Raw genomic sequence first — 110,054 nt, 5'->3', positions numbered from 1 at the left:
GGCCCGGCTCACCCCCATCGAGCTCTGGCTCGACGCCCACCGCACGGCGGGCGAGCTGGCCGACCTCCCGACCCCGGTCATCGAGGGCCTCGTCCTGGGCCCCGTCGTCGCCATGGCCCGCCGCTGGCTCACCATCGGCGACCACCGACCCGCATACCCGGGATGCCCTGCTGCCAGCCCGGGATCAGCCGGCCGAGCGGGAACGCGACGGACTGACCGCGGCTCCACGACGAGTCGAACTCTTCGTTGGTCTCGTACTCGACGCCCTTGTAGTGCACGTCGACGGTTGCGTCGGGCTGCGCCTCGGGACCTTCACCGATGGTGATGTCCTCGACCACGAGTTCGGTGGGCGCGGGGCCTTCCGACTTCTCGATGACCGGCGGTTCGGGCTGGACCTGCACGTCGAGCAGATCGATCACGAACACGAGCGTCTTGCCCGACAACTGGTGGCCCGATCCGGCGGGACCGTAGGCGAGTTCCGGCGGGATCGTCAGCTGACGACGCCCACCGACACGCATGCCGGGGATGCCCTCCTGCCAGCCGGCGATGAGACCGGCGAGCGGGAAGCGGATGGACTCGCCACGGCTCCACGACGAGTCGAACTCCTCGCCCGTGTCGAACTCCACACCGACGTAGTGCACGTCGACGACCGCACCCGGCGTGGCTTCGGGACCGTCACCGATCGTGATGTCCTTGATGACCAGTTCGGTGGGCGCGGGGCCCTCCTGGAACTCGATCTCCGGTTTACTCACAGGTCCTTCTCCCTTGTCGAGTGGCAGTCGTCGCACACGCTCGGACAGATCGGTCAGCGAAGATCGATCCCCTTGTAGTCACGCTCGGTGTGGCCGACGTAGATCTGGCGCGGGCGCCCGATCTTGAGGGTCGGGTCGGAGTGCATCTCGCGCCAGTGCGCGATCCAGCCCGGCAGGCGGCCCAACGCGAACAGCACGGTGAACATGCGGTCCGGGAAGCCCATGGCGCGGTAGATCAAACCGGTGTAGAAGTCGACGTTCGGGTACAGCTTGCGCTCGATGAAGTAGTCGTCGGTGAGCGCGGCCTCTTCGAGCTTCATGGCGATCTCGAGCAGTTCGTCGCCCGCACCGAGCTTCTTGAGGATCGAGTCGGCGGTCTTCTTGACGATTGCGGCGCGCGGGTCGTAGTTGCGGTAGACGCGGTGCCCGAAGCCCATGAGCTTCACGCCGTCTTCCTTGTTCTTGACCTTGCGCACGAACTCGTTGACGTCGCCGCCCGAGTTCTTGATCTGCTCGAGCATCTCCAGCACAGCCTGGTTAGCACCGCCGTGCAGCGGGCCCCACAGCGCGTTGATGCCGCCCGAGATGGACGTGAACAGGTTGGCGTCCGACGAGCCGACCAGACGCACCGTCGACGTCGAGCAGTTCTGCTCGTGGTCGGCGTGCAGGATCAGCAGCATGTCGAGAGCCTGCGCGATCTCGGGATCGATCTCGTACGGCTCGGCCGGGAACCCGAACGTCATCCGCAGGAAGTTCTCGACCAGCGACAGCGAGTTGTCGGGGTAGAGGAACGGCTGGCCCACGGACTTCTTGTAGGCGTAGGCGGCGATCGTCGGGAGCTTGGCGAGCAAGCGGATCGTCGACAGCTCGACCTGCTCCGAGTCGTCCGGGTCGAGCGAGTCCGGGTAGTACGCCGAGAGCGCGTTGACGGCGCTCGACACGACTGGCATGGGATGCGCGTTACGCGGGAAGCCGTCGAAGAAGCGCTTGAGGTCCTCGTGCAGCAGCGTGTGCCGGCGGATCTTGTCGGTGAACGTCTCGAGCTGGTCCGACGTGGGCAGCTCGCCGTAGATCAGCAGGTAGCTGACCTCGATGAAGCTGGCCTTCTCGGCCAGCTGCTCGATGGGGTACCCGCGGTAACGCAGGATGCCCTTCTCACCGTCGATGTACGTGATCGCCGACTTGGTGGAGGCAGTGTTGACGAAACCGGGGTCGAGGGTGGTGTACCCGGTCTCCGCAAGGAGCTTGCCCAGCTCGATACCGTCATTGCCTTCCGTTGCTTTGGCGATCGACATCGCGTGCTCGCCACCGGGGTAGCTGAGGGCGGTTGTGGGTTCATTCTCAGCGGGCACGAAGGATCCCTCTCAAGCTCAGACCTACGAGAAACTTCCGAACATTCAGGTAGAACCTAGCCGTAGCGCAGCGCGTGCGCCCAGCCAGGGTCGGTCGAAAGTCCCCGCACAGTGTTTCGTTGATATCGACGTCGGACGTCGGCCCGCACCCTCGGAAACTCCGCCGCAAGGTCGGCGCACGCCGCTTACCTGGGGTAATCGTACGCGATCCGTGTGGTAGCACCATTGCCACCCCGCCTCCTGCCGTACACGGCGCCCGTGCGTCACCCGGAGAAACCCACCGCACCGAGGCCCCAACTGGCGTCCCAGCCCTCCCCCGGCTGCAGGACCACTTCGTCGATACCCAGATTGAACGCATCAGGAGGGCACGTCGCGGGAATCAGTGCGAGCGAACGCTCAGCAGCACCCCCGGACCCGGCCGTCTCGGTGGTCGCGTACAACCACCCGAACTCCGGCACCGTTCGCAGTTCCACACCGCGCCCGTCGGGACCGCAGAGACGGTGACGCACCACACCGTCGGCGTCCTCGTCGAGCGCGCTGAACGGTGTCGCGAGCCGTACACCGGAGAGGGAGCGTGGTGCGGTGAAGTCGTACTCGGTACCGGCGACGGGTTGTGAGTACGCGGTGGGGAGACCGCGTTCGCGGTCGATCGGAACGCGGGTACCCGCCGCCAGGTGCAGACTGCACTCGTCGAGCGGGGTGTCACCGGCCCGCAGATACGGGTGCACTCCGAGTCCGAACGGTGCGTGGAAATCGCCGATGTTGGTCGCGGTGTGGGTGACGACGAGCCCGTACTCACCGAGTTCGTGGGTCGCGGTGAGCAGCAGCCGGTAGGGCCATCCCGTCTGCAATCCGACCTCGAGCACCTGTTCGACACGGGTAGCCGTGTGCGACACGAGGTCCCACTTCTTGTTCCACGCGAAGCCGTGCACGGCGGTCTTCCGGCGCGGGTCGGTGACCGCCAGTTGGTGTTCGATTCCGTCGAAGAAGAAGTGGCCGTCGCGCACCCCACCCGGCCACGGCGCGAGCACGGCGCCCGCGTACAGCCACGGGTGTTCGGCCGGCCCGCTTTCGACGAGCCGGTAGGGGCCGGACGGATCGTCGTACACCAGTTCACGCACTGCCGCGCCCACCTCGGACACTTCGGCCCGGTAGCCGCCGCCCCGGATCACGTAATGCGCGGGACCGTCTCCCGGCCGGGCATCGGTCGGGTGATCGCGTTGCGAGTGGTGGATCGAGTCGGACATGTACCCAGTCTTGCGGGCGGCGGGCGATCGCACTACCCATTCGGGCGGCTGACCTGTCCGTACCGCCAACCTGCCGGCAGTCCCGGATCACATACCGGTCGTCATGGCCTCGATCACGGCCGCGGTGGCCGCCACCGTCGGGACGTCGTCGATCGGCACGTCGGGGTCACCGGTGGTGGAATCCGAGAGCACCACCAGCACGAGCGGATCCCCCTGAGGCGACCACACGACCCCGGCGTCGTTGACCGTCCCGTGGTCGCCTCCTCCCGTCTTGTCGGCCGCGGTCCAGCCGGGCGGCAGTGCCGCACGGATGCGTTTGTCGGACGTGAGGCTCCCCCGCATCCACCCCGCGAGGGTGCGCCGCTGCTGCGGCGGCAGCCCCGCACCGAGAAGCAGTTCGTAGCACCCCGCTCCGAGCCCGGCGGCGGTCGTGGTGTCGCGCTCGTCGCCGCGTCCCGCTTCGTTCAGTTCGGGTTCCCACCGGTCGAGGCGAGTTGCCCCGTCGTTGACGGCCCGCGCCAGGGCCGTCACCGCGTCCGGTCCGCCGAGGCGTCGCAACAGGAGGTTCGCGGCGGTGTTGTCGCTTCGGGTCAGCGCGGCCTCGCACAAGCGACCCACGGTCATGACGCGGCCCTGGTGCTCCGTCGTCACAGGCGAGTTGACGACGATGTCGGCGGGCTCGACCGCAATGGTCTCGTCGAGGGTCAGCCGGCCGAGGGATTCGAGACGCAGAATTCCGGCCGCTGCGTAGATCTTGAAGGTCGAGCACATCGCGAATCGCTCGTCGCCGCGGTATGAACAACTCCGCCCGTCGATCGGCGAATGCGCGAACACCCCGAGCCGGACCTTGTGGTCGTTTTCGATCCGGGCGAGACGTGCGTCGAGTGCGGGCAGTTGCAACCGTGTCTCCGGTACGCCCCTCGCGGCCGGGGTCGCATCCGGTGGCACCGTGCTGCCCGATGCGCCGCATGCGGCCAGGATCGGAGCGGCCGACAGGACGACGGCACCGGAGAGAAAGCCTCTGCGGGACAGTGCTGTTCGGTCGACTGCGGGTGGTGTTGCCATGCCGCTACAACAGCATCCGGCCTCTCGCCGATGCCAATACTTTACGGAGGCCGGGGCAAGTCGGAAAAAGTATCACCGCTGGTGGCAGCTCTAGAAGAGGCTGACAGTGACCGCACTTCCGGTAAATGTGGGGACGGCGTCGCGGACGCTGGTTGAATGTCGGCCATGGATCTGATCCGTCATCTCCGGTTCTTCGTCGCGGTCGCCGACACAGGACACTTCGGACGCGCCGCAGCCGAGCTGGAGATGACGCAACCTCCACTGTCCCAAGGACTTCGGCGTCTCGAGGAGTACATCGGGACCCCGCTCGTCCACCGCACGCAGCAGGGTGCCGTTCTCACTGCCGCCGGTGCGCAACTGCTTCCCCACGCCCGCTCGCTCCTCGACGACTCCGACCGTTTTCTCACGGAAGCGGTCCGCGTAGCCGGCGCCCGCGCAGTGGTCCGCTGGGGCGCCTGCGTCGCGCTCCCGGACCGGCTGCTCACCGCATGCGTCGCGGCCCTGTGTGCCGAGACCGATGCGGCGGTGACGACCGAATCGGGGACCACCGTCGACCTGATCGATGCGGTGCGGTCGGGCAGATGCGATTTCGCCGTCGTCGAACTTCCCACGCTCGTGGACGGCGTGGAAGCCGGCCCCGTCACCAAGATTCCGCGGTGGGTCGTCGTACCGAAGGACCATCGCAGCGCCCACGCCGAACGGCCTCGGTTCCCGATGCTCTCCGATCTGGCGTTCGCAACCCCAGCCCGAACAGGAAACCCCGGGGCCTTCGACGCCGTGCGTGACCTGCTGCGCGAACGCGGTCTCGAGGTCGACACGACGACTGCGCCGGACGACCGGGCCGTCCTCGCCGCAGTGGCTGCGGGCACCCATTTCGGGATGTCCACCACGAGGCCCGGTTCGGCGCCGGGGGTCGCGTGGCTGCCCTTGGCTCCCGCCGCGATCGCGCTGCAGGTGCGTCTCGTGTGGCGAACCGGCGCCGACATCGACCGGTATGTCGCGGCACTCGATCGGGTGGTCTTCCGGGAACGGGTGCGCTGAGCCGTACATCCCGAGGGCTCGGACAGCGGTCACCGCGCTTCGGTCGCTGCTTTCTCCCGCGCGGAGTCGCTGTCGTCCTTCATCCGCACCGCGATCGTGAAGACGAGCACACCTGCCGCCGCGAGGATCACTCCGGCAGCGGCCGGTGCGGTGTACCCGAGTCCGGCGGCGATCACCGCACCGCCGATCGCGGCGCCGATCGCGTTGGCGAGATTGAACGCGGCGTGGTGGAGCGACGCCGCGAGAGTCTGGGCATCGTCCGCGACGTCCATCAGCCGGACCTGCAGCCCGGGACCGACGGCCGCGCACCCGCCGCCGAGCAGGAACACCATCACCAGAGCCGTGTACGGGTTGTGCACCGCGACGACGAACACGGCGAGCAGCACGCCGAGCGCACCCACGGTGATGAAGATGCCCGGCACCAGAGCGCGGTCGGCGAGGCGACCTCCCACCGCGTTGCCCACGACCATGCCGAGCCCGAACAGCATCAGGGCGACCGGGACCACCGATTTCGGTACGCCCGCGACGTCGGTCAGGGTGGTGCTGATGTAGGTGTAGACCGCGAACACACCACCGAAGCCGATCGTCGCGACGCCCAACGTCATCCACACCTGCTTGCGGCGCAGAGCACCCAGCTCGGTCCGCACGCTCGTCGTACGGATGGACAGGTCCGGCACCCACGCGACGACCGCGGCGACGGTGGCCACCCCGATCACCGCGACCAGGCCGAACGCGATGCGCCAGCCCAGTGCCATACCCAGCCACGACGCCGCGGGCACCCCGATCACGTTCGCGACCGACAGTCCCATCATCACGAGTGCGACGGCCCGCGCCCGCTGTCCCCGACCGGCGAGATGCGCCGCGACGATTGCGGCGACGCCGAAGTACGCGCCGTGCGGCAAGCCGGCAACGAACCGGGAGGCCACGAGCGCGCCGTAGCCCGGTGCCAGCACCGTCGCCGCGTTACCGATCGTGAACGCGACCATCAAGGCGATCAGCAGCGTCTTGCGCGGTACCCGGGCGGTCAGGGTCGCGATGAGCGGTGCACCGACCACGACGCCGGCGGCATATGCGGACACGACGTGCCCGGCGGTCGGCTCGGAGACACCGAGCCCGGCCGCGATGTCGGGAAGCAGGCCCATCGCCATGAATTCGGTGGTGCCGATTCCGAACCCGCCGAGCGCGAGTGCCCACATGGCGCGGGTGCGCCCTGCCCGCGGACCGTCGTCGATCCGGACGTCGTCGGGTGGGCAGGCGGGAGCCGTGGTCATGAGAGAGCCTTCGGAGAGTGCACGAGGTACGCGAAAGAGAAGTCCGGACGGCTGTGTCCGGCCCGTTCCATCTTCCGCTTCGGACCCGCCCACCTCGAATTCGTCAGGGGTGAGTTCCGCCACCGCCGCGTGGAGCGCGCGCTACGACAGGGTTCTCTCGACGCGGTACCGGACGAAGGCGGGGAACGCGAAGACACACACCGCGACGCCGACGATCACCAGGACACCGCCACCCGCTGCCGCAACCGCGGTCCCGGCTGCGGCGGCCGCGGCACCGTGCAGCACGTCGCCGATCCGGGGACCGCCGGCGACGACGACGATGAAGACTCCTTGCAACCGGCCACGCATCTCGTCGGTCGCGACGGTCTGCAGCATCGTCGACCGGAACGCCGCCGACACCATGTCCACCGCCCCGCCGAACGCGAGGAACGCCACCGCGAGCCACACCAGCAGCGCGCTCCCGCCCGAATCGGCGAACCACACCACGATCCCGAATCCGGCCATCGCGACGCCCCACAGCGCGATACACACGATCACCGCGAGACCCTGGCGCCGCACTCTCGGCAGCCACCCCGAGAACACGCCTCCGACAACGGCTCCCACCGACATCGCCGCGAACAGCACGCCGAGGACGAATCCGCCCTGCACCGGATCCCCGAAGGTTTCGTGAGCGATCTGAGGAAACAATGCGCGCGGCATTCCGAAAACCATCGCGACGATGTCGACGACGAAGGAGGCCAGCAGGATCTTCTGCCCGGACAGGTAACGGAACCCGTCGAGCACCGCGCGCAGTCCCGCCCGCGTCACCTCTCCCAGCGGCGGGATCGGGGGCAGCCGGACGACCGCCCAGAGCGTCGCCAGGAGGAAGACGGCATCGAGCAGGTACAGCGTCGACAACCCCACCATCGGGATGAGCACCCCGGCAAGCAGCGGACCGGCGATCGCACCGAACTGCACCACGGTCATGTTGAGCGAGGTCGCCGCAGCGATCTGGCCCGTGGGAAGCACACGCGGGATCACGGCCGCGCGGGTGGGCTGATTCACCGCGAAGAACGCCTGCTGCACCGAGAACACGCCGAGCAGCAGCCACACGTTGCCCGAACCCGCTGCGGCCTGTGCCCACAGGAGCAGCGAGGTGACGCAGAGGCCGACCGAGGTGATGGTCAGCAAGGTGCGCCGGTCCATCGCGTCCGCGAGCGCGCCGCCCCACAGCCCGAACACGACGAGCGGCACGAGACCGAACACACCGGTGAGCCCCACATAGGCCGAGTTCCGGGTGATCTCGTAGATCTGTTGCGGCACCGCGACGATCGCCATCTGGGCGCCGATCACGGTCACGACACCGGCCCACCACAGCCGCGCGAAGTCCTTGTTCTGCAGCGGTGTGGTGTCGGCGAGGATGCGTCTCACGGCTGGAGACGCCGGACGGACCACGCTCCGTCCACGAGCCGCATACGAATCCGGTCGTGCAGACGGTCGGGTCTCCCCTGCCAGAATTCGACGGTGTCCGGACTGATCCGGAATCCGCCCCAGAACGGCGGAACGGGAATGTCCTCGTCGGATCCGAGACCGTACTCTCTGCCCGCCTCGACGAGTGCGTGTTCGAGGTCTGTGCGAGACGCGACCGGCCGCGACTGCTGCGACGCCCACGCACCGAGCCGCGACCCGCGCGGCCGGGTCCGCCAGTACGCCGCGGTCTCCTCGGGCGCGACGCGATCCACCCTGCCCCGCACCGTGACCTGGCGGTGCAGCGGCAGCCACAGAAAGGTCACGGACGCGTACGGGTGCGCGGCCAGGTGGCGTCCCTTGTCGGATTCGTAGTTCGTGAAAAAGGTGATGCCCTCGGGTCCGACGGCCTTGCACAGCACCGTCCGGGTCGCGGGATCGCCGTTCTCGTCGACGGTCGCGAGCACCATCGCGTTGGGCTCGGGCACGGCGGCCTCGACGGCCGTGGCCAGCCATTGCCGGAACAACGGCAGCCAGCCGTCGGAGGCGAGCGCGGGTCCGAGATCGGCGGACAGCGTTTCGGCCGGGTCCGACGGGTTGTAGTCGGCACGCATCGACGCGAGATCGTCTGCCGGCACGTGTCGGCGCGGTGGTTCGGGCTGCACGGACGAAGACGGTACTCCGGGACGGCCGACGCCCGAAGACACGCGGTCGAGGACTAGAGTTCACCTGACGACTCGAGTGGGGTGCCGATCACAGTCACCGGTGTCCTCATTCCACCGGCAGTGCGGCTCGGATCGGGCGGCACACGAAAGAGGAGAGCCCATTCGCATGGCACCGCGCGCGTCTGTACCCGAGGATTTCGTCGCAGGTCTCGAAGGCGTCGTCGCCTTCACCAGTGATATCGCCGAGCCCGACAAGGACGGTGGCGCACTGCGTTACCGCGGTGTCGACATCGAAGAACTCGTCGCTCGGGGCGTGACCTTCGGTGACGTGTGGGCACTTCTCGTCGACGGCGAGTTCGGCCGGGGTCTGCATCCCGCCGAGCCTTTCCCGCTCCCGATCCACACCGGCAACGTGCGCGTCGATGTGCAGGCGGGCCTCGCGATGCTCGCGCCCATCTGGGGCTTCCAGCCGTTGCTCGACATCGACGACGCGACCGCCCGCGACAACCTCGCGCGCTCCGCGGTGATGGCACTGTCGTACGTCGCTCAGTCGGCGCGCGGCATCTACCAGCCGGCGGTACCCCAGGAGCAGGTCGACCAGGCGAAGACCGTGACCGAACGGTTCATGGTGCGCTGGAAGGGCGAGCCCGACCCGAAGCACGTCGAGGCCATCGACGCCTACTGGGTGTCGGCTGCCGAGCACGGTATGAACGCCTCCACTTTCACCGCCCGGGTGATCGCGTCCACCGGTGCCGATGCGCCTGCCGCACTGTCCGGCGCCGTGGGTGCGATGTCGGGTCCGTTGCACGGCGGTGCCCCGGCGCGCGTCCTGCCGATGATCGAGGAGACCGAGCGCAGCGGCGATCCGCGCGCTGTGGTCCAGGGCATCCTGGACCGCAAAGAAAAGCTCATGGGCTTCGGGCACCGTGTGTATCGCGCCGAAGATCCCCGTGCCCGCGTGCTGCGCAGCACCGCCGAGCGACTCGGCGCTCCCCGCTTCGAGGCCGCTGCGGCACTAGAGCAGGCAGCGCTGACCGAATTGCGGGAACGCCGTCCCGACCGCGCCATCGAGACCAACGTCGAGTTCTGGGCCGCCGTGATCCTCGATTTCGCCGAGGTTCCGGCCGCGATGATGCCGGCGATGTTCACGTGCGGACGGACCGCGGGCTGGTGTGCGCACATCCTCGAGCAGAAGCGTCTCGGCAGGCTGGTACGTCCCGCGGCGATCTACACCGGACCGGATCCTCGGTCCGTCGAGGCCGTCACCGGCTGGGAGTCGATCTCCCACCGCTGACGCACCCCGTCGGACGCTCACGCAAGCGGTCTAGACTACATCTGCACCATGTCACTCGACGCTTAGGACACGCATTCCGATGGCAGACGCTTCACCGATCATTCCCGCTGACCTCAAGCCCGCAGACGGCCGTTTCGGCTGTGGCCCGTCGAAGGTTCGCCCCGAGCAGCTCCAGTCGCTCGTCGACGTCGGCGCTTCGGTATTCGGCACCAGCCACCGGCAGAAGCCGGTCAAGGACGTCGTGGCCCGGGTGCGCTCCGGCCTGCGCGAGCTGTTCGCCCTGCCCGACGGGTACGAGGTCGTCCTCGGCAACGGCGGCACCACGGCATTCTGGGATGCAGCCGCGTTCGGCCTGATCCGCGAACGGTCGCAGCACTTCACCTACGGCGAGTTCTCGTCGAAGTTCGCCTCCGTCGCCAAGAAGAATCCGTTCATCGGCGATCCGATCGTGATGGGCTCCGAGCCCGGATCGGCTCCCGAGATCGTGGCCGACGCGTCCGCCGATCTGATCGGCTGGGCGCACAACGAGACGTCGACGGGTGTGGCTGTGCCCGTGCAGCGTCCGGCCGGGTCGTCGAACGCGCTCATCGCGATCGACGCGACCTCGGGTGCGGGCGGGTTGCCGGTGAACATCGCCGACAGCGACGTGTACTACTTCGCGCCGCAGAAGTGCTTCGCGGCGGACGGCGGATTGTGGATCGCGCTCATGAGCCCGGCCGCGCTCGAGCGCGTTGCCGAGATCAAGGCGTCCGGCCGGTACACCCCGGACTTCCTGTCGCTGCCGATCGCGGTGGAGAACAGCAGCAAGGACCAGACGTACAACACCCCGGCGCTCGCCACCCTGCTGCTTTTCGCGAACCAGATCGAGTGGCTCAACGCCAACGGTGGCCTCGACTGGGCCGTGAGCCGCACCAAGGATTCGTCGTCGCGCCTGTACGAGTGGGCCGAGGCTTCCGAGTTCGCGACGCCGTTCGTCACCGATCCGGCGCTGCGCTCGCAGGTGGTCGGAACGATCGACTTCGCCGACTCGGTCGATGCGGCGAAGGTCGCAAAGATCCTGCGCGCCAACGGCATCGTCGACACCGAGCCGTACCGGAAGCTGGGGCGCAACCAGTTGCGCGTCGGTATGTTCCCAGCGATCGATCCCGAGGACGTCACGCAGTTGACGAAATGCGTGGATTGGGTGGTTTCGCAGCTCTGAGCAACGGGTAGTCACCGACGGTCGCGAGGGGCCGGGTCCTCAGCGGGGCTCGGCCCCTCTCCCGTACCCAACCCTCAACCTAAGATCGAGACATTTCGGTGAACCTAGGACCATAACGCGTCCTGGGGGAAATCGTGTGACGTCGCCCGGCGTGGCGCGGCGTGTCCGCGCCACGAAATGTGACGACTCGATTACAGTCGGGCGGGTCAATCGCGATCGGCGCGCGAGGAGGTCAAAGGTGCGAGAGCTTCGAGTGGTCGGTCTCGAGCCCGATGCAAAATATGTCGTGCTCGCCGATCCCAACACGGGTGACAAGTTCCGTATTCCGGTGGACGACACCCTGCGTGCGGCATCACGCGGCGATCTCGCCCGCCTGGGCCAGATCCAGATCGAAACCACGAGCCAGCTCCGTCCCCGCGAGATCCAGGCGCGGATCCGTGGCGGCGCGTCGGTCGAACAGGTCTCCCAGGAGGCCGGCATCCCGATCGCCAAGGTCGAGCGTTTCGCCTACCCGGTGCTGCTCGAACGGTCCCGGGCGGCCGACATGGCGAAGAAGGGTCACCCCGTCCGGCCCGACGGACCCACGGTCGAAACCCTCCTCGAGATCGTGACGCAGGCGTTCCGCGCCCGCGGCCACAACCTCGACGAGGCCACGTGGGATGCCTGGCGCGACGACGACGGGCACTGGGTCGCAGAACTGCAGTGGCAGGCGGGCCGGTCCACCAACACCGCGCACTGGCGCTACCAGCCGGATGCGCACGGCGGCACCATCACCGCGCTCGACGACATCGCGGCAGACCTCGTGGACCCGGATTGCGGCCGTCCGCTGCGATACCTGACCCCGGTCTACTCCGCACGCGACGTCGACGACTCGACCGAAGCGGAGATCGCCGAGCGCCGGGCAGCCGTGGCGAGCCCGATTCCGCTCGACCAGCCCGCGGTCGCCGAGCCCAGTGCGGAACCCGCCATTCTCGAAGCCCCCGGAACCGAGACGGTCGCGGTGACCGCATCCGACGAGCACGAGGATCCCGCCGCGACGCACACCCCGCACTCGCCGAACAGGGACAAGCGCGGTAAGCCCGCACTCCCGTCCTGGGACGACGTGCTGCTCGGCGTGCGCAGCAACGGACGCATCTGAGGGATCGCCGATGGCGTCGATCGTCTCGGCGCTGTGGCACGTCGACGCTCCCGATCCGGCCGCGGTCCTTCGGGACTCCCGGCCGGATCCCGAGGCGGCCCGCGCGCTGCTCGGGCGCCTCTTTCCGGACCGGCATCCCGCTGCGATCGGCCGGGTTCCGCTCTCACTCGCGGTGCACGGCGGCGATCCCGGGGGCAAGCAGGTCTTCGTCGGCAGCTACCCCGGCGTCACCGTCGTCTGCAGTAGCGAACTGTCGCTCCGCACCCCCTCGCAACTGCCGTTGCGGTGGCGGCAGACCCTCGCGGCCGAACACACGTTTCTCACCGTGTCCGACGCACCCGGGGCATGGGGCGCCTTTGCCGCATGGGAGCGCGGCACGCTCCGACGGGCATTCGGGGCGAGCACCGTGGAGTTCTTCGAGGACGAGGGCGTCCCGTTCGCGTGGGAACGTCCGTTCTGGGCCGGCGAGCATCCGATCCGCTGGCCGGCCGAGGTCGCTCCCCCGCCGCACTCGCTCCCCTTCCACCCTCGCCGACTCGTCGAGCACGCCAACGCCGCGTGGCTCGGCTTCCGGTATGTGGGGCGGCTCGCCGCCGAACCCGATCCCGCCGACATCGAGGTGTGCGGGTTCGAATTGCGGGACCGGGAAGAAGCCGCACCGGCGCCCCGGCGTCGCCGTCCCTCGTGGTGGCGGCGCACTGCCCGCCTGTAGCCACAGGTCAGCCTGTAGCCACCGGTCAGCCTGTAGCCCGGTCAGCGCGGAATCCGGACCCGTTCGTAGAACGCCATCGCGGCGGCCGTGGCGACATTGAGCGAGTCGGTGCCCGGGGCCATCGGGATCCGCGCGCGCACGTCGGTTGCACGCATCGCGTGTTCGGTCAGTCCGGGGCCCTCGGCGCCGAGGAGCAACGCGACTTTCTCGCCGGTCATCGCTGCGGAAAGGGGGACGGCGTGCGGATCGGGAGTGAGCGAGATCAGCTGGAAACCCTTGTTCCGCAAGATATCCAGATCGTGCGGCCACCGGTCCACAGAGGCGAACGGCACCCGCAGGACGTGCCCCATCGACACCCGCACCGCCCGCCGGTACAGCGGGTCGGCGCAGCCTTTCGCGAACAGCACCCCGTCGACTCCGAGCCCGGCCGCATTGCGGAACATCGAACCGATGTTCTCGTGATCGTTGACGCCTTCGAGCACCGCGACGGTCGTGGCCTTCTCGAGCACGTCGCCGAGTTCGAGCGGCTCGGGACGGTTCGCAACCGCGAGGACACCGCGATTGAGATGGAACCCCACCACCTCGGCCATGACGTCGGCGTCGGCCCGGAAGAACGGGACGTCGACGTCGCGCAGGTCGTCGGCAAGTTCCCCGAGGCGCCGGTCGACGCCGAGCAGGCTTGTCGGCGCGAACCGCGAATCGAGCATCCGCTGCACCACCAGAACGCCCTCGGCGATCACGAGTCCTTTGCCGCCGGGAAGGTCGGGCCGGCGATCCGAAGAGTTGAGATCGCGGAAGTCGTCCAGCCTCGGGTCGGCCGGGTCGTCGATGTCGATAACGTGAACCACATGCTCATTGTCCCAGCAGGCCGGAGCACGAACCCGCCGGGTCCGGACCGGTCGCGCAGGCGCGGGGCGGCGGTACCTCGGCCCGTCCGGGACCACGAGCGAGCCCGATCACCCTTCCGGGTGCGGGCCTGAACGGCGCGTGGCGTCAGCGGTGGTCGGAGGAACCGTCGGTAACGAGGCGGTACAGCACGTAGATCGAGAACCAGACGATCGCCACGGACGCCAGCACGAGCAAGATCTCGTAGAAGAGAACCACACCCCGATGCTACGGCCGGGCCGGGGCACCCGACCGGCCATCGGTGAATTCTGCGCGGTCACCGCGTGCGACGGCGGTTCGAGCTCAGCTGCCGGCGAGCCGTTCCCAGTGCTCTGCGACGCGCTGGAGCGTCCTGATGAACTGCACCTGTTCGTCCTCCGGCAGGGGCGACAGCAACGGCCCCTTCAGTGCGGTCACCCGCGCCGTCACCTTGTCGAGCACCGTCTCACCCTCCGGCGAGAGGTACAGCAACTTTCTCCGGCCGTCGGAGGTGTCCGGGATCCGGGCGAGCAGGCCGCGCACTTCGAGGCGGCGCGAGAGGTCGGCCATCGTGGAGTTGTCGAGGGCGACCGCGACGGCCATGCTTCCCTGATCGGAGCCCGGGAACAGGCGCACCGCGGTCATCACGGAGAACTGCGGTCCGGTCAGAACAGGATCGACGTACTTGCCCCAGTACGCCGTGTACGCCTGGTAGAGCCGGCGCGCGAGGTATCCCGGCATGCCGAGCAGGTCGGGTGGAGTCGGTAAGACCTCGTCGCTCTCGCGTGTCACCTGTTCAGCCCCCCGTCGCGGATCAGTTCTCGTCGTTCACCAGTGCCGAGAGGATATCTATGGCGCTGCGGAGCGTCGTAAGGCTGGCCGGATCGAGCTTCTCGAGACGCTCCGTCAGCCATGCTTCACGGGCCTGCGCCTCGTCGGCGAGCATCTCTTTCCCGGAATCGGACAGCGTCACGATGATCTGGCGGCCGTCGGTCGGGTGCGGCGTGCGCCCGACGAAGCCCAGGTCGTGCAGTGACGCGATGACCCGTGTCATCGACGGCGGCTGAACGCGCTCACGGGCTGCCAGCGCCCCCGGTGTCATTGCCCCCTCCGAACCCAGCGTCGCCAGAGCCGACAGCTGAGTCAAGGTGACCCGGGAATCTGTGCGTCTCCCCCGTAAATGACGCGTCAGACGCACAACGGCGATCGCGAGGTCGCCTGCTAGTGCGCGTGTATCCGAGATCATGGCGAGCACAATACGTCACCTGGGCCCGGACGCGGCCCGACGCGACTAGGTGAGAATTTCGGTGAGCGGATCGATCGCGAAATACACCGCGAAGAGCGCCGCGACGATCCAGAGAATCGGGTGGATCGTGCGGATCCGCCCTCCGGCCGCATGCAGGACCACCCAGGTGATGAATCCGACGCCGATGCCGTTGGCGATCGAGTAGGTGAACGGCATCACCATGATCGTCAGGAAGGCGGGCAGCGCCACGGCGAAATCGGAGAAGTCGATGTCGCGGACCTGACCGATCATGAGCGCACCCACGACGACCAGTGCGGGCGCGGCCGCCTCGATCGGAACCACTTCGTAGAGCGGGGTGAGGAACATGGCCAGCAGGAACAGCACGCCGGTCACGACGTTCGCCAGACCGGTGCGCGCACCCTCGGCGATACCCGAGGCCGACTCGACGAACACCGTGTTCGACGACGCCGACGCGCCACCACCGACGATCGCGCCGGCACCCTCGACGACCAGGGCCTTCCCGACGTTGGGCAGGTTGCCGTCCTTGTCGGTGAGTCCGGCTTCCTTGCCGAGACCGGTCATGGTGCCCATGGCATCGAAGAAGTTCGCGAGGACCAGGGTGAACACCAGCAGCGTCGCGGCGATCACGCCGATGCGGGTGAACGCTCCGAGCAGGTCGAACTGGCCGACCAGGCTCAGATCCGGAATGCCCAGGAACGACCCGGGAGCCTCCGGCGTGCTCAGGTTCCAGCCCTTGGGGTTCGTTCCGAGCGACGGGCCGACGTCGGCAACCGCTTCGACGATCATCGCGATGATCGTGGTGACGACGATGCCGATCAGCAGACCGCCGCGGACCTTCCTCGCCACCAGCACGCCCATGATCAGCACGCCCATGACGAACACGAAGGTGGGCCACGAGGCAATGGACCCGTCGATGCCCAGTCCGACCGGCACAGTCGTCCCGGCGGCATCGGGGATGCGGCGGACGAAACCTGCGTCTACCAGGCCGATCATCGCGATGAACGCGCCGATACCGGCGGCGATCGCAGCCTTGAGAGCCGGCGGGATCGCGTTGAACACGGCGGTACGGAAGCCGGTGAGGGCCAGCACCACGATGATGATGCCGTCGATGACGACCAGGCCCATCGCTTCGGGCCACGTCACCTGCGGCGCGATGCTCACGGCGAGCAGGCTGTTGATGCCCAGTCCGGCTGCGATCGCGAACGGATAGTTCGCGACGACACCGAAGACGATGCTCATCAGACCCGCGACCAGTGCGGTGACCGCCGCGACCTGATTGATCGGGAGGATGTTGCCGAGAACGTCGATCTTGGCGGTCGCGTCGTCGGCGGAGAAACTGCCGAGAATCAGCGGGTTGAGGACAACGATGTAGGACATCGCGAAGAAGGTGACGATGCCGCCACGCACCTCGCGGGACAGCGTCGAGCCGCGTTCGGAGATCTTGAAATACGTATCCAGAAAGGATGATCGCTTGGGTTCGGTGCCCACTGCCATGTCCATGAATTCCGCTCGTCGAGTACGGTGCGTCGCAACGGGAGAAGATTATTGCAGCCGAAACGAACTAATCTGCAAATCGTGAATCCAGCCCACACCGCCGCAGCGCGGACCCGGCGTCTCGCCGATCCGCGCCCCGTCCTCGCAATCGGAACCGCATTGTGGGTGGTCGCGACCGTCGTCGTCCTGCTCGGCGGGGACCGCTGGAGCGACATCCTGCCGGTCTGTATCGCGGGAATTCTGGTGGGGCTGTTGGGTTCTGCCCTGTTTCTCGCTCAGCGGCGCGCGGCACGACGGGGGCATCGGGGCGCGCAGGTCGGCTTGGACTGAGCCTCGTCGCGAGCCGCCGGTACGCCGGAACGGACCCGGCGGCGCTCATCGGGCCGGGCGCACCCGAGTGAGAAACCACACCCAGAGCAATGCCCACGCGACCCCGCAGATCCAGCCCGCGACCACGTCGGTCGTCCAGTGCGCGGCGAGGTAGATCCGGGACAACCCCACGACCAGGGAGTAGGTGGCCAGGACGGTGAACGCGGCGATCCGCCGCCGGTCCCCGCGCGGCCAGGTCCGCACCACGACGACGGCGAGCACCGTCGCGAGGATGGCGGTCATCATCGCGTGACCCGACGGGAACGATTCGGTCTGGATCACGATCAACCGCTCCGGTTCGGGTGGGCGGGTCCGCCCGAACAGGTTTTTCAGCAGGGACATCACCGGCCACCCGGTCAGCACGGCTCCGCCCACCAGAGTTGCGTCGCCCGTCCTGCCGGCCCGCATGAGCAGCACCGCGGCAATCAGGGCGAGCACGATGGTGGCGCCGACACCGCCGGTGTGCGTGATGCCGGTCATCAGCGACGTCAGCCACGGCTCGCGGACTGAGACCGCCCACTCGAGCACATCGGCGTCGGGCGTCACGATCGTGTGCCGTCCGACCCCGCGACAGCGTGCGCGTTGCTTACCGCCGCGACAGCGGGCACCAGTCCCTCGACGGTGCTGTGGGTCGTCCCCGAGGCGTCGACCCACCACGACACGTCGTGGTCGCCGGTCAAGGCACCGGAGCAGCGAACGGTGAGCCGGTCGTGCAGGACGAGCCGGCCCTTCGGGAGGGGTGCGCCCGTCATCACCGTGGCGGCGACCGCAGCGGGTTCGCGGTCCCACGTCGTGGTTCGGCCCTGCCGGGTGGGCTCGGCCGTGACCACAGCCGAGGCGACCGGCAGGTCGAGAAGATCGGCGAGTGCCGACGCGGTTCCCGCCGCACCCGTGACGAGCCGATCGGGCGGAATCACCCCGGCCCACCACGGCCGGTCCGGGATCAGCGCGTCGGCGGCGTCGACCACCGCCCCGGATACGGCCCGAACACCGTCGGGCAGTGTCACGGCGTCGGCCTCGACGGTGCCGGACGCGAACGCGCGGGCGAGAGTCGTGTGGGCGGCGACGATCACCGCAGGTGTGGGGTGACGTGCCGCGTCGGCGAGCCGGTCGAGGAGAGTCTGAGCGAGATCGAGGTCGTCGAGTCCGTCACCGGCGAGACAGCTGCGGAACGCGTCCGCATCGGGATGTGTGCACGGGTCGAGCAGGCCTTCGAAGGTGGTGTCGTCGGCCCATCGGTACCGGCCCAGCCGTTGCCCGTCGAGGATCGCTTCGTTGCGCAGCCACCACGCCGTGTACCCGGTGCGGTCGGCGAGTGCCGCGGCGGTCGCCGGGTCGGACGCCAGCAGCGCGAGTGCCTGCGCCCAGCGGTCCTCGTCGACCAGGTCGAGGTCACGCACCGCCACAAGCGTGTCCGGATCGGTGTCGACCGTCTCCCACCACAGGTCCTCGTCGGGCAGGTTGTGGTCCGGTCCGGTGGGCAACTCGGCTCGCAGGACGGTGAATCCCCACCCGACCCCGACTGCGCGGAGTGCATCGGCACCGTACTTCTCGACGACGTCCGACGCGACGGTGCCGAACGGCGCGTCGTCGACGAGGACCTCCGCGAGCGGTGCGCCGGGCAGGAGCAACTCGTCCGCCGGGGTGAGTTCGCCCTGCGCGTCGGGCAGTGGCAAGGCGCCCAGTTCGCGGGGAACGGCACTCGCAGGCACATGCGTGACCAGTCGCAGGACGACATCGGCGAGCGTCGCGGGAGTGTCGTCGGTGGGGTCGTCGAGGTCGGCGTCCTCGACCGCCGCGACGAGCGCCGGGTCGGACAGGAGATCGGCGGCGCTCACGGTGCCCGCGCCCAACCGCACGAGCAGCGGATGGGCCGCGTCGGGATGCACGAGCCGCACCCACGGCAACGCCAGGTCCCGGACCTCGGGCAGGTCGGAGGCCAGCACCGTGGTGCGGGGACCGGTCACCGTGCGCCCGTCCGACAACGGGACCGGCAGGGAGGCGAGTTCCTCCGCGACCACCCCGTCGACGACGAGCGGCATCAGCGCCTCGTACAGCGAGTTCCACCAGTGCGGTTCTCGGTGGTGGCCGGAGAGCAGTTCGGCGAGTCGCGCGGGGCCGATGAGCTGGACGTCCACCGCGGCAAGGGCCGGAGCGCAGCGCGGCGTACACAGCGCGGGCGAGATCAGCCCGGGAACGATGTCGGCGAGCACCTCTGCCAGCTCGTCGGTGAGACCCGGAAATGCGACCGCGCGCGACGGCAACAGGTCTGCACTGCCGTCGGCGGCGGGCAACCACGGCCGGCTTCGAAGATCGTCGAGCACCGCTTCACGCAGTCGGTGGTCGGCGTCGCTGCGCGCGAAGCCCGGCGTGGGCACGAGGTCGAGTCGCTGGTCGGCCGGCAGTGCCGCGACGAAGGACGCATAACCCTCGCCCGCCGTCTCGAGGTGTCCGCCCGGCAGCATCCGGCGACGGTCCGGCTGCATCGCCACATCGGCGACGACCAGCGCCGGCAGGGACAGTTCCTCGTCGGAGCGAGTGGGTGCTCGAAGCACGTCGGCGGTGACGGGCCGAACCCGGCCGCGCACGACCGGCACGAGCCACCGCGCAGACGAGCCGCGGTACTCCCACCAGCGCAGTTCCCCGATCCGCACGTCGTGCAGCCCGGACGGGAGCGGTGCCTCCGTGCGTGTCAGTTCGTGCCCGTCGACGACCACGGTGCGTAGGGCCGGCAGTTCGAGCAGTACGTCGGCCGCCTCGTCGCGGAAGCGGTCGAGCAGACCTTGCGCGTCGATGTCCGGCCTGAGATGCAGCACGACCTCCGTGTCGGTGCCGTCAGTGGGTGCGGTGTCGGTGGGCCACGCCAGTCGCAGGGCCGGGATCCCCGATGTGGGCACCGGAAGATCGTGTTCGGCGAGGACGTCGCGTGTGCGGGATTCCGAGAAGCGAACGGACCCGGTGCGGGAGCGCACCTCGATCTCGCCGGCGACCGAGAGGACGGCTGTGAAACCCACGCCGAACTGCCCGACGCCCTGCTTCTTGCTGGACGCGCGCAGCGCCGTCAGTGCCTGCAATCCGGCTTCGTCGAGTGGTTCTCCGACGTTCGCGACGTGGAGCGCGTCGCCGTCGCACCAGACCCGCATCTCACCGGCGATGCCGGCGCGAGTGGCAGCGTCGGCAGCGTTCTGGGCGAGTTCGGTGAGAACCCGGTCGCGGTAGCCCGCGCGAACATAGTCGGCTTCGGTGGCGGCGTCCTCACGCAACCGAGTGGGCGACGACCGCCACGCCGCGACGATGCCGTCCCGGAGCGCCGCGGTACCGAACGGATCCGCGGAGTCGGGGGCCGGCACGTCAGTCGGTCTGCCCGGTCGCGTCGTTCTTCTCGGTCGCGTCGTTCACCTCGGTGGAGACGTCTTTCCCGTCCGAGGCGTCTTCCTCATCCGAGGTGGCCTTCTCGGCCGGGTCGCTCGTCTCGGTCGAGTCGCTCTCGGTGCGGGCGCGCGGAATCTCGACGATCTCCACGGCCGCATCGTCGTACGCGGAGTACTGCGGCGAGCCTGCGCCCGTGGGAAGGGTCGTGTCGGAGTGCGCACCACATCCGTACTCGGCGTGCACGACGTGCCCGTCGGCAGCGAACTCGTTTCCGCACACGCCGAACGCGGCGCGCAGCGATCCGGCGAGCGGGAGGTAGAAGCCGCACAGCCCGCACGTGGAAGGAGCCGCCTTGGCCATTTCCGAGTTCGGGCCGTAGTCGCCCTCGTACCAGCGCTGAGCATCCTCGAGACGTCCTTCGAGGCTCATCACCTGCTTGCGGCCCAGCCCGATCTCGAGGGCGGTCTCGTCGACCTCCGGATCGCCGGACTGCACATAGCCGGGCACGAGACGGGGATCATCGGGAACCGGCGCGAGCAGATCACCCGGTCCGAGGTCACCGGGCCGGATCCGCTCGTTCCACGGAACCCACGCGGGGGCGATCAGCGAATCAGGCCCGGGCAGCAACGCGAGTTCACTCAGCGTCACATGGTCCGAACCCGGAACCGCCGCGACCACGACGGCCCATTGCCACCCGCGGTAACCGGGAAGTTCCGCCGCGAAGCGGTGCGTGGCCGCGTACTCGTTCTCGAAGGTCACGCCCAGATATGCACCGATTCCGCCCTCTCCGAGTTCGACGAGCGCGGTTCGGGCGACGTCGACGGCCCCGGCGAGCAGAGATCGCACCGCGGGGTCGACCGCAGGATCCGTACCGGGGGCAGTGGCAGAAGGCACAACACTCACGAAGCCCATTCTGCCGCACCACCCCGGCGGCGCGCCCCCGGGTAGCGGGAACCTGATGCCATGATGAGCGCGTGCGCCGCCTTTTCCTCTCCGCCACGCTCGTCCTGACGGCATGGGCGGCCGTCGCGGGATGTGCGGACAGACAGGTCGCGGAGCCGGGTGAACCGCCCGAGCAACTCCGGGTGGAAGTCGTCGCGACCCATCCGCACCACCCGGGCGCGTTCACCCAGGGACTCGAGGTGGACGGCGGCGAACTCCTGGAGGGAACCGGACTCGAGGGGCGGTCGTGGCTCTCGGCGCGTCCGCTCGACACCTCGACGGTGCCCGCGGTGATCGCGCCGGACGACCGAACCCGCGTAGATCTGGACGACGACCTCTTCGGCGAGGGCATCACGGTGGCGGGCGACACGGTCTGGCAACTGACATGGAAGGACGGCGTGGCACTGGCCCGCGACCGGGACACCCTCGGCGAGCGTCGCCGTGTCGACATCGACGGAGAGGGCTGGGGGCTGTGCGCCCGATCCGACGACCTGGTCATGAGCGACGGATCGTCGGAACTGACCTTCCGCGATCCGGTCACCTTCGCCGAACGAGGGCAGGTCACCGTGCACCGTGACGGTCGCGCGGTCTCGCAACTGAACGAACTCGAGTGCGCCGAGGACGGCACGGTCTACGCGAACGTGTGGAAGACCGACGAGATCCTTCGCATCGACCCGGCCACCGGGCGGGTGGAGGCACAGATCGACGCTTCTGCACTGCGCGACGAGTTGCCTGCCGAGGACGCGGGTGCTGTCGACGTACTGAACGGAATCGCGCAGATACCCGGCACGGATCGCTTTCTGGTGACCGGCAAGTACTGGCCCGCCCTGTTCGAAGTGCGTTTCGTGCCGTGATCGCCTTCGCAGCGCGCGGGCGGTGCTCGCCCGTGGTGGGCGACTCCACGGCATGCCCGCCTGCACGCAGGGCGCGTCGTGGGGAAGAATCGATCACGTGACCGAGCCGCACGAGCAAGCTAGCCCCGACAGGGCGGACGGCCGTGCCCCGGGCTCGCGGCATCCGGGCTACAGCAACTACCCGCCGCCTCGACGCGTGTCGGGACGCCGCACGCCCCTGCCTCCGCTCCATCCCCTCGACGAGACCGCGCGACCGCCAGGAACGAAAGCCGCGGGCGGCCGCGACGGCGATCGCTCGTCGTCCGAGGCGCCGCCGCGGGCTCCACGGATACCTCGCAAGCTGACGGTGACCCGGGTTGCCGCGCTGCGCAGCCGCGAACTCACCCACAAAGGCATCGCGACCTTCCGGAGAGCAGCGACGGCGGACGGCGCCGACAAGTCGGGACTCACGGCGCTGACCTACGCGACGATGGCGAATTTCGCCTCCGACGCGGCCATCGCGGTGGCACTCGCGAACACTCTGTTCTTCTCCGCCGCGACCGGGGAGGACAAGACCAAGGTCGCGCTGTATCTCCTCATCACCATCGCGCCGTTCGCGGTCATCGCTCCCCTGATCGGGCCTCTGCTCGACCGCCTGCAGCACGGGCGGCGTCTGGCGCTCGCGACGTCGTTCGCACTGCGGACGGTGCTGGCGGTGGTCCTGGTGTTCAACTTCGACAGTTGGGCGCTGTATCCCGCGGCGCTGGCGATGATGGTGCTCAGCAAATCGTTCGCCGTGCTCAAATCCGCGGTGACGCCCCGAGTGCTGCCACCCGAGATAGACCTGGTGCGCGTCAACTCGCGACTGACCGTGTTCGGTCTGGTCGGCGGCACGATCGGCGCCGGTGCGGTCGCCGCGGCCGCCGCCTGGGCGTTCGGCTCGTCGGGTGCGCTGTGGCTGTGCGCCGCGATCGCGGCGTTCGGCGCCTACCTCAGCATGCGGATCCCCGCGTGGGTGGAGGTCACCGAAGGTGAAGTTCCCGCGACGCTGTCGTACCGCGGGTCCGAGGCACCGACCGAAGTGCTCGACACGAAAACCGAAGTCATCCACACGGGCAACGGCAAACGGAAACAACCTCTCGGCAGGACGGTTGTCACCGGTCTCTGGGGCAACGGCACGATCCGCGTTCTCACCGGGTTTCTGACGTTGTTCATCGCGTTCGTCGCGAAGGCCACGACGGACCACGATCCGATCATGCAGGCCGCGACCCTCGGCCTGGTCGGCGCCGCTGCCGCGATCGGCAACTTCGCCGGCAACGCGACGGGTGCGCGGCTGACGCTGGGACGCCCCGCGGTGATCGTGGTGCGGTGCGCCGCCGCGGTGGTGATCGTCGCCGCGATCGTCGCCGCGACCGATCATGTGCTCGCCGCCGCGCTCGCCGCGCTCGTCGCCGCATGCGCGAGCGCGCTGGCGAAGGTGTCTCTCGACGCGTCGCTCCAGCAGGACCTTCCCGAAGAGTCGATCGCGTCCGGTTTCGGCCGGTCCGAGACCGTACTTCAGCTGAGCTGGGTCTTCGGCGGCGCGATGGGCGTACTGCTCCCCACCGAGTTGTGGCTCGGCTTTTCCGTGGTGACGGTCATCCTGATCCTCGGTTTCGCACAGACTCTGCTCACCTACCGTGGGAGCACACTCCTGCCGGGACTCGGCGGGCGCAGGCCAGAACACGTCTCCACAGAGACAGGCACCGGGCGGACCGTTCGCCCCGGTGGACACGCAACCGGAAATGGGAATCGATGAACCTGCAAGCTCGGACGAAGAAGACGATCGGAGTGATCGTGGTGGCCCTCGTGGTCGTCGCGGCGGCTTTCACCGTGGTGGTGTGGAAGCTCGTCGACTCCGCCGAGCCCACGCCGCCCCAGATCACCGCCTACGCCGCCGGTACCGCGGTGACCGCGGACCCCACCCAGTACTGCAACCTCTATCTGGAGGACTGCACCGAGAACGCGATCACGACGCTGTCCGTGCCGGCGGGCTACCCGCTCCAGCTGTCGCTTCCCGCGGAGATCTCCGACGCTCCGTGGCGCCTCATCGCGGTGTACGGCGACGTGGAGACCGGCGAGACGTTCCTGGACGGCGTCATGTTCGAGTCCGGCGCGCAGCGCGCCGTGACCGTGCCCAGCGACCCGTCGATGCAGTTACTGGGCGTGGAAGTCCAGCTCCCGTCGGCCGTCGTCGACGAGGCGGGCGAACCGATCGCGCACGCTGTCTGGGCTATTCAGACGTTCTGACCCCAGACCGTCGGATCGGCGCCGGCGCGCAGTAGTCCGAAAATGCGAATGGCGCATCGGGTCCGTTTCCGGATCCGATGCGCCACAGGCGTAAGGCCGACGAACAGCCGCGTCGGAAATCAGTGATCGAGTTCCCGGGCAATCGCGCGCATGACCTCGGAGATCGTCTGCCCCGCCTTGCGGTCCGGGTAGCGTCCCCGCTGCAGGTTGGGTTGAACCGTCGCCTCGAGCAGCTTGATCATGTCCTCGACCATGCCGTGCAATTCGTCGGGCGAACGCCGCTTCTGCTGGGGTGCTGCCTCGCGCCGGCCGGCGGTCTGGCGGAGCGTCGGCTGCTCGAGCAACTCGACCTTGAGCGCCTGCGGACCCCGTCGGCCCACTGCCATGCCGAACTCGACACGCTGCCCGGGCTTGAGGGCCTCGACGCCGTCCGGCAGCGCGGAGGCGCGGACGTAGACGTCCTCACCGTCGTCCTGGGACAGGAACCCGAATCCCTTTTCGACGTCGTACCACTTCACCTTGCCGGTTGGCACCGCGCTCACCCGCTCCTCGACAGCCGCGCCCCGTGGGCACGCGTGGATTGCACAACAACTGGACATGCACAACGCGCCCCGACTCGGTTGGAGCGGGACGCGTAGACGATTCCCAGTGTACCCCGAGCCATTTGCCCGGTTCCGTCCGCAGAGGACTACCGTGGACGCGTGGGCACTTCTTCCTCCGCTTCCCCCAAACCTCCCCGCAACGGCCTCCTGAAGGCCGCGGTGGCGTGCTTCGCCGTCGGCATCGTCGCGGTCGTCGCCATCTTCTTGATCCCCGCGCTCACCGACGGGACACCGGGTCTGGTGCTCTATCTCCTCACCCTGGCGTGGCCGCTCGGTTTCGCTCTCGCTATCGGGTTCGCCCTGCAGTCGGGCCGTCGCGCCCGGAACGGACGGAATACATGAGGGTCCTGCTGAACATCATCTGGTTGATCTTCGGCGGCCTGTGGCTCGCCCTCGGCTATTTCCTCGCCGGTGTGATCTGCTGCATCCTCATCATCACGATCCCGTTCGGCATCGCGTCGTTCCGGATCGGCGTCTACGCGCTGTGGCCGTTCGGCAAGACGACCGTGGACAGACCGGGCGCGGGCGCGGCGTCGCTCATCGGAAATGTCATCTGGATCCTGGTCGCGGGCATCTGGCTGGCCCTCGCCCACATCACCACCGCGATCGCCATGGCGATCACGATCATCGGCATCCCCCTGGCCATCGCCAATCTCAAGATGGTCCCGATCTCTCTGATGCCGCTCGGCAAGGAAATCGTTTCGGTGGATTCACGCCCGCAATACCTGTGACCTTAGTCACATCACGGTGCAGTAACAAACGAGACTCGAAACAGGTTTGAGTCGCAACGCCCGCGACTACCTGCGCCTTCTCCGACGCGTGCGCCCATCTACCCCAGGCCCGGCCGGACTAGTCGTGCGTTATCAAATGGTGACACTCCCCCGCCCAACCGTTACGGTCATGACCGGTCGAACCGCCTGGCTCGGCCGGTCCGAATCCGCCGCGCCAAATTCCTGTCCCGCGGACTCGGAGGTCCCGACGAAAGATCCACGGGGACAGGAAACGGGGGACCCAACCGGTCTCCCAGGAAATCGCCCGGTTCGCCGGACAGTTTCCAGGAGGCCCGGGCCGATGCGCGAGCAACGACCCTCGGGGTGAAGCCGTACCGCTCCACGGAGCGTGCGAACCGTCACAGACGGGACGCGACGGCCGGGCTACCTCTTCAGCCCGAACCCGACAGCTGACCTCGTAGGTGCGTACGGAGAGGAAATTCGGAACATGAGCGGACGCCATCGCAAGCCCTCCAACACCGGTCGTACCGTCGCGAAGTTCGCGCTGACCGGCGCCGTTCTCGGCGTCACCGGCGTCGCCTTCGGCGGCACGGCCGCGGCAGCCCCCGACTCCGACTGGGATCGCCTCGCACAGTGCGAGTCCGGCGGCAACTGGGCCATCAACACCGGCAACGGCTACCACGGTGGCCTGCAGTTCTCCCCCAGCACCTGGAACGCCTACGGCGGTGGCGACTACGCCCCGACCGCAGCAGAGGCCAGCCGCGAGCAGCAGATCGCTGTCGCCGAGCGCGTGCTCGCCGGCCAGGGATGGGGCGCATGGCCGTCGTGCTCCTCGAGCCTGGGCCTGTCCAGCGCTCCGACGGAACGCGCCGTCGACGCCACTCCGAGCGCACCGTCGGCACCGAGTGTCAGCAACCCCGTGCCGCAGCTGCCCGAGGCTCCCGCACTGCCGCCCGAGGCTCAGAACATCATCGCCGGCTTCGAGCAGGGCGTCGAGGCTCTCCAGGACGCCGGCATCCAGCTCGATCCGAGCGTCCTCGACGCCGTTCGCGCCGTTCTCCCCCAGTAAGTCCCCACAGACACGAAAGAGCCCCGCACCGATCCGGTGCGGGGCTCTTTCACGTGCCGTGCAGGGTGAGCCATGCGGCACACCCTCGCTACGCCCGGCCTCTCGCGAGGCCGGGCCGGACGAAGAATCAGCGGTTGATGACCGTGCGGGGATGCGTGTAGGGCAGGTCCTCGACCGGCAGCGGAAAGACCATGTCCTCGCCGTACGGCGAAAGCGGGCCGGAACGCGTGGAGGACAACTCGGTGACCGCATGGTCTCCGTCGGCCAGCTCCGGCCATCCGTGGTCGACATACTGTTTCTTCGAAGAGGTAGCCATGCCGCTCATTTTGGCAGGTGAGTTCGTGGTGGGCCACCTCAGGTCTCTAATCTGAAACGGATGACCTCGACCACGCCTGCGCCCGACACCGCACCGGACTCCCTCGCCCGGTGGCTGTCCGGTCGGCGCGACACCGAACTGGCTGCTGCACTGCACGCGCGGCCCGACTTGGTCGTGCCCCCACCTGCGACGATGACTGTTCTGGCGAGTCGCGCGCAGCAGCGGGCTTCGGTCTTTCGCGCCGCCGACGAACTGACCACCGCCGACTTCGGGATCATTGCCACTCTGGCGGGCCTCGGTGCCGTGGACGCCGCCGTGCCCCGAAGCACGCTCCTCGACGCGCTCGGCGGTCGTCTCGGCGCCAAGGCGACCGACCGCATACTCGACAAGCTCCGAGGGTTGCTGCTCGTGTGGGGTCCCGCCGACGCGCTGCGGCTCGTCGCCGCATCTGTGGACGCCGTTCCGTGGCGGATCGGCCGGGCCGGTGACGCCGACCTGCCGTCCCGGGAGGAACTCGAGGAGATGCTCGCCGAGCTCGAACCCGCGCAGCGCAGCATTCTCGACACCCTCGCCCGGACCTCGCCGGTGGGACGCACCCGCGACGCCGCACCGGGCACTCCCGAGGACCGGCCCGTCCAGAGACTTCTCGCCGCCGGATTGCTCGTCCGAATCGACGACGAGACCGTGGAACTGCCGCATCGGGTGGGCCAGGCGATCCGCGGCGATGCGCCGTTCGATCCCGGCTCGCTGACCGCACCCCGCGCCTCCAAAGCCGTCCGCACACTCGCCGATGTCAATGCGACCGCTGCCGGCGCCGCGCTCGAACTCCTCCGGCACTGCGAGAATCTTCTGTCGACGCTCGGCGAGCAACCCGCCCCCGTTCTGAAGGCCGGAGGGCTGGGAGTACGCGAACTCCACCGTCTTGCGAAGGCCGTGGGTATCGAGGATCAGCACGCGGCGCTGCTCGTCGAGGTGCTCGCTGCTGCCGGTCTCCTCGCCCGCGGTATTCCCGACCCTCCTCCGCCGGGAGATATCGACGACTACTGGGCCCCCACCACGTCGGCCGACGGCTGGCTCGCGGCTCCCCCGGCTCACCGCTGGGCCGTTCTGGCGGGCGCGTGGCTGGACATGTCCCGCCGACCGTGGCTCGCGGGCCGACGCGACCAGAGCGACAAGCCGATCGCGGCGCTGTCCGACGAAGTGAAATCCACGACCGCCGTCCGCGACAGGCGGCTACTGCTGGAAGTTCTCGCCGACGTCCCCGGCTCCGCGCCCACCGTCGCAGAGATCCGCGCCATCGCGGCGTGGCGCAGGCCGCGCTGGGCGGGCCGATTCGACCTCGACACCGTCACCGAAACCATCCGGGAAGCCACCGCACTCGCCCTCGTCGCACACGACAGCCTCTCCTCCGCCGGGAAGGCCCTCTTGCACGGCGGAGACGCCGAGTCGGAGATCGCCGCGGCCTTGCCGGAGGCTGTCGACTACGTACTCGTCCAGGCCGACCTGACGATCGTTGCTCCCGGTCGTCTCGTGCCCGAACTCGCCGACCGGATCGCGCTGGTCGCCGATATCGAGTCGGCCGGTGCCGCGACCGTGTACCGGATCAGCGATGCCAGTGTGCGGCGGGCGCTCGACGCCGGGGTGGGCGCGGGTGACCTGCACGCACTGTTCGCCGCCCACTCCCGCACCCCGGTGCCACAGGCGCTCACCTACCTGATCGACGACGTCGCCCGACGGCACGGACGGCTGCGAGCGGGAGTGGCGAGTTCGTTCGTCCGCGCCGACGATCCCGCCCTGCTGGCGGAGGTGCTCTCCGCGCCCGTTGCGGCCACCCTCGCCCTGCGCGCCGTCGCTCCGACCGTGGCGATCTCGCAGGCGCCGCTCGCCGAGGTACTCGCCGAGTTGCGTGCCGCGGGTTTCTCACCCGCGGGCGAGGACTCGTCGGGCACGGTCGTCGATCTGCGTCCGCGCGGAGCGCGGGTCACGGTGCCCCGGACCCGCGCGCGCTACGCGGGGCCCATGCCTCCGAACGAGGAACAACTCGCGACCCTCGTCCGTACCCTGCGTGCCGGAGACCGTACGGAGTCCGCGTCGTCGGGTGCCTCCGCTCGCGGGGACGGCAGCCGAACGGGAGGCGCAGCGACCCTCGCGCTGCTGCAACTCGCGTTGCACGCACACCGCAGCATCACACTCGGCTACGTCGACGCGCAGGGCGTGGCGACCCGCCGCATCGTCGATCCCGTTGCTGTCGGCGGTGGGCAACTCGAAGCCTTCGATCCCGCCTCGGGGACCGTCCGCAGTTTCGTGCTGCACCGCGTGACATCGGTTGCGCTCGTCGACTGACGACCGCCGCTTCCCCGCGGGCACATTGATCCCTTCGACCGGCTAGCCGTCCACCGGCGCGACCCGGATCAGGTTTCCGTCCGGGTCCGCGATCACGAAGGTGCGGCCGAAGACGTCGTCGTGAGGTTTCTCGACGACCTCGGCGCCGATGGCACTCCACCGCGAGAAGATCTCGTCCACCTCGGAGGCGGGTCCCGGAACGGTGAGGTGGTACCTCGTCGCCGACGACGAGCAACGACCACGACTGTTCAGTCTGGAGCGGCTCGACAGCTACGAGACCCTTTCCGAACCGGCGAGACTCCGCTCGGGCCACGACCTCCGCTCGGTGTGGACCGGGCTGGTGCGGCGCACCGAGACACCGGGCCGGGTCGCCGTGCGGGCGCGGCTACGGGAAGATCGGCTCGACCTCGCCGGACGCATTCTGGGTTCGCGGCTCGAAGACGTCGAACCCCCCGAGGACGGATGGTGTGCCGTGAGGATCGTCTACCCGGACATCGAGTCGGTGCGACAGCTTCTGCAGTTCGGAGATCACATCGAGGTTCTCACGCCTGCGGACGCGCGGCGGCGGATAGCCGAGCTCGCATCGGATCTAGTGCGGCGGCACACCCCCACGACGTGACCCCCGGCAGGCTCGGGCCGGCGCCTGGTCACCGCTCGCGGACGAGCGCGAACGGCGACGCCGCGAGGCGGGACCACGGTCCGCCCACGAAGGTCAGTCCGAGCAGCGTGCCGTCGTCGAGGGAGCGGAACTCGTCGCGCACCCAGCGCCAGGGCACCGGCGCGGACCCCTGGGGTCCGGTTCCGTAGGAGACGACCAAGGCCGCGCTGCCGTCGAGCCACGACGCGTCGGTCGAGATCGTGGCGGGCAGGCTGTCGCGCAGGGCGCCGTCGCCGTCGCGAAGCACATTGACGGCGCCGCCCTCACCGTCGAACCGCTTACCGTGCCAGCCGCGCATGCCCCCGAGGGCGATGGCGCGCGGCGCGACCGCGCGGAGGAGTGCCGGTCCCACGAAGACGGCGCGGTATGTCCCCTGCACATCGGCCGGGGCGGGAGCCCGCAACTCGGAGAACCGCGTCCGTAGCCGCCCCAGGGACTGCGGCAGCGCGTCGATCGCATGTGCCTGTTCACCGTGCACGACATCCTCCTTCGCCCGGCCGCGCGGGTGCGGCACGGTGTTCGCCGTCACAACCTACCGTCGTCGCCTTTTCGTGCGGTATCGCGGTGCGGACCGACCCTTTCCTGCGCGACTGGCTTTTTTCTGTAAATGGGTTATGGTCTGGACTTGTCGAGTGTTCGACCATTCCCGAAAGGAACGACAATGGCCGACAAGGGCAAAACTCTCAAGAAACCGTCGCAGTCCCTCAAGGAACGGCGCGCGGAAAAGCGCCAGAAACAGACCGACGACACCGAATTCATCAAGAAGCGCAAGCGGCACTGACGGCTTTCCGGCGCACGACGACCTCGGGACACAGAGTGACCACATCCTCAGCCACCCTGCTGGACGACCTGTACGAGCAGTTCACAGACATTTCGGAGCGCGCGGGGGACGACGGTTCGCCGTCGCCCTTCGCGCACGGCTTCCGGTCCGCACTCGCGCGGGCACGCCTTTTCGTGCTCGACGCGCAGGCCGGTGAATTCTCCCGGATGGTGTGACCCTCGGGTTTTTTCAGCAATTCGGCAACAAAGAATCAGAAGACAGGATTTCACAAGTGAAAAGGACGATGTCGGCCCTGGATAGAATTCAGGAACGCCTCGAGCACGAATTGGATTCTTCACCGGCACTGTCGGAAAAGGACGCGGGCTATCGCTCCGGAATTTCCGAGGCGCTGGTGTGCTTGATGGAGGTACGTCGCTCTCTCACGGGGTGACGTCGGCGGCACACGCGGCCCGTGGGTGGCGGATCGCGTCTCCAGTCAGGAGAATAGGAGAGTTCTACTCTCTATCCCAGGAGGCATTCGTGGCCGACGGACCCTTGATCGTCCAGTCCGACAAGACCGTGCTGCTCGAGGTCGACCACCCACGTGCCGCCGAAGCCCGACAAGCCATCGCGCCGTTCGCCGAACTCGAGCGCGCCCCGGAGCACATCCACACCTATCGGGTCACACCGCTCGCCCTGTGGAATGCGCGGGCCGCGGGCCACGACGCAGAGCAGGTCGTCGATGCGCTGGTCAGTCACTCGCGTTTCGCGGTCCCCCAACCTTTGCTCGTCGACATCGTCGACACCATGGGCCGCTACGGGCGACTGCAACTGGTGAAGAGCCCCGTCCACGGCCTCACCCTGGTGAGCCTGGACCGTGCGGTTCTCGAAGAGGTGCTCCGAAACAAGAAGATCGCCCCCATGCTCGGCGCCCGCATCGACGACGACACCGTCGTGGTGCACCCCAGCGAGCGTGGCCGCGTCAAGCAGATGCTGCTCAAGATCGGCTGGCCCGCCGAGGATCTTGCCGGTTACGTCGACGGTGAGGCGCACCCGATCACCCTCGACATGGAATCGAACCCCTGGCATCTGCGTGACTACCAGGAGATGGCGGCGGATGCGTTCTGGGCCGGCGGATCCGGGGTCGTGGTGTTGCCGTGTGGGGCCGGGAAAACAATGGTCGGCGCTGCGGCCATGGCGAAAGCCGGTGCCACGACCCTGATCCTGGTGACCAACACCGTCGCGGGGCGGCAGTGGAAACGCGAACTGATCGCGCGCACTTCCCTCACCGAAGAGGAGATCGGCGAGTACTCCGGGGAAAGGAAAGAGATCCGGCCCGTCACGATCGCCACGTATCAGGTGATCACCCGCAAGACGAAGGGCGAGTACCGCAATCTCGAGCTGTTCGACTCCAGGGACTGGGGCCTGATGATCTACGACGAGGTGCATCTGCTTCCCGCACCGGTGTTCCGGATGACAGCCGACCTCCAGTCGCGTCGCCGGCTGGGCCTGACCGCGACCCTCGTGCGCGAGGACGGTCGTGAAGGCGATGTGTTCTCCCTGATCGGCCCGAAGCGTTACGACGCGCCGTGGAAAGACATCGAGGCCCAGGGGTGGATCGCCCCGGCGGACTGCGTCGAGGTGCGGGTCACGCTCACCGACGCGGAGCGGATGGCCTACGCGGTCGCCGAGCCGGAGGAGCGGTACAAGCTGTGCTCGACCGCCCGGACCAAGATCCCGGTGGTGGAGTCGATTCTCGCGAAACACGCCGGTGCTCCCACGCTCGTCATCGGCGCCTATATCGACCAGCTCGACGAGCTGGGTGCCGCTCTCGACGCCCCGGTGATCAAGGGGTCGACACGGAACAAGGAACGCGAAGCGCTGTTCGACCGGTTCCGGGCGGGCGAGCTGGGCGTGCTCGTGGTCTCGAAAGTCGCGAACTTCTCGATCGACCTGCCCGAGGCGTCGGTCGCGGTGCAGGTGTCCGGAACGTTCGGGTCCCGGCAGGAAGAAGCCCAGCGTCTGGGCCGGCTGCTGCGACCCAAGCACGACGGCGGGCAGGCTCACTTCTACTCCGTGGTCGCCCGCGACACCCTCGACGCCGAGTACGCCGCCCACCGGCAGCGGTTCCTCGCGGAACAGGGGTACGCGTACCGGATCACCGACGCCGACGATCTTCTCGGACCGCAGATCGGCTGAGACCCGTCGGCCGCCGAGCGGGCGCGCCCGCCAGCCGGATGCTTCCGGTGAACGTGGCCGCGCGCGTGGCCGATATGCTGGATCACGTGCGCCGATTCGAGTTTCCCGTCGACCTGCCCCACGCGAAAGCCGTGAACCAGACGCTCGCGGAGGTGCGGAGTCTGCGACGATCCGCGGTGATCGTCGCGTTGTTGTGCGCCGCGGGTGCGGTGTGGCTCTTCGTCCTCGGCCACGCCTGGTCGTACATCGTCGGATCGGTGCTCGTCGTGGCCGCGGTGACGTCGGTGTGGGTCGCGTTGTGGGCTCCCCGCAAAGTCGGCACGATCGAGGACCTCTACCGCGACAGCCCACTGGTTCCGGCGCTGGTCGCGACCACCCGGGCCCGTGGTCTGACCCTGCTCGCCCTGATCGATATCGCCAAGCCCGCCGACGGCGCGGCGGAAGGCACCGGACGCCATCATTACGCCCTTGTCACCCGGGACGTCCAGGCCATCCCTGGGCACCGCGCGAAGGTGGGCGAACGGGTTCCCTGTGTCGCCGTGCTCTCCGACCGGACCACACGCAACAAGTCCGGGGTGTGGCAGATGGTCAGCCCGATGCCTCTTGCGTGGGCCACTCGTGATGCTGCGGTCCTGGCGAAAGCCGCGGCGGCGATCGACGAATCCGAATGGAAACTGCTGAAGTCCAAGCTGTCTTCCGCGGACGAGATCAACGCCAGCGACGAGCGACGAGTCGAACTGGACCTGAGGGAACTTCCACCGGAACTGCGCTGACATGCGGCCCTCGATCCTCACCGACGGCACCGTCGTCCTGTCCGTCCCCGGAAGCGGGGACATCGACGCGATCACCGACGGCTGTAGTGATCCCGCGGTCGCAAAATGGACCACAGTCCCCCACCCGTACACCCGTGCCGACGCCGTCAAGTTCGTGGAGGACATCGTTCCGCACAAGTGGGCCAACGGTTTTCCCGACTGGGGAATCCGCACGAGTCGTGGCGGCCCGCTGCTCGGAATGATCGGTTTCGTGCAGCACGGCAGCGCAGCGCCCGAAATCGGTTTCTGGCTGGCTCCCGAGGCCCGCGGCCGCGGACTCGCCACCGCCGCCGCACGTCTGGTGTGCGACTTCGCTTTCGGCCGGCACGGGTTGCAGGCATGGCGTGTGGAGTGGCGAGCGCTGGTCGGCAACGTGCCGTCCGCGGCCGTCGCACGCCGCCTCGGTTTCCGGTTCGAGGGGGTCGCCCGACACGGCCTCCTGCAGCGGGGAGTCCCGCGCGACGTGTGGGTGGCGGCCCTGTTGCCCGGCGACCCCCGCGAACCGGCGCACGGCTGGCCGGTCTGACGTCCCCTACGCGAGGTGCGGAAGCACCTCCTGCTCGAACAATTCGAGTCCCGTCGTGTCATAGGCCGCTTCGGGGAAGTAGAAGATCGCGTACTCGAGTCCCTGCTTCTTCAGCGCCGTGAGGTTCTCGACGATCTGCTCGGGCGTTCCCACCGCGGGCATACCCCGGAATGCGTCCAGCGCCCCGTCCGCCTTCTCGGCACCGACGATCGGTTCGAGTCGTGCACGCAGCGCCTCGAGCCTGTCCTGCACCTCCGCTTCCGTCCGTCCGATCGCGACGTTGTAGTTGGCGGACCGCACGATGGCATCGAAATCCGTGCCGACCTCGGCGCAGTGCTCTCGCAGGACCTGCGACTTGTGCGCGAATCCCTCGGGGGTTCCGTCGAAGTTGGTGTACTGCGCGTACTTCGCCGCGATCTTCAACGTCACCTTTTCCCCGCCGCCGGCGATCCAGAGCGGGATCCCACCTTCCTGGAGGGGCAGCGGACGCACAATCGCTCCGTCGACTTGGTAGTGCTTGCCGTCGAGCGTTGCCGTGCCAGTGGTCCAGGCCTGCCTGAAGATCTGGACGCCTTCGTCGAGGCGGCGCAAACGTTCTCCGGCGGACGGGAAGCCGTAGCCGTAGGCACGCCATTCCTGCTCGTACCACCCGCCCCCGATACCCATTTCCACGCGGCCGCCCGAGATGATGTCGGCGGTCGCAGCCACCTTCGCGAGATACGCAGGGTTGCGGTAGCTCATGGCCGTACACATCTGACCGAGCCGCACCCGGCTGGTCACGGCGCCGAATGCGGACACCAGAGTCCACGCCTCGTGGGTGGCCTCGTCGGTGGGTTCGGGGACGGTGTGGAAATGGTCGTACACCCAGATCGATTCCCACGGGCCCTTGTCGGCGCGTAACGCGAGATCGCGCATGACGGGCCACTGATCGGCGGGATCGATACCGACCAGGTCCAGTCTCCAACCTTGAGGGATGAAAAGTCCGAAACGCATGTGGGTCCTCACTCGAGTCGACGATCTTGTTGCCTGGGCAAGTATCCCCCGATTCGGTACGGACGATGCCGTGTGCTCCGCCGATGGGAGCGCACGCACGCGTCAGAATCAGCGAAAACCTCGACAGGCCAGCCCTATTCGGTGCGGTACCGGCGGCCCACGTCGTCGAGCCGTTCTCGCAGCGCCACCAGAATCGGGCGCTGGCCCTTCACCAGCTTGGTTTCCGCGTCGGAGAACGTGATCCAGCGGGCATCGTCGACTTCGGGAATCGTCAGCCGCTTCCCCGACCGGGGCGGCCATTCGATCTCGCACGTGTTGCTCGAGACGAACCGGAGGTCGGCGTCGGTTTCGCCGGCGTAGACACTCACGATCTTGCCCGACGCCTGCCGATAACGGCCGAGCAGCGACAACGGCACGTCCGGCGCGGGAAAGCCGCATTCCTCCTCGAACTCACGGGTCGCGACTTCGCGGGGCTCCTCCTCGGGTCCGTACTCTCCCTTCGGCACCGACCAGGCGGCGGTGTCCTTTTCAGTCCAGTACGGGCCGCCGGGATGCACGAGCCACAGCTCGAGCAGCCCGGTGTCGTCGACGCGGTAGAGCAGCAGACCTGCGCTCGTCACCGGCATCGCTCACCTCCGTGCACCGTGTCGGATGCACCCGGAGTCCTGCCCGCGACGGTGATCCTGCTCGTAGCATCGAGAATATGCGCGCGTCCGGGCTTGCGGAATCATTCGAGGAACACCGCGCCCACCTGTTGACGGTCGCGTACCGGCTCACGGGCAGTGTCGCCGACGCCGAGGACGCGGTGCAGGACTCCTGGCTCCGGCTCGCGACTGTCGATGCCGGCGAGATCGGCAATCTGCGTGCGTGGCTGACCACTGTCGTGGGCCGGCTGTGCCTCGACAAGCTCCGGTCCGCCGCGGTACGGCGCGAGAAATATGTGGGACAGTGGCTGCCGGAACCGATTGTCACGCCACTCGGCGGCACCAGCCCGCCGGACCCGCTCGAACAGGTGGTGCAGCACGAGGACAGCCGGCTCGCCGCGCTGATCGTCCTCGATGTGCTGCCGCCGCCGCAGCGCATCGCGTTCGTGCTCCACGACGGGTTCGGTGTGCCGTTCGACGAAGTGGCGACCGTTCTCGGCATCGGATCGGCAGCGGCTCGGCAACTCGCCTCCCGCGCTCGCCGTGCCGTGGCCGACACACCGCCCCCGACCCCCACCGCCGAGCACGAGAACGCCGTCGCCGTGCTGGTGGCGGCGTTCGCCGCGGGAGACATCGACGGCGTGATCGCGGCGCTGCACCCCGATGCGCGGCTGATCGGAGACGCCGGTGGCACCACCTCGACCGCACTCAACGTGGTGTTCGGTGCCGAGAAGTTCGCCCGGTTCTTCGCAGGGCTGATACGCCGGTACGGCCCGGAGTCGTTCGCGGCGTTCGAACCGGTGCGCGTCAACGGCGAACTCGGCCTGCTCAACCACGGGCTCGGCGGCGACGGTCGGCGCGGATACCCGCCCCGCGTGACGGGATGCACGGTTCGCGACGGCCGGGTCTGGGCCGCCTACGACCTGGCCAACCCGGAGAAATTGCGGCGCGGCGTTCTCGTACCCCTGGGCCGGCGCTGATCCGTCGCCCGGACCCCGGCGCCACCGCTAGGGTCGGGCGCATGGACCAGCGTCTCAGTCTCGTGACCCTCGCCGTCGAGGACGTCGACCGCGCCCGGGAGTTCTACGTGGACGGACTGGGCTGGTCCGCAGTGGTCGAAGAACCCGGCGAAGTGGTGATGATCCGCGTCGGCGCCCACGTGATCCTGTCGTTGTGGGCCCGCACCGAATTCGAGGCGGAGGTCGGCCCGACATCGTGGAGCGGGGTTCCACCCGTCACCCTCGCCCACAACGTCGCGACCCGCGACGAAGTGGACGTCGTGCTCGAGACCGCCCGCCGGGCAGGCGCCGATCCGGTGTCGGGCGGCACCGACCGCCTGTGGGGCGGTTACACCGGTTATTTCGCCGATCCCGACGGCTTTCGCTGGGAGGTCGCCTGGAATCCGGGCTCGATCGCCGAGATCGTGATACCCGAGTAACTCACTTCCCCGTCGCCGCAGCGTCGTCCGCCCACGGCACACGACACGCATCCGTGCTGAAGCCCTGCTCCTGGATGCCCAGTGCCGAGTTCATCCGGCCCCGCATGTTCTCGAGAGCGATCTGATAGGTCAGTTCCACCACCCCGGCCCGCCCGAATCTCCGTTCGAGATCCGCGACCTGCTCGTCTGTCACGGCGGTGGCAACATCCCCGGTGACCGCGTCCGCGTATGCGATCGCAGCCTTCTCGTCGTCGCTGTACAGGTCCGACGTCGCATAGTCGGCGATGTGGGCGAGGCGCTCGGTGTCGAGTCCGTCGAGGCGCTGCAGCATCGTGCCGAAGTCGACGCACCACGAACATCCGAGAGTCCACGCTGCGCGGTACACCGCGAGTTCACGCACGTTGGCCGGAAGCACCTTCGAGGCTCGCTCGACCAGCATCTCGTGTACTCCGGTCGCGCGCATCAACGCCGGGTGGTGCGCGAGCACCGCGAACGGCTCGGGAACCACCCCGTAGCGGCGCGCAGCAAAGGCATAGGTCGCGCGGGTGGCCAGGCCGGCCCGTTCGGGGGTGACCGGTTCGATTCGCGGCATGACGTCCTCCGGTTTTCTCGCGGCCCCGGGACTCCTCGCCGGTCCCGGCCGAGCCGTTCGTACTGTTGACGAGGCAGCCGTCCCGGATGTGACAGGGCGGACGATAGGCTTCACGAGTGGCTGATTCGAGGAGACCGGCAGCGGCAGTGCGCACCGTCGCCCGGCTACGACCGTTCGCCTCGACGATCTTCGCCGAGATGACCGACCTGGCGATCCGGCACGACGCGATCAACCTGGGCCAGGGTTTCCCCGATGTCGACGGTCCACCGCAGATGCTCGAGATCGCGCGACAGGCCATCGCCGACGGGATCAACCAGTACCCGCCCGGGTCGGGTATTCCCGCGCTCCGGCAGGCCGTCGCCGCGGACCGCGCCGACCGCTACGGCATCGAACACGATCCCGACTGCGAGGTACTCGTCACCGTCGGAGCCACCGAAGCGATCAGCGCGGCTGTCCTCGGGCTCGTCGAGCCGGGCGAGGAAGTGCTGCTCACCGAGCCGTACTACGACTCGTACGCCGCCGCGGTCGCGCTTGCCGGCGCGACTCGCCGCACCGTCCCGCTCGCCCGGGCGGGAGCCGGCTTCGTGCTGGACGTGGACGCCCTGCACGCCGCGATCACCGACCGCACGCGCATGCTCATCGTCAACACCCCGCACAACCCCACCGGCACCGTGTACGACGAGACGGCCCTGACGGCCCTGGCCGAGTTGGCGTGCGAACACGACCTTCTGGTGCTGTCGGACGAGGTGTACGAACACCTGGTGTTCGACGGCCGCCGGCATATCCCGCTCGCGTCGCTGCCGGGAATGGCGGAGCGCACGGTCACCGTGTCGAGTGCCGCGAAAACGTTCAACGTCACGGGATGGAAGATCGGCTGGGCGCTCGGGCCCCGCGAGCTGATCGACGCCGTGCGCGCCGCGAAGCAATTCCTGACCTTCGTGGGCGGCGCACCCTTCCAGCCCGCAGTCGCCCACGCCCTGACCCACGAGCAAGACTGGATCAGGTCGATGCGCGACGACCTGCAACGCAAACGCACTCTGCTGTCCGATGCATTGAAGGGCGCCGGGTTCGGCGTACTCGACTCGGCCGGAACATATTTCGTGTGCGCCGATCTCACGCCGCTCGGTTACCGCGACGGTGTCGCATTCTGCCGTGAACTGCCGGAACGGATCGGGGTGGCCGCGGTCCCCGTGAGCGTGTTCGTCGACGACACGCAGGCCTGGAACCATCTGGTGAGATTCGCGTTCTGCAAGCGGGACGACGTGCTCGCGGACGCGGTCGATCGGTTGCGCACGCTGCAGGAGGCCCTCTAGATCATGTCGCGGCCCACCATTCCGTCCGACTTCGTATCCCGGGCGGTACGCACCGGCGCGGACGCCGGAGTCGATCTCCAACCGGCGCTGGACGCGGCCAGAATCAGTCGCGCGGTCCTCGCGCACCCTCACGCGCGCCTGACGCCGGCACAGGTGAGCCGGTTCACCCAGATGGCGTGGCAGATCACGGACGACGAACTGTTCGGGTTGGCGCCCGGTCCGGTCCCCCGTGGAATGTTCCGGGTGATGTGCCTGACGCTGATCCACTGCCCCGATCTCGCGCGCGCGCTCAGCCGCATGGTCGAGGTCAACCGGGTGGTCCGGTCGCTCCCCCAGTTGTCGCTGACCCCGGGTGACACCACCACGTACCTCGATGTCGCGCTGCCGGAGGTGGTCGACGAGAAGACACGCGTCACCGTCGACTTTCTCCTCATGCTGCTGCACCGCTTCGCGGCCTGGCTGGTCGGCGGCAGAGTCCGGCTGGAATCGGTGATGTTGCCGTACGCCGAACCGGATCCGGTTCTTGCTCGTAGTTACGATTCGATGTTCGGTGTCCCCGTGACCTTCGGAGCGGGCCGCGCAGCGCTCGAAATCCACAATTCCGCACTGACGTCGCCGCTCGTGCAGTCGGAGGAGTCGCTCGACGAGTATCTCCGCGACTCCCCGAATCTCATTCTGTCGGAACGGGATTACGAGTCGACCGTGTCGTCGCAGGTGCGCCGCATCTTCGAGTCGGGAATCAACGGACGCACTGCCACCGCCGAGGACATTGCGGGAATGCTCACCGTGAGCACCCCTCACCTCCGCCGGCTGCTGCGCCAGGAGGGCACGTCACTCGGCCAATTGCGCGAGGAAGTACTCCGCGATCTCGCCATCGCCGGGCTGCGGCGCGGCGAGTCGGTCGACGACCTCTCGGCCCGACTCGGGTTCTCCGAGCCGAGTGCCTTCAGGCGCGCGTTCAAGCGGTGGACGGGCAACACCCCGAGCAGTTACCGCTCACCGCGGTAACCGGGGTTCGCAATCCCGCTCCTACCGGGACACGACGACGCACCCGGGAACCCGGTGCCCGGAACCGGCACGGAATCCACCCGGGTTGCATAACGTGGCGGTGAGTGGGTAAGTCTGGGAGGCGAAGCTCTGTCGACCTGGGAGAGGGTGAAACACCGTTATGCGCGCTGCGGTACAGGATGAGTATCCGACCCGGAGCCGAGCGAAGTGCGAATCGTTCGCGAGGCCGGATCCGGTCGTGTGGGGAAGTGCGGCCGAGGGGCCGTTGCCTGCCGAGGCGGTCACCGAATACGACCGCCGAGGATTCCATACTGCAGAAGCGCTTCTTCCCGCGAACGACGTGGGAAACCTCCTGGAAGAAACATCACGGCTCGGCGGTGAACTGGGTGACGACGCGCGTGTGGTCCGCGAGCAGGGTAGCGGCGACGTCCGTTCCATCTTCGACGTCCATCTGCTCAGCGATCTCGTGGCCTCTATTGTCCGCCGTCCCGAAATAGCCGGGATTGCACGGCAATTGCTCGGCTCCGACGTGTACATCCACCAATCGCGACTCAACGTCAAACCAGGCTTCCGCGGCGGGCCGTTCTACTGGCACTCGGATTTCGAGACCTGGCACGCCGAGGACGGAATGCCCAAGCCACGGGCGCTCAGCATCTCGCTCGCCTTGACCGAGAACTACGGCTACAACGGCGGTTTGATGATCATGCCGGGTTCGCACCGCACCTACGTCTCGTGTGCGGGAGAGACTCCGGAGGACTACTACCGCGAGTCGCTCGTCACCCACGCGCCGCAGACCGGGTCTCCCGACGAAGACAGCCTCACCCGGATGGCCGCCGAGTACGGCATCGCCACCTTCACGGGATCCGCAGGTTCCGCAACGGTATTCGATTCCAACTGCATGCACGGCTCCAACGGGAACATCACCCCGTTTCCGCGCTCGAATCTCTTCGTGGTGTTCAACAGCGTGGAGAACACCCTGGTAGAGCCGTTCGCAGCGAAGAACCCGCGCCCGCCCTATCTGGGGAGTCGGGACTTCACACCGCTCGTCTGATCCGAGACGGGCATCGCACGTTCGACACCACCCGAGAAGGCCCGCGAGAGTGCGAATCGGCCTCGGTCCGGGTCGTAGAGCCGATATGCGGCATAGACGCCGAGGTGACCCAGCCACTGCAGGCGCACGACGCGTGCGACCTCCGGGGTCAGCAGGCCGTGCACATCGTAGGTTCGGACCATGGAACGGGTGTACTCGATGTACTCCAGGGGTGGGGTCAGCGCCCGGCGGGGAGAGATGTCGACGAACAGATCCGTCAATTGGGCGAGCTCGATGTCGTGCTCGCGCAGACAGAGGGCGAGGTCCACGTCCTCGTGGATGCCGGGGTCGGTACTGATCGCCTCCCGCACCTGATCCCATGCGGAGCGCCTGATCACCATGTTGGCGCCGTGGATGTTGTTGACCCGGCGTTCGCCGCCGAACAGACCTTTCGCGACTTGCTTTTCGTAGTACCGCTTCTTCAGCCCGCGGTAGGGCGAGTCGTACGAGTTGTTGAGACCGCTGACCGCGCCGACCGCTGCCACGTCGTCTCTGGGAAGAACTCCCGTGCGGTACGCGCCCACCCCGGGCGCACACGCGTGTCCGCGTCTATCCGCCCGAAGATCGAACCCTCGGCGGCATCGAATCCCGCGTTGCGGGCGAACGCGACACCGGGGCGCTTCTCCGTCACGAGCCGGACGATCGGATTACCGGCCGCGACAGCTTCGACGATCTGCACCGTGTTGTCGGTGGAATTATTGTCCACCACAATGATTTCGAGGATGTCCTCTTGCTGCTGGAGAAGCGCCGACAAGCATGGCCCGATGTACCGCTCCTCGTTGCGAGCCGGTACGACGATCGACAGTGCCTCCCCATCCATGTGATGGCACGCTACCGCAAGTGGGGTCGGCTCTCTTTGCGTACCACCCAGATTACCGTTTGATCCCTATTGTCTGTATACGGGTTTCGGGCGGGATCGCCGGCGGTGACCCGGCTACGTGCGTCTGCGCGCTGGACAGACCGAAAGGTGCTTGTACACAAATCATTTGCCATGTGCGGCATCTGCAGAGCGCTTCGGTGCGTCCTGCATTCGCTCCGACGTGGATGTCGGAGCGAATGCAGAAACCGAGTGGGTCAGGCGCGACGGGCACGCACCGCGTCGGCGAGCCGGTCGAGTTGGACTGCAGTGGTTGCCCAGTCGAGGCACGCGTCGGTGATGGACTTACCGTACTCGAGCTCGTCGGACGAGCCGAGCGTCAAGTCCTGCCGGCCGGCTTCGATGAAGCTCTCCAGCATCACACCGACAATGCCTTGTTCTCCGGCTTCGAGACGCTCGGCGATGTCGGTCACGACGTCGACCTGCTTCTCGTGGTTCTTGCTGCTGTTGCCGTGGCTCGCGTCGATGACCACCCGTTCCGGCAACCCACCCTTGCGCAGGCGCGCCATCGTGTCGGCGACGGTCTCGGCATCGTAGTTCGGGCCGGCGCTGCCGCCGCGGAGGATGACGTGGCAGTCCGGGTTGCCGACGGTCTGGATGAGCGCGGCCTGGCCGTCGAGGTCGGTGCCGGGGAACACGTGGCTCGCACCTGCGGCGCGGGTTCCGTCGACCGCGACCTGCACGTCGCCTTCGGTGGAGTTCTTGATCCCGACCGGCATCGACAGGGCGCTGCACAGCTGACGATGCACCTGGCTGGCGGCAGTGCGTGCACCGATCGCGCCGTAGGTGACCAGGTCGGCGTAGTACTGCGGGAGGATCGGATCGAGGAACTCGCAGCCGACGGGCAGGCCCAGGCTCGACACATCGAGCAGCAACTTCCGGCCGATTCGCAGGCCGGTGTTGATGTCGTAGCTGCCGTCGAGGTGCGGGTCGTTGAGCAGACCCTTCCAGCCGAGCGTGGTGCGCGGCTTCTCGAAGTACACACGCATCACGATGTGCAGGTCGTCGCGCAATTCGTCAGCCTTCGCGGCGAGCCGGCGAGCGTAATCCATGGCTGCGGCGGGGTCGTGGACCGAGCACGGGCCGACCACCACGACGAGGCGGTCGTCGGTGCCGTTCAGGATATTGACGGTGTCGGCGCGGCCGGATCGCACGGTCGCCGCCACGACGGCGTCAGGGGCGTATTCGGCGCGGATCTCCGACGGCGCGGCGAGCGGACTCACCCGCACGGTGCGCTGCTCGTCGAGATTGGTGGTGGAGATTCCAGTGGTGGAGCTCATCGGGTTGCGTTCCTGTTCTCGGTGAAGGAAGCCGACCCGGAAGAACCCTGAGATCCCGTCGAGCCGGTCTGTATCCGGCTCGTGGGTGAGGAAGTCAGCGCGCGGTCACGCCGACCGACCCACCCAGGGCCGGCCCGCTAAACCAAAAATAGGTGCGCTGCATAGCGACGGACTCTACCAGAACTCGCCGAACCGGTTCTGTGCCGCGGCACACCGACTCGCCCCGACGCTCCCCGGCAGGAACTTCGGGTCCGGGTGCATCTTCGCCGAACCTGTTCCCGGGCAAGCAGACACCTCCGCGAGGCGGCCGTATGCGACGCCGTTCCGCTCCCCGGTGCCGAGCAACGGATCGCCCTTCGGCGGCGCGAACGAGACGGTCCCTACCGCCACGGCACTCGCTCCGGGTCGCGCAGCATCCGGCGGGCGGTCGACATGCGATGCACCTCGTCGGGGCCGTCGTAGATGCGCGCATACCGTGCCCGCCGGTACATGGCCTCGAGGGGCGTATCCGCGGTCAGGCCCAGCGCCCCGTGTACCTGGATCGCCCGGTCGACGACGTCGTGCAGCATCCGCGCACCCCAGAACTTGATGAGACCGATCTGTACCCGGGCGTCCTCACCGGCGTCCATGACCCGGGCCGCGTCGAGCGTCATGAGGCGCGCCGCCTGAATCTGTGCGGCCGATTCGGCGACGTACCGCTGGATCTCGCCCTTGTCGGCGAGGAGCGACCCGTGTGCGAACCGGGCGTTGGCGCGCGCACACATCAGTTCGAATGCCCGTTGCGCCTGCCCGAGCCAGCGCATGCAGTGGAAGATCCGGCCGGGTCCGAGGCGGTCCTGGGCGACCAGGAAACCGTTGCCGCGTCCCCCGAGCACGTTGTCGGCAGGAACCCTGACGTCGGTGTAGCGCACCTCGTAGTGGTCGCTCGGGTCGTACCCCATCGTGGGGATCGACCGGACGATCTCGAAGCCCGGCGTATCCGTCGGGACGATGACAGCGCTGATACTGCGGTGAAGCGGCGTCGAGTCGGGTTCGGTGCGCGCGAACACCGTGCAGTAGCCGGCCTGCCGGGCGCCGGTGGTGAACCACTTACGGCCGTTGACGACCCACTCCGCTCCGTCCAGACGGGCGGTCGTCTGCACGAGCACCGGGTCGGAGCCGGCCACGTCGGGCTCTGTCATGCCGACCGACGGCAGGATCTCGCCGGAGACGAGACCGGGAACCCAGCGACGACGCTGCTCCTCGGTGCCGTGCCGATGCAGCATCAGCGCGTCCTGCATCGACACCGACCCCACTGCGAGCTGACCGAACTCCGACCGGCCGATGATCTCGTTGAGATAGACGAAGTCCAGGAACGGAACTCCCCCGCCACCGATCTCCTCCGGGTGCCCGAGCGCCCACAATCCGAGGTCCTTCGCGCGGCTCTTCAGCCCGTCCAGCGCCGCGGCGCCGTCGTCGTCCTGCCGCGACAATGTCGGCTCCAGCGGGATAACCTCCTCGTCGATGAAGGAACGCATCCGGGTGCACAGTTCGGCCACCCGGCCCTCCGGCCGATTCGCAGTCATGGGCGTCAATGTATCCGCGCACGCATGCCCTCACCTCGCTTTCAGCCGGGCCGGGTGTGGACCGGCCGACGCCGGGGAACCCTGAGGTTCCGCCCTGCACGATGACGAGCCCGGAGGTTTCATGCCAGCAGAAAGCCCAGCCGATCCGACCGCCCGAGCTGTGGAACCCGAGCACACCCCCGACGGGCACATCGTCGAGACACGGTCCGAGGATTTCGCGCATGCACGCAACCTTCCGATCGATCCCGACTGGTTCAAGACCGCGGTGTTCTACGAGGTTCTCGTGCGCGCGTTCAACGACTCGAACCACGACGGGACCGGTGACCTGCGGGGGCTGACCGAAAAACTCGACTACATCGCGTGGCTCGGGGCCGATTGCATCTGGCTGCCCCCGTTCTACGATTCCCCGCTGCGGGACGGCGGCTACGACATCCGCGATTTCCGCGCGGTGTTACCGGAATTCGGGACGGTCGACGACTTCGTGACGTTCCTCGACGAAGCGCACAAGCGCGGTATCCGCGTGGTGACGGACCTGGTCATGAACCACACCTCCGATACCCACGCGTGGTTCCAGGAGTCGCGTGCCGAACCCGACGGTCCCTACGGGGATTTCTACGTGTGGTCCGACAGCGACGAGGCCTACAAGGATGCCCGCATCATCTTTGTGGACACGGAGACCTCGAACTGGACGTGGGATCCGGTGCGCAAGCAGTACTACTGGCACCGGTTCTTCTCGCATCAGCCCGATCTGAACTACGACAACCCCGAAGTCCAGGACGCCATGCTCGACGTCCTCCGCTTCTGGCTGGACCTGGGCATCGACGGATTCCGGCTCGACGCGGTGCCCTACCTGTTCGAGCGCGAGGGCACCAGTTGCGAAAACCTGCCCGAGACCCACGCGTTCCTCAAGAAGTGCCGGGCGGTGATGGACGCCGAATACCCGGGCCGGGTCATGCTCGCGGAAGCGAACCAGTGGCCGTCGGACGTGGTCGAGTACTTCGGTGAGCCGGAGATCGGCGACGAGTGCCACATGGCGTTCCACTTCCCGCTCATGCCCCGGATCTTCATGGCGGTCCGTCGCCAGAACCGATTCCCGATCTCGGAGATCCTCGCGCAGACCCCGTCGATTCCCCGCACCGCGCAGTGGGGCATCTTCCTGCGCAACCACGACGAACTCACGCTCGAGATGGTGACGGACGAAGAGCGTGACTACATGTACTCCGAGTACGTCACCGACCCGCGGATGCGGGCGAACATCGGGATCCGCAGGCGCCTGGCCCCTCTGCTCGAGAACGACCGCAACCAGTTGGAGTTGTTCACGGCGTTGCTGCTGAGCCTGCCCGGGTCCCCGGTGCTGTACTACGGCGACGAGATCGGCATGGGCGACAACATCTGGCTCGGTGACCGCGACGCGGTGCGTACCCCGATGCAGTGGACTCCCGACCGCAATGCCGGTTTCTCCCGCGCCGATCCGGCGCGGCTGTATCTTCCGACCATCATGGATCCCACGTACGGGTACAACGCGATCAATGTCGAGTCCCAGCTGAACTCGACGAACTCGCTGTTGCACTGGACTCGCAGGATGATTCAGGTCCGCAAGCAGCACCCCGCGTTCGGCAAGGCGGCGTTCACCGAACTCGGCAGCGCCAACCCCGCGGTCCTGTCGTATCTCCGGGAGATGGAAACGACCCCGGATCGCAACTACAGCGACGTCATCCTGTGCGTGAACAACCTTTCCCGCTATCCGCAGGCCGTGGTGCTGGATCTGTCGAGGTTCGTCGGGTGGATCCCGGTGGAGCTCACCGGGTCGGTGCCGTTCCCATCGATCACCGAGGAGGGCTACATGCTCACGCTCCCCGGTCACGGGTTCTTCTGGTTCGCTCTGCAACCGGATCCCACGACAGAAGGCGCAGGATCACATCCCGTCAGCAGCGAAGCGGAAGCGGCGGTGCAGCCATGACCGAACAGAACGACAGCCGCTATCCGGACGCCGACCTCGAAGCGGGCCTGGCACACTGGCTCCCACGTCAGCGCTGGTTCGCCGCGAAGGGCCACACCATCACCGGCGTGCGGATCGTGTTGCGGCAGACACTCGCCGACGAACCCGGGTTCGGCGCCGACCACGTCCTGGTGGCCGTCGACTTCGAGGACACTGCCGAGCAGATCTACCAGGTGCCGTTGGGGTACCGATCGCACCTGCCGGACGATCTGGCTCCGTGGACGTTGGCGACACCGGATGACGCGGGGCACAGTGTGTTCGTCTACGACGGTCTGCACGACCAGGACATCATCGGCCTGTACGCGCAGAGCCTGAGCAGTGGCCGCCCGAAGGGGCCCGTCGATCTCCATACCCTCCCGGGCGCGGAGTTCGAGGCGGGCATGCGCGGGCGCCCGCTCGGCGCGGAGCAGTCGAACACGTCCGTCGTACTCGGCGAACGCCTCCTGCTCAAGATGTTCCGTCGTCTCACGTTGGGTATCAACCCCGACGTGGAGTTGCACCTCGCGTTGACCGAAGTGGGCTGCCGCTCCGTGGCACCGATCCGTGCGTGGATCGACGCCGATGTCGAAGGTGTCCGCACGACGCTCGCGATGGCCCAGGATTTCGCCGCCAATTCCGCGGACGGGTGGGCGATGGCGCTCGGAAGTATCCGCGATCTCCTCATCGAAGGGGATCTCCGGGCCGACGAGGTCGGTACGGATTTCGCCGGTGAGTCCTACCGGATGGGGACGGCGGTCGCCGAGGTCCATTCGGATCTCGCCGCCGCGCTCGGGGAATCCCAGCGTCCCGCGTCCGGACTTGCGGCCGCGATGAGCCGCAGGCTCGAGGCCGCCGCCGCCGAGGTCGAGGAACTGGTGGAGTTCGTGCCCGCGATACAGGCGAGGTTCGACGAAGCCGCCGCGCTCGGTCCCGTCACGGTGCAGCGCATCCACGGCGACCTCCATCTCGGGCAGGTGCTGCGCACACCGGAACGGTGGCTGCTCATCGACTTCGAGGGTGAACCCGCCAAGTCCCTTGTCGAACGCCGGCATCCCGACACCCCGCTCCGCGACGTCGCGGGGATGTTGCGTTCCTTCGATTACGCCGCCCACCATTCGGTGCGAGAGCGTGATCCCGACGGCGCCACGGCGCAGCGTGAGTTCCGGGCGCGGGAATGGGCAGAACGCAACTCCGCCGCGTTCTGCGACGGGTACGCCGCAGCATCCGGATCCGATCCGCGCGACATCGGGCCGTTGCTCCGTGCGTACGAAATCGACAAGGCCGTCTACGAAGTGGTGTACGAAGCGCGGCACCGCCCGTCGTGGCTCCGTCTGCCCCTCAATGCGATCCGGAGGTTGTGCAAAGCCTGACGACCGACGTACGAAAGGGCGGGTGTGTGCAGTGCACACACCCGCCCTTTTTCGGAATCTCAGACCACCTGCAACTCCAGTTCGTCGCCGGCGACGTCGACTTCGACGCGTCCGCCCTCGACCAGCGTGTCGTCGAGCAGCAGATCCGCGATGCGGTCGTCGACAACCCGTGCGATGGACCTCCGCAACGGGCGGGCACCGAACTCGGGCTGGTGCCCGTGACGGGCGATCCACTCCACGGCCTCGGGGCTGAAGTCGATCTCGATGCCCTTGGCCTGGAGCCGCTTCCGGCTCTCGTCGAGCAGGAGATCGGCGATCCGGTGCAACTGTGCGTCGTCGAGCCTGCGGAAGACGACGATCTCGTCGATGCGGTTGAGGAACTCCGGCCGCATCGATTCGCGCAGCCGTCCCATCACCCGGTCGCGCAGCGGCTTCTCTTCCGCCTCCGCGTCGCCGGTGGTGAACCCGATGGCCCCACCACGGCTGGAGATGATGTCCGATCCCAGGTTGCTGGTCATGATGACGACGGTGTTCGTGAAGTCCACCGTGCGGCCTTCACCGTCGGTGAGACGGCCGTCGTCGAGCACCTGCAACAGGGTGTTGAACACATCCGGGTGCGCCTTCTCGATCTCGTCGAGCAGCACGACCGAGTACGGGTTGCGACGGACCTGCTCGGTCAGCTGACCGGCCTCGCCGTAGCCGACGTACCCGGGCGGGGCGCCCACGAGACGGCTCACGGTGTGTCGTTCGCCGAACTCGCTCATGTCGACACGCAGCATCTTGCGCTCGTCGCCGAACAGGACCTCGGCCAGCGCCTTCGCCAGCTCGGTCTTACCCACGCCGGTCGGGCCGAGGAACAGGAAGCTGCCCACCGGGCGATGCGGATCGCTCATGCCCGAGCGGCTCCGGCGGACGGAACGTGCCACCGCGCGCACCGCCTCGTCCTGGCCGATGACGCGCTTGTGCAGCTCGTCCTCCAGTGTGCGGAGACGGTCCTTCTCCACCTTGGTCATCTGCGTGACGGGGATTCCCGTCGCGCGCGAGACGACCTCGGCGATCAGTTCGGTGCCGACCACCGGGACGTCCGCATCAGCCGGCGCACCGGAGTCGATGCGCTGCTGGATCCGGACGATCTCGTCGCGGACGCGCGAGGCTTCCTCGTAGTCCTCGGCCTGCACCGCGCGGTCCTTCTCGGCTTCGAGTTCGACGAGCCGGTCCCGCAGCTGTGCACCGTCGACGCGCGGGGTGTGCAGCCGCAACCGCGCACCGGCCTGGTCGACGAGGTCGATCGCCTTGTCCGGCAGGTGCCGGTCGGGCAGGTATCGCACCGACAGGTCGACGGCGGCGTCGAGGGCCTCGTCCGTGTAGCGGACACCGTGGAATTCGGCGTACCGGTCACGCAGTCCGTGGAGGATGGCGACCGTGTCCTCACGGCTCGGCTCACCGACCATCACCGGACCGAAGCGCCGTTCGAGCGCCGGGTCCTTCTCGATGTGCTTGCGGTATTCGTCGAGTGTCGTGGCACCGACGATGTGCAGTTCGCCGCGGGCGAGCTTGGGCTTGAGGATGTTCCCCGCGTCCATCGCCCCGTCGTTGCCGCCACCGGCGCCGACGACGGTGTGGAGTTCGTCGATGAAGACGATCAGTGCGCCCGACTGTGCGGTGATCTCGTCGAGCACCTTGGTGAGGCGTTCCTCGAAGTCGCCGCGGTAGCGGGTGCCCGCCACCATGCCGGTCAGGTCGAGTTGGACGATTCGCTTGTCGCGCAGGTTTTCCGGTACCTCGCCGTCCACGATGCGCTGGGCGAGCCCTTCGACGATCGCGGTCTTGCCGACACCTGCCTCGCCCAGGAGAACCGGGTTGTTCTTGGTGCGGCGGGACAGGATCTCGAGCGTCTGCTCGATCTCGTCGGCGCGGCCGACGACGGGGTCGATGCCACCGCTCCGAGCGCGCTCGGTGAGGTCGACACCGAATTGGTCGAGCGTCGGGGTCGCGGAGTCGCCACCCGCTTCGGCCGGCGGCACCGGCTGGAGCGCCGTCTGCAGGGACTGCGGGGTGACACCGAGGGAGGCGAGCAACCGTCCCGGGGCGCGGGTCTGGTCCGCGGCGAGCGCGAAGAACACGTGCTCGGGGTCGATGTAGGTCGAGCCGAGCGCGCGCGAGAGCTGATGTGCCTCCAGCAACGCGGTCTTGACCGCCCCACTGAGTGCGGGAGCCGACACGCCGGAGTCCGGGTTGCTCTGCGGCAACCGCTGGTCGACAGCCGCGACGACCGCGGCCGGATCGGCTCCGGAGCGGGCCATGACGGTGCGGGCCGGATCGGTTTCCGCCATGGCGCGGAGGAGGTGCAGCGCATCGAGGTCGGCGTCGCCGCGTTCTGCGGCGAAGCGAGCCGCGACCGCCATCAGTTCCTGCGTACCGCGGCTCATGAAGCGGGAGAGGTCGATTCGGCCGGGTCCGCCAGGCCCGAAGAATGCCGTCATTCCGAAGCCTTTCTCTTGACTTGAGCCTTACTCACTCAACTAACGTGCCGAACACTTCATCAATTCCGAAGCCCTAGGGCAAATGAAGGTGAGCTACGTCACGGCGAACGAGGAGATTTTGTATTGTGCACAACACAACGGTGCGCTACTTTATTTCACGTGTCGGATCCTTTCGCTCTCGATCAGCAGGTGTGCTTCGCGCTCTACCGCGCGTCGCGCGCCACCACCGCGGTCTACCGGCCGCTCCTGGACCGACTCGGCGTCACCTACCCGCAGTACCTGGTACTGCTCGCACTGTGGGAACGCGACGCGCGCGGAGTGCAGGACCTGTGCGACGCCCTCGACCTCGACACCGGCACACTGTCGCCTCTTCTGAAGCGACTCGAGTCGGCCGGGCTCGTCGAACGGACACGGCAACGCGACGACGAGCGACGTGTCGTCGTACGCCTCACCGACGCCGGCAACGCGCTCCAAAAAGAAGCCGCGGGCATCCCCGGTTGCGTGGCGCGCGCAGGCCGTCTGGAACTCGAGGAACTCGCCGAACTCCGCGACACGCTCCACCGCCTGACCGCCGCGCTGCAGCACGCAGCCGGCGACACCCCCGAGGAAAGGTAGGACCGCCATGAAGATCCTCTACACCGCAGAAGCCCTCGCCACCGGAGCCGGACGCAACGGGCACGCTCGCACCAGCGACGGTAAGCTCGACGTCGACCTCGCCATGCCCACCGAGATGGGCGGCAACGGCGAAGGCACCAACCCCGAACAGCTGTTCGCCGCGGGCTATGCGGCGTGCTTCCACTCGGCACTGCAGATGATCGCCCGTCAGGAGAAGGCCGACATCAGTGACTCCGCCGTGGGCGCCCGCGTCGGTATCGGCCCGACCGACGGTGGCGGATTCGGCCTCGCCGTCACCCTCGAGGTCACCTTGCCGAAGCTGTCCGCCGAACAGGCCCGCGAGCTCACCGAGAAGGCTCATCAGGTGTGCCCGTACTCCAACGCGACCCGCGGCAACATCGAGGTCACCCTCGAGATCTCCGAAGACTGACCGATTACCCGGGCCACCCGGCCTCACCACGTGTCCACGCCGCGTCCGCGTAGCGTGGACACGTGGGTATGCAGGACGGGTCGCGGCTCGCGAAGTTCGCGGCCGAGGTGGGATTCACGCTCGACGACTTCCAGATCGACGCCTGCCGTGCGCTGGAAGAGAACCGAGACGTGCTGGTCTGCGCCCCGACCGGAGCCGGGAAGACGGTGGTCGGCGAGTTCGCGGCCTACCTCGCGCTCGAGTCTCGTCAGAGCTCACCCACGTTCCGGCACTCGACTCCTCGCGGCACCTGCTTCTACACCACGCCCATCAAGGCGCTGAGCAACCAGAAGTACAACGACCTCGTCGAGCGATTCGGTGAGGGCGAGGTGGGCCTGCTCACCGGGGACATCACCCTTCACCCGCACGCCCCCGTCGTCGTCATGACGACGGAAGTCCTGCGCAGCATGCTGCATTCCCGCTCCCCCCTCCTCGACGGCCTCACCCACGTCGTGATGGACGAGGTGCATTATCTGGCCGACCGGGAACGAGGCGCGGTCTGGGAAGAGACGATCCTCTACCTTCCCCGCTCGGTGCGGCTGGCCAGCCTGTCGGCCACGGTGAGCAACGCCGAAGAATTCGGGGCATGGATCCGCCGGGTGCGCGGCGAGACCACCGTGATCGTCGACGAGGTCCGCCCGGTCCCGCTCACCCAGCACATGCTCGCCGGGGGGCGGTTGTTCGCCCTCTTCTCCCCCGGCACCGGGACCGTCGACGACACCCTCGACCGTTACATCGCACATCGGCAACTCGCCGACGCCGCTCCATCCCCCGGAGCGAGGAAACGCCGTAAGCGCCGGACCTCGGCACCCCTTCCCGCGGGCGGTGATCGCCCGGAGATCGTGGCGCGGCTCGAGGCCGAACAACTCCTGCCCGCCATCTGGTTCCGCTTCAGCCGGTCGGGATGCGACGCCGCCGTCACCGAATGCCTCGACTCTTCCCTGCGTCTCACCGAGGCGGCGGAGGTCCCGCAGATCCGCGCGATAGCCGACCGGCACACGGCTTCTCTGCCCCCGGCCGACCTCGACGCGGTCGGCTACTCCGACTGGATCGAGGGGCTCGAGCGTGGATTCGCCGCACACCACGCCGGCCTCGTTCCGGCATTCCGGCACGCGGTCGAGGACCTGTTCACGCGCGGGCTCGTCCGCGTGGTGTTCGCGACCGAAACCCTCGCGGTGGGGGTCAACATGCCGGCCCGCACCGTCGTACTCGAACGTCTCGTCAAACCGACGGCAGCCGGACCTGTGCGCCTGACGCCCGGGGAATACACCCAGCTCACGGGCCGCGCCGGTCGGCGCGGGATCGACGAGGAGGGGCACGCCGTGGTGCTCTGGCAGCCCGACACCCTCCCCGCCACCGTTGCCGGACTCGCCTCGACGCGCGCCTATCCCCTGCACAGCTCGCTGCGCGTGGGCTACAACACCTGCGTCAATCTGATCGACCGCGTCGGCCTCGACGGCGCACGCACACTTCTGGACCGTTCGTTCGCCCAATTCCAGGCGGAGCGATCGGTGCGCGCGCTGTCCGACGCGGTACGGACGAATACCGCGCTGATCGCCGACCTCGAAGCCGAACTCGCCGATGCAGCAGGTTTCACCGAATACCGGAGTCTGTACGAGCGTCTCGCGTTCGCGCGCACCACGGCATCCGCGGACACCGTCACCGCGCTCGCCCGCGCGGTGCGTTCACACCCGGGCCACCGGCGGCCCGACCGGGCGCACCTCCTGGCCGTCGCGGGCCGGCTCGGCACCCTGGTCACCGACACGGAACGAATGCGCGTGCGGATCGAGGGCGTCACCGGACGTCTGCGCACCACGTTCGATCGCACCCTCGCCGTGCTCGAGGAACGCGGCTACGTGATCCTCGACCCGGCCGGTGAGTCGGCGTACGTCACCGACGACGGACGACGGCTCGGCCGGATCTATTGCACGAGCGACCTTCTGGTGGCCGAATGCGTGCGGACCGGAGCATGGGACGGGCTCGAACCCTGCGAGCTCGCGGCAGTGGTCTCGACCGTGCTCGGCGAGACGCGGCACCGCACCGCCGCGGCGTCCGGACGGACCACCCCGGCGGTGGACGAGGCCCTGCGCGTCACCATGCGCCTCTGGGGCGAACTGGCGGCAGCGGAACAGCGCCACGGTTTGACGGTGAGCCCCGACCCGGACCCGGTGGCCGTCGGGGCCGTCCACAGCTGGGCCCGCGGCGACGGCCTTGCCGCAGCGCTGCGCGTCGCGTCGGAATCGGGGCTCTCCGCGGGTGATCTCGTACGTCGCTACCTGCGCACCCTGGACCTCGTCGACCAGACCGGTCTGTGCCGCCGCGACGCCCTGCCTCCCGTGTCGTTCACGTTGACGTGAGCGGTGACCGCACGTCGCACAACTGCTCGGACAGCGACCACAGGCTCGCGGCGACGCCCTGGTCGTGCGACCGCGCGTTGGACTGCACCTTCCCGGGGTGTCCTCGCATCTCGAACAGGCCGCCGGGCCCGTAGAAACCGCCGGGTTCCGCATCCGCGGCGGTCGCGGCGTAGAGGGACGGGAGTGCTCCCATCGCGGCCGACTGACCGATGACCGGAGTCACCCACTCGACGAGCTTCCCGTACCGCGACTCGCTCCGGTACTGCAGGTTCGTCGACGAGTAACCCGGGTGTACCGCAAAGGATTTCACCGGTGATCCGTGCGCGGTGAGCCGTCGCTGCAACTCGTAGGCGAACAGGAGATTCGCCAGCTTCGACTGGCCGTACGCGGGCCACCGCTCGTAGCGGCGCCGCTCCCAGTTCAGATCGTCCAGATCGATCTTGCCGATCCGGTGCATGGTGCTGCTCACGGTGACGACGCGATCGGTGATGCGCCCGAGAAGGAGCATGGTGAGCGCGAAGTGGCCGAGGTGGTTGGTGCCGATCTGCATCTCGAAGCCGTCGGCGGTCCGCCGCAGCGGCACCGCCATGACGCCCGCATTGTTGACCAGCACATCGATGGTCGGGTGGGTCGCGGCGAGGTCCGCGGCGAACGCACGCACCGACGACAGGTCCGCGAGGTCCACTTTGCGCACCTGCGCGTTCGGACCGATGTCCGCGGCCACCTCCTCTCCCTTCGCGACGTCGCGGCACGCCAGCACCACCTGGGCGCCGGCACGCGCGAGCGCCCGCGCCGTCTCGGCGCCGAGGCCGCTGTTCGCACCGGTCACCACGACCGTGCGGTTGCTCTGATCGGGAATGTCGTTCGCTGTCCATGCCGCCATACCCCGCACACTACGTACGCATCCGAACCGGCAACAGGGCTCGCCGGACTCTCGCCGGACCGAGGCATTCCCTGTCTGCCCCGCGCCTCGTAGAGTGCACCCGGGCGCGAGTCCCGCAGGGGCACACGGGGGCGCGGACGAAGGGGAGGGGTTGCATCGATGGCGTACCGGAACGGGTCTGCCGACCGCGAGGTCGGCGAGGCACTGCGGCAGGGAGATCCCGCGGCGACAGCACGGCTGTACGACTTGTACGCGCCCGGATTGTTCGCGTACGCCTGCGGGTTCGTCGACGCATCGACTGCCTCCGATGTCGTGCACGACTCGATCTGGATCGCGGTGCGCCGAATCGACGCTCTCCGCGACACCGGCTTGTTGCGGGCGTGGCTCTACGCGATCGTCCGCTCCGAGTGTGCGCAGCCCGGGCGTGCTGCCGGCACGGTCGGCTTCGTTCCCGCCACCGATCCCGCGGCGCCACCGCTCCGTCCCCAGTTGTACGCGGTCCGCGACGCGGTGGGCAGCCTCGGCGCGATCGAACGCGAGGTCCTCGAACTGGCGGTGCGCCATCATTTCACCAACCAGGAGATCGACGCGATCCTCGGATCCGCCGCCGGAGACGGCCGCCCGTTCGCTCGCGCTCAGCAAGCGGTCGACCTGGCGGTACCGGCCGTTCCGAATGCGACCGGATTGTTCGCGGCCGTGCCGCCCGTCCCGCTCCCCCGCCGCCTGCGCGACCGTGTGCTCACGGCAACGCCCCTCGACACGGAACTCGCCGACATGGGACGCCGTATCGAACCGTTGAACCGGAACGGATTCCCCGTCGCCCGCCGTGGGCGCCGGAAAACGGCAGCGATCGCCGCGGTGGCAGCGGTGCTGGTCCTCGCCGTAGTCGCCGTGGTCGTCCTGCCAGGTTCGGAACCCGAGGAATTGTCGGCACCACCCTCTCCGACGTCCCGTTCGGTGGATCTTCCCCCGTCCCAGACACCCGTCGTCACGGCCTCTCCCGTAAGCAGATCCGAGACGCCGACGACGGAACCCCCGATCTCTAGCACCACAGCCGAACCCATCGTCGAGACCACCGTCTACCCCGGTGCCGGCACGGTGATTCCGGTCGAGGAAAACGTGGTCACCACCTCTGCCCGCACCTCTCCACCCACCTCTCAGCAGGTGTCGGTCACGTCCACAACCCGCGACATCACTCGGTACCCGCGGCGGACGAAGCCCCAGGACGACAGTCGCTCGGAGGACAAGGAGCGGGACGAGCGCCCCGCGACCACGCCCCAGCCCACGACGCGCGCCACGCTCCCGACGACCACGCGGGCAGCGGCCCCCTAGCGCACCCGCCGATGCCGGTTGGTGTTCTCGGCGTCGACCGAGGGCCCGGCGACTCGTCGCTGTCACACGAGCGAGACGCAGCGGACACATCAGGGGCTTACCGTCGCGTCGTCGTCGCCCGTGTTCGCCGGACAGGAAGGAGCCACCGCCGTGGCGCCACGTCGCAGATCGGTGCTTGTCGACCGGCTCCGAGTGGACGTACCCGGACGGCCCCAGGACGCGATCCTCGAGGAGTTGCGGCGCGTGTTTCTCTCGGGCGCAGCACCACCGGGCACACCTATACCGGTGGGTGAGGTCGCGGAGATGTTCGGAGTCAGCCGCATCCCCGTCCGCGAGGCACTCAAGACCCTCATCGGTGAGGGACTCGTCACCCATCGCCAGAATCACGGGTACACCGTCGCCCAGTTGACGGCGGAGGAACTGCGCGAGTTGTATCTCGTCCGGGAAACACTCGAATCGGCCTCGCTCGCGGCGGCTGTGCACAACGCCACCCCGGAGGACTACCGGCTCGCCGAGCAATCACACAAAATACTCGAACGCTCAGTGCACGAGCACGACTCGCACACCTATCACCGCGAGAGCCGCGTGTTCCACATGACGCTCGCTCGCCCGTCCCGGATGCACCGGCTTCTGCACATGCTCGAATATGCCTGGAACATCACCGAACCGGTCCAGCCGATGGTGCACGTGAGCGACGCGGAACGTGCCGACCTGCACCACGAACACCAGGCCATGCTCGACGCGTTCCTCGCGCGTGACACCGAGCAACTGCTCGCGGCCTACGAGCATCACAACCGGCGCCTCGACGCAGCCATCGCGACGCTTGCGGCAGGTGCCGGGCTGCTGCCCGCGGAAGATATACAGTTCGGGTAATCCTGCGGCAACCTCGCGCAATTAGCGTTCGGCGCATCGAGTTTCCCCACCGCCCAGGAGCACCCATGACCGAAGTGCTGATACCACGCGACGACGCCCCCGTTCCGGGTCCGCCCGCCGCCGATTACGATCCGCGGCTCACCAACGACGACCTGGCACCGCTGAAGAACCAGCGCTGGGGCTCGTACAACATCTTCGCGTTCTGGATGTCCGACGTACACAGCGTCGGCGGCTACGTCACGGCCGGGAGCTTGTTCGCATTGGGCCTGGCGAGCTGGCAGGTCCTCGTCGCCCTCCTGGCGGGCATCACCATCGTCTACTTCTTCTGCAACCTCGTGGCCAAACCGAGCCAGGTCACCGGTGTTCCCTATCCGGTGATCTGCCGCAGTGTCTTCGGCGTGCTGGGTGCGAACATCCCCGCCATCATCCGCGGACTGATCGCGGTGGCGTGGTACGGGATTCAGACTTTTCTCGCCTCGGCCGCACTCGACGTGGTGCTCATCAAACTGTTTCCCTCGCTCGCCCCGTACGCCGTGGTCGCCGACTACGGGTTCGCCGGGCTGTCCGCTCTCGGCTGGGTCAGCTTCCTCACCCTGTGGGTGCTGCAGGCATGCGTGTTCTGGCGCGGCATGGAGTCCATCCGGCGTTTCATCGACTTCTGTGGGCCCGCCGTGTACGTCGTGATGTTCCTGCTGTGCGGATACCTGATCTCGAAGGCCGGCTGGAGTGCGATCGACCTGACGCTGGGCGATGTCACGCACACCGGCTGGTCGTCGGTGCCGGTCATGCTCGGCGCAATCGCCCTGGTGGTCTCGTACTTCTCCGGCCCCATGCTGAACTTCGGAGACTTCTCCCGGTACGGCAAGTCGTTCGGCGCCGTCAAGAAGGGCAACTTCCTCGGTCTCCCCCTCAACTTCCTGGTCTTCTCGCTGCTCGTGGTGATCACCGCGTCGCTGACGCTCCCGGTCTACGGCGAACTGATCACCGACCCGGTCGAAACCGTCGCCCGTATCGACTCCGCCTTCGCTATCGTCCTCGGAGCACTCACCTTCGCGATCGCCACGATCGGCATCAACATCGTCGCGAACTTCATCTCGCCGGCGTTCGACTTCTCGAATGTCAGCCCGCAGAAGATCAGCTGGCGGGCGGGCGGCATGATCGCCGCGGTCGGTTCGATCCTCATCACCCCGTGGAATCTGTACAACAACCCGGAGGTCATCCACTACACCCTGGAAACCCTCGGTGCGTTCATCGGCCCGTTGTTCGGCATTCTCATCGCCGACTACTACCTGGTCCGCAAGCAGAAGGTGATCGTCGACGATCTGTTCACGATGTCCGAGAAGGGGGCCTACTGGTACAGCAAGGGCTACAACCCCGCTGCAGTCGTTGCCACCGTCGTCGGTGCGGCTGTCGCGATGACCCCGGTGCTGTTCAACAACGCCCCCGGCATGAGCGCCGCTGCGCAGTACAGCTGGTTCATCGGGTGCGGGCTCGGCTTCGTCGTCTACCACCTGCTCGCGACCCGCACCCGGTGGGCAGTCCGCATCCCCGAGACCGCCCCCGCGCAGGAAGCCGTCTGATCGCATGTTCCTCAAGGTCGTCAACCCGAACACCACGTGGGCGATGACCGCCAAGATCGAGGCGTGTGCCCGGGCCGTCGCAGGCCCGGGCACACGCCTCGAGGCGGTCAGCCCGGAGATGGGACCGCCGTCGATCGAAAGCCACTACGACGAAGCACTAGCCGTCCCTGGTCTGCTGGCGGAGATCGAGAAGGGAGAGCGCGACGGTGTCGACGGTTACGTGATCGCCTGCTTCGGCGACCCCGGTCTCGATGCGGCGCGGGAGATCGCGGCCGGACCGGTCGTGGGGATCGCCGAGGCCGCCATGCACACCGCGACCCTTCTGGGCCGGAGCTTCTCGGTCGTCACGACACTGGGCCGCACGACCGGGCGGGCCCGGGACCTCGCCGACCGGTACGGGATGCGCGACTCGTGCCGGGGTGTACACGCGTGTGAAGTCCCCGTGCTGGCGCTCGACACCGACCCGGACGCTCGCAAGATCGTCACGGAAGCCTGTCTCGACGCGTTGTGCGCAGACGGATCCGACGTCGTGGTACTCGGCTGCGCGGGGATGGCCGACCTGTGCGCCCAAATCTCTGCCGACCTCGGCGTCCCCGTCGTCGACGGTGTCACCGCGGCAACGCTGACGGTGCAGTCGCTGGTCACCATGGGACTCGTCACCGGAGGGAAGCGCGGCGAGTTCGCGCCTCCGCCTCCGAAACGTTATTCCGGAATGCTGCAGAGCTTCACAACATTCCGGTGAGGCACCGCGACCCGTCGTGAAGGAATGTCAGCTGGTCGTACTCCGCCGGGGACACGCGCAGCGGTGACCCCTGCAAGCAGAGCCCCCCGACCACCTCGGCATCGTGGTTGCGGATCGGCACGGCCAGCGCCGATCGTCCCACGCGGCATTCCTGATTCTCGAACGCGTGACCGACGAGCCGGGTCCTGGACAGCTCCGATTCGAGAACGTCCGGGTCGCAGACGGTGTACTCGGTCAGTTTGCGGAGTTCGAGACCCACGCTCATCCCGGGATTGTGGGCGAGCATCACCTTTCCGAGCGCGTTCGAGTGAAGGTTCTTGGCCAGCAGCGCGATACCGACGATCTCGTGGTCGGGGTCCTGATCGACGAACCGCAGCCTGCCACCGGCGAACGAGGCCACGTGCAACCCGAAACGGGTGTGCGAGCGCAACTCCTCGACCGTCTCGTGCAGTGTGGGTGAGGTGTCCGTCTCCACCGCGGCACGGGACAGTTCGGCGGTGCGCCGCCCGAGAGCGAAGCCCGACAGGTCGGGTACGCGCACCAGGAAACCTTCGGCAACAAGCAGATTGAGCATCCGGTAGGCGGTCGTGGGGGCAACATCGGCAAAGTGGGCGATTTCCTTCGCTGTGGCACCCGGTCCGAGATGCGCCACGGCCTCGAGCATTCCCAGTGCTTTCTGTACAGCCTTGGGCTGCTGCCCACCGAACCCCACTGCGGCGTCGGACTGGGTGGTCATCGCCGGTCTCCCGGCAGCGAATGAGCCGAAACGAGTTGCGGTCGTCCGTCGTCGTCGAGTACCAATTCGCCTGCGCCGGGCAGCAGGTCGGTGGTTTCCGGGCTGTCGAAGGCGCCCATCGTCGCCAGCGACTCCGGCCGGAGCCGCTTCAGCACGGCCGCCCACACCACGCCGGCCAGTCCGACGACGAGCACGGCGGTCGGTATCCCCCACTGCCCGTCGCTGATCCCGGAGAGCGTGAGATATCCGAGCAGTCCGGCGCCCACGCAGGCGATACCCACTGCGACCACGGTGGTCGTGCGGGCATCCTCGCCGATACGTCGCAGGAACCTCAGACACGAGACGGCGAGCAACGTGTAGGCACCGACCACGGCGACCTCCACGAAACCGTCGAACACCACCGAGTCGCCGAGGAAGATCAGCAGGTATGTCCAGGCGCCGATCACCGCTGCGAGGGTGAAGGCGACCACAGCGACATACGGTGTGCGGAATCGTGGATGGACACGCGACAGGCGTCGCGGAACGGTTCCCTCGATACCCATCGCCAGCAACAATCGCGAACCCGCCTGTGCGCATCCCAGCGCCGAGGCGAACCAGGAGAAGGTCACCCCGACCTTGACCGCCACCACCATCGCCGTGCTCGCTCCCGAGGCGGTGCCGTCGAAGTACGCGGCCACGACCACATCCGCGTGCCCGGTCAGTGCTGCCCAACCGGCGAACACGAAGACCGCGCCGCACAGGATCGGGGTGACGAGCACCGCACGGGTCACGGTGATCAGGGGGCGCCGGGCCTCGGCTCCGAAGAACGCCGCACTCTCGAACCCCGCCATTCCGAACACCACGATCAGCGCCAGGAAGGGCAACGTCTGGGCGGCACCGGGTGCGACCGACGGGGTCGGGGCACCGGGATCGGTGACCATCAGGACGCAGATGAGGACCAGGGAACACAGTTCCACGACGAGGATCGCCCGCGTCGCGAGGCGGACACCGCGCACTGCGATGAGCGCGACGACGCTCGCCACGAGCGTTACCTCCACCAGCAGCGGTAGGGTGCCGGATACGGAAATGTCCAGGGCGGTGGCGATTCCCAGCAAGCTCACGGCGGAGTTGGCCAGAACGGACACTGCGATGCCGAGATAACCGAGCAGCAGAGCCGCACCCATCGTGAGGGTGGCGCGTCGGGGAAGACCGTGGAAGGCGAAGCTGTACAACGACCCCGCAGCGGCGAGACGGCGGGTGAACTGGGAGATACAGAAGGCCACCGCAACGACCACCGCGGTGGTGCCGAGGATCGCGGCCAGCCCCGCAACTCCAGGATCGGCGGAAATGATCCACGACGCGATGAAGATCATTCCCGTCGCGGGGGCCACCGTCGACAGGGACTGACCGATCAGGTCGATCTGCGAGAGTTGACGTCGGTTCAGCGCCCGCAGGGGAGAAAACACCGGTGTGACGGCCGGTGCCGTATTCCGGGATCGCGCGATCGCCGCTCCCAGCGCACCACCGATCCGTGACCCACCACCGCCACGCCTGCCGCTCGCCACGGGCACTCCGATCGTCCGTCGGCCCGTCTTCGGACCCGGGCCACCAGCGGAAACAGTAGAACTCCCGTGTTTCCACTTGGTTTCTTCGCCTCATTTGTCTCATTCTTTTCAGAAGTGTGGCGCACGTGACGGTCGTGTGAATCCAAGTGGAAATCGGGGAAGCCCCCGCCACCTGCCACAACGCCGCCTTCCTGCCCTCCGCCGCGATCCGCGTCACACCCCGCCCCGGGTGACCAGCACGAACAGGTCCGGAACGTTGCAGGACACCTTTCCACTCGGCGACCGCACAGTGTTTTCCTGCGCGAAGCAGAAGTGCCGCATCTGCTCATCAGGATTGGCCCGACGACAGAGAGGGCGTGATCCATGTTGTGGGCGATGGTCGCATCGATACTCGGTGGGACGCTCCTGCTCGCGGGCATTCCGAAGCTCCGCGACCGGGACGGGCTGCTGACCGTGGTGAAGGGGTACCGGCTGCTGCCGGACCGGATGGAACGCGTGGTCGCCGGCGCACTGCCGCCGGTCGAGGTTCTCGTGGGAACCGCGTTGATCCTGGGGGTGGCGGGCAGATGGGCGGCTGCGGGCGCCGCGCTGCTGTTCACCGCCTTCGCGTTCGGACTGACCGTGAACCTGGCCCGCGGCCGGCGTGACCTCGACTGCGGGTGCTTCGCGTTCTCCGCGCACGAGGTGCCACGCATCGGCTGGTTCCACGCGGGACGCGCGGCATCGTTCGCTGTCGCCGCACTCGTCCTGGCGGTCACCCACCCGTCCGGGATCGCTCCGCTCGAACAGCTCATCGGAGCCTCGGCCGGATTGCTGACCGTGCTGGCCGTCGTCGCGGTCGTGCAGATCCGATCGGTCGTCCACTTCGGCCGTCGCCCCGTCGACGACTATCTGACTTCCGCCTCGATCAGATTGCGCGCAGTGAGCACCGAGTCGAAGTACGGCTCGTAACCCCCTCTCCGCCGAACCTTTTGCACAGATTGGACTGATTTCGATGACAACTTTTCTTCTGGTAGCCGTCGTGGTGCTCACCGTCGCGGTCGCACTGCTGTTCCTCATGACCCTGGCACTGGCCCGGGAGATCGGTCGCGTCCAGGTGCGCCTCGGGCCGCTGGGTGCGCGGATGATGGACACCGGCCCGAAGGTCGAGCAGGCCGGCCCGTCGTTCGCCGGACTGGTCGATCACGTCGGACGGTCGGTGCGCGTCGGCGGTCACCGCGACAAGGCGCAGCTGCTCATGTTCACCGCTCCCAGCTGCAGCACCTGCAAGAGCCTGCTTCCGGGTCTGCGTGCGATGGCCCGCGCGGAAACCGATCTCGACGTCGTCATCGTGTCCGACGGCACCCCGGAGGAGCACCGGGAGTTCCTGGCCGGCAGCAACATCGGCGACGAACTGAGCTACATCGACGCTCGCGACGTCGGAATCGCCTACCAGGTGGGCACCACACCGTACGGCGTGATCCTCGACGAGCACGGCAAGATCCGCGGTAAGGGCCTGTGCAACCACATGGCCCAGGTCGAGAGTCTGCTCAACGCTCTCGAGTCCGGCACTCCGTCCCTCCAGCACCTGCATGCGCAGGCGAAGTCTGCCTGACCCGTCCCGAGAGAGAGAAGGAGCCCAGCCATGGAAGAACACAACATGACCGAGAACCGATATCCGGTCGATGAGGAAACCGTCCGCGAACAAGCGGACTGGATGGCAGGCAAAGGCGGATCCTTCGTCAGCCGCACAGGACGCAAACTGTCCGAAAGTACCTCGCGCCGTTCGATGCTCAGCAAGATCGGCCGATGGACGATGGGCGTGTCCGGTGTCGCGCTGATCAGTTCGCTGCCGGTCACCCGCAGTGCGATGGCGCAGGAACTGCCGCCGGAGCCTGCGGCACCCGAGGTGCCGGACCCCCAGTTCATCACGTTCGACGGCAAAGATCCGGCCGAGTGCGAGTACTGGCGCTGGTGCAACATGGACGGCACCTCGTGTGCGGCCTGCAACGGCGGCGGCGTGACGACATGTGCTCCCGGCAGCCGTCCGGGCGCCGAGTTCTGGGTGGGATGCTGCACCAACCCGGACACCGGAAAGACCTACCTGATCGCCTATTACGACTGCTGTGGCGCACCGTCGTGCTCCAACGCTTTCTGCGGCGAACCCGACATGCAGGCCATCATGTACAACCCCGTCTCCGGCAGCTACGACCAGGAGATCATCTGGTGCGTCTCGGACGAGTCCCAGGCGTACACCTGCACGATGGCGCCCATCATCGGCGAGGACTGCCAGACCCGCCCCGCAGCTCGTCCGAAGGTCGGTGCCGGAGCATGACATCTCGATCCAGCAAGCGCATTCCCCGTACCGCCGCGATCGCCGTTCCGCTCGCCGCCGCGATCGTTCTCACCGGATGCAGTTCGAACGACGACGAGAGTCCGGCCGCCGGCGAGGTCACCTATCCGACCGTGCCATTCACGACTCCCGGTGAAGGCATCGGTCTCGGTAGCGAGGACCAGGAGATCGGTTCGACGTTCCCCGAGCCGGTGCACGTGGCCGAAATCGAGCCGATCAAGTCGACCGACCTGCTCGCCGTCGGTCCCGGCGGTCTCGAGATCGGCGTCAATGCGCTCGATCCCGTAACAGGCGTCGCGGGAACCCGTTTCGTCGTGGGTCCGGGCATCTGGGATCCGGTGATCCACGGTTTCGTCGGCGAGACACCCAGCGATCCCGCCGTTCTCGCGGCCGAGGTGTGGCGTCCCCGCGGGTCGCGCGGTGCCGCCGACTTCACCGTCAGCACGTACTCGGGCAACCTGCTCGAGCCCTCGGAGGTCGTCCTCCCCGATTACGCGCGTGTCCACTCACGGCAAGGCTCCAATGCGGTGACCTCGGACGGCAAGTACTTCGTGAGCTGGGACGACGGTCTGTACGGCGTGCGGGTCGTGGACCTCGAGGCGAAGAAGGAGAGCGGCGCACTGCAGATCATCGGCTGCGGGCCGTTCACCTGGCTGGTCGGGCACGAGCTCTACAGCGTCTGCGAGGACACCCGGGAGTTGATCCAGATCTCGATCGACGACGCGGGTATTCCCACCGAAACCGCGCGGGCCAAGGTCCTCCCCGACGACTTCGTCAGCAATCGCAAGGTCACCTGGGCCGCCGAGGCTCAGAAGGCTCTCCTGGTCGGCGCGAACGGCGATGTGTACGTCTTCGACTTCTCGAACGGTCTCCCGTCGGGTGACGTCACACCGATCGGGAATGCGGGACAGGATTCGGGCCGGTTCTCCGGCAACGCCATCAACAACCCGGGCACCCGGATCGCAATCGAATACACCGACTCGGTAGTCCACCCCCACTCCGCCCGTGGCGGCGACGTGGTGAAGATCGAACTCTACGACGCAGCCACGTTCGCGCCCGTGAAGACCCTCGATCTGGCGGCGCTCGGGCTCACCGGCATCTCGAGCATGGCCTTCTCGGTCGACGGCAAGACGCTGTACGTGGTGGGATCCGGCCCGGAGGTGGACGGTGAATCCGCGCAGACGATCGTGGGGATCGCCGCCGAGACCGGCGAACAGGTCAGTTCGGTGGAGGTCACGGGAACCGTCGAAGACGTCGGGACACTCCTGACACCTCAGGTGCTCGAATGACCCGGTCAGGACCCATCCTCGATCGGCGGGGTTTCCTCCGCATCGGCTCCTTCGGAGCCGGTGCGGTGGGCCTCGGGGTGCTCGGCCTCGGTGCCGCCTCGTGTAGCTCGGAGCAGGCGGAGCCGGCAGCAGCCCTCGACTACATCGCTCCCACCGACCCCGAGATCGCGGCGGCGGAAGCAGCTCGAGGATGGAACGGGCGCGAGGTCCCTGTCGCACTGACGGCGGCGGTGGCCACCGTGGACCTCGGTGGGCGTCTCGTCGACACGTGGTCGTACGGCGGTCGCGCGGTGGCACCCGAACTGCGGGCGAGCGTGCGAGACAAGATGCTCGTGTCGGTGCGCAACGACCTGCCCACGGACACGACTCTGCATTGGCACGGCATCCGTATTCGCAACGACATGGACGGTGCCGCTCCGGTTACCCAGGACCCGATCGGGACCGGGGGCGACTTCCTGTACGACTTCGTCGTCCCGGACCCGGGCACCCACTGGTACCACTCGCACAGCGGCCTGCAAGCAGATCGTGGCCTGTTCGGTGCGCTGGTGATCGAGGATCCGGACGACACGTCCGGCGCCGATGTCGACGCGGTACTCGTTCTCGACGACTGGGTCGACGGACTCGGCACCACTCCCGAGGCCGTGCTGTCCGCGCTCAATCCCGCGATCTCCGGCGGTCACGGCGGTCACGGGGGCCACGGGGGTGGCGCTGCGGTGGAACACACCGCCGACGAGAGTTCTGCCGCACTGGCACTGGTCTCCGGGGGCCACGGTTCGTCCGATCCGTTGGGCGGCATGACCCAGCACATCGGGTACCCGCTGCACCTGATCAACGGGCGACCGCCGAACGACCCCGAGGTCGTGACAGCGGCACCGGGAAGCCGGGTTCGGCTGCGGATCGTCAACGCTGCCGCCGAGACGCCGTACCGGTTCGCGGTGGCGGGCCACGAACTGACCGTGATCGCTGCCGACGGCTTCGACGTCACGCCCACCACCACCGACACCCTGATCATCGGGATGGCGCAGCGGTACGACGTGCTCGTCACGCTGAAGTCCGGTGCGTGGCCGATCGTCGCGAAAGTCGAGGGCCGGGACGGGTATGCGTCGTCGGTACTGCGCTCGAACGACGCCGCGCCGCTGCCGAACCCCGACATCGGGGGTTCGATCGCAGAACTCGGCGGACGTCTGCTTCCCGAGAGCGCACTGCGGCCGGCCGATTCGGTCCGCCTGGAATCTCGTTCGCCCGACAGGGATTACCGGGTGGAGCTGATCCAGGCCGGGGACCGCTACGTATGGGGTATGGCCGGGCCGGACGCCGGAAAACTGGTGATGCGCGAAGGCGAACGGATCCGCATCACGATGGCGAACAACAGCACGATGTGGCACCCGATGCACACGCACGGACACACCTTCGCGGTGCCGGAGTACGGAGGACTCCGGCGCGACACCGTCAACGTGCTCCCCGGCACCGAACTCGCCATCGAGTTCGATGCCGACAATCCTGGCGAGTGGATGTTCCACTGCCACAATGCCTATCACTTCGAGGCAGGGATGACCGCGAACCTGCGGTACATCCGATGAGAGGACAGCTGTGAAGAAACTGACAACCCTTGCCGTGGCACTGGTCGCCTCCGCCGCGCTGACCGCGTGCGGTTCGTCCGACACTTCGGACGAACCTGCCGTGGTCATCGATGTGGCGAACATGGCCTATTCGCCCGCCTCGGTCACGATCGAGGCCGGGCAGACCGTGCAGTGGCGCTTCGACGACAACGGCCTGCCCCACGACGTCGCGGGTGACGGTCCGCTCGAAGGCATTCTGCAGAGCGAACTGCTCACCGAGGGCACGTACGAGTACACCTTCGACGATCCGGGCACCTACACGTACCACTGCACGCCGCACAAGTCGATGGTCGGCACCGTCATCGTCCAGTAGTGCGGCAGCCGGTAATGCTGCACCACAACCGAATCGGACGCTGGGCGATCACCGCCGGGATCGCCGCAGTGCCCCTGACAGGATGCGCCGTCGCAGACACTCCCGACGCGGTGATCGAGATCAGCAATGTGCAGTTCAGTCCGATGGACGCCACGGTCGGAGTCGGCGACACCGTCGAATGGCGGTTCGACGACGGCGGCCTCCTCCACCACGTGGAGTCGCCCGGCGAGTTCGACAGCGGGATCACCGGCGACGGCACCTATTCGTACACGTTCGACCGTCCCGGCACCTACACCTATACCTGCTCGATCCACCCGTACATGACCGGAACGGTCACCGTCCGCCGAGAAACGAGCGGGACTTTCGTACACAGCAACGACTCTGGAGGTTTCCGATGACCACCGTCCTCACCCACGAACCGATCTCCACCGATCTCCCCGATATCCGCCCGACGCTCGCGGGCGCCGTATCCACCACTGCGCGGCTCGGCCTGGCCGCCGGTGCCGCAGTGGCCGGCGCCGGTGCCGCGACGCTCGCGGCACCGACGGCGGCGACGGCTCTGACCGCCGCAGTCGTCGGCGCCGGGCTCGTCACCTCGCTCGCGGCGAACTGGTCCACCTGCGGAATGTCCGTGGCCGGTGTCGTCGCGGCCCCGAAACAGCCCGGCCGCAAAGGAGCATCGACCCCGCTCCGACGACTGGGCTGGCACGCGCTCGGATCGGTAAGCACCGGTGCCGTCACCGGCGCCGTCCTCGGTGCACTCGGTTCGGTCACGGCGGCGAACCTGTCCCCGTTGTGGTTGCTGTTCGGATGGGCCGTGTTCGCGCTGGCCTACGGCTTGCACGAGATCGGCGTCGTGTCGATGCCTGCTCCGATGCGACGGCAGCAGTTGCCCCGGCACCTGCGGCGGACCATGTCTCCGTGGAAGGTGTCGCTGCTGTTCGGCGCGATCATCGGCCCCGGATTCCTGATCTTCATCCGGTCCAGCGCGTACTACCTGCTCGTGCTCGGTGTGCTCGCCGTCGGGTCGCCCGCCCTCGGCGCCGCGATGTTCACCGTCGTGTCCCTCGGCCGGTGCATGCCGAGTGTCGCAGCGATCGCGCACACCCGTCGCGGTGGCTCGATGCCGGGCTTCCTGTCGGTGATGTGTGTCGTCGACCGCCGCGTGCAGGCCGTGACGGGTGCCGCCCTGGTGGGCCTCGCCGCGTTCGCCGCGATCTCGCTGATCTGACGCGGGCATACCGACGCAGGTGCCCCGGATCTTCACGGATCCGGGGCACCTGCGTCGAACCTGTTCTCAGAGACCGAACTGCACACCCGTGACGCGCTCGGACAGCTCCCACAGCCGGCGTGCCGCCTCGGGATCGCGAGCCCGCGCGGAGCAGCCCGCGGTGTGCGGCGACCCGTAGAGTTCGAGAAAACCGTCGGGACCGATGTAGCCGCCCCGCAGTCCCGGCTCGGTGGCGGCGTAGAGCACGGATTCGGCGCCCTGCTCCGGGGTGCGCTGCAGAATCTTCTTGCCGAACCCGAAGAGCCGGTCGAACCAGGTGCCGGTGTGGCTCCCGACCTCGGTGGCCGCATATCCCGGATGTGCGGCGAGCGACCTGACCGTTGATCCGCTCGCGTCGAGTCGCCGAGCCAGTTCGAAACTGAACATCAGGTTTGCGAGCTTCGACTGGGCGTACGCGGCAGCGCGGTGGTACCGCCGCTGCTCCCAGTTCGGATCGTCCAGGTCGACGCGCCCGAGGCGATGCGCGGCGCTGGAGACGGTCACCACCCGATCCGTGACCATGTCCAGCAACAGTCCCGTCAACGCGAAGTGCCCGAAGTAGTTGGTGCCCATCTGCATCTCGAATCCGTCGGCGGTCCGCTGCAGCGGTACGGCCATCACACCGGCGTTGTTGATGAGCACGTCGATCGTCTCGTGGGTGTCCCGCAAGCCGCACGCGAACTTGCGCACCGAGGCCAGTTCGGACAGGTCCAATCGGTGCACCGACGCCCTCGGGCCTATCGTCTCGGCGACGCGCGCACCTTTGTCCACGTTGCGGCACGCCAGGACGACGTTGGCGCCGGCAGCACCGAGCGCTATGGCCGTCGCCTCCCCCACGCCGCCGGTCGGACCGGTCACCACGAAGGTCCGGCCCACCTGCGACGTGGACGCGTCAGGCGCCAATCGAGTTCTTCATCATCGGAAGCATCGCCCACAGTTCGTCCTGCCAGTAGCCCCACGAGTGGGTGCCGGCGATCGGGAACGAGAAGTGGGCGGTGTCGATTCCGAGCGTGGCGAGCCGTATCTGGAATGCGCGGTTCTGGACACGGGCAATGGACTCGAGACCCATCGCATTCGCCGTGTTGAACACACCGATCGCCGAGTCGGGGCGGTCGTGCTGTCCGGGAAGACCGGTCGACGCGGAGATCCACATCGGCAGTCCCCGCAGCATGGGAGCGGCGACGAAGGGATCGTGCCGGAGCCACGCCGGATCCCACGGCGGGCCCCACATCGCGTCGGAGTTGTAGCCGCCGGCGTCGAGCATCGCCAACCGGATGGCTTCCCGCATGCCGGGTGCCGACAGGTTGAGGTATCCGGACATCGACCCGGCGAACGTGAACTGGTCGCGGTGATGAGCCGCGAGGATCAGTGCCGCGTTGCCGCCCATCGACAACCCGACCACGGCGTTGCTGCCGCGACTGATCCCGTAGACGGCGGCGAGATGGTCGGGAAGATTCCGGGTCAGGAACGATTCCCACTTGTACGTGTAGGGCTGCGCGTTGAAGTTGCTCGGGGCGTACCAGTCCGCGTAGAAACTCGACTGACCACCGACCGGCATGATCACGTTGACGCCGTGGTCCGAGAGCCACGCGGCGTTGGTCTCGTGTTCCCACCCGCTGACGTTGTCGGTCGCACGCAACCCGTCGAGTAGGTAGACCGCCTTGTTGCTGCCGTTGTTCGCGCGCCAGATGCGAACCTTGATCTGGCCGACGCCACCGGGCGCTGCGACCCAGTCCTCGTGGAATCGCGAATACGGGTCGGCGGATGCGGTGCCCGCACTCACCCCCGTGAACACGAGCGTCAGCGGAAGAACCACGGCCACGAGCAGGCGGACGAGAGCGCGCCGACTCGGTCGCCGACTCATAGTTCCGGACGAGTTCTTCACACCAAGATCCCCCTTGCACATGTGTAACATTCGTCACTTCCGACCCAGGCTATGTGGGTGCGGATACCCGTTGAAGGCTTACACACAATCGTTATCCTGCAAAGCCCAACCGTTATCCCGCGGAGCCCCAGAAGGCCCGGAAACACGCCCCGCTACCGTGGGAGTCGTGCCCGACGCTCCGCTCCCCATCCGCGACGGTCTGAACCCGTCACGACTCCGTCTACCGGAAAACAGCAGGTGGGGCACGGTAGCCGAGTATCTCCTCGAGCGCTTCCCGGATGACGCCCGTCGAATCCGGGAGAAAATCCGAGACGGCGAAGTCGTCGGTGGAGACGGAACCGTGATTACCTTCGGCACGCCCTACCGCGAGCGTTCGTTCGTGTATCTCTACCGTGATCCTCCGGTGGAATCACGCGTGCCCTTCGACATCGACATCCTGTATCGCGACGACACTCTCCTCGTCGTCGACAAGCCCCACTTCCTGGCGACGACACCCCGCGGATCCTGGGTGGCCGAAACCGCTCTGGTGCGACTGCGCCGGGAACTCGATCTGCCGGAACTCTCGCCGGTCCACCGGCTCGACCGGCTGACCGCCGGTGTCCTCGTCTTCACCGTCCGTCGCGAGGCTCGTCGCGCCTACCAGATGATGTTCGAACAACGCCTCGTCGAGAAGGAATACGAGGCGATCGCACCCCGCGCCGACGACCTCGTCTTTCCCCGCGAGGTGAGCAGCCGCATCGTCAAGGAGAGGGGCTCGCTGCAGGCACGGGAGGTGCCGGGGCCGGTCAACGCGGTGACGCGGATCGACCTTCTCGACACGGACGGTGACATCGCCCGGTACCGCCTGCGTCCCCGGACCGGAAAGACGCATCAGCTTCGGGTCCACATGAGTTCGTCGGGCATCCCGATTCTCGGCGACAATCTGTATCCGGATGTGTACGACGTTGCCCCCCGGGACTATTCGAACCCCCTGCAGTTGCTCGCCGCTGCCGTCGAGTTCGACGACCCCGTGACGGGTCGCCGGACCCGCTTCACAAGCCGCAGAAACCTGTCAGCATGGAGGCACCACACACCAGGACCCCGTTGACGGCACGGGTTCACGTCTTGGAGGTTCTCATGGAGATCGGCTCCGTTTCGCGTACCTACGACGGCCGCGTCGCCCTGCGTTTCCAACGGGCCTTCCCCTATTCGCCGGATCGGGTGTGGAGGGTGCTCACCGACCCCGAATGCCTTCGGTGCTGGTTTCCCGCGGCCGTCGAATTCGAACTCGCGCCCGGCATACCCGTCGAGTTCCACCGCGCCGACGAGCGCGCCGGTGGTTCGGGACCGCTTTCGGGGCACACCAGCGACGGCAGCATCCTGGTGGTGCGGCCGGGCCACGTCCTCGAGTACCTCTGGGATTCGGACGTGGTGCATTGGGAGATCGCCCCGGACGGCTCCGGCGGGTGCTGGCTCACCCTCACCCACACAGCCGAGGACGAGGACGACGCGCTCGCGCACGGCGCGGGCTGGCATGCCGGGTTCGAGGTGATAGAAGCTCAGCTCGAGGGCCGGCCCATCGACTGGTCACCCCGGGAACGGGCGGCCGAGCTGGCCGAGCACTACCGCCGGCCGTCGGCCTGACCCGCCGTGACGATGTGGTTCTCCTCCGGCGCGTCGCGTTCCGACACCCTGTCGACAATTTCCGTGGCCCACGATCCGATCGCGTCCCAGTCGCGGAAGTCACCGGCCTTGACGCCCCACATCCGCGCAATCGCACGCTCGCCCGCACCGAGAGTCGACGGGTCGAGCTTGCCCGTCAGCATCCGGTGCCCGCGCGCACCCGTCCGATTCTCGACGGACGACACCCCGTACGAGCTGTTCGCAGCGCGAAGGCCCTTGGTCACGGGAACGGATGAGAAGAGGAAGACGTCTCGATGACGCAACGCGTCCTCGTGCGCACGCACGAACGCCCGAGCCGCCCGGAGCCATCGGAACCGGTACACCGGGCTTCCGAGCACGACGGCGTTGTACCCGTCGAGGCTGCCGACCTGCTCGGGGGGCACCACGTCGACCTGCGCACCGCGGTGCCGCATCGCCGCGGCCAGCGCCGTGGCGATCTCCGCCGTGGAGCCGTGCTTGCTCGCCGCCGCCACCAAAATCCTCATGCCCATCCTCCGCTACTCGCGAGTACGCACCATGATCACGTGCCACATTCTGTTCGGCCAGGGTCGAAGGACCCTTCGCCCGCCCGTTTCGCGTCACATACGCCGACGATTCGGGACATTCCGGACACGGGATGGCAGTGTGGGATTCGGGTACCCACCACAGACCCGAACAGGAGTTCATAGATGCCTCAGCGCCCCACCGTGTCGTCGGCCACCGAAACGGAACGGAAATACACGGCCGGAGGCTCGGCGTCACTGCCCGACCTGACCGGACTTCCGCGCGTGTCCGTCGTCGAGGTGGATACGGTGGAGTTGTCCGCGCAGTATTACGACACCGCCGACCTACGGCTCCTGCAGTCGGCAATCACCCTGCGACGACGTGAGGGCGGAGACGACGCCGGCTGGCACGTCAAGCTCCCCAACGGGGCGGACACCCGGACCGAACTTCACTTTCCCCTGGCCGACGCGGACGGGAAGTCCGCGGACGAGCCCCCTGCCGAATTGATGAATCTTCTCGTCGGAGTGCGGCGCGGACTGCCGGTCTCCCTCGCGGCACTTCTCACGACGACCCGACATCGCCACCGGATTCGCGGGAAGGACGAGACGCTGCTCGCAGAAGTCGTCGAGGACGATGTCGTAGCGGTGCGCGGCGGCGACGACGAAGAAATGCACTGGCAGGAGATCGAGGTCGAAGCGGGCTCTTCGCTGGGCCGCGGCGACCGGTCCACACTGCTCGACGCCATCGAGGAACGTCTCACCGCCGCCGGGATCGTCCGCTCGCCCAGCCCGTCCAAGGTGCACCGCGTTCTGGGCGACCTCCTCCCTGCGGCACCCGAACTCGGCGAGGCCGCCCGCTTCCTGCGCGACTATCTCGCGCGCGAACTCCACGCGCTGGAACTGTCCGACATCGCGGTACGCCGCGACGAGCCCGACGCGATCCACAGCATGCGCAAGGCCTCTCGTCGTATCCGGAGCGCCCTGCAGACCTACGCCGACGATTTCGCTCTCGGCGACGCCCTCGTCGACGAACTCCGGTGGTTCGGCCGCCGGCTCAGCCCGTCGCGCGATCTGGAAGTGCAGTGGAAACGCCTGGCAGGCCAGGTCGACGAGATTCCGGGCGACCGCCACCGCGAAGCAACGAAATCACGTATCGACGAGTACTTTTCGGCCAAGACGGGCGCGGCGCGCACCGCTGCACTCGCGACCCTCGATTCGGAGCGGTATCTCGTGATGCTGCGTTCCCTCGACGACCTCGTCGGCGGGTTGGGGAGCACCCCTCCGGCGCGATCCCGTAAGTCCGCGCTGGACCCGGAGAAACTGACGCGCAGCGTCGCTACGGTGGCGAAGAAGGTCGACAAACGTGTTGCCCGCGTTCGGAAAGCACACGATCCGCACGAACGTGACGAACTGATGCACCGGGCACGCAAGGGCGCCAAGCGGATGCGCTACGCGATCGAGGTGATCGCTCCTCTGCATCCGAAGCGCACCGCCCGGATCCTCGACCGATTCGACGAATTCCAGGACATGCTCGGAGAGTTCCAGGACTCCGTCGTTTCCCGAGAACACCTGTTGGACATCGTCTCCGATCAAGGTCACACCGCCGAGTCCAGCTTCGGCCTGGGAATCCTGTATCGGCTCGAGACCGAGGTGGGCCGGCGCCAGGCAGCCCAACTGGAACCCGCGTGGAAAAGTGCCCTCGGATCGGCCGGGAAGCTCTGGGAATGAGCAGGTCCTCCGACTCTGGCACGGTGCTCGCCGAACCGACATGATGGAGAACAGGCGACTGAGGAGGTAGCCACATGGGCGTCCCCGACACGATGCGGGCATGGCGCGTCGAGTCCCCGGCTCCGATCGAGGCCCGTCCCCTGAAGTCCGTGCGCGTTCCGGTCCCCAGGCCGGGACCCGACGAATTGCTCGTACGTGTCCTCTCGTGCGGGGTGTGCCGAACCGACCTGCACGTCGCGGAAGGAGACCTCCCGGTCCACCGCCCGGGCGTCGTGCCGGGCCACGAGATCGTCGGGGAGATCGTCGGCGGCGACCTGGGAGCCCATCGCCTCGGTGACCGGGTGGGGATTCCGTGGTTGCGGAGCACGTGCGGACGGTGCCGGTATTGCCGCCGCGGAGACGAGAACCTCTGCCCTCGTTCCACATACACCGGATGGGATGCAGACGGTGGTTACGCCGAATACGCCACGGTTCCGCGCGACTACGCTCTCGCACTGCCCGGGGGATACACCGACGCGGAACTCGCGCCGCTGCTGTGCGCGGGGATCATCGGGTACCGGGCCCTGCTGCGTGCGTCCCTTCCGGAAGGCGGTGTGCTCGGTGTCTACGGCTTCGGCGGCAGCGCCCATCTCGCCTCCCAGGTCGCGATCGCACGCGGTGCGCGAGTACACGTGATGACACGTGGCGCAGATGCCGCATCGCTGGCGCTCGAACTCGGCGCGTCCTCCGCGCAGGGCGCCTACGACCCTCCACCCGAGCCCCTGGATTCGGCGATCCTGTTCGCCCCGGTGGGAGATCTGGTACCGCTTGCCCTGTCCGCGTTGGATTCCGGCGGAACACTCGCTATCGCAGGGATCCACCTGAGCGATATCCCGATGCTGAACTATCAGCGGCATCTGTTCAGGGAGAGGCAGATTCGAAGTGTCACCGCCAACACCAGATCGGATGCGCGGGCTTTTCTCGAGTTCGCGGGCGAGCACAGAATGCACGTGACCACGACGCCTTACCCGCTCGAGCACGCCGACCGCGCCTTGGCCGATCTCGCGGCCGGCCGATTCGCCGGAGCTGCGGTCATCGTGGCGTAGCGTAATCCCCGTAGTCGATCACGGCGTGCGGCCGGACACGGCAGCGCCGATCGTCACACAATGAAAACGAACAAGGAGACATCGATGAGCACACCGAGCAACCGAAACGCTGTCGTCGCAGGCGTCGACGGTTCCGATACCGCCGCAGCGGCCGCCCGGTGGGCCGGCGCTCTTGCCGCACGTCTCGAGGCACCGCTGCACCTGGTGCACTCGCTGCCCAGCGAGGGCATCTTCTACAGCGAAGCTGCCGTCCTGATCCAGTCACAGATGGTCGAACAGCTCAAGGCGGACGGTGAGGCGCTCCTCCGGGACATCACCGCGAAGGTTCACGCCGACCAGCCGGATCTCGAGATCAAGAGCTTCATCGGTCCCGGACCCGCCGCCACGTCGCTGCTCGAAGCCGCCGACGACGCACGGATCGTGGTGCTCGGCGCCACCGGCGCCGGTGCCGTCGAGAACTTCCTGCTCGGCTCGACCGTGCTGCGCGTCGCGAACAACGCGCCGTGCCCGGTCGTGGTGTGGCGTGGCGACACCGCCAACCCGCTGCCCGATGCCCGACCCATCGTGGTCGGAGTCGACGGAAGCGAACTGTCGGCTGCCGCAGTCCGTTACGCGTTCCAGGTTGCTTCCTTCCTCGGCGCACCGCTCACGGCCGTGCACTCCTGGATCGGAGACTCCGCCCTCGGGGTGGGCGCCACCGCCGCGCTCGTCGACTGGGATGCTGTCGCCGAATCCGAATCGGCCGTGCTCGCCGAGGCACTGGCAGGCTTGCAGGAGGAGTACCCCGACGTCGAGGTCCAGCGCGTCCTCGACCGCGGCCCCGCGGCACGAGTGCTGCTCCGGCACCTGGGCGACGCCCAGCTCGCCGTCGTCGGCAGCCACGGCCGCGGTCAGTTCCGTGCCGCACTGCTCGGCTCCACCAGCCAGAATCTGCTGCACAAGGCACCGTGCCCCGTGCTCGTCGCACGCAAGATCTGATCCGCTCAGCGACTGATCCGCTCAGCGACGCGGAGCCGGTTCCCGTTCACGGGCGGCTCCGCGTCGCGCCGGCAGGGCGCTCCCGGTCGAGCTCTCACCAGGGAGCGAGTCCGAGTTCCCTCTCGAGCCATGCCTTGTCGACCGCGCTGCTGTCGGTCGTGTCCACCACGAGCGCGGCGGGCCACTCGTCCCGGCGTCGCAGTTGCACGGCAAGCACTGCTGGTGTGGCGTCGGACGGATCGTCGTTCCGTTCCGCGCGGGCACGGATGCGTTGCTCCAGTACCGCCGGGTCGGCACGGCATTCGATCTCCACGACATCGGCGGACGCCGCCGCTGCAACCTCGCGGGCGCGGACCCGCTGCGGCTCCGACAGCCACGTCGCATCCAGGACCGCCGACCGTCCGTGAGCAAGTTCGGACGCGGCCCTCGCCAGCATTTCCTCGTACGTCGCGCGCGTATGCCCGGACGAGTAGAGCCCACTGTCGACGCCGTCGCCGGTGCGGTCCGTCGGGTCGATCCCGGCGAGTTCTTTGCGGATGACATCGCTGCGCAACACGGATGCGTCCAGATACTCACCGATCGTCCGGGAGAGTGTGGACTTCCCCGTGCCCGTCACACCGCCGACCAGCACGAGCCTCACACGCGCGCGCTCGAGGTTGCGTTCGACCTGCTCGACGAAGTTCAGCGCGACCGCGCCGGACGCCTCGTCGCCCTGTTCGTGCCGAAGTGCGGTCACCTTGGCGCGCACCAGCGCGCGATAGGCGACGTAATGGTGCACCAGCGAGCGCGACGGTGCGTCGCCGGAGGCCGCCGCGTAACAGCGGAGCAGGTTCCGAGCGGAGTCGACGGCACCGGATCTCTCGAGATCCATTGCAAGAAAGGCGATGTCGAGAAGACCGTCACCGTAGCGCAGTTCGTCGTCGAATTCGAGGCAGTCGATGATCCGCGGTCCGTCGTCGAGACAGAAGATGTCGTCCGCCAAAAGATCACCGTGACCGTCGACCGCACGCCCCGAGGCGATCCGCTCGGTGAACAGCGGCGCCCTGCCGTCGAGGTAACGGGTCGCGGCGGACCGGATGCGCGCGACCGTCGCCGCGGCCGTACCGCCCACCTTCAACCGTTCGAGATGGTCCAGGCTCAGCGTCCAGAGTTCGCGAAGGAACTCGACCGACGCGCACCGGTCGATTGCCGGGTCCCGGGGCGACGCGGCATGCAGGTCCGCCACCTGCCGCGCGACCGACTCGATGACCTGCTCGACGTCCTCACCGCGCCGGACCAGCATGGCCAACCGCCGGTCGTCGGGCAACCGGACCATCTCGACGAGGTGTTCGCACACCTGCCCGTCGGGTCCGTGGACATCGGCAACACCCAGATAGACGTCCGGTGCCATCCGCCGGTTGAGATCGACCTCGCGGTGGCAGGCACGCTCGCGCGCTGCCCGGGTCCGGTTGTCGAGAAAGCCCAGATCCAGTGGCTTCTTCATCTTGTGCACACGATCGCCGACGAGGAAGAGCACCGACGTGTGCGTCTCCCGCATCGCCGCATATCCGGCACCGCCTGTTTCGGTGAATCCTGCCAAAGCCGATCTCCCGTCCATGGGTACCGCGCCCTGCGCGCCCTCCACATTCTCGTCCCGACCGCCGAACCGTACACCGGTTCGTACCGGCTTTTCTCACGCAGATGCGCCGAGTGAACCCGCCTCGTCGGGGTAGTTTTCACATCGGGGAATCGAACGAACGGGGCGACATGAGGGACGACGAGCAGCGTGGCTCGCACACACCGACACGTCCGACCGTGGTGGTTGCGGCTGCGACCACCCCGATCGAACGAAGGCTCATCACGGAGTGGCTCCACTCCGATCGAGTGCCTGCCGAACACCGCACGGCAGCACGCCCCGAGGCGCTCGACCTCGATTCCCAGATCTTCACGACCGAACTGCTCAGCCGCACCGACGATCCACTCGTGCTGCCGGTGCGGGTGGTCTGGCTTCCCGCCGAGCGCGACGGCGCACGCCGGGCGCGGTTCTCCGATGTCCTCGCACTCACCAACCCCCGCAACCCGAACCGGCTGATCCAGAAATGGCTCGTGGGGAAGGGAGCCGACCGCTACCGGATCGTGGTGGCACAACCGGCGCCCCTGAGCGAACTCCGCGGCGACTTTGCGGCCGAGTACGGCTCCGACGCGGTCGAAGCAGGCAATCTCGCCCGGTACATCATGCGCCGGGCGGTGGTGGCCCTCGAACGAGCCGAGCGCGCCGTGATCGGTGACCGGTACAAGGTGCCGCGACTCGTCGCCGAACAGATCATGGATTCGTCGGCGTTCCGGCAGCGGCTCGACGCCCTCGCGGCCGAGTTGCGCGTGTCTCGCAGCGATGTGGACGCGCGGGCACGCAGTGCTCTCCGTGAACTCGTGGCCGTGCAGTCACGCCTCGTCACCGACCTGTTCACCCAGGCGATGCGGCCGCTGCACACGTCGGCATGGACGGTGCACGCGGACGAATCCGGTTTGCGCTCGCTTCGCGGACTCAACCGGACGCGCCCACTGGTGTTCCTGCCGTCGCACCGGTCGTATGCGGACGCATTAGTGCTCGGCGACATCCTGGCCGCGAACGAGTTCCCCCGCAACCACCTGATGGGTGGCGCGAATCTGACGTTCTGGCCCATCGGCCCGATGGCGCGCCGGACGGGAACTGTATTCATCCGGCGCAGTTTCGGTGACGACGCGGTCTACAAAGCGGCGCTCGAAGAGTACTTCGCGTTCTTGCTCGCCAAACGATTCAACCTCGAGTGGTACTTCGAAGGCGGGCGCACGCGTACCGGCAAGCTTCGGCCACCTCGGTACGGACTGCTCAACTATGTAGCCAACGCGGTGCGCGCGGACCGGGTCGACGACGCGATGCTGGTACCGGTCTCCATCACCTATGAAGCGCTGGCGGAGGTCGCGGGGGTCGCGGCGGAGCAGACCGGAAGCGCGAAGAAGCCCGAGGGGCTGACGTGGCTGTTCCGGTACATGCGCAGCCAGCAGCGCAGCGCCGGCCATGTCTATGTGCGATTCGGCGAGCCGATCTCGATGCGGTCGCGTCTCGCCGCCGGCGGTGACCCCGACGTGGCCGGTGACCTCCCCGCCGACGAGACCGAACGCTCGGACCGCCGCCGGAGGGCGCTGCAGAAAGTGGCGTTCGAGGTAGCGGTCGGGATCAACTGCACCACCCCGGTGACCGTGAACTCGCTCGTGACGCTCGCCCTGCTCGGCGTGCGCGATCGATCGCTCACCCTCGACGAGGTACGCGCGGTGATCGCGCCCGTGCGGGACTACCTCGACCGCCGACGCATCCCTCACGGTGAACTCCGGATGCTCGACATGGAGGGAGGACTCGCCACGGTGCTCGCGGCGTTGACCGACGGCGGTGTGGTGACCACCTACGCCGGCGGTGACGAACCCGTGTATTCGATCCACCGCGACCAGCACCTCGTCGCGGCGTTCTATCGCAACAGCGGCGTGCACTGGTTCGTCAACCGGTCGATCCTGGAACTCGCCGTTCTCTACGCGCACGACAGTCCCGGTGAAGGTGATCCCGTACGCGTCGCGTGGGAGGAAGCCAAGCGTCTCCGCGATCTTCTGAAATTCGAATTCTTCTTTCCCGACCGGGACACCTTCGAAGCGCAGATGCGCGAGGAACTCGAGCTTCTCGTACCGGAATGGGGAGACGCCCTGCCCACCAAGGAAAAGGCGCTCACCGGACTCGTCGAAACCGGGTTCTTCATGTCCCATCGCACGTTGCGCTCGTTCCTCGACGCCCAACTCGTCGTCGCCGAGCGACTCGCGAAGCGAGATCCGTCCGTGGATATCGTGCAGGAGTCGTTCCTCGACGAGTGCGCGGCGGTAGGACGGCAGATGCTGTTGCAGGGCCGTTTGCACGGTTCCGAATCGGTCTCGTCGGAGTTGTTCGCCACGGCGCTGGACTTGGCCCGCAATCGAGGGCTGCTCGAGCGGGACGACTCCGTGGCAGAGAAAAGGCGCACATTCGCGGCCCAACTGCTCGCGGTGGGTGAACGAATCGCGCTCGCCGAGTCACTCGACGTGTCGAACAGGAAGGCGAACCGGTGAACATCGAGACGGCGCTCGAACGGGTGCGTACCGGACCTCGGGGCCCGGAAACTGCGGCGTTCTTCGACTTCGACGGCACCATCGTGCACGGGTTCTCCGGTCTCCACTTCTTCCGGGATCGTCTGCTGTCCGGCAACGTCGGCGCGACCGAACTCGCCGCGACCATGCTCAACGGCCTGCGCGGAACGGAAACCGAAGACGATTTCGAGCGGTTCGCCGGAACCGTCTTCAAGGCCTGGCGCGGCCACACCGAGGACGAGCTGTACGACCTCGGGCAGCGTCTGTTCATGTCCACCATCGCCGGGCACCTCTACCCGGAGGCGTGGCAGCTTGTCGGAGCGCATCAGAACGCCGGCCACACCGTCGTGATCGCGTCCTCCGCGTCCCGCTACCAGATCCAGGCATGCAGCGACGCGCTCGGAATCGAGCACGTCCTGTACACCCCGCTCGAGGTTCGGGACGGCGTTCTCACCGGCCGCGTCGACGGCAGGTCGCTGTGGCGCAGCGGGAAGGCCCAGGCAGCGCGCGCCTTCATGGACGCCCACGGTATCGACAGCGAGACGAGCTACTCCTACTCCAACGGAGGTGAAGACGCGGATTTCCTTGCTGCGACAGCACATCCCACCGCGACGAACCCCGACCGCACACTACATCGCATCGCGCTCGAACGTGGCTGGCCGGTGTTGCGTTTCCGCCCGCGAGGCACTCCGGGGGCGAAGGAATTCGTACGAACCGCCGCGGCGTACGGAGGATTGTTCGGTTCGGTCTGGGCCGGGCTCGGCCTCGGGCTGCTCAACGGAAGCAGGAAGATCGCACTCGACTCCATCCTCAACCTCGGCTCGGAGGTGTCGCTGGCACTCGCCGGTATCGATGTCCGCGTCGTCGGGCAGGCCAACGCGTGGTCCGCACGGCCGGCGGTGTTCCTCTTCAATCACCAGAGTCAGCTCGACCCGCTGGTGCTCGCGAAAGTGCTGCGCCACGACTTCACCGGAGTCGCGAAACAGGAAATGGCGCGCGACCCGTTCTTCGGGCCGCTGCTGCGATTCGGCGGCGTCACGTTCGTCGACCGAAACAACACGGAGCGAGCCCTCGCCGCGCTCGGCCCGGTGGTGGAGACTCTCCGCAACGGAACGTCGTTGGTCATCGCGCCCGAGGGCACCCGCTCGTTGACGCCGGCGATCGGCACGTTCAAAAAGGGTGCCTTCCGCATCGCGATGGCGGCGGGCGTTCCGGTGGTTCCGATCGTGATCCGCAACTCGGGAGAGATGCTGTGGAAGCACTCGACGCTGCTGAGGTCGGGCACCGTCGACGTCGCGGTGCTCGACCCGATCGACGTCGGCGACTGGTCCCCGGACGAACTGGGTGACCGCATCGCAGAGGTCGAAGATCTCTACCGGAACACCCTCGGCCGCTGGCCGGTCGCCCGATGACGGACGACGAGAACCGCGAGGACCACTCCCCCGATGAGTCGGGGAACGGGGACGAGGCAGGGAACGAGAAGGCGGAGAACGAGAACGACGAGGCCGGTGCCGGCCATACCGGGGCACTGACCCCGAACCGGCGCAAGAAGCTCAAGTGGATCGTCGGCGGACTCCTGGTCGTGGTTCTCACCGTCGAGGTGATCTTGATCTGGCCGGAGTTGTCGAGCAGCGTCCGGGATCTGGGTGATCTGAAATGGCTGTGGGTCGCGGCCGCTGTCGTCGCGTCCATGGCCGAGATGTCGAGTTTCGCGCGGGTGCAACGGGCGCTGTTGTCCGCTGCCGGGGTGAAGGTGACGCAGCGGCAATCGTTGTCGGTGGCTCTCGCGGCGAACTCGATGAGCGTGACGCTCCCCGGCGGGCCGGTACTCGGGACCACGTTCACCTACCGCCGGATGCGCGCGTGGGGAGCCCAGCCTGTCGTCGCGACGTGGCAGCTCGTCATGGCCGGGGTATTGCAGGCAACGGGTCTCGGGCTGCTGGGACTTGTCGGAGCCCTGCTGGTCGGGGCGACCAGCAACCCGTTCTCCCTGATCTTCTCCACCGGCGCGCTTCTCCTGATGATCGTGCTGATCCAGTACGCGGCCAGCAACCCCGGCTCGCTCGAATCCATCGGCCTGATCGCGCTACGGGGAATCAACCGGATACGCAAGAAGCCGGAGCAGTCCGGGACCCGCGCGTGGGGGAAGATCGTCGACCAGATCGGTGCCGTACAACTCGATCGGCCCCACGCCGCGCGGGCCTTCGGATGGTCGCTGTTCAACTGGGTGTGCGACGGCGCGTGCCTGATGTTCGCCGCATACGCGGTCGGAGGACACCCCAGCATCGCCGGAATTGCGGTGGCGTACGCGGCGGGCACCGCTGCGAGTCGTGCGATTCCGCTGTTGCCCGCCGGACTGGGCGTGATGGATGCGGTGCTCGTTCCTGCCCTGACCGCCAGCGGGATGAGTGGTGCCGAGGCGCTCTCCGCAGTGGTCGTCTACCGATTGATCAGCTTCGTGCTCGTCGCAGCGGTGGGATGGATCGTGTTCGCGCTCCGCTATCGCGGCACACCGGAAGACGACGCCGAACCACCACCCGACCTGCAACTCTGGCGCGACGACTGACGACGGCGCACTGCGGTCCCCGCGCGCTTTCGGCACGGCCGGGGTGACGGTTACGCGAAACACACAGCACCCGGGGAAGTACGCTGCTCCCGGGCCACGCACCAGTGTGACCCCATTCCGTCGAGTGGAGGGACGTCGTTCGTGGCACAGCAACAGGTCGCCAAGAAACGGGAGGTCTGGTCCGGGCGCTCAGTGTTCATCATGGCCGCGATCGGTTCCGCCGTCGGTCTGGGCAACATCTGGCGTTTCCCGTACATCGCGTACGAGAACGGTGGCGGCGCGTTCCTGATCCCGTATCTGGTCGCTCTCCTCACCGCGGGCCTTCCGCTCCTGTTCGTCGACTACGCGATCGGGCACAAGTTCCGGGGATCGCCGCCGCTGGCCTTCCGCAGGCTCAGCCGCGGCGCCGAGTTCCTCGGCTGGTGGCAGGTGCTGGTGTGCTTCGTGATCGGTGTGTACTACGCCGTCATCATCGCCTGGGCGGCGCGTTACACGTTCTTCTCGCTCAGCGAAGCGTGGGGCGATGACGCGGAAGGGTTCTTCCTCGAAACGTTCCTGCAGGTCGACGGTGATTCCTCGTTCGGGATGAGCTTCGTCCCGGGTGTCGCGTGGCCTCTGCTGGCCGTCTGGATCCTCACGCTCGGTGTTCTCGCGCTCGGCGTGCAGCGCGGTATCGGCAACGCCAACCGGTTCTTCGTCCCGTTGCTGGTGCTCCTGTTCGGTGCGCTCGTCGTGCGGTCGCTCACCCTCGAGGGCGCCACCATCGGCCTCGACGCCTTCTTCACGCCGAACTGGTCCGCGCTGACCGATACGAGCGTCTGGATCGCGGCGTACGCGCAGATCTTCTTCTCGCTCTCCGTCGCGTTCGGCATCATGATCACCTACTCGTCGTACCTGAAGCGCAAGACCAACCTGACCGGTTCGGGCCTGGTCGTCGGCTTCTCGAACTCGAGTTTCGAGGTCCTGGCCGGTATCGGCGTGTTCTCCGCGCTGGGCTTCATGGCCCAGGCACAGGGGGTGGGAGTCGACGAGGTCGTCGCCGGAGGTATCGGACTGGCGTTCATCGCGTTCCCGACCATCGTCTCCGAGATGCCGGGCGGCCCGATCTTCGGCGTTCTCTTCTTCGGATCCCTCGTGTTCGCCGGTTTCACCTCCCTGATCAGCATCATCCAGGTCGCCGTCTCGGCGTTCGAGGACAAGACCGGCCTCGGACGCGTTCCCGCCGTCCTCACGATCGGTGGCGTGTCGGCAATCGTCTCGCTGCTGCTGTTCCCGACCACCACGGGACTCAACACGCTCGACGTCGTCGACCGCTTCGCCAACCAGTTCGGCATCGTGGGTGTCGCCTTCGTGGCGCTCATCGTGATCGCGTGGATTCTGCGGCGCCTGCCCGACCTGCGAGACCATCTCAATTCGGTGTCGTCGTTCAAGGTCGGCCGGGCCTGGCTGGTGTTCACCGGCGGCGTCACACCCGTAGTGCTGGGATACATGCTGTTCAGCGAGATCCGTGATCGGCTGAGCGAGGGCTACGGCGGACTGCCCGACGACCTCGTCCTGGTGTTCGGGTGGGGCGTCCAGGCAGTGGTGATCGTGGCCGCCGTCGCACTCTCGTTCGTCCCGTGGCGCAAGAGCATCGACCTCGGATACGACGCCGGTGGCGAGATTCCCACCTCCGACGTGACCGTCTCGGCCGGCACCACGGATCCCGACAGCACCACCACCGGAGGTACGAAGTGAGCACATCCGCCATCGCCCTCATGATCTTCGCCCTGGTCACGCTCTGGGGCGGTCTCATCCTCAGCATCGTGCACCTGCACAACCATCCCGACGAACCCGAGTGATTCCCGGCAGATAAAGGGACACAGTCGGCCGGCAGCGGGGGCGGCGCTTCGAACAGGAGCGCCGCCCCCGCTGCGTACCCATGAGGTCATGAGCGCCGTCTCGTTCGCGGCGGAGTGCGCGTCGCGCCGGCCGGCAGGTCAGCCGGCGCGCTGCAACCGCTCGAGGCGGTCGAACACCAATGTCACCGCGGTATCGGTGTGCGCGAGCACCTCGCGCGTGCTCTGCCGCCCGGCAGCCCAGCTCACGAGGGTGGACATCCACACGTCGGCGATGATGTGCACCGCGTTGAGAACCTCTTCGGTGACGGCGTCGATTCCGGCAGCGCGGGCGAACAGATCGGTGAGGACATATCCGAGGTGGTCGAGTTCGGGGGCCGACGACGCATCGGCGAACATGGTGGCTCGCACCAGAGCGTCGTACAGGCGCGGATTCTCCTCGAGTTGCGCGACCGATGCCCGGAACACCACCATGATCCGGTCGTGCGGGGTTTCGCCGGGAAGCTCCGCCTCGGCAAAGCGCCGGGCAGCCCCTTCGAACTCGAGCACCAGCGCAACCACCAGCAGATGGTTCTTCGACGGGAAGTAGCGGTACACCGTGCCGAGAGCCACGCCGGAGCGGTCGGCTACCGAACGCATCTGCACGGCCTCGTACCCGCCCTCGGACGCAAGCTCCTTCGCCGACCCGATGATGCGCATGTAGCGGGCTCGCTGAGCGGGCCTCAGATCTGCGCCCGGTGTCGAAAAAGCCCGCTGTCTCGTGTGCGCAACCTCCGTAGTCGGGTCGTCCGCCATCACGTCACCTTCCGTTCATCCCTGTTCGAGGATAGTTCAGGCACCGATGCGGCCTTCACGACCAGCCTTCCGGCGCCTCATCTAGACAGGTGTCCGGAAACCCCTTCCCTCCAGAGGTAGAACGCGTTACATTTTCTTCGTCATCCGACGAGAGGGGCCGCAGTGCGCCACGGAATCACCCTGTTCACCAGCGACCGGGGAATCCGACCCGATGTCGCCGCGACAGCCGCGGAGAGTCGCGGGTTCGACAGCTTCTACGTTCCCGAACACACCCACATCCCGGTGCGGCGCGAATCCGCGCACCCGGGGACCGGCGACGAGACGCTGCCCGACGACCGGTACATGCGCACCCTCGACCCGTGGGTCTCGCTCGGTCTCGCAGCCGCCGTGACCTCCACGATCAGCTTGGGTACGTCCGTCGCCTTACCGCTCGAACACGACCCGATCACCCTGGCGAAGACGATCGCCACGCTCGATCACCTCTCCGGCGGACGAGTGATCCTGGGGGCCGGCTTCGGCTGGAACGCCGAAGAACTCGCAGACCACGGGGTTCCCCCCGGTAAGCGTCGCACCGCCCTGCGGGAGTACCTCGAGGCGATGCAGGCACTGTGGACCCAGGAGGAAGCGTCCTACGACGGCACCTTCGTCTCCTTCGGCCCGAGCTGGGCGTGGCCCAAGCCGGTACAGCAGCCCCGGCCCCCCGTGCTCATCGGCGCGGGCGCGACCGAGCGGAACTTCGCATGGATCGTGCGCTCGGCCGACGGCTGGATCACCACCCCCACCGAGCGAGACACCGTGGACAACGTGCACCGGCTCCACAAGATGTGGGCCGACGCCGGTCGCACCGGGACTCCGACGGTCGTCGCGCTCGCCGGACGCCCCGATACCGAGCAACTGAGCCGGTGGAGCGACGCGGGCGTGAACGAGGTCATCTTCGGACTCCCCGATCGCACGGAGGACGAAGTCGTCGCCTACATCGACCGGCTCGCCGGCAAACTCGACCACTGATCCACCGCACCAGAACGGGACCCACATTGAGCACCGACTTGCATCCCCTCCACGCCGACCGGATCACCACCTGGCACCACGAGGCCGACGTGGTGATCGCCGGATACGGCATCGCCGGAGTGTCCGCGGCCGTCGAGGCCGCGCGCACCGGCGCCGAGGTACTGGTTCTCGAACGCACCGGCGGCTGGGGCGGGGCCGCATCGTTGTCCGGGGGCATCATCTACCTGGGCGGTGGGACGGGTCTCCAGAAAGCGCTCGGGTTCGAGGACACCCCCGAGAACATGAAGACCTTCATGCTCGCAGCGCTCGGACCGGGAGCAGACGAAGCGAAGATCTCCGAATACTGCGAGGGCAGCGTCGAGCACTACGACTGGCTCGTCGACAACGGCGTGGTGTTCAAAGAGAGCTTCTGGGGTGAGCCCGGCTGGGAGATCCCGGGCGACGACGGCCTGATGTACTCCGGCGGCGAGAACGCCGCGCCCTTCAACGACATCGCGACTCCCGCTCCCCGCGGCCACGTCCCCCAGATGGCGGACAAGCGCACCGGCGAGAAGGGCGGCGGATTCATGCTCATGCAACCGCTGTCGCAGGTCGCCGAGAGCCTCGGGGTCCGAGCCGAATACGACGTCCGGGTGCAGCGTCTGATCGTCGACGAGGACGGCCGGGTCGTCGGCATCGCCGCCAAGCAGTACGGCAACGAGGTCTATGTCCGGGCACGTCGCGGCGTCGTCCTCGCGACCGGGAGTTTCGCCTACAACAAAGAGATGATCTCGGCGTATGCGCCCCAACTGGAGGGGCGTCCGGGTGCGGCGATCGAGGAACACGACGGTCGTGCGATCCGGATGGCACAGGCGCTCGGTGCCGACCTCGCCCACATGGATGCCACCGAGGTCGCATTCTTCGGGGATCCCCAGTTGATGGCGCGCGGCATTCTCGTCAACGGCCGCGGGAACCGGTACGTGCCCGAGGACACCTACCCCGGCCGCATCGGGCAGTTGACCCTGCTCAAGAACGACAATCAGGCGTTCCTCGTCATCGACGAGGCCGCATACGAAGAGGGATGTGCCGCAACCAGTTCCACGCCCTTCTTCCGTTTCCGGCCGAAATGGGTCGCCGAGACGGTCGAAGAACTCGAATCCGATATGGGATTGCCGGCGGGAACACTGCAGGCAACCGTCGAGGTCTACAACCGGCACGCGGAGACCGGGACCGATCCCGTCCTCGGCAAGAAGAGCGAATGGTGTGTTCCGATCGGTTCGCCGATCGCCGCGATCGACCTGCGCAACTGCACCGCCGGATTCACTCTCGGTGGCCTGCGCACGACCGTCGACTCCGAGGTTCTCCACGTCTCCGGCGAACCGATCCCCGGCCTGTTCGCGGCGGGCCGTTGCACATCCGGGGTCTGCGCCTGGGGATATGCGAGCGGAACGTCGCTCGGCGACGGCAGTTTCTTCGGTCGACGGGCGGGCGTCTCCGCGGCCAAGGGCTGAACCGGATCCCGCCCGGTCCCGGGCTCAGAACACCACACCGGCATCGCGGCGGACGATCTCGTCCGCACCGTACTCCGCGAGCGCGGCGATCGTCATGGACGGATTGCACGCACCGGTCGAGCCCGGGATCTTCGCCCCGTCCACCACGTACAACCCGCGCTGCCCGAGCACGCGACCTACCTCGTCGCACACCGGACCCATCGGCGCTCCCCCGAGCGGATGGAACGTGTTGACGTCCACCGCATTGATGTCGACCACGAGTGCGGCAGGACCGGCGATACGCCGGATACGCGTTTCGATGGCCCGGGTCAGCTCACGGTCGAATTTCTGATCCCAGTGCAGCACAGCGTCGTCGGTGGCGGCGTCGTACTGCCATCGCCCGAGCCCGCGCACGACCCCCAGCCCGATCACCGATGTGGTGCCGATGTCGGCCGGCCACGGCACCGGTCCGGTCACGATCATCAGCGCGCCGGCGGGATCGGAATAGTCCTTCATCCCGACGCACGCCGGCCCACCCTGGAACTCCCCCGGACTCGACAGCGGCGTGGTCACCGAGAACACGCGGTCGCCGTTGTTGCCCCACCCCGTTCCCACCTCGTCCGGCAGGTCCGGGACGAGGTTCTTCACGTGGGCCTTCATCAGCAACCGGGTCGTGCCGGCCGATCCCGCACCGAGGAATACCGCCTCCGACAGGAGCCTTTTGCGTTCGAGAATCGTTCCGTCGGTGTGGATCCGGTCGACATGCGTGATCCACGTTCCGTTCGGTGCCCCCTCGATGTCGGTGACGCGATGCAGCGGCGCAACCGACACGTTGCCGGTGTTCTCGGCCGCGGCCAGATAGGTCACATCCACCGAGAACTTCCCACCGTTGTTCACGCCGTAGATGACGTCACCGGTCGTGTAGGACGGTTTCAGTTCACCCGTGAGTTCGCGACGCGCGAAATCCCAGTCGATGGACATCGGCACCCGGAACGTGTCGAATCCCTCGCGCGCGGCCCGGTCGAGGAATTCCCGCGACGACCGGTAGCGAGGGTGTGCGAGCAGGTCGTCGGGGATCTCCGCGACGCGCAGCATCCGCGCGACCCGCGGGTAGTACTCCCGGTCGAGGAGGTCGTAGTCGAGGCTCGGCGACACGGACGCCGCGAACCGTGCACCGTCCGGTTGCAGCGTCATCCCGTGGTAGGCGAGCGAACTGCCGCCGACGCCCGCGCCGCACAGGATATCGATTCCGTTGCCGCGCACCCGTTCCATCAGGCCGGTGTACGGCTCCGACGGAATCGGGGGGGCACCGGTCATCACCGGCATCGGTGACAGCCAGGACGCACGCCGGTCGGGCGCGAACATGCGCGGGAACGTTTCCGCATTCGGGCCTGTGGGCCAACGGATCCCACGCTCGAGCACAACCGTCTCCACCCCCGCACGCCCGAGGTGCATCGCGGTGATCGCGCCGCCGAAACCGCTTCCGATCACCACCGCGCGATGGCGTTCCTCGGTGACCTCCGCCCGGGCGCGGGGAACCGCCACCACCGTCAAGGCCACTGCCGCGGCAGCAGCGGTCCCCAGAAAAGTACGACGCGACAGAGCGGTGTCCACATGATCTCCTGAACGAAAGGGGTTCGATCGTGAAGAGCGGAAAGCCTGGCAGAGCCGGAACGTCAGAGAACGGTGAGCGGTAGCGGAATCCCGCGGTCGGCGAACACGAAATCGGTGCCGGAACTGAAGCGCGTGATGGCCACCTCGCCGCATTCCTTCGCGGGCGTGTCCTCACGCACGACACCGACGACGAGGGAGTCCTCGGTTTCCGATTCCACCCGAACGGAGAAGTGTGCGTCCACGCCACGCACGAGCGCATCGAGAGCACCCAGGTGATCGGAGTCGACCAGTGTCGGCCACGCCCCGTCCACGTGCGCCCCACCCCGCCGGTGGATGTGCAAGGTCAGACCGTGCGAGTCGTGCTCGACGGTGCGTTCGACATAGTGGTAGGGCGACAACACGGGATGAACGTCGAGGACGGCCGCGAGTCCTGCGAACGACTGCGGCGTTCCCAGCGCCCGATGGATCCGCTCCGACGCGATGCCCGCAATCCCGGTGAGCTGTTTGCGGGCGAGATCGAGCGCGGACGCTTCGTCGGTGCGCTTGCGCACGCCCATGAGAAATCCCAGCGTGAGCATGTGCTGTTGCAGGCATACCTCTTCGGCGATCCGCACCAGCGCAGATTTCGAGAAGTCCGCGAACCGCAGGTCCGACAGGAGCGGACCCGAATAGTCGTGGTTCCCTTCGCCGTCGCCGTCGATCGGACTCAGCTCGGCGGCCACGGCCGCGGTGCGCCCGAGTGCTTCGGTGTGCGGTTCCATCTTCGGCGGCACGTGCGACGGATCGATGGTGACCGTCCACGCGCAGTGCGGGTGCCGGTCCTCGGGAACCCGCGGCGGCCGGTGGATGGGCCGCACCTGCGCGTACGGATTGGTGGCGAGCGCGGTCGCGTCGAACGTCGGGTCCTCGATGTCGTGGCACATGGCCGTGACGTACGCGTCGCCGAGCGGTTCGACGTCCATGAGTGCGCCACAGTGATCGAGCTGGAACTCGCCGTGGTTGCGGTCGTCGACGCGGTACCGGAAGTCCATGAACTGCGGCGGTGCGCCGATGTCGAGTTGCAGGCCCTTGAAGATGGTGGCGACGTCGTCGCCCTCGTAGTTCAGGGCGCGCTGCATCCGCCGGGTGTACCAGGGCGACGCCGCCTGCCATTCCTCGATCGCGACTTCTGCCATTCCCTCACGGCCGAAGGCCGAGATGAGGTGCGCCATGCCCGAGCGGTCGATGAGTTGTCCGCACAGCAGCAGTTCGGGTACCAGCACGGCCAGGTCGGCGCGCAAGAGCGCCGCAAACGATCCCCCCGTGCGCGCCGGGCTCACCACAGCGGAACCGGAGACTGTCCGACGCGGTACCAGCCGGGCAGCGGAGTCTTCGAGGTGGACCGTTCGATCCGCTTGCTCATCCCGTCCGACAGTTTGTTGTCGGTGATCATCTCGAGGAACAGATGGGAGACGTTGCCGAAGTCGAAGAAGTCGCGCTGCCAGGACCACTGGAAGTTTCCGCCGTAACGGAACCAGCTGCCCCCGATGCCCTGCACCGTGTAGGGCTCACCGTTGTCGCGGGTCTCGTCCGCGGTCTGCTTCCAGAAACCGATGACGTCCCCGGACCGCTCGTCGACGACGAACTGCTGATAGGGGTACTGCCACCCTTCGAGTCCCTCCATCTCCTGTCCGAGCGCGATGTCGCGGATCTCGTCGCGGCCGACCGCCATGAACTCCTGCTTCGGTCCGTAATTCCAGCCGTAGGTCGCGTCCTCGGTATACATGTCCGCCAACGGCTTCCAGTCGCCCTCGGCCTCGGCGCGCTTGTTGGCGTCGGTCCAGCGGGCGATCATCTCGTCGAGCTCGGCACGATCGAACGTAGCCATGGGTCGGTCTCCTGGGTCTCAGTCTTCGACGATGCGAAGTGCTTGGGTCGGGCAGTACTTCACGGCGGCCTCGGTGTCGCTGCGCAACTCCTCGGGCACAGGGTTTCGGAGTATCTCCACCTCGCCGTGTTTTGCGACGGCGAACACGTCGGGCGCCTCCATCGCGCACATGGCATGTCCCTGGCAGAGATCGAGATCTGCTTCGACTCTCACGGCGGACACCTCAGTCCCGGTCACGGCGGCGGTACCGGACCGCGCACGGTTGCGCGAGCTGCACCACCATCTTGGAGTGGTCGTTGCGGTAGGTGTCGGACGGTTGCGCAAGCTCGAATTCGAAGTCGCGCAGCAGAACCGAGAAGATCGCTTTGAGCTGCATGAGCGCGAAAGCCGCGCCGACGCAGCGGTGCCGGCCGGCACCGAACGGAATCCACGTCCACCTGTTGACGATGTCTTCCTGGTTGGGATCGATGTACCGGCCGGGATCGAACGCATCCGGATCGGGAAAGTCCTCGGCGATGCGGTTCGACACCGCGGGCGTCGCACCCACGAGATCTCCCTCCCGGATCTTGTATCCGGCCACTTCGAAGTCGTCACATGCCACGCGGAGCAGCAGAATCAGGGGCGGATGCAACCGCAGGGTCTCCTTGAGGACCGCTTCGAGCACCGGGATCTGGCGGAGCGCGTGGAAACTCACATCGGCACCGTCGGCGTAGAGCGTGTCCAGTTCGTCGGTCACCTGCTCCAGGTACTCGGGATGCCGCAGCAGTTCGATCAGCGCCCACGCGGCCGTGCCCGACGTGGTGTGGTGTCCGGCGAACATCATCGAGATGAAGATGCCGGTGATCTCGTCGGCGCTGAACCGCTCGTGCCCTTCGTCGTCCTTGATCGAGACGAGGACATCGAGCATGTCGCGATCCTCTTTCCCCTTCGGCGGGTTCGCGATACGGCCGGTCATGATGTCCTGCACGAGGGCGACGAGGCCACGTCGTGCTTCGTCACGCCGCCGGAAACTCTCGATGGGTGCATACGGGTCGACGAAAGCGAGAGCGTCGGTACCCTTTTCGAGGTCGTGATAGAGGTGGGCGAAGCGGTCGTCGAGCTGGTCGCGGAACTTCTTGCCGATCAGGCAGGCGGACGAGGTGTAGATCGTCAGCTCGGCGAAGAACTCGAGCAGGTCGATCTCGCCTTCGTCGCCCCAGCCGGCGATCATGTCCTGTACTTCTCGGTCGATGGTCGCCGCGTGGCCCTTCATCTGTTCACCGCGCAGCGCCGAGTTGTGCAGCATCTCCTTGCGCCGCTCGGGACTGGCATCGAACACGACGCCCTCACCGAAGACCGGCTTCATGAACGGATAGGCGGCCTGCTGGTCGAGTTCCTCGTCCGCGGCACGGAAGAAGAACTCGTTCGCTTCGGCTCCGGAGAGCAGCACGACTTTCTTGTCGGCGAGCTGGAAGACGCCCACGTTTCCGCACTCGTCACGAACGCGCCGCATGAGGGCGATCGGGTCGGTCCGCAATTCTTCGAGGTGGCCGTGCTCGTGCTCGCCACCGGACACCCGTGTGGGTTCGACGATCGTGGTCATCAGGAATCCTTCTTCAGTGGGGCCTCGGGCTGAACTTCGATGAGCACGATGTGGGCGCCACGCGGTGCCGAGACGACCGCCACGGCCGCGTCCGCGATGTCCGACGCCCGGAGGAAGTACGGGTGCCGGGCGAGCCCCCATTTGGTCCAGTCGTTCAGCAGCGGTTCGAGGATTTCCGCGGGTGCCGTCATTCCGGCCGCGGTCTGCGTGGGTCCGGGACGCACCACCGACGCGCGCACTCCGGTGCCCTCGAGTTCCATGCGCATCTCCCGCGCGAGCGCTTCGAGACCGGTCTTGGCCGCGACGTAGGCGCCCATCCACGGACGTGCCACGTCGGCGCAGTCGGACCCGATCACGACGAAATCACCGCGCCGGCGTTCGATCATGCCAGGTATCACCCGGTGGGCGAGCCGCTGAGTGCCCATGAGGTGCACGCTGACCTGGAAGGCGAATCGGTCGGGGTCCATCTCGTGGGCAAGCGAGAAATCCATGTCGCCGGCACCGGACACGACGATCTCGGTGGGGCCGAGTGCGTTCTCGGCCGCGGCGACGAACTCGTCCACCGACTCGGTCGAGGACACGTCGAGCCGATGGGCGAAGGCTTCGCCTCCTTCGCCGCGGATCTTCTCCGCGACGGCCTCGCACTCGTCGACGCGGCGAGCACCGAGAGCGACAGGATGCCCGAGTTCGGCGAGGGCGTACGCGGTGGCGGTGCCGATACCGGAGGACGCTCCGGTGACGATCGCGGGGCGCCGAGAGGGGTGGGGTTCGAATCTAGGCATGTCGATCGGTGACCTTCATGGGCAGGGCGGCGAAGCCTCGGACGTTGGTGGAGTGCACACGCTCGCAGCGGTCGAAGTCGACCTCGTAGTCGGCGACCCGGCGCGCGAACTGTCCGAGCGCGATGTTCGCCTCCAGGCGGGCGAGGTGCGCGCCGAGGCAGAAGTGCACGCCCCCTCCGAAACTCGCGATCTTCTGGGAACTGCTCCGGCCGATCCGGAACGTGTCGGCATCGTCGAACACCTCCGAGTCGCGATTGGCGGACCCGATGAGCAGGAGCACCTTGTCACCGGCGCCGATGGTGGAGCCGTGCAGGTCGATGTCCTCTGCGGCGGTGCGCGCGACGAGTTGGCTCGACGTGTCGTACCGCAAAGTCTCCTCGACCCACTCCGGAGCCCGGTCGGGTTCGGACAAAACCCGTCGCACTTCCGTCTTGTTGTGCGCGCCCCAGAACATGGCGTTGCCGAGCAATTTCGTGGTGGTCTCGTTGCCCGCGACCACCATCAGGAACATGAATCCGATGATCTCGTCGTCCGACAACCGGTCGCCGTCGATCTCCGCACCAAGCAGAGCCGAGGTCAGATCGGAGGTTTCCTTCGCGCGGCGCTCGGTGATCATCTGTGCGTAGTAGCCGACGAGATTCAAGGACGCGTCCATGGCGGCGACGGGGACGTCGAGAACGCCCTCCTCGCGGTGCACGACGAGGTCGGCGAGCCTGCGGATCTCGGCGCGATCGGACTTGGGAACGCCCATGAGTTCGGAGATCACGTCCATCGGCAGCTTGCCGGCGACCTCGGAGATCCAGTCGAACTCCCCTGCCCCCAAAGCGGGTTCGAGGTATTCGAGGGTGAGTTCGAGTATCCGGCCTTCGAGATCCGCCACACGGCGCGGCGTGAAGCCCTTCGAGACCAACTGGCGCATCCGCATGTGTCGCGGGTCGTCCATCGCGAGAAAGGACATCACCTTGTGGGCGTTGGGCCCGTAAGCCGACGGATCCAGCGAGACGCCGTTGGCACTCGAGAGCCGGGTGCCGTCACGGAACGCCGCAACCACGTCGGCGTGGCGAGACAACGCCCAAAATTCCAGGTCGGGGTTGTAGTACAGCGGCGCTTCCTCGCGCAGCCGGCGGTAGGTGGGGTACGGGTCCTCGTGGAACGAGTAGTCGTACGGGTTGAAGGTCGGCGGGTCGAGCGATGAGGACTCCAGGGAGGCCTGAATCATGGATCACTCCAGTAAAAGTCGGGCTGAGACTTCCAACCTGTCGGCGAGCTTTTCGTACGTGCCGTAACCCATACCGGCGCGCACGAGGGCACCGGCGTAGAGCAGTTCGAGTGCTTCGAGTTCGTCGGGGTCGGCGCCGGGTCCGAGCGCGGCGGAGAGCCGCTCCCGGATCTCGAGACCGATTCGTGCCCGCAGATGCTCGACGTCCGGATCCTGGCCGAGCAGCGCGCTGGTCACCGCGGCCGCCAGTTCCGGTTCGCCGGCCATCAGCAGCGCGATCCCCCGGAGCACTGCCGACACCCGGTCGGCTCGGTTCCCGTCGGCCTGCCCCGGCGCCGGCTCGACGGCCGCCTCCGTGGCGAGCCGCCGCCAGAACACCTCGGCGACGAGATGCTCTTTCGACGAGAAGTACGTGTAGGCGGTCGCCGGTGCGACACCCGCACGGGAGGCAACCATCCGGACCGTCAGTCCTGCGAATCCCTCTTCGCGCAACACCTCGACCGCGGCCTGCGTGAGGCGCTGCACGGTATCGGCCTGCCTCTCGGTCAGACGGCGGCGAGTCGATTCGAGATTCACATTTCTGGACACGTGTCTGGACATTACTACGGCAGGTCGGGTCCGGCAATGCCGATACTGGGCGGTACGCACCGAATTCGTCACCCGCGCGGGTGGATCCGCACGGGCATGGCCTTGACCCCGTTGATGAAGTTGGACCTCAGCCGTCGCACCGGCCCTGCGGATTCGACACGGTCGAGGCGCGTCGCGAGCGTCTCGAACATCACCCGCAGTTCCAGACGGGCGAGATGCGCTCCGACACAGAAATGGACCCCGCTGCCACCGAAGGCGACGTGCGGGTTGTGTTCCCGGCCGATATCGAAGACCTGCGCGTTCTCGAACACGTCCTCGTCGCGGTTCGCACTGGGGTAGTACACGACCACCTTGTCGCCGCGCTCCACCGCCTGGCCACCGATCGACGCCGGACAGGTGGGGGTGCGACGGAACGCCACTACGGGAGTCACCCAGCGCAGGATCTCCTCCACCGCGCTGTCGATCAACTCGGGCCGGTCCTGGAGTCTGCGCCATTGCTCGGGATGGTCGATGAAGGCCTGCATACCGCCGGTGATCGCGTTGCGGGTGGTCTCGTTGCCCGCGATCACGAGGAGCACGAAGAACATGTCGAACTCCACCTCGGACAGCGTGTCGCCGTTCTCGTCGGGACGAACGAGCGCGGAGACGATGTCGTCGCGTGGCTCCGCTCGCCGTCGGGCGGCAATCTCGTTGGCGTACAGGAAGACCTCTGCTGCGGCGAGCTCACCGTCCTCCTGCGTGCTCCCGTATTCGGGGTCGTCCCAGCCGATCATCCGGTTCGACCACTCGTAGAGTTTGCCGACATCCTCGGTGGGTGCCCCGAGCAACTCGGCGATCACCTCGAGCGGCAGCGGCGCCGCCACCGTCGGCACGAAGTCGACGACGGCACCGTCCCGTCCGGCTTCGACGACCTCGTCGACGATCCGGTCGCACACCTCTCGGATGTGCGCCTCGAGCGTCTTGACCATCCGCGGCGTGAAGCCACGACTGACCAGTTGCCGCAGGCGGGTGTGGTCCGGGGGATCGAGATTGAGGAGCATCGCGGCCTGCTTGAGGCGCGTTTCCTCGTCGAAGTCGTCGACCTGGGTGGTTCCCAATGCCGACGAGAACGTGCTGCTGTCGCGGGAGACAGCGACGACGTCGGCGTGCCGGGTGACGGCCCAGAAACCGGCACCCCCCTCTTCCGGCTGCCGCGGCACCGGGCAGACGCGGCGGAGTTCGGAGAAGTACGCGTGGGGAATCCCCTCGAGGTAGAGATCGGGGTTCTTGAGATCGATGCGGGAGGTGGTCATGCCCTTACCCTCGTCCGGATATACGAATGTGTGTCGCACTTAAACTACAGATCTTCGTTTGATGCGGAAGACCCTTAGACTAAGTTCATGGCACGCGACAATTCCCGGCCCGTCCGGCGGCGCACCCTCACGCGCGAGAAAGTTGTCGCCACAGCGCTCGACATCGTCGAGGAACTGGGCTGGGAGCAACTCACGATGAGCACCCTGTCGGCTCGCCTGGGCATCGTCGCGGCCTCGCTGTACAACCACGTGCGCAATCTCGACGACGTGCGGTCCGCCGTCCAGGTCCGCGCCATGACCGATCTGGGCCTCCACCTGCGTGAGGTGGCGATGGGCCGGAGCGGACTCGCCGGCCTGCGTGCCCTGATCGATGCCCACCGGGCATGGGCCGTCGAGCATGCCCGACTGTACGGCGCCCTGACCGCCGCACCGGTCGACCGCGACGCGCTCGTCGGCGCCGCACTCGACGCGAATGTCGCGCTGCGGACCATGCTGTCCTCGTGCGGAGTCCCGGCCACCGAATCGCTCGAGGTCGCCATCAGCATGTTCGCAGCGCTGCACGGCTTCGCCACGCTCGAGGGGAGCGGATTCCTCGGTGACGAACTGGACCTCGACCAGATCTACGACACCGTGGTGCGGGGCGTTCTGGCAGGAGTTCCCGCCACGGGCACGCACACGGGCTGAGCGAACCGTAGGCTGAATACGGCCGTTGTCGGAGGGAGGGTCCCATGGCAACCATCCGCTCCCTCGGAGATCTGGTGTCACCGCTCGGCGGCACGATCAACGTGGCGAACGTGATCATGCAGTTGGCTCTGCCGGGGGTTGGTCAGGGTGTCGTCGACAGCGCGGTGGACTCCGGTCGAGCCGACCTGCATCCGGTGAAACGCGCCCGGACCACCGGCGCATATCTGGCGGTCGCGGTCTTCGGCAACGACGACGATCGTGCGTATGTCCGGGAAGCCGTGCGCCGCATCCACTCCCAGGTCACGTCCGCTCCGGGAGCCCCCGTTGCGTACAGCGCCAACTCTCCCGTGCTGCAGTTGTGGGTCGCGGTGTGCCTGCTCACGTACTTCGTGGACCAATACGAATTGCTGCACGGGCCGCTGAGCGAGGACGAATTCCGGCGCGTACTGCGCGACGGCGCGAGTCTCGGCACCACCCTCAACGTTCGCCCGGAGTCCTGGCCCACCACGCGGGAGGAGTACGACGAACTCTGGCGCGCAGGCGTGGACAGCATCTCGATGAACGACGACGTCCGCACCTATCTCACCCACCTGGCGGAACTCAGTTTCCTCGAAGTACGGCTGGGACGCCTCGGCCGGGTCATCCACCGCGTGTTCGGTCGTTCCTTCGAGTTCGTCACCCGTGGAGCACTCCCACCGGAGTTCCGGGACGTCATGCACTACGAGTGGACCCTTGCGGACCAGCGCAGATTCGATCGCTATCTGGCGAACCTCCGCACGATGCATCGGTGGACACCGTGGGTGTGGCGACTGCCGTGGCAGGCCTACCTGCTCGACATGCGACTGCGGCGCCGCCTCGGCCTGCCCGTGTTCTGATCCGCGCGCCGCGGCGCCGGCAGTACGGACGAACCCCGGATCAGACGAACCCGGCGATCTCCTCCGGCGTCCACGGCGGAGACGTCTCGTGGTCGCGCCAGGCGAGCAGGTCCGGCGCCTGCTTGCCGAACCGCCCGACGAAACACCCGGACCCGGCGAAGATCCCGCCCGTCGACGAGGACAGCGCACTCGCGAGAAACACGTAGAGGGGTGCCACGTACTCGGGCGGAGCCGGATTGCGGGACGCCTCGTACGCCACGTCGTCGAGCAGGCCCCGCTCGTGCAGCCGCGTGAGGTGCCGCGCGTAGTCGTCTCCCGTGGACAACCGTGTGCGTGCTCCCGGGCACACGACGTTGGCGCGCACGCCGTACTCGCGCAGTTCGGCCGCGATCGCCAGGGTCAAGCTGTTCACCGCGCCTTTTCCCGCGGGGTATCCCGTTCCGCCGTAGTCGCCCAGAAATGCGAACGACCCCGTGTTGACGATCGCACCGCCGCCTTGTTCGACGAAGTACGGAGCGAGGACCCGGCACGTCCGGAAGGTGCCCGTGAGATGTGCGTCGATCAAGTCGTGCCACTGACGGTCGTCGATGCCGAGGATGGACGAGCCGGCCGGTTCCGCGGTACCGGCGCAGTTGACGAGCGCGGCCACCGACCCGAATTCGGCCAGTGCGGTGTCGAGCAGTCGTTCCGCGACCCCCGGTTCGGCGGCAGATCCCGCCACGCCGACCGCCCGCGCCCCGGCTGCCACCATCTCGTCCACGGTCGTCTCCACCGCACCGGGGTCCCGGCCGTTGACCACGACCCCGGCCCCTTCCGTCGCGAACCGCTGGGCGACGGCACGGCCGATCCCCCGGCTCGACCCGGTCACGATCACAGCCTTGCCGGCCAGGCCGGTCGAATTCGGCTCTCCCATAAGTTCTCCCGTTTCGGCCATTGCGTCGTACAACTGCCCGAACTATAGTCCAGACACCTGTCCAGAACCGAGGGAACGTCTGATGACACTTCGCCCCACCGACAGCTCCACACTCCTGATCGACGGAAAGCTCGTACCCGGCAGCGGCGGCACCTTCGAGGTGTTCGACCCGAGCACCGAAGAACTGCTCGGAAAGGCCGCCGACGCCACCGCCGCCGACATGGATGCCGCGATCGAGGCCGCACGACGCGCGTTCGACGACACCGACTGGTCGCGCGACCACGCGTTCCGTGCCCGGTGCCTCCGGCAGTTGCGCGACGCGCTGCGCGGACACATCGAGGAACTGCGCGAGATCACCATCGCCGAGGTCGGGGCTCCCCGCTTCCTCACCTCGGCCGCCCATCTCGAAGGTCCCGTCGACGACCTGCTCTTTTTCGCGGATCTCGCCGAGAACTATTCCTGGAAACAGGATCTCGGCAACGCCGCGCCCATGGGCATCCCCACGCATCGCTACCTGCTCAAAGAAGCCACCGGCGTGGTCGGTGCGATCACACCGTGGAACTTCCCGCACCAGATCAACTTCGCCAAGATCGGGCCCGCGCTAGCCGCGGGAAACACCGTCGTTCTCAAACCCGCCCCCGACACCCCATGGTGCGCAGCCCTGGTCGGAAAGATCCTCGCCGAGGAAACCGATTTTCCGCCCGGGACGCTCAACATCGTGACCTCGAGCGATCATCTCCTGGGCGCACAACTGACCGAGGACCCGCGCGTCGACCTGATCTCGTTCACAGGTTCCACCGCGACCGGCCGATCCGTGATGCGGTCCGCCGCCGACACCCTCAAAAAGGTGTTCCTCGAACTCGGCGGCAAATCGGCGTTCCTCGTGCTCGACGACGCAGACCTGCGCAGCGCCTGCTCGATGGCCGCATTCACCGTGTCCACGCACGCGGGTCAGGGGTGCGCCATCACCACCCGGCTCGTCGTCCCCCGCGACAAGTACGACGAGGCCGTGGCCGCCACGGCGAAAACGATGCGTACCCTGCGTCCGGGCGACCCTCGCGACCCCGGCACCGTCTGCGGACCGTTGATCTCCGAGCGCCAGCGTGCCCGCGTCGAAAGCTACCTGCGGCTCGCTGTCGAAGAAGGCGGCACGATCGTGGTCGGAGGCGGCCGGCCGGCCGAACACGCACGCGGGTTCTTCGTCGAACCCACTCTGATCTCCGGTCTCGACAACCGATCCCGGACGGCGCAGGAAGAGATCTTCGGTCCCGTGCTCGTCGTGATTCCCCACGACGGGGACGACGACGCGGTGCGCATCGCCAACGACTCCCCCTACGGCCTGTCGGGCGCGGTATACGGCACGGATCCCGCGCGCATCGCCCGTGTCGTCGCCGGGGTGCGCACCGGAACCCTCGGCGTCAACGGCGGCATCTGGTACGCGGCCGATGCCCCGTTCGGCGGCTACAAGCACTCCGGAATCGGCCGGGAGATGGGCGTCGCCGGCTTCGAGGAATACCTGGAAACCAAGTTGGTCGCGGAGCCCGCGAGCTGATCGCCGCACCCTCACAGAATCGAAAGGACCGACAGCATGGCCAGATTCACGGACCGCACGGCGATCGTCACCGGTGCAGCACAGGGCATCGGCGAGGCATACGCCCGCGCGCTCGCGGCCGAAGGCGCGAACGTCGTGGTTGCCGATCTCGAAGCCGAACTCGGTGAGCAAGTCGCCAAACAGATCATCACCGACGGCGGCAACGCGACGTTCGTGCCGGTCGACGTATCCGACCCGGTATCCACCGAGGCACTCGCGGCCTCGACCGTCGAGAAGTACGGCCGAATCGACCATGTGGTCAACAACGCCGCCATCTACGGCGGCATGAAACTCGACCTACTGCTCACCGTGCCCTGGGACTACTACAAGAAGTTCATGAGCGTGAACCTCGACGGTGCCCTCAACGTCACCCGCGCTGTATGGCCGCACATGTCGGCCCACGGCGGGTCGATCGTCAACCAATCGTCCACCGCCGCATGGTTGTACTCCGGCTTCTACGGACTCGCCAAAGTCGGAATCAACGGACTGACCCAGCAACTCGCGGTGGAACTGGGCGGGTCGAACATCCGTATCAACGCGATCGCACCGGGCCCCATCGACACCGAGGCGACCCGCAGCACCACACCCGCGAAGATGGTCGCGGACATGATCAAGCATCTGCCGCTCAAGCGAATGGGCACCCCCGACGACCTCGTCGGCATGTGCCTGTTCCTGCTCTCCGACGAGGCGAGCTGGGTGACCGGCCAGATCTTCAACGTGGACGGCGGACAGGTGATCCGCTCGTGAACACTTCCGAGAACATCAGGATCGGGTACGTCGGCCTCGGCAACATGGGCGCACCGATGGCCCAGCGTCTCCTCGGCCGTCCCGGCGGGCTCACCGTCCTCGACACCCGCGCCGAGGCCGTCGCACCGTTCGTCGACGCGGGGGCCACCGCCGCGGCGGACCCGGCAGAACTCGGTGCGTCGTGTGATCTGATCTCGGTGACCGTGCTCGACGACGCGCAGGTACGCGAGGTCGTCGCGGGCGGGAACGGGCTCTTGTCCACCGCGCGACCGGGAACCGTGATCGCGGTGCACTCGACGATCTCCGATACCACCGCCACCGAACTCGCCGCCGAGTGCGCCGAGCGCGGGGTGGATCTCGTCGACGCGCCGGTCAGCGGTGGTGCACCCGGGGCCCGCAACGGCACGCTCGCCGTGATGGTCGGCGCGACGGACGAGGCGTTCGCCAAGGTTGCCGAACCGTTCGGGCACTTCGCCGAGGTCGTGATCCACGCCGGTCCGGTGGGAGCGGGCACCCGCATGAAACTGGCGCGCAATCTTCTGCACTTCATCTCCTTCACCGCCGCGACCGAGGCTGCGCGGCTCGCGGAGGCAGCCGGGATCGATATCGCGGAGCTCGGCAAGGTCGTCCGCCACACCGATGCCATCACCGGCGGCGCCGGAGCCATCATGTGGCGCGACAGCACCTCCCAGCTCGACACGGGTGATTCGTGGTACCCGATCTTCTCGCACGTCCGCGACCTCGGCGAAAAAGACCTGTCGCTCGCGCTCGAACTCGGCGAGCGCCTCGGGGTCGAATTGCCACTCGCCACAAGAGCATTGACCGGGCTCGGGTCCGGACTCGGTGTCGGTACCGGCAGCGCCGCCCATTCCTACGCCAGCGAGGAGCACGCATGACCGACGACACCCGCCGCCGCGGACTCGAGATGATGACCAAGGTCTACGGCTGGGAGATGCAGGACGGTCCGGGAGACCACTTCGCGGTGACAGCAGACCACCTCTTCGCCGACATCTGGTCCCGGCCCGGACTGAGCATCCGGGATCGCAGACTGCTGCTCCTGGGCGCCCTCACCGCGCAAGGACTCACCGATGTCGCCGAGATCCAGATCGGTGCGGCTCTGCACAACGAAGAACTGGACGAGGAGCAACTCAAGGAAATCGCGCTGTTCCTCTGCCATTACGTGGGGTGGCCGCTGGGCACCAAACTGGATTCGACGATCGGGAGCGTGCTGCACAAGCGGCGCGCATCGAACCGGTCGTGAGCGCCACCGGCAGGGCCGCTGCGACCCCCGAGTTCCCGGAACTCGGGTTCTACGGCCTCGCCGGGCACTCCCCCGAACCTCGCGACCTGCTCGACGAGGTTCGTCACGGTGAACAACTCGGCCTCGGGTCGGTGTTCCTGTCCGAGCGATTCGACACCAAGGACGCCGCGGCGCTCGCCGGTGCGGCCGCGGCGGTGAGCGAGACGATCGGAATCGGCACCGCCGCAACGAATCCTCACACCCGGCATCCCCTCGTCACGGCGACGATGGCGACGACCCTGCACCGATTGAGCGGGGGCCGGTACGCCTTCGGCCTGGGACGCGGATTCGATGCACTCTTCGACCTCATGGGCCTGCCGCGCGTCACGTCCGCCGGGCTGGAAGATGCAACCGAAATCCTGCGCGCGCTCTGGAACGGCGAGGCGGTCGCGGGGCACGACGGACCCGCCGGAGCGTTTCCGTATCTACGCCGGATCTCCGAAGGGTCCGACCGTATTCCGATCCTCATGGTCGCGCTCGGCGACAGGACCCTCGACCTCGCCGGACGAATCGCCGACGGCGTCGTCCTGCACACCTTCTTCACCGACGCCGCCGTCGCCCGTGCCGTGAAGATCATCCGCGACGCGGCTGCGGCGGCCGGGCGAGACCCCGCCGCAGTGCGGGTCTGGTCGGTTCTCGCAACGGTCGAGGACTCGATCCCCGAAGACCGGCAACAGCGGATGCTGGTCGGGCGTCTCGCCACCTACCTGCAGGGATACGGCGACGTCCTGGTGCGAGCCAACGGATGGGATCCCGGCGTGCTCCGGCGGTTCCGCGACGATCCCGTCGTGCGCGATCACCGTGGACCGTTCGATGCGGCCGGCAGCCCCGCGGTTCTGCGGCACGTCCGCGCCCTCCTGCCGGAGGAGTGGATCGCTGCCTCCGCCACCGGAACCGCCGGACACTGCGCCGCGCGCATCGCGGACCAGTTCGATGCGGGCGCCGACAGCGTGATCCTGCACGGCGCAACCCCGGCGGAACTCGCACCCGTGGTGGCAGCATGGAGCACAGTACGCACGCCGGAGAACCACTCGCGGCTGCCCGCCAATCCCGGATGGAACGCCCGATGATCTCGCCTCCGCCCGACCCGGCCCTGATGCTCGACGTCGACGAGCTGACCCCGGAGCGATTGGGGGCTGCCCTCGGAAGCGCGGTGCACTCGGTACGGTCCGAGCCGATCGGTACCGGCCAGATCGGCCGGTGCCTGCGGCTCACGCTCACCGGCGACGAGATACCGGCCTCGATCGTGGCAAAACTTCCCGCGGCCGATCCTGGAACACGAGCCATGCTGGCCGGCGCCTACCGTGGCGAAGTCCGGTTCTACACGGACATCGCAGACTCGGTGTCGGTCTGCGTGCCGGTCTGCTATTACGCCGCACTCGGCGACGGCGGCGATTTCACGCTGCTGCTCGAAGATCTCGCGCCCGCACAGCAGGGCGACCAGGTCGCCGGCTGCACCCCGGCGCAAGCGCACGACGCGGTGCGCAACCTCGCAGGTCTGCACGGGCCCCGCTGGTGCGACCCGACCCTCCTGGAACTGTCGTGGGTCGGCCGGACCGGCCAGGACGAAGCGCAGGTGCTCGCCGAACTCTACGGCCCGGCGCTGGAGACGTTCGCGCACGATCTGGGTGAACACGTCTCGAGTCGAGATCGCGCCACACTGCGCGACTGCGTCGAGGTCACGGAGCGGTGGATCTGCGCACGACCGGAACGGTTCGCACTCGTGCACGGCGATTACAGGCTCGACAACCTCCTGTTCCCCCCGGTCCCGGACACGGGCGTGACCGCAGTGGATTGGCAGACACTCACAATCGGGCTTCCCGCCCGCGACCTCGCCTATTTCGTGAGCACCTCCCTGACCCCCGAATTGCGACGGGAGCACGAGTGCGACCTCGTGGCGACCTACCACCGGGCACTGCTCGGTCACGGAGTCGAGAAATACAGCCTGACGGACTGCTGGGACGACTACCGTTTCGCGATGCTCCAAGGCCCTCTGGTTGCTGTCTTCGGCTGCGCGTACGGCACTCGCACCGACCGTGGTGATCGGATGTTCGCAACGATGGTCGCCCGGGCGTGCACCGCGATCCGCGACCTCGACAGTCTCACCCTGGCGGCCCACACCTCCGGCTGAGGCAGCGTCTCGGTAAGGTTGCCCACCGGACACCGCAGTTCGCGAACGGACGGAGACCCCGATGACCCGCACCAGCTTGCCCCGTGAGGTAGTCGAACTTGCCGAAGCCACTCCGGGTTTCATGCCGGAGGACGAAGGAACTGCGCTGCACGACGTGGCTCTGCGTTACCTCGGCGACGGGGTCGGCGTCGAGATCGGCACCTATTGTGGCCGGTCGACGGTCTACCTGGGCGCGGCGGCGCGATCGACCGGGGGCACGATCGTCACGATCGATCACCATCGTGGTTCCGAGGAACACCAGCCCGGATGGGAGTACCACGATCCCGCGCTGGTCGACGACCATACCGGCCGCATCGATACTGCCGGACGATTGCGGCACACACTCGCCGACGCGGACCTCGAATCACACGTCGTGGCCGTGATCGGCACTTCGCCTCGGGTGGCGGCATTCTGGCGCACGCCCGCACGCTTCGTCTTCATCGACGGTGGACACAGCAGCGCCGCCGCCCAGGCCGACTACGAGGGATGGTCACCGTGGGTGGAGGTCGGTGGAGCATTGATCATCCACGACGTCTTCCCCGACCCGAAGGACGGCGGCAGGCCGCCGTACGAAATCTACTGTCGCGCTTTGGAGAGCGGGGAATTCACCGAGATGCCCGCGACGGGAACGCTGCGCGTGCTCGAACGCACCGGAGGGACCGTCGGAGTCCTACCCGGTCGCTAGAGCAGCGGGGCGGCCGTCAGACCAGGACCGGGCAGTTCTCCGTGCAGCGGTCGGCACCCGCGACGTGCGTGGGTGCCGCCGCGTCCCGGAAGACCCCGTTTCCCCGTGTCGTCCGCGACAGTGCGTCGGCAGCCAGGATCACCGCCGCACTGGTCCACGAACTGACCTCGACCGGCCAGCGTTTACCGTCGCTGTAGACGAGGCCGGTCCAATACGAGCCGTCGGGATCACGGAGATGCTGCATGGCAGCGAACAATTCGTGCGCACGCGCGCTGTCGCCCAGGCAGTCCAGCGCGAGGACCAGTTCGCAGGTCTCGGCGCCTGTCACCCACGGACGGTGGTCGACGCAGCGAATTCCCAGTCCGTCGACGACGAAGTCCGACCAGCGTTCCCGGATCCGTTCGTGTGCGTCGGGTCCGCGGACGGCACCGCCGAGGATCGGGTAGTACCAATCCATCGAGAACTCCGGCTTGGGAGTGAACACCTCGGGATGCCGTCGCACGGTGTGTCCCAGCCGGAACGACGCCACTTCCCATTCCGGCTGCGGGTCGCCGACGAAGTCGGCGAGACGCATTCCGCATTGCAGGCTCTGGTGGATACTCGAACACCCGGTCAGCAGCGCTTCGTCGAACATGCCCCCCGCACCGCGGGCCCAGGAGATCGAACCGTCCGGAAGTTGCATGTCGACGACGAGATCGAGTGCTCGCCGGACGGTCGGCCACATGTGTTCGACGAAGTTGCGGTCGCCGGTGACCAGATGGTGGTGCCACACTCCCACCGCGATGTAGGCGGTGAAGTTGCTGTCGACGTCCTCGCCGTCGGCCACTCCCCGATCGAACCGGACAGGCAACGACCCGTCGGGCCGCTGCGTGTCCCGGAGCCAGTGGAAAGCGGCATCCGCTTCGTCGCGCAAGCCCGTCACGGTCAGCGCCATCGCCGACTCGACGTGATCCCACGGATCGGTGTGGCCGCCCGGAAACCAAGGAATCGCGCCGGAAGACTCCTGCATCCGGGCGATGGCCCGCCCGGTCGCGAGGCACTGTTCCTGGGACAGCACCCCCGGCACGGAGGGAATCATCGGCAGGCTGGTATCACTGGGCGGCACCGGAAGCACCCGGTTTGCGGAGGTAGAACACCACGCTCTTGCCGATGACCGGATCGAGCAACTTCTCGGCGGTCCTCGTGATCCACGGACCTTTCATCAGGTCCCACACCAGCATCCGGTGGTACGCCTTCGTCAGCGGGTTGTCGTTGTTGTCGACGCCCACAGCGCATTTGAGCCACCAGTACGGAGCGTGCAGGGCATGAGCGTGCCCGGTTCCCGACACCTTCAGACCGGCGGCAGTGAGCTTCGCCGCGAGTTCGTCTGCCTTGTAGATGCGCACGTGTCCGCCCTCGACTTCGTGGTACGCGTCGGACAGCGCCCAGCACACCTTCTCGGGGAACCAGCGCGGCACCGTCACCGCGGCGACGCCGCCCGGCTTGAGCACCCGCACGAGCTCGGCGATGGCGCGTTCGTCCTCGGGCACGTGCTCGAGGACCTCCGAGATCAGAACGATGTCGAACGACGCGTCCTCGTACGGCAGTGCGAGCGCGTCACCGACCTCGGCGCGGGCGAGAGTTCCCTCGGGGACCTGGCCCTCGAGTTCCATGGCAACGAACATGTCGGCAACCGCCTTCATGTCGTCGGCACTGCGATCGAACGCCACCACATCCACGCCGCGTCGATACAACTCGAAGGAGTGCCGGCCGGCGCCTGCTCCGATATCGATGGCGCGTTGCCCGGGCTCGATCCCCAGCCGGTCGAAGTCGACGGTCAACATCAGTTGGTCCTTCCTTCACGTGCGGCGATCGCCTGCTCGTACACGCTCGCGGTCTGTGCAGCCACCGCGGCCCAGCTGTACCGGTCGAGCACTCTCGCGCGGGCCTTCGCTCCGAGCTGCTCCCGTGCGCCGGGATCGTCGAACAGTCCGGCCAGCGCTCCCGCCAGTTGTGCTGCGTCTCCGGGCTCCACGAGGACGCCCGCGTCACCCACCACCTCGGGGATCGCTCCGGCGCGACTCGCCACCAGCGGTGTGCCACACGACATCGCTTCCACTGCCGGCAGCGAAAAGCCCTCGTAGAGTGAGGGAACCGCCGCGACTTCCGCAGATGCAAGCAGTGCCGCCAGCTCGGCGTCCTCGATTCCCGAGACCGTGCGCACCACGTCACCGATGGCAAGGGCGTCGATGAGCCGCTCGGTGGCCCCTCCCGGGGCCAGTTTCGAGACGAGGACGAGTTCGACCTCGCGCTCGGTTCGCAGTTTCGCGACGGCCTCGAGCAGCGTCGGCACTCCCTTGAGCGGAGCGTCGGCGCTCGCGACACACACGATCCTGCCCGCGACCCGGGGCGTCGACGGCGGTGCGAACAGTTCCGTGTTCACGCCGAGCGGGATCGTGTGGATCCGATCCGCCTCGATCCCGAACGCCGCACGGATGTCGTCGGCCGAGTTCGCCGACACCGTCAGCAGGGAGCCGATCTTCCGGGCCACCCGCTCCTGCATGCGGAGAAAGCCGTACCAGCGGCGCAAGGTGAGCTTCCGGCGCCAACTGCTCGCCGACGCAAGATCGAGTTCGCGATCGCGGGTGATCGGATGGTGGATCGTCGCGACGAGCGGGAAGTGCTCGGCGATCTTCAACAGCCCCGATCCGAGCGACTGGTTGTCGTGTACGACGTCGAAGTCGCCGAGCCGGGTGCGCAGAAGCCGGGCAGCACGCAGGCCGAACGTCCGGGGTTCCGGGAAGCCCGCCGTCCACATCGTCGCGACCTCGAGGACATCGATGAGATCGCGGTACTCACCGGGACGGGGCGTACGGAACGGATCGTCGTCGCGATAGAGGTCGAGACTGGGGACCTTGGTGAGAGTCACCCCCGGATCGAGTTCCGGATAGGGCTGACCGGAAAACACCTCCACCGTGTGACCCTGCGCGACGAGTTCGCGGCTGAGATGCCGCACGTAGACCCCTTGGCCCCCACAGTGCGGCTTGCTCCGGTACGACAACAGAGCTATGCGCACATTCCACCTCGGGGTTGGTTCGAACGGACGTGGACCGGACGGACACCTGGCCGTCGGGCCGCGTAGAGCACCCTAGAACAAGTTCCGTCGTGTCACGATAGCGGCACGAACCGGATCGGACCGTCCGGCGGTATGCGAGTGGGACGGACGACGACAAGGCGAAGGCCCGGTATCCGTAGATACCGGGCCTTCGCCTGATGCGACCCTGACGGGACTCGAACCCGCGACCTCCGCCGTGACAGGGCGGCGCGCTA

The 110,054-nt window shown here is 67.5% G+C and carries 108 protein-coding genes, 1 pseudogene and 1 riboswitch; of the genes and pseudogenes, 61 read left to right on the top strand and 48 right to left on the bottom strand.

Annotated features, from left to right (window positions below; all coding sequences use genetic code 11):
• Positions 1–128: 128 nt before the first annotated feature.
• The 5 genes and pseudogenes from ACFWBU_RS09715 to bla form a co-directional block, all read right to left on the bottom strand.
• Complete coding sequence (locus ACFWBU_RS09715) at positions 129–338, bottom strand: FKBP-type peptidyl-prolyl cis-trans isomerase (RefSeq protein WP_378528137.1); 210 nt, start codon at positions 336–338, stop codon at positions 129–131.
• A gap of 66 nt (positions 339–404) precedes the next feature.
• Positions 405–752: pseudogene (locus ACFWBU_RS09710) on the bottom strand (FKBP-type peptidyl-prolyl cis-trans isomerase); the annotation flags it as partial.
• Positions 753–805: 53 nt separating this feature from the next.
• Positions 806–2,104, bottom strand: coding sequence for a citrate synthase (locus ACFWBU_RS09705; protein ID WP_169621173.1), 1,299 nt, complete (start codon positions 2,102–2,104; stop codon positions 806–808).
• 263 nt (positions 2,105–2,367) lie between these two features.
• Complete coding sequence (locus ACFWBU_RS09700; protein ID WP_378528135.1) at positions 2,368–3,351, bottom strand: aldose 1-epimerase family protein; 984 nt, start codon at positions 3,349–3,351, stop codon at positions 2,368–2,370.
• An 87-nt stretch (positions 3,352–3,438) separates the two neighbouring features.
• Entirely contained in the window at positions 3,439–4,416 is a 978-nt protein-coding gene (gene bla / locus ACFWBU_RS09695) for a class A beta-lactamase (RefSeq protein ID WP_378528134.1), read from the bottom strand.
• A 156-nt stretch (positions 4,417–4,572) separates the two neighbouring features.
• Here bla and ACFWBU_RS09690 point away from each other — a divergent pair, with 156 nt between their 5' ends.
• The gene (locus ACFWBU_RS09690; protein ID WP_378528133.1) at positions 4,573–5,457 is read left to right on the top strand and encodes a LysR family transcriptional regulator; all 885 of its coding nucleotides are present in this window, start codon (positions 4,573–4,575) and stop codon (positions 5,455–5,457) included.
• 29 nt (positions 5,458–5,486) lie between these two features.
• Here ACFWBU_RS09690 and ACFWBU_RS09685 read toward each other — a convergent pair whose 3' ends face one another.
• The 3 genes from ACFWBU_RS09685 to pdxH form a co-directional block, all read right to left on the bottom strand.
• Positions 5,487–6,728 carry an MFS transporter gene (locus tag ACFWBU_RS09685; protein ID WP_378528132.1) on the bottom strand — a complete coding sequence of 414 codons (1,242 nt, stop codon included), beginning with the start codon at positions 6,726–6,728 and terminating at the stop codon, positions 5,487–5,489.
• A 141-nt stretch (positions 6,729–6,869) separates the two neighbouring features.
• Complete coding sequence (locus ACFWBU_RS09680; protein WP_378528131.1) at positions 6,870–8,138, bottom strand: MFS transporter; 1,269 nt, start codon at positions 8,136–8,138, stop codon at positions 6,870–6,872.
• Positions 8,135–8,788, bottom strand: a complete 654-nt coding sequence (gene pdxH / locus ACFWBU_RS09675; protein ID WP_169621402.1) for a pyridoxamine 5'-phosphate oxidase — start codon at positions 8,786–8,788, stop codon at positions 8,135–8,137. Before pdxH ends, ACFWBU_RS09680 begins: the two co-directional genes overlap by 4 nt.
• A gap of 217 nt (positions 8,789–9,005) precedes the next feature.
• On the opposite strand from pdxH, the gene ACFWBU_RS09670 reads away from it, so the two are divergent.
• From ACFWBU_RS09670 to ACFWBU_RS09655, 4 genes are all read left to right on the top strand, one after another.
• Positions 9,006–10,133, top strand: coding sequence for a citrate synthase 2 (locus ACFWBU_RS09670; protein ID WP_378528130.1), 1,128 nt, complete (start codon positions 9,006–9,008; stop codon positions 10,131–10,133).
• Between the two features lie 79 nt (positions 10,134–10,212).
• Entirely contained in the window at positions 10,213–11,334 is a 1,122-nt protein-coding gene (serC, locus tag ACFWBU_RS09665) for a phosphoserine transaminase (RefSeq protein WP_169621177.1), read from the top strand.
• Positions 11,335–11,572: 238 nt separating this feature from the next.
• Complete coding sequence (gene sepH / locus ACFWBU_RS09660) at positions 11,573–12,472, top strand: septation protein SepH (protein ID WP_296551075.1); 900 nt, start codon at positions 11,573–11,575, stop codon at positions 12,470–12,472.
• A 10-nt stretch (positions 12,473–12,482) separates the two neighbouring features.
• Positions 12,483–13,184 carry a DUF6928 family protein gene (locus ACFWBU_RS09655; protein WP_169651900.1) on the top strand — a complete coding sequence of 234 codons (702 nt, stop codon included), beginning with the start codon at positions 12,483–12,485 and terminating at the stop codon, positions 13,182–13,184.
• Between the two features lie 41 nt (positions 13,185–13,225).
• Here the strand turns inward: ACFWBU_RS09655 and ACFWBU_RS09650 are convergent, their stop codons facing one another.
• The 4 genes from ACFWBU_RS09650 to ACFWBU_RS09635 all read right to left on the bottom strand — a co-directional run bounded on the left by ACFWBU_RS09650 (position 13,226) and on the right by ACFWBU_RS09635 (position 16,809).
• A complete protein-coding gene (locus ACFWBU_RS09650; RefSeq protein WP_169621179.1) occupies positions 13,226–14,032 on the bottom strand; it encodes an RNA methyltransferase in 807 nt (268 codons plus the stop codon).
• Positions 14,033–14,372: 340 nt separating this feature from the next.
• Positions 14,373–14,840 carry a MarR family winged helix-turn-helix transcriptional regulator gene (locus ACFWBU_RS09645; RefSeq protein WP_206036957.1) on the bottom strand — a complete coding sequence of 156 codons (468 nt, stop codon included), beginning with the start codon at positions 14,838–14,840 and terminating at the stop codon, positions 14,373–14,375.
• A 22-nt stretch (positions 14,841–14,862) separates the two neighbouring features.
• Positions 14,863–15,294, bottom strand: a complete 432-nt coding sequence (locus ACFWBU_RS09640) for a MarR family winged helix-turn-helix transcriptional regulator (RefSeq protein WP_169621180.1) — start codon at positions 15,292–15,294, stop codon at positions 14,863–14,865.
• Positions 15,295–15,339: 45 nt separating this feature from the next.
• Entirely contained in the window at positions 15,340–16,809 is a 1,470-nt protein-coding gene (locus ACFWBU_RS09635; RefSeq protein ID WP_169621405.1) for an NCS2 family permease, read from the bottom strand.
• Positions 16,810–16,890: 81 nt separating this feature from the next.
• On the opposite strand from ACFWBU_RS09635, the gene ACFWBU_RS09630 reads away from it, so the two are divergent.
• Positions 16,891–17,139, top strand: coding sequence for a DUF2530 domain-containing protein (locus tag ACFWBU_RS09630; RefSeq protein WP_169621181.1), 249 nt, complete (start codon positions 16,891–16,893; stop codon positions 17,137–17,139).
• Between the two features lie 45 nt (positions 17,140–17,184).
• Here the strand turns inward: ACFWBU_RS09630 and ACFWBU_RS09625 are convergent, their stop codons facing one another.
• The 3 genes from ACFWBU_RS09625 to ACFWBU_RS09615 are packed head-to-tail and all read right to left on the bottom strand — an operon-like array spanning position 17,185 to position 21,462.
• Positions 17,185–17,724, bottom strand: coding sequence for a phosphatase PAP2 family protein (locus ACFWBU_RS09625; protein WP_378528129.1), 540 nt, complete (start codon positions 17,722–17,724; stop codon positions 17,185–17,187).
• On the bottom strand, positions 17,721–20,528 hold the full coding sequence (locus tag ACFWBU_RS09620) for a sacsin N-terminal ATP-binding-like domain-containing protein (RefSeq protein WP_378528128.1): 2,808 nt from the start codon (positions 20,526–20,528) through the stop codon (positions 17,721–17,723). The genes ACFWBU_RS09625 and ACFWBU_RS09620 overlap by 4 nt, the downstream gene beginning before the upstream one ends.
• A 1-nt stretch (position 20,529) precedes the next feature.
• A complete protein-coding gene (locus ACFWBU_RS09615) occupies positions 20,530–21,462 on the bottom strand; it encodes a DUF3027 domain-containing protein (RefSeq protein ID WP_169651902.1) in 933 nt (310 codons plus the stop codon).
• A 62-nt stretch (positions 21,463–21,524) separates the two neighbouring features.
• Between ACFWBU_RS09615 and ACFWBU_RS09610 the strand changes: the two genes are divergently transcribed.
• The 3 genes from ACFWBU_RS09610 to ACFWBU_RS09600 all read left to right on the top strand — a co-directional run bounded on the left by ACFWBU_RS09610 (position 21,525) and on the right by ACFWBU_RS09600 (position 24,614).
• The gene (locus tag ACFWBU_RS09610; RefSeq protein ID WP_378528127.1) at positions 21,525–22,346 is read left to right on the top strand and encodes a glutaminyl-peptide cyclotransferase; all 822 of its coding nucleotides are present in this window, start codon (positions 21,525–21,527) and stop codon (positions 22,344–22,346) included.
• Between the two features lie 97 nt (positions 22,347–22,443).
• Positions 22,444–24,123, top strand: a complete 1,680-nt coding sequence (locus ACFWBU_RS09605; RefSeq protein WP_296551072.1) for an MFS transporter — start codon at positions 22,444–22,446, stop codon at positions 24,121–24,123.
• Positions 24,120–24,614, top strand: coding sequence for a DUF2771 domain-containing protein (locus ACFWBU_RS09600; protein WP_240952269.1), 495 nt, complete (start codon positions 24,120–24,122; stop codon positions 24,612–24,614). Before ACFWBU_RS09605 ends, ACFWBU_RS09600 begins: the two co-directional genes overlap by 4 nt.
• A 119-nt stretch (positions 24,615–24,733) precedes the next feature.
• Here ACFWBU_RS09600 and ACFWBU_RS09595 read toward each other — a convergent pair whose 3' ends face one another.
• Positions 24,734–25,147 (bottom strand): cold-shock protein, encoded by a 414-nt coding sequence (locus ACFWBU_RS09595; protein WP_296551088.1) that lies wholly within the window; start codon positions 25,145–25,147, stop codon positions 24,734–24,736.
• Between the two features lie 168 nt (positions 25,148–25,315).
• On the opposite strand from ACFWBU_RS09595, the gene ACFWBU_RS09590 reads away from it, so the two are divergent.
• The 3 genes from ACFWBU_RS09590 (at position 25,316) to ACFWBU_RS09580 (ending at position 27,016) form a co-directional block, all read left to right on the top strand.
• Positions 25,316–25,558 carry a hypothetical protein gene (locus ACFWBU_RS09590; RefSeq protein ID WP_169621188.1) on the top strand — a complete coding sequence of 81 codons (243 nt, stop codon included), beginning with the start codon at positions 25,316–25,318 and terminating at the stop codon, positions 25,556–25,558.
• Positions 25,555–25,947 (top strand): YccF domain-containing protein, encoded by a 393-nt coding sequence (locus ACFWBU_RS09585; protein WP_169621189.1) that lies wholly within the window; start codon positions 25,555–25,557, stop codon positions 25,945–25,947. The genes ACFWBU_RS09590 and ACFWBU_RS09585 overlap by 4 nt, the downstream gene beginning before the upstream one ends.
• 235 nt (positions 25,948–26,182) lie before the next feature.
• Positions 26,183–26,427: riboswitch (cyclic di-AMP (ydaO/yuaA leader) on the top strand.
• Positions 26,428–26,434: 7 nt separating this feature from the next.
• Entirely contained in the window at positions 26,435–27,016 is a 582-nt protein-coding gene (locus tag ACFWBU_RS09580) for a transglycosylase family protein (protein WP_169621190.1), read from the top strand.
• A gap of 127 nt (positions 27,017–27,143) precedes the next feature.
• Here the strand turns inward: ACFWBU_RS09580 and ACFWBU_RS09575 are convergent, their stop codons facing one another.
• Complete coding sequence (locus ACFWBU_RS09575) at positions 27,144–27,332, bottom strand: hypothetical protein (protein ID WP_169621191.1); 189 nt, start codon at positions 27,330–27,332, stop codon at positions 27,144–27,146.
• A 60-nt stretch (positions 27,333–27,392) separates the two neighbouring features.
• Here ACFWBU_RS09575 and ACFWBU_RS09570 point away from each other — a divergent pair, with 60 nt between their 5' ends.
• Positions 27,393–29,675, top strand: coding sequence for a helicase-associated domain-containing protein (locus tag ACFWBU_RS09570; protein ID WP_169621192.1), 2,283 nt, complete (start codon positions 27,393–27,395; stop codon positions 29,673–29,675).
• A 42-nt stretch (positions 29,676–29,717) separates the two neighbouring features.
• On the opposite strand, the gene ACFWBU_RS09565 is transcribed toward ACFWBU_RS09570, so the two are convergent.
• Positions 29,718–29,855 carry a VOC family protein gene (locus ACFWBU_RS09565; protein ID WP_378528126.1) on the bottom strand — a complete coding sequence of 46 codons (138 nt, stop codon included), beginning with the start codon at positions 29,853–29,855 and terminating at the stop codon, positions 29,718–29,720.
• Between the two features lie 22 nt (positions 29,856–29,877).
• Between ACFWBU_RS09565 and ACFWBU_RS09560 the strand changes: the two genes are divergently transcribed.
• Positions 29,878–30,294 (top strand): WYL domain-containing protein, encoded by a 417-nt coding sequence (locus ACFWBU_RS09560; RefSeq protein ID WP_378528125.1) that lies wholly within the window; start codon positions 29,878–29,880, stop codon positions 30,292–30,294.
• A 28-nt stretch (positions 30,295–30,322) separates the two neighbouring features.
• Here the strand turns inward: ACFWBU_RS09560 and ACFWBU_RS09555 are convergent, their stop codons facing one another.
• Positions 30,323–30,862 carry a hypothetical protein gene (locus ACFWBU_RS09555; protein WP_378528124.1) on the bottom strand — a complete coding sequence of 180 codons (540 nt, stop codon included), beginning with the start codon at positions 30,860–30,862 and terminating at the stop codon, positions 30,323–30,325.
• A gap of 287 nt (positions 30,863–31,149) precedes the next feature.
• Here ACFWBU_RS09555 and ACFWBU_RS09550 point away from each other — a divergent pair, with 287 nt between their 5' ends.
• The 4 genes from ACFWBU_RS09550 to ACFWBU_RS09535 all read left to right on the top strand — a co-directional run bounded on the left by ACFWBU_RS09550 (position 31,150) and on the right by ACFWBU_RS09535 (position 34,630).
• Positions 31,150–31,329: a hypothetical protein gene (locus ACFWBU_RS09550; RefSeq protein ID WP_169621090.1), complete on the top strand. Its 180-nt coding sequence runs from the start codon at positions 31,150–31,152 to the stop codon at positions 31,327–31,329.
• Between the two features lie 304 nt (positions 31,330–31,633).
• Positions 31,634–33,292 carry a DNA repair helicase XPB gene (locus ACFWBU_RS09545; protein WP_169621194.1) on the top strand — a complete coding sequence of 553 codons (1,659 nt, stop codon included), beginning with the start codon at positions 31,634–31,636 and terminating at the stop codon, positions 33,290–33,292.
• Between the two features lie 86 nt (positions 33,293–33,378).
• A complete protein-coding gene (locus ACFWBU_RS09540) occupies positions 33,379–34,065 on the top strand; it encodes a DUF3239 domain-containing protein (protein WP_378528123.1) in 687 nt (228 codons plus the stop codon).
• A 1-nt stretch (position 34,066) separates the two neighbouring features.
• Positions 34,067–34,630, top strand: a complete 564-nt coding sequence (locus ACFWBU_RS09535; RefSeq protein WP_378528122.1) for a GNAT family N-acetyltransferase — start codon at positions 34,067–34,069, stop codon at positions 34,628–34,630.
• Positions 34,631–34,636: 6 nt separating this feature from the next.
• Here the strand turns inward: ACFWBU_RS09535 and ACFWBU_RS09530 are convergent, their stop codons facing one another.
• Positions 34,637–35,623, bottom strand: coding sequence for an LLM class F420-dependent oxidoreductase (locus tag ACFWBU_RS09530; RefSeq protein ID WP_169651906.1), 987 nt, complete (start codon positions 35,621–35,623; stop codon positions 34,637–34,639).
• A gap of 134 nt (positions 35,624–35,757) precedes the next feature.
• Positions 35,758–36,249 carry an NUDIX domain-containing protein gene (locus ACFWBU_RS09525; protein ID WP_378528121.1) on the bottom strand — a complete coding sequence of 164 codons (492 nt, stop codon included), beginning with the start codon at positions 36,247–36,249 and terminating at the stop codon, positions 35,758–35,760.
• A 77-nt stretch (positions 36,250–36,326) separates the two neighbouring features.
• Here ACFWBU_RS09525 and sigJ point away from each other — a divergent pair, with 77 nt between their 5' ends.
• Together sigJ and ACFWBU_RS09515 are read left to right on the top strand one after the other, a co-directional pair.
• Positions 36,327–37,247, top strand: coding sequence for an RNA polymerase sigma factor SigJ (sigJ, locus tag ACFWBU_RS09520; RefSeq protein WP_296551065.1), 921 nt, complete (start codon positions 36,327–36,329; stop codon positions 37,245–37,247).
• Positions 37,248–37,288: 41 nt separating this feature from the next.
• Positions 37,289–37,705 carry a VOC family protein gene (locus tag ACFWBU_RS09515; protein ID WP_296551064.1) on the top strand — a complete coding sequence of 139 codons (417 nt, stop codon included), beginning with the start codon at positions 37,289–37,291 and terminating at the stop codon, positions 37,703–37,705.
• Between the two features lies 1 nt (position 37,706).
• On the opposite strand, the gene ACFWBU_RS09510 is transcribed toward ACFWBU_RS09515, so the two are convergent.
• Positions 37,707–38,297, bottom strand: coding sequence for a carboxymuconolactone decarboxylase family protein (locus tag ACFWBU_RS09510; protein ID WP_378528120.1), 591 nt, complete (start codon positions 38,295–38,297; stop codon positions 37,707–37,709).
• 116 nt (positions 38,298–38,413) lie between these two features.
• Here ACFWBU_RS09510 and ACFWBU_RS09505 point away from each other — a divergent pair, with 116 nt between their 5' ends.
• The 3 genes from ACFWBU_RS09505 to thpD all read left to right on the top strand — a co-directional run bounded on the left by ACFWBU_RS09505 (position 38,414) and on the right by thpD (position 41,669).
• On the top strand, positions 38,414–39,610 hold the full coding sequence (locus tag ACFWBU_RS09505; protein ID WP_378528119.1) for a pyridoxal phosphate-dependent aminotransferase: 1,197 nt from the start codon (positions 38,414–38,416) through the stop codon (positions 39,608–39,610).
• A 3-nt stretch (positions 39,611–39,613) separates the two neighbouring features.
• Complete coding sequence (locus ACFWBU_RS09500) at positions 39,614–40,618, top strand: AraC family transcriptional regulator (RefSeq protein ID WP_169621203.1); 1,005 nt, start codon at positions 39,614–39,616, stop codon at positions 40,616–40,618.
• Positions 40,619–40,778: 160 nt separating this feature from the next.
• Complete coding sequence (thpD, locus tag ACFWBU_RS09495) at positions 40,779–41,669, top strand: ectoine hydroxylase (RefSeq protein WP_378528118.1); 891 nt, start codon at positions 40,779–40,781, stop codon at positions 41,667–41,669.
• Here thpD and ACFWBU_RS09490 read toward each other — a convergent pair.
• From ACFWBU_RS09490 to ACFWBU_RS09475, 4 genes are all read right to left on the bottom strand, one after another.
• The gene (locus ACFWBU_RS09490) at positions 41,633–42,193 is read right to left on the bottom strand and encodes a hypothetical protein (RefSeq protein ID WP_378528117.1); all 561 of its coding nucleotides are present in this window, start codon (positions 42,191–42,193) and stop codon (positions 41,633–41,635) included. The two genes, thpD and ACFWBU_RS09490, sit on opposite strands and share 37 nt — an antisense overlap.
• Entirely contained in the window at positions 42,130–42,528 is a 399-nt protein-coding gene (locus ACFWBU_RS09485; protein WP_378528116.1) for a glycosyltransferase family A protein, read from the bottom strand. Before ACFWBU_RS09485 ends, ACFWBU_RS09490 begins: the two co-directional genes overlap by 64 nt.
• A 254-nt stretch (positions 42,529–42,782) precedes the next feature.
• The gene (locus ACFWBU_RS09480) at positions 42,783–43,865 is read right to left on the bottom strand and encodes a 3-deoxy-7-phosphoheptulonate synthase (RefSeq protein WP_378528115.1); all 1,083 of its coding nucleotides are present in this window, start codon (positions 43,863–43,865) and stop codon (positions 42,783–42,785) included.
• Between the two features lie 380 nt (positions 43,866–44,245).
• Positions 44,246–45,430 (bottom strand): acyl-CoA dehydrogenase family protein, encoded by a 1,185-nt coding sequence (locus tag ACFWBU_RS09475; RefSeq protein ID WP_206036959.1) that lies wholly within the window; start codon positions 45,428–45,430, stop codon positions 44,246–44,248.
• Positions 45,431–45,551: 121 nt separating this feature from the next.
• Between ACFWBU_RS09475 and treS the strand changes: the two genes are divergently transcribed.
• The gene (treS, locus tag ACFWBU_RS09470) at positions 45,552–47,390 is read left to right on the top strand and encodes a maltose alpha-D-glucosyltransferase (RefSeq protein ID WP_169651909.1); all 1,839 of its coding nucleotides are present in this window, start codon (positions 45,552–45,554) and stop codon (positions 47,388–47,390) included.
• Positions 47,387–48,778, top strand: a complete 1,392-nt coding sequence (locus ACFWBU_RS09465) for a phosphotransferase (RefSeq protein WP_169621208.1) — start codon at positions 47,387–47,389, stop codon at positions 48,776–48,778. Before treS ends, ACFWBU_RS09465 begins: the two co-directional genes overlap by 4 nt.
• Before the next feature lie 59 nt (positions 48,779–48,837).
• Here ACFWBU_RS09465 and ACFWBU_RS09460 read toward each other — a convergent pair whose 3' ends face one another.
• Positions 48,838–51,261 (bottom strand): ATP-dependent Clp protease ATP-binding subunit, encoded by a 2,424-nt coding sequence (locus tag ACFWBU_RS09460; RefSeq protein ID WP_169621209.1) that lies wholly within the window; start codon positions 51,259–51,261, stop codon positions 48,838–48,840.
• 159 nt (positions 51,262–51,420) lie between these two features.
• Between ACFWBU_RS09460 and ACFWBU_RS09455 the strand changes: the two genes are divergently transcribed.
• The 3 genes from ACFWBU_RS09455 to ACFWBU_RS09445 all read left to right on the top strand — a co-directional run bounded on the left by ACFWBU_RS09455 (position 51,421) and on the right by ACFWBU_RS09445 (position 54,702).
• Positions 51,421–51,876, top strand: a complete 456-nt coding sequence (locus tag ACFWBU_RS09455) for a MarR family winged helix-turn-helix transcriptional regulator (protein WP_378528114.1) — start codon at positions 51,421–51,423, stop codon at positions 51,874–51,876.
• Between the two features lie 7 nt (positions 51,877–51,883).
• Complete coding sequence (locus ACFWBU_RS09450; RefSeq protein WP_169621211.1) at positions 51,884–52,306, top strand: organic hydroperoxide resistance protein; 423 nt, start codon at positions 51,884–51,886, stop codon at positions 52,304–52,306.
• Between the two features lie 62 nt (positions 52,307–52,368).
• Positions 52,369–54,702: a DEAD/DEAH box helicase gene (locus tag ACFWBU_RS09445; RefSeq protein ID WP_378528113.1), complete on the top strand. Its 2,334-nt coding sequence runs from the start codon at positions 52,369–52,371 to the stop codon at positions 54,700–54,702.
• Here ACFWBU_RS09445 and ACFWBU_RS09440 read toward each other — a convergent pair.
• On the bottom strand, positions 54,689–55,585 hold the full coding sequence (locus tag ACFWBU_RS09440; protein ID WP_378528112.1) for an oxidoreductase: 897 nt from the start codon (positions 55,583–55,585) through the stop codon (positions 54,689–54,691). The two genes, ACFWBU_RS09445 and ACFWBU_RS09440, sit on opposite strands and share 14 nt — an antisense overlap.
• Positions 55,586–55,744: 159 nt before the next feature.
• Between ACFWBU_RS09440 and ACFWBU_RS09435 the strand changes: the two genes are divergently transcribed.
• From ACFWBU_RS09435 to ACFWBU_RS09420, 4 genes are all read left to right on the top strand, one after another.
• The gene (locus ACFWBU_RS09435) at positions 55,745–56,917 is read left to right on the top strand and encodes a sigma-70 family RNA polymerase sigma factor (protein WP_378528111.1); all 1,173 of its coding nucleotides are present in this window, start codon (positions 55,745–55,747) and stop codon (positions 56,915–56,917) included.
• Between the two features lie 150 nt (positions 56,918–57,067).
• Positions 57,068–57,790, top strand: a complete 723-nt coding sequence (locus tag ACFWBU_RS09430) for a GntR family transcriptional regulator (protein WP_169621215.1) — start codon at positions 57,068–57,070, stop codon at positions 57,788–57,790.
• A 65-nt stretch (positions 57,791–57,855) separates the two neighbouring features.
• Positions 57,856–59,370, top strand: coding sequence for an NCS1 family nucleobase:cation symporter-1 (locus tag ACFWBU_RS09425; RefSeq protein ID WP_378528110.1), 1,515 nt, complete (start codon positions 57,856–57,858; stop codon positions 59,368–59,370).
• A 4-nt stretch (positions 59,371–59,374) separates the two neighbouring features.
• Positions 59,375–60,112 carry an aspartate/glutamate racemase family protein gene (locus ACFWBU_RS09420; protein WP_169621217.1) on the top strand — a complete coding sequence of 246 codons (738 nt, stop codon included), beginning with the start codon at positions 59,375–59,377 and terminating at the stop codon, positions 60,110–60,112.
• Here the strand turns inward: ACFWBU_RS09420 and ACFWBU_RS09415 are convergent.
• A complete protein-coding gene (locus ACFWBU_RS09415) occupies positions 60,096–60,848 on the bottom strand; it encodes an IclR family transcriptional regulator (protein ID WP_169621218.1) in 753 nt (250 codons plus the stop codon). The genes ACFWBU_RS09420 and ACFWBU_RS09415 overlap by 17 nt on opposite strands.
• Positions 60,845–62,392, bottom strand: a complete 1,548-nt coding sequence (locus ACFWBU_RS09410) for an APC family permease (RefSeq protein WP_378528109.1) — start codon at positions 62,390–62,392, stop codon at positions 60,845–60,847. Before ACFWBU_RS09410 ends, ACFWBU_RS09415 begins: the two co-directional genes overlap by 4 nt.
• Before the next feature lie 363 nt (positions 62,393–62,755).
• Between ACFWBU_RS09410 and ACFWBU_RS09405 the strand changes: the two genes are divergently transcribed.
• Genes ACFWBU_RS09405 through ACFWBU_RS09370 form a run of 8 tightly spaced genes read left to right on the top strand, consistent with a single transcriptional unit; the run spans position 62,756 to position 69,176 of the window.
• Positions 62,756–63,343, top strand: coding sequence for a MauE/DoxX family redox-associated membrane protein (locus ACFWBU_RS09405; RefSeq protein WP_378528108.1), 588 nt, complete (start codon positions 62,756–62,758; stop codon positions 63,341–63,343).
• 43 nt (positions 63,344–63,386) lie between these two features.
• Positions 63,387–63,986, top strand: coding sequence for a redoxin domain-containing protein (locus ACFWBU_RS09400; protein ID WP_169621220.1), 600 nt, complete (start codon positions 63,387–63,389; stop codon positions 63,984–63,986).
• A gap of 30 nt (positions 63,987–64,016) precedes the next feature.
• A complete protein-coding gene (locus ACFWBU_RS09395) occupies positions 64,017–64,706 on the top strand; it encodes a methylamine dehydrogenase light chain (RefSeq protein ID WP_378528107.1) in 690 nt (229 codons plus the stop codon).
• Positions 64,703–66,013 carry a hypothetical protein gene (locus ACFWBU_RS09390; protein WP_378528106.1) on the top strand — a complete coding sequence of 437 codons (1,311 nt, stop codon included), beginning with the start codon at positions 64,703–64,705 and terminating at the stop codon, positions 66,011–66,013. The genes ACFWBU_RS09395 and ACFWBU_RS09390 overlap by 4 nt, the downstream gene beginning before the upstream one ends.
• Entirely contained in the window at positions 66,010–67,593 is a 1,584-nt protein-coding gene (locus ACFWBU_RS09385) for a multicopper oxidase family protein (protein ID WP_378528105.1), read from the top strand. Before ACFWBU_RS09390 ends, ACFWBU_RS09385 begins: the two co-directional genes overlap by 4 nt.
• A 10-nt stretch (positions 67,594–67,603) precedes the next feature.
• Positions 67,604–67,945 (top strand): plastocyanin/azurin family copper-binding protein, encoded by a 342-nt coding sequence (locus tag ACFWBU_RS09380; protein WP_296551048.1) that lies wholly within the window; start codon positions 67,604–67,606, stop codon positions 67,943–67,945.
• 14 nt (positions 67,946–67,959) lie between these two features.
• Positions 67,960–68,343 (top strand): plastocyanin/azurin family copper-binding protein, encoded by a 384-nt coding sequence (locus ACFWBU_RS09375; protein ID WP_378528136.1) that lies wholly within the window; start codon positions 67,960–67,962, stop codon positions 68,341–68,343.
• Positions 68,340–69,176: a methylamine utilization protein gene (locus tag ACFWBU_RS09370; protein WP_169621224.1), complete on the top strand. Its 837-nt coding sequence runs from the start codon at positions 68,340–68,342 to the stop codon at positions 69,174–69,176. Before ACFWBU_RS09375 ends, ACFWBU_RS09370 begins: the two co-directional genes overlap by 4 nt.
• A 66-nt stretch (positions 69,177–69,242) precedes the next feature.
• Here ACFWBU_RS09370 and ACFWBU_RS09365 read toward each other — a convergent pair whose 3' ends face one another.
• A complete protein-coding gene (locus ACFWBU_RS09365) occupies positions 69,243–70,118 on the bottom strand; it encodes an oxidoreductase (RefSeq protein WP_378528104.1) in 876 nt (291 codons plus the stop codon).
• Entirely contained in the window at positions 70,108–71,079 is a 972-nt protein-coding gene (locus tag ACFWBU_RS09360; protein WP_169651921.1) for an alpha/beta hydrolase family protein, read from the bottom strand. Before ACFWBU_RS09360 ends, ACFWBU_RS09365 begins: the two co-directional genes overlap by 11 nt.
• Positions 71,080–71,266: 187 nt before the next feature.
• On the opposite strand from ACFWBU_RS09360, the gene ACFWBU_RS09355 reads away from it, so the two are divergent.
• Together ACFWBU_RS09355 and ACFWBU_RS09350 are read left to right on the top strand one after the other, a co-directional pair.
• Positions 71,267–72,187, top strand: coding sequence for a pseudouridine synthase (locus ACFWBU_RS09355; RefSeq protein ID WP_378528103.1), 921 nt, complete (start codon positions 71,267–71,269; stop codon positions 72,185–72,187).
• 29 nt (positions 72,188–72,216) lie between these two features.
• Entirely contained in the window at positions 72,217–72,723 is a 507-nt protein-coding gene (locus ACFWBU_RS09350; protein ID WP_169621228.1) for an SRPBCC family protein, read from the top strand.
• On the opposite strand, the gene ACFWBU_RS09345 is transcribed toward ACFWBU_RS09350, so the two are convergent.
• The gene (locus ACFWBU_RS09345; protein ID WP_169621229.1) at positions 72,702–73,247 is read right to left on the bottom strand and encodes a flavodoxin domain-containing protein; all 546 of its coding nucleotides are present in this window, start codon (positions 73,245–73,247) and stop codon (positions 72,702–72,704) included. The two genes, ACFWBU_RS09350 and ACFWBU_RS09345, sit on opposite strands and share 22 nt — an antisense overlap.
• A 183-nt stretch (positions 73,248–73,430) precedes the next feature.
• Between ACFWBU_RS09345 and ACFWBU_RS09340 the strand changes: the two genes are divergently transcribed.
• From ACFWBU_RS09340 to ACFWBU_RS09330, 3 genes are all read left to right on the top strand, one after another.
• Positions 73,431–74,972: a CHAD domain-containing protein gene (locus ACFWBU_RS09340; protein WP_378528102.1), complete on the top strand. Its 1,542-nt coding sequence runs from the start codon at positions 73,431–73,433 to the stop codon at positions 74,970–74,972.
• 92 nt (positions 74,973–75,064) lie between these two features.
• Positions 75,065–76,057 carry a zinc-binding alcohol dehydrogenase family protein gene (locus ACFWBU_RS09335; protein ID WP_169621412.1) on the top strand — a complete coding sequence of 331 codons (993 nt, stop codon included), beginning with the start codon at positions 75,065–75,067 and terminating at the stop codon, positions 76,055–76,057.
• An 84-nt stretch (positions 76,058–76,141) separates the two neighbouring features.
• Entirely contained in the window at positions 76,142–77,035 is an 894-nt protein-coding gene (locus tag ACFWBU_RS09330; protein WP_169621231.1) for a universal stress protein, read from the top strand.
• Positions 77,036–77,129: 94 nt separating this feature from the next.
• Here ACFWBU_RS09330 and ACFWBU_RS09325 read toward each other — a convergent pair whose 3' ends face one another.
• Complete coding sequence (locus ACFWBU_RS09325) at positions 77,130–78,632, bottom strand: AAA family ATPase (RefSeq protein WP_378528101.1); 1,503 nt, start codon at positions 78,630–78,632, stop codon at positions 77,130–77,132.
• Positions 78,633–78,781: 149 nt separating this feature from the next.
• On the opposite strand from ACFWBU_RS09325, the gene ACFWBU_RS09320 reads away from it, so the two are divergent.
• From ACFWBU_RS09320 to ACFWBU_RS09300, 5 genes are all read left to right on the top strand, one after another.
• Complete coding sequence (locus ACFWBU_RS09320; RefSeq protein ID WP_169651925.1) at positions 78,782–81,142, top strand: glycerol-3-phosphate 1-O-acyltransferase; 2,361 nt, start codon at positions 78,782–78,784, stop codon at positions 81,140–81,142.
• On the top strand, positions 81,139–82,572 hold the full coding sequence (locus ACFWBU_RS09315; RefSeq protein WP_169651926.1) for an HAD-IB family hydrolase: 1,434 nt from the start codon (positions 81,139–81,141) through the stop codon (positions 82,570–82,572). The genes ACFWBU_RS09320 and ACFWBU_RS09315 overlap by 4 nt, the downstream gene beginning before the upstream one ends.
• Entirely contained in the window at positions 82,569–83,726 is a 1,158-nt protein-coding gene (locus ACFWBU_RS09310; protein WP_169621235.1) for a YbhN family protein, read from the top strand. Before ACFWBU_RS09315 ends, ACFWBU_RS09310 begins: the two co-directional genes overlap by 4 nt.
• Before the next feature lie 141 nt (positions 83,727–83,867).
• Positions 83,868–85,463 (top strand): sodium-dependent transporter, encoded by a 1,596-nt coding sequence (locus ACFWBU_RS09305; protein ID WP_378528100.1) that lies wholly within the window; start codon positions 83,868–83,870, stop codon positions 85,461–85,463.
• Positions 85,460–85,567: a methionine/alanine import family NSS transporter small subunit gene (locus ACFWBU_RS09300; RefSeq protein WP_169621237.1), complete on the top strand. Its 108-nt coding sequence runs from the start codon at positions 85,460–85,462 to the stop codon at positions 85,565–85,567. Before ACFWBU_RS09305 ends, ACFWBU_RS09300 begins: the two co-directional genes overlap by 4 nt.
• Positions 85,568–85,705: 138 nt before the next feature.
• Here ACFWBU_RS09300 and ACFWBU_RS09295 read toward each other — a convergent pair whose 3' ends face one another.
• Complete coding sequence (locus tag ACFWBU_RS09295) at positions 85,706–86,359, bottom strand: TetR family transcriptional regulator (RefSeq protein ID WP_378528099.1); 654 nt, start codon at positions 86,357–86,359, stop codon at positions 85,706–85,708.
• 162 nt (positions 86,360–86,521) lie between these two features.
• Here ACFWBU_RS09295 and ACFWBU_RS09290 point away from each other — a divergent pair, with 162 nt between their 5' ends.
• A complete protein-coding gene (locus ACFWBU_RS09290) occupies positions 86,522–87,367 on the top strand; it encodes an LLM class F420-dependent oxidoreductase (protein ID WP_169621239.1) in 846 nt (281 codons plus the stop codon).
• A 26-nt stretch (positions 87,368–87,393) separates the two neighbouring features.
• Positions 87,394–88,857, top strand: a complete 1,464-nt coding sequence (locus tag ACFWBU_RS09285; RefSeq protein WP_378528098.1) for an FAD-dependent oxidoreductase — start codon at positions 87,394–87,396, stop codon at positions 88,855–88,857.
• A 24-nt stretch (positions 88,858–88,881) separates the two neighbouring features.
• On the opposite strand, the gene ACFWBU_RS09280 is transcribed toward ACFWBU_RS09285, so the two are convergent.
• The 9 genes from ACFWBU_RS09280 to ACFWBU_RS09240 form a co-directional block, all read right to left on the bottom strand.
• The gene (locus ACFWBU_RS09280; protein ID WP_378528097.1) at positions 88,882–90,450 is read right to left on the bottom strand and encodes a GMC oxidoreductase; all 1,569 of its coding nucleotides are present in this window, start codon (positions 90,448–90,450) and stop codon (positions 88,882–88,884) included.
• Positions 90,451–90,512: 62 nt separating this feature from the next.
• Complete coding sequence (locus tag ACFWBU_RS09275; RefSeq protein WP_378528096.1) at positions 90,513–91,772, bottom strand: hypothetical protein; 1,260 nt, start codon at positions 91,770–91,772, stop codon at positions 90,513–90,515.
• On the bottom strand, positions 91,766–92,317 hold the full coding sequence (locus tag ACFWBU_RS09270; protein WP_169621243.1) for a nuclear transport factor 2 family protein: 552 nt from the start codon (positions 92,315–92,317) through the stop codon (positions 91,766–91,768). The genes ACFWBU_RS09275 and ACFWBU_RS09270 overlap by 7 nt, the downstream gene beginning before the upstream one ends.
• 18 nt (positions 92,318–92,335) lie before the next feature.
• Positions 92,336–92,530, bottom strand: a complete 195-nt coding sequence (locus ACFWBU_RS09265; RefSeq protein WP_169621244.1) for a ferredoxin — start codon at positions 92,528–92,530, stop codon at positions 92,336–92,338.
• A gap of 10 nt (positions 92,531–92,540) precedes the next feature.
• Positions 92,541–93,899 (bottom strand): cytochrome P450, encoded by a 1,359-nt coding sequence (locus ACFWBU_RS09260; RefSeq protein WP_169621245.1) that lies wholly within the window; start codon positions 93,897–93,899, stop codon positions 92,541–92,543.
• On the bottom strand, positions 93,899–94,681 hold the full coding sequence (locus ACFWBU_RS09255; protein ID WP_169651931.1) for an SDR family oxidoreductase: 783 nt from the start codon (positions 94,679–94,681) through the stop codon (positions 93,899–93,901). Before ACFWBU_RS09255 ends, ACFWBU_RS09260 begins: the two co-directional genes overlap by 1 nt.
• Entirely contained in the window at positions 94,674–95,900 is a 1,227-nt protein-coding gene (locus ACFWBU_RS09250; RefSeq protein ID WP_206036964.1) for a cytochrome P450, read from the bottom strand. Before ACFWBU_RS09250 ends, ACFWBU_RS09255 begins: the two co-directional genes overlap by 8 nt.
• Positions 95,901–95,903: 3 nt before the next feature.
• Positions 95,904–96,476 carry a TetR/AcrR family transcriptional regulator gene (locus ACFWBU_RS09245; RefSeq protein WP_169621414.1) on the bottom strand — a complete coding sequence of 191 codons (573 nt, stop codon included), beginning with the start codon at positions 96,474–96,476 and terminating at the stop codon, positions 95,904–95,906.
• 80 nt (positions 96,477–96,556) lie between these two features.
• A complete protein-coding gene (locus ACFWBU_RS09240; RefSeq protein WP_169651932.1) occupies positions 96,557–97,780 on the bottom strand; it encodes a cytochrome P450 in 1,224 nt (407 codons plus the stop codon).
• Between the two features lie 87 nt (positions 97,781–97,867).
• On the opposite strand from ACFWBU_RS09240, the gene ACFWBU_RS09235 reads away from it, so the two are divergent.
• Together ACFWBU_RS09235 and ACFWBU_RS09230 are read left to right on the top strand one after the other, a co-directional pair.
• Entirely contained in the window at positions 97,868–98,464 is a 597-nt protein-coding gene (locus tag ACFWBU_RS09235) for a TetR/AcrR family transcriptional regulator (protein ID WP_169651933.1), read from the top strand.
• 44 nt (positions 98,465–98,508) lie between these two features.
• Positions 98,509–99,339: an oxygenase MpaB family protein gene (locus ACFWBU_RS09230; protein ID WP_169651934.1), complete on the top strand. Its 831-nt coding sequence runs from the start codon at positions 98,509–98,511 to the stop codon at positions 99,337–99,339.
• Between the two features lie 40 nt (positions 99,340–99,379).
• On the opposite strand, the gene ACFWBU_RS09225 is transcribed toward ACFWBU_RS09230, so the two are convergent.
• The gene (locus tag ACFWBU_RS09225) at positions 99,380–100,252 is read right to left on the bottom strand and encodes an SDR family NAD(P)-dependent oxidoreductase (RefSeq protein WP_169651935.1); all 873 of its coding nucleotides are present in this window, start codon (positions 100,250–100,252) and stop codon (positions 99,380–99,382) included.
• 82 nt (positions 100,253–100,334) lie between these two features.
• Between ACFWBU_RS09225 and ACFWBU_RS09220 the strand changes: the two genes are divergently transcribed.
• The 7 genes from ACFWBU_RS09220 (at position 100,335) to ACFWBU_RS09190 (ending at position 106,745) form a co-directional block, all read left to right on the top strand.
• Positions 100,335–101,804: an aldehyde dehydrogenase gene (locus tag ACFWBU_RS09220; RefSeq protein WP_169621251.1), complete on the top strand. Its 1,470-nt coding sequence runs from the start codon at positions 100,335–100,337 to the stop codon at positions 101,802–101,804.
• 36 nt (positions 101,805–101,840) lie between these two features.
• Positions 101,841–102,590, top strand: a complete 750-nt coding sequence (locus ACFWBU_RS09215) for an SDR family oxidoreductase (protein WP_169621252.1) — start codon at positions 101,841–101,843, stop codon at positions 102,588–102,590.
• Positions 102,587–103,486 carry an NAD(P)-dependent oxidoreductase gene (locus ACFWBU_RS09210; RefSeq protein WP_296551372.1) on the top strand — a complete coding sequence of 300 codons (900 nt, stop codon included), beginning with the start codon at positions 102,587–102,589 and terminating at the stop codon, positions 103,484–103,486. Before ACFWBU_RS09215 ends, ACFWBU_RS09210 begins: the two co-directional genes overlap by 4 nt.
• Positions 103,483–103,851 (top strand): carboxymuconolactone decarboxylase family protein, encoded by a 369-nt coding sequence (locus tag ACFWBU_RS09205; protein WP_169621254.1) that lies wholly within the window; start codon positions 103,483–103,485, stop codon positions 103,849–103,851. Before ACFWBU_RS09210 ends, ACFWBU_RS09205 begins: the two co-directional genes overlap by 4 nt.
• Positions 103,848–104,960 carry a TIGR03857 family LLM class F420-dependent oxidoreductase gene (locus ACFWBU_RS09200; protein WP_378528095.1) on the top strand — a complete coding sequence of 371 codons (1,113 nt, stop codon included), beginning with the start codon at positions 103,848–103,850 and terminating at the stop codon, positions 104,958–104,960. The genes ACFWBU_RS09205 and ACFWBU_RS09200 overlap by 4 nt, the downstream gene beginning before the upstream one ends.
• Complete coding sequence (locus ACFWBU_RS09195) at positions 104,957–106,021, top strand: phosphotransferase (protein WP_169621256.1); 1,065 nt, start codon at positions 104,957–104,959, stop codon at positions 106,019–106,021. The genes ACFWBU_RS09200 and ACFWBU_RS09195 overlap by 4 nt, the downstream gene beginning before the upstream one ends.
• Before the next feature lie 61 nt (positions 106,022–106,082).
• A complete protein-coding gene (locus tag ACFWBU_RS09190; RefSeq protein ID WP_169621257.1) occupies positions 106,083–106,745 on the top strand; it encodes a class I SAM-dependent methyltransferase in 663 nt (220 codons plus the stop codon).
• 16 nt (positions 106,746–106,761) lie between these two features.
• Here ACFWBU_RS09190 and ACFWBU_RS09185 read toward each other — a convergent pair whose 3' ends face one another.
• From ACFWBU_RS09185 to ACFWBU_RS09175, 3 genes are read right to left on the bottom strand one after another with little or no spacing between them, the layout of a single operon-like run.
• A complete protein-coding gene (locus ACFWBU_RS09185) occupies positions 106,762–107,823 on the bottom strand; it encodes a prenyltransferase (protein WP_169621258.1) in 1,062 nt (353 codons plus the stop codon).
• Between the two features lie 13 nt (positions 107,824–107,836).
• Positions 107,837–108,568, bottom strand: coding sequence for a class I SAM-dependent methyltransferase (locus tag ACFWBU_RS09180; protein ID WP_169621259.1), 732 nt, complete (start codon positions 108,566–108,568; stop codon positions 107,837–107,839).
• Positions 108,568–109,800: a glycosyltransferase family 4 protein gene (locus ACFWBU_RS09175; RefSeq protein ID WP_296551362.1), complete on the bottom strand. Its 1,233-nt coding sequence runs from the start codon at positions 109,798–109,800 to the stop codon at positions 108,568–108,570. The genes ACFWBU_RS09180 and ACFWBU_RS09175 overlap by 1 nt, the downstream gene beginning before the upstream one ends.
• Positions 109,801–110,054 lie beyond the last annotated feature (254 nt).

Origin of the sequence: Rhodococcus sp. NPDC060084, from assembly GCF_042730335.1 — a bacterium.
In the GTDB taxonomy this organism is placed as follows: Bacteria; Actinomycetota; Actinomycetes; order Mycobacteriales; family Mycobacteriaceae; genus Rhodococcus.
This window is presented reverse-complemented; position numbering and strand designations above follow the sequence as displayed.

Bases quoted from the DNA above. Each gene is read 5' to 3' on its own strand.
- ACFWBU_RS09700 (WP_378528135.1), bottom strand. From the start codon at position 3,351: ATGTCCGACTCGATCCACCACTCGCAACGCGATCACCCGACCGATGCC.
- bla (WP_378528134.1), bottom strand. From the start codon at position 4,416: ATGGCAACACCACCCGCAGTCGACCGAACAGCACTGTCCCGCAGAGGC.
- ACFWBU_RS09690 (WP_378528133.1), top strand. From the start codon at position 4,573: ATGTCGGCCATGGATCTGATCCGTCATCTCCGGTTCTTCGTCGCGGTC.
- ACFWBU_RS09685 (WP_378528132.1), bottom strand. From the start codon at position 6,728: ATGACCACGGCTCCCGCCTGCCCACCCGACGACGTCCGGATCGACGAC.
- pdxH (WP_169621402.1), bottom strand. From the start codon at position 8,788: ATGCGTGCCGACTACAACCCGTCGGACCCGGCCGAAACGCTGTCCGCC.
- ACFWBU_RS09670 (WP_378528130.1), top strand. From the start codon at position 9,006: ATGGCACCGCGCGCGTCTGTACCCGAGGATTTCGTCGCAGGTCTCGAA.
- serC (WP_169621177.1), top strand. From the start codon at position 10,213: ATGGCAGACGCTTCACCGATCATTCCCGCTGACCTCAAGCCCGCAGAC.
- ACFWBU_RS09655 (WP_169651900.1), top strand. From the start codon at position 12,483: ATGGCGTCGATCGTCTCGGCGCTGTGGCACGTCGACGCTCCCGATCCG.
- ACFWBU_RS09640 (WP_169621180.1), bottom strand. From the start codon at position 15,294: ATGATCTCGGATACACGCGCACTAGCAGGCGACCTCGCGATCGCCGTT.
- ACFWBU_RS09635 (WP_169621405.1), bottom strand. From the start codon at position 16,809: ATGGCAGTGGGCACCGAACCCAAGCGATCATCCTTTCTGGATACGTAT.
- ACFWBU_RS09615 (WP_169651902.1), bottom strand. From the start codon at position 21,462: ATGGGCTTCGTGAGTGTTGTGCCTTCTGCCACTGCCCCCGGTACGGAT.
- ACFWBU_RS09600 (WP_240952269.1), top strand. From the start codon at position 24,120: ATGAACCTGCAAGCTCGGACGAAGAAGACGATCGGAGTGATCGTGGTG.
- ACFWBU_RS09585 (WP_169621189.1), top strand. From the start codon at position 25,555: ATGAGGGTCCTGCTGAACATCATCTGGTTGATCTTCGGCGGCCTGTGG.
- ACFWBU_RS09580 (WP_169621190.1), top strand. From the start codon at position 26,435: ATGAGCGGACGCCATCGCAAGCCCTCCAACACCGGTCGTACCGTCGCG.
- ACFWBU_RS09575 (WP_169621191.1), bottom strand. From the start codon at position 27,332: ATGGCTACCTCTTCGAAGAAACAGTATGTCGACCACGGATGGCCGGAG.
- ACFWBU_RS09570 (WP_169621192.1), top strand. From the start codon at position 27,393: ATGACCTCGACCACGCCTGCGCCCGACACCGCACCGGACTCCCTCGCC.
- ACFWBU_RS09535 (WP_378528122.1), top strand. From the start codon at position 34,067: ATGCGGCCCTCGATCCTCACCGACGGCACCGTCGTCCTGTCCGTCCCC.
- ACFWBU_RS09530 (WP_169651906.1), bottom strand. From the start codon at position 35,623: ATGCGTTTCGGACTTTTCATCCCTCAAGGTTGGAGACTGGACCTGGTC.
- ACFWBU_RS09525 (WP_378528121.1), bottom strand. From the start codon at position 36,249: ATGCCGGTGACGAGCGCAGGTCTGCTGCTCTACCGCGTCGACGACACC.
- sigJ (WP_296551065.1), top strand. From the start codon at position 36,327: ATGCGCGCGTCCGGGCTTGCGGAATCATTCGAGGAACACCGCGCCCAC.
- ACFWBU_RS09515 (WP_296551064.1), top strand. From the start codon at position 37,289: ATGGACCAGCGTCTCAGTCTCGTGACCCTCGCCGTCGAGGACGTCGAC.
- ACFWBU_RS09510 (WP_378528120.1), bottom strand. From the start codon at position 38,297: ATGCCGCGAATCGAACCGGTCACCCCCGAACGGGCCGGCCTGGCCACC.
- ACFWBU_RS09500 (WP_169621203.1), top strand. From the start codon at position 39,614: ATGTCGCGGCCCACCATTCCGTCCGACTTCGTATCCCGGGCGGTACGC.
- thpD (WP_378528118.1), top strand. From the start codon at position 40,779: ATGCGCGCTGCGGTACAGGATGAGTATCCGACCCGGAGCCGAGCGAAG.
- ACFWBU_RS09485 (WP_378528116.1), bottom strand. From the start codon at position 42,528: ATGGATGGGGAGGCACTGTCGATCGTCGTACCGGCTCGCAACGAGGAG.
- ACFWBU_RS09480 (WP_378528115.1), bottom strand. From the start codon at position 43,865: ATGAGCTCCACCACTGGAATCTCCACCACCAATCTCGACGAGCAGCGC.
- ACFWBU_RS09475 (WP_206036959.1), bottom strand. From the start codon at position 45,430: ATGACTGCGAATCGGCCGGAGGGCCGGGTGGCCGAACTGTGCACCCGG.
- treS (WP_169651909.1), top strand. From the start codon at position 45,552: ATGCCAGCAGAAAGCCCAGCCGATCCGACCGCCCGAGCTGTGGAACCC.
- ACFWBU_RS09465 (WP_169621208.1), top strand. From the start codon at position 47,387: ATGACCGAACAGAACGACAGCCGCTATCCGGACGCCGACCTCGAAGCG.
- ACFWBU_RS09460 (WP_169621209.1), bottom strand. From the start codon at position 51,261: ATGACGGCATTCTTCGGGCCTGGCGGACCCGGCCGAATCGACCTCTCC.
- ACFWBU_RS09450 (WP_169621211.1), top strand. From the start codon at position 51,884: ATGAAGATCCTCTACACCGCAGAAGCCCTCGCCACCGGAGCCGGACGC.
- ACFWBU_RS09440 (WP_378528112.1), bottom strand. From the start codon at position 55,585: ATGGCGGCATGGACAGCGAACGACATTCCCGATCAGAGCAACCGCACG.
- ACFWBU_RS09435 (WP_378528111.1), top strand. From the start codon at position 55,745: ATGGCGTACCGGAACGGGTCTGCCGACCGCGAGGTCGGCGAGGCACTG.
- ACFWBU_RS09425 (WP_378528110.1), top strand. From the start codon at position 57,856: ATGACCGAAGTGCTGATACCACGCGACGACGCCCCCGTTCCGGGTCCG.
- ACFWBU_RS09420 (WP_169621217.1), top strand. From the start codon at position 59,375: ATGTTCCTCAAGGTCGTCAACCCGAACACCACGTGGGCGATGACCGCC.
- ACFWBU_RS09415 (WP_169621218.1), bottom strand. From the start codon at position 60,848: ATGACCACCCAGTCCGACGCCGCAGTGGGGTTCGGTGGGCAGCAGCCC.
- ACFWBU_RS09405 (WP_378528108.1), top strand. From the start codon at position 62,756: ATGTTGTGGGCGATGGTCGCATCGATACTCGGTGGGACGCTCCTGCTC.
- ACFWBU_RS09400 (WP_169621220.1), top strand. From the start codon at position 63,387: ATGACAACTTTTCTTCTGGTAGCCGTCGTGGTGCTCACCGTCGCGGTC.
- ACFWBU_RS09395 (WP_378528107.1), top strand. From the start codon at position 64,017: ATGGAAGAACACAACATGACCGAGAACCGATATCCGGTCGATGAGGAA.
- ACFWBU_RS09390 (WP_378528106.1), top strand. From the start codon at position 64,703: ATGACATCTCGATCCAGCAAGCGCATTCCCCGTACCGCCGCGATCGCC.
- ACFWBU_RS09385 (WP_378528105.1), top strand. From the start codon at position 66,010: ATGACCCGGTCAGGACCCATCCTCGATCGGCGGGGTTTCCTCCGCATC.
- ACFWBU_RS09375 (WP_378528136.1), top strand. From the start codon at position 67,960: ATGCTGCACCACAACCGAATCGGACGCTGGGCGATCACCGCCGGGATC.
- ACFWBU_RS09370 (WP_169621224.1), top strand. From the start codon at position 68,340: ATGACCACCGTCCTCACCCACGAACCGATCTCCACCGATCTCCCCGAT.
- ACFWBU_RS09360 (WP_169651921.1), bottom strand. From the start codon at position 71,079: ATGAGTCGGCGACCGAGTCGGCGCGCTCTCGTCCGCCTGCTCGTGGCC.
- ACFWBU_RS09350 (WP_169621228.1), top strand. From the start codon at position 72,217: ATGGAGATCGGCTCCGTTTCGCGTACCTACGACGGCCGCGTCGCCCTG.
- ACFWBU_RS09345 (WP_169621229.1), bottom strand. From the start codon at position 73,247: ATGAGGATTTTGGTGGCGGCGGCGAGCAAGCACGGCTCCACGGCGGAG.
- ACFWBU_RS09340 (WP_378528102.1), top strand. From the start codon at position 73,431: ATGCCTCAGCGCCCCACCGTGTCGTCGGCCACCGAAACGGAACGGAAA.
- ACFWBU_RS09335 (WP_169621412.1), top strand. From the start codon at position 75,065: ATGCGGGCATGGCGCGTCGAGTCCCCGGCTCCGATCGAGGCCCGTCCC.
- ACFWBU_RS09330 (WP_169621231.1), top strand. From the start codon at position 76,142: ATGAGCACACCGAGCAACCGAAACGCTGTCGTCGCAGGCGTCGACGGT.
- ACFWBU_RS09325 (WP_378528101.1), bottom strand. From the start codon at position 78,632: ATGGACGGGAGATCGGCTTTGGCAGGATTCACCGAAACAGGCGGTGCC.
- ACFWBU_RS09320 (WP_169651925.1), top strand. From the start codon at position 78,782: ATGAGGGACGACGAGCAGCGTGGCTCGCACACACCGACACGTCCGACC.
- ACFWBU_RS09310 (WP_169621235.1), top strand. From the start codon at position 82,569: ATGACGGACGACGAGAACCGCGAGGACCACTCCCCCGATGAGTCGGGG.
- ACFWBU_RS09295 (WP_378528099.1), bottom strand. From the start codon at position 86,359: ATGGCGGACGACCCGACTACGGAGGTTGCGCACACGAGACAGCGGGCT.
- ACFWBU_RS09270 (WP_169621243.1), bottom strand. From the start codon at position 92,317: ATGGCTACGTTCGATCGTGCCGAGCTCGACGAGATGATCGCCCGCTGG.
- ACFWBU_RS09260 (WP_169621245.1), bottom strand. From the start codon at position 93,899: ATGACCACGATCGTCGAACCCACACGGGTGTCCGGTGGCGAGCACGAG.
- ACFWBU_RS09255 (WP_169651931.1), bottom strand. From the start codon at position 94,681: ATGCCTAGATTCGAACCCCACCCCTCTCGGCGCCCCGCGATCGTCACC.
- ACFWBU_RS09250 (WP_206036964.1), bottom strand. From the start codon at position 95,900: ATGATTCAGGCCTCCCTGGAGTCCTCATCGCTCGACCCGCCGACCTTC.
- ACFWBU_RS09240 (WP_169651932.1), bottom strand. From the start codon at position 97,780: ATGACCACCTCCCGCATCGATCTCAAGAACCCCGATCTCTACCTCGAG.
- ACFWBU_RS09235 (WP_169651933.1), top strand. From the start codon at position 97,868: ATGGCACGCGACAATTCCCGGCCCGTCCGGCGGCGCACCCTCACGCGC.
- ACFWBU_RS09230 (WP_169651934.1), top strand. From the start codon at position 98,509: ATGGCAACCATCCGCTCCCTCGGAGATCTGGTGTCACCGCTCGGCGGC.
- ACFWBU_RS09225 (WP_169651935.1), bottom strand. From the start codon at position 100,252: ATGGGAGAGCCGAATTCGACCGGCCTGGCCGGCAAGGCTGTGATCGTG.
- ACFWBU_RS09220 (WP_169621251.1), top strand. From the start codon at position 100,335: ATGACACTTCGCCCCACCGACAGCTCCACACTCCTGATCGACGGAAAG.
- ACFWBU_RS09215 (WP_169621252.1), top strand. From the start codon at position 101,841: ATGGCCAGATTCACGGACCGCACGGCGATCGTCACCGGTGCAGCACAG.
- ACFWBU_RS09205 (WP_169621254.1), top strand. From the start codon at position 103,483: ATGACCGACGACACCCGCCGCCGCGGACTCGAGATGATGACCAAGGTC.
- ACFWBU_RS09195 (WP_169621256.1), top strand. From the start codon at position 104,957: ATGATCTCGCCTCCGCCCGACCCGGCCCTGATGCTCGACGTCGACGAG.
- ACFWBU_RS09190 (WP_169621257.1), top strand. From the start codon at position 106,083: ATGACCCGCACCAGCTTGCCCCGTGAGGTAGTCGAACTTGCCGAAGCC.
- ACFWBU_RS09185 (WP_169621258.1), bottom strand. From the start codon at position 107,823: ATGATTCCCTCCGTGCCGGGGGTGCTGTCCCAGGAACAGTGCCTCGCG.
- ACFWBU_RS09180 (WP_169621259.1), bottom strand. From the start codon at position 108,568: ATGTTGACCGTCGACTTCGACCGGCTGGGGATCGAGCCCGGGCAACGC.